Source organism: Parasphingorhabdus sp., from assembly GCF_036568145.1.
Classification (GTDB): domain Bacteria; phylum Pseudomonadota; class Alphaproteobacteria; order Sphingomonadales; family Sphingomonadaceae; genus Parasphingorhabdus.
Genome location: NZ_DATCTC010000039.1, coordinates 1 through 115,343 on the forward strand (window position 1 = coordinate 1; position 115,343 = coordinate 115,343).

Consider the following 115,343-nt stretch of genomic DNA (forward strand, 5'->3'; position numbering starts at 1 on the left):
CCACGCTCAGGCGGCAGCAACGGCCCGATCAATTCCCATTCAGCATCCGACAAATCCCCGCGGCCCATGACTACTCCTCAAAAAGCAGCCTTGAATCACAACTCGGTGTGGTTGGGAATCCCTTTTGTCAACACGACCTAGAGTTTGGTAAGAAGGCTTGGAGGCACATTTAACATAAGTGTAACAAATCATCATTTGCCACGTCATTATAATTGAACCCAATCAAACCGTTCCCCCAACCGTGCCCGATGTCTAGGAATGCCGGCGGTTTGAGCCATCACCATGCATGCAATCACATAGGGAAATTTTGGAGAATTTCAGATGAACGATGCCGAAAATGATAATGCAGACAAAGAGATTATCACGATGTACGCCCCAATATTCCGGCAGAAGCTTGCCAGACTGGAAGCGCATGGCCAGCAAGACACTGCCGAAGCGGATGAATTGCGCACAGTATTATCACGGATTGATCGTGCACAATCCTGCGCTGAGCGTGAACCGACGATAGTCCGTCATGAAACTAACCATCACCAAGAACATCAAGCCGTCTGAATTCGACCGCACAGAGTAACCCAAACATTACATGAGTTAGCCGGCAGTTTAACTACCGAGCGCGGACTCCAGCAGAGCCGCTTGACCGCAAAGGAACGAAACAGTGTCAATGAACAATGAAATGGAATTAAAAGGGGTATTCAACGTTGAACAGCTGGAGCAGTTAAAAAGTCTATGTGCCATTCGGGAGCTTGCAGTTGACAAGGCAGTCTCTCGCATTTTGACAACGACATATTTTGATACGCCCGATCATGCTCTGCACAAGCACGGCTATTCATTGCGTGTTCGCAAAATCGGCAAGACTTATACCCAGTGCCTGAAACGGCAAAGCGAACCTTTGGGTGCCATTATAGGGAGAACAGAATGGGAGGCTGAATTGCCGGATCAAATCCCACAAATTGATCTTCTTGAAAATAAGAAAATCCGGGCCAAGATAAATCGATTGGCCGAGGACAATCTCCAAGCTATTTTCCAATCCGTTGTTAGGCGGCAGTCCCGTAAACTCAAATTTCAAGATGGTGCGACAGTGTCGCTCGACATCGATGTCGGCGAAGTCACCGCAGGTGATGAAGTCAAGCCAATTTGTGAATTCGAGCTCGAACTTTTAAGCGGTTCAGCCGCTCGCATATTTGAACTTGCGGCAACTATTAATCAGACAGTCCCGTTCCGGACCAGCACTGTGAGCAAAGCAGCACGTGGCTATTCATTGTTATCCAAGCAAGAGCCACGCGCTCAAAAATGGCAGCAGTCTAAGCTGTTGAAAAGCTTCTCTGCAGAACAGGCCTTTGTCGACAATGTTCAGCAGGCAATCAGCTATCTCCAAGCCAACGAAGATTCGGTTCTACAGGACGATGCTGAGGGCATCCATCAAATGCGCGTTGCCTTGCGGCGTTTGCGTGCAGGCTTGGAGATTTTTCAGTCCTATATTGCGCCAAAAAAATATGATTGGATCATGACCGAAGCAAAATGGCTTAGGGATGAGCTAGCGGCAGCGCGCAGCTGGGATGTTTTCATCGATGAATTTGTAGCACCGGTCGCCAAAATTTCCAGACCGGCCATCGGATTTGAACTGCTTTTGTCGGCTGCCGAGAATGAAAGAGTTCTTCATCGCAAACAAGCCCGCAGCGCAGTCAATTCCGCGCGCTATACGGAGTTTATTCTAGGGCTTAGTACATGGATTTATAGTGACAGCTGGCGGGATAACGCGCCCTCTTCAAAAGCAATGGACCTGTCAAGGCCAGTGAGAAAATTTTGTGCAAGGCAACTCAAGAGACAGAATAAAATTGTGCGCGAAAACTGTAAAAAGCTTGAGAAAATGTCTGAGGAAGAAAGGCATAAGCTGAGATTAGAAGTTAAAAAACTTCGTTATACCATCGATTTTTGTGCTAATATTTATCCAGATAAGCAAGTTTTGAAATTTCAGAAAACGCTTAGTCCCATTCAAAGTCGGATGGGTTATTTGAATGATGTCCTTGTTGCGGAAATGCTTGTCGAGAAATTGCTGGGCGTGAAGCCCGATCCTGCCACTCCAGCATGGCATTATTCCGCTGGTATTGTCATCGGATGGCACCGACGCGAAGCCAAATTGACCGCAAAGAAACTTTTCAAGGATGTAAACCGGTTGCTGAGAACCAGAGTTTTCTGGGATAGAAAATGATTCCGATGCAGAATCGGAACGAGAGTACAGGCCGGTTCAGACGCTACCAAAAAGAAGACTGGCGATGACTGGCGTGATGGTCCTTGTCATCCTGGGCGTCTTTATTGCTCTGTTGTTTGACTATTCGAACGGAATGCAAGACGCCGCCAACATGTTGGCTACGGCAATTGCCTCGCATGCAATGACCCCAATACAGGCAATTACTCTGGTGTCCTCGTTCACTTTTCTTGGTCCAATCATTGGAGGAACTGCGGTGGCCAATACGATAGGCAGCTTTGTTGATGTTTCCGATCTGGGGAATATTATTTCACTGACTGTCATACTATCAGGTCTGGGCGGTGCGATTATCTGGAATTTTCTAACCTGGTGGTTTGGACTTCCCGTCTCCTCTTCCCAAGCTCTTGTTGGAGGTCTCGTAGGGGTGGTAATTGTCGCTGCGGGTCCAGGCCATGTCGTCTGGGGTTTTGAGCTAACTGGCGGCTTTCATCTCAAGGGTGTCGCCAAGATATTGGGGGCTTTGTTTCTTTCACCCATTCTGGGGTTTTTCCTGGGCGGCCTATTACACCACCTCATGGTCTTCTCCTTGCGGGCCGCCAAGCCATCGGCCAATAAATATCTTCGCGCTTCTCAATGGCTGACAACGGCGGCTCTGGCCTTTTCTCATGGAACAAATGATGCCCAAAAAGGCATGGGTGTAATTGCCATGATCCTGGTCCTGGGCGGCGTCAGCGGGCAGTTTTATGTTCCGTTTTGGGTTATTTTGGCGAGCGCAACAGCAATTACAATCGGCACGCTGACAGGCGGTTGGCGCATTGTGCGTACGCTGGGTTTCGGGATCTACAAAGTTCGGCCAATCCATGCGTTGGATGCACAATTGACGTCGGCTGGCGTGATTTTGGCGGCATCTGCTCTCGGAGCGCCAGTTTCCACCACTCAGGTGGTGAGCACTGCAATTATGGGCGTTGGCACATCAGAGCGGCCAAAGTCGGTTCACTGGGGCACTGCAAAGCATATCTTCGGGACATGGCTGATCACGATACCTGGCGCTGCGAGCGTTTCCATTACCATTTACGGATTGATCCAATTGGCTGGAAAGATTTTTTGATGGAAAACCATATATGGCATGCTCCCAAATCCGGAAAAGTAGCATTTTGCGCAATTGGCCTAATGGGCTTCTGGGAAAGCTGGCGTCTAAGACAGCACATATGTGTTTCTAAACGCGGCTTTTGGGAAATTAGTCAAAGATGATTAACGATGCCCCTCAAATTTCGCATCTGATGCTCTTTGGGCAAAGCCTGGTCCTCGGCTTTTTGGTAGGGCTGGAGAGAGAGCGTCATGAAAATTCCATCGCAGGGCTGCGGACTTTTACACTAATCGCGCTTGCTGGTTCGCTCGGCGGCTATATCTGGGCGCAAACTGATTCTCAAATCGGTGCCTGGGCGCTTTTGATACTTGTCGCCGCCTGTCTGATGATCGCCCAAATGAAATCCCGGGCTGAAGAGCCAGATACCACGACGGTAATCGCTGCGCTAATTACCTTTATACTGGGTTATATTTTATGGATTGGCCATCCGTTGTTGCCCGCCGCGATTGCTGTGACAATGACTGCGTTGCTCTATTTCCGTAAAGAATTGCGAGAGGTACCGCAAAGGTTGACCAAACAGGAAATAATATCGTTTTTCCAATTCGCAGCGATCGCGGTTATCTTATTGCCAATATTACCGAACAACAATTACGGCCCTTACGAGGTATTTAACCCCTATCAAATCGGTTGGCTAGTGGTCCTCATTAGCGGGCTTAGCTTATTGGGTTATCTCGCACTTAAAATATTTGGGCATAAGTCGGGCATCGCAATTGCCGGGATTTTGGGAGGCATGGCTTCAACGACGGCAACGACCCTTGTCTATGCTAAATATAGCAAGGAACAGGCCGGGTTCTCCAACATTGCAGCAACCATTATATTATTGTCCTACCTGGTTCAGCTCGTTCGCATTGGAATTATCGTGGGCTTACTGGAGTTTATGCTGATGCCTCTCATGCTGCCATGGCTGATAGGGGGCGCAGTGGCTGGCAGTCTGTTCGTTTTGTGGTCGTATCGCAGGATTGAAGACTCAAGGGAGCCGCTACCGGCAGTATCAACCCGAAATCCAGCGGAAATCGTGAGCGCGGGGATCTTTGCACTTAGCTTTGCCGGGATATTATTTCTTGTCGCCTGGATGAATGATGTCTTTGCAGAAGCCGGTGTTTTCCTAGTGTCCTTCCTATCAGGATTGACCGATATTGACGCCATAACAGTTTCAAACCTGAAACTCGTGTCGGATAATATTCTTGATCCCAATATTGCCGTTTACGCAATCATATTGGCCTTCTTCGCCAACCTTATTTTCAAACTTGGGATAGTTTTTGTGTTTGCCGACAAGAAGCTACGACGCCCCATTTTAACCGGTTATCTGGCTTTGGTATTTGGTATCTCGGCAGGAGTTCTGATCAATGTTTATATCTGAACCGAATAAGGCGTGCCGTTGGCCATATCGAGTAGAGCTGGCCGAATGCCAGCTATATACGCGAGTAGGGCACGGCTTTCCGCCAACGACGAAAAAGCCACGAGACGGGGCAACTTGGCTCAGTCAAGCCAGCAACGATTGGACAGGCTATGCAATCTGAAACTGAAAGCACACAAACAAAACGGATTTCGCGTTTCTCGAAAATTATAAACTCCGTGTTTCCGCGAACGCCGGACTTCTATTCAATGCTTAATGATCAATGTGATGTCGTTGTGCAGGCAATGGAAATGCTGGTCGCCTATATGCAAACAGGCGAGCAGAAACGAGCCGATGATGTGCGGAGACTGGAGCACGAAGGGGATATTTTGAAAATACGAAACATAGATACCCTTAACCGCTCTTTTTCAACGCCGTTTGATCGCGAGGACATTTATCGGGCGATCACCTCGATCGATGAGGGTTTAAATTATGCCAAGACGACCGTGCGGGAAACGGAGATTCTTGGGATCGAACCCGATGCCCAAATGCTCGAAATGGCGAAGCTTCTTCAATCCAGTGCGCAAAAGCTTCAAAGTGGTTTCGCCACTTTGGAAAAGGACCCTAGCTTGGCCGAACAAAGCGCTGCGGCCGTTCAAAAAGTGGAAAGACAGGTTGAAAAACTATATCGCAACGCGCTTTCTCAGTTGTTCGATGCAAAATACTATTCCGCCAAACCCCGGGCAGAACAATCCAGCAATCAAGATGAGTTTTTGCATCAATTGGATCCTTTGGAGGAGGCCGATTGCAGGGCAGTGGCTAGCGGTTTGGCCTATGTAATGGAAGTTTTGAAGCGGCGGGAAATCTATCGCCATTTGTCAAACGCATCCGACCATTTCGCCCATGCCGGCGATATTCTGCACAACATAATCGTAAAAACAGCGTGACATTTCTGCTCAAATTGAGATGATTTTTGGAAAGGTGACAAGATGAGTAAAAAGGAAAAAAAGACCAAAGGGTTCGGCAAAGAAAACTATAAGGCCTCTTTGCAACGCCTGCAGTTGGAACTGGTAAAATTGCAACGACACCTGATAAAGAATGATTTGCAGATCCTTATTATTTTTGAAGGACGAGATGCAGCAGGCAAGGACGGCGTTATCAAGCGGATAACCGAGCATTTGAGCCCGCGGGAAACGCGCGTTGTGGCCTTGGGCAAGCCTTCGGACAGAGAACTCCGTTCTTGGTATTTCGAGAGATACGTGGCCCATCTTCCAACAAGTCAGGAAATGGTATTGATGAATCGAAGTTGGTACAACCGGGCCGGCGTCGAACGCGTCATGGGCTATTGCAGCGAAACGGAATATGAGAATTTTATGAGATCAGTAGTTCCTTTTGAGCAGATGCTGATCGGGTCCGGGATGCAAATCTACAAATATTATCTCGATATCTCAAAAGACGAACAGGAACGGCGCTTGCGTGATCGTCGGGTAGACCCTTTAAAGCAGTGGAAAATTAGCCCGATAGATGAAGTAGCCATTGAACATTGGGACGATTATAGCGAAGCGCGCGATGCGATGTTCCGCCGGACCCATACTGAAATATCACCATGGTATGTGGTCAAAGCGGACGATAAAAAAACGGCGCGATTGAATATTATTGGTCACCTGATGTCGCTCGTTGATTGTCCGGATAAGGATAAGCACGCTGAGCAACCTGATGCTGAAATAGTCTTTCCGTTTGATGAGATATATCTGCAAAAAAAAATCATTGCGTCGTGATGGCACTCAATGGTCCAGATGGGCTAAATTTCTGCCAAAACACGTTGCGGATTTTTCCTTGGACGCGAGTTCCATCGTGAGCATATCCATTGTTTTTCAGATCATAATAGTGATGCTTCTTTGGGCAATATGCTTTCCCTTCATAACCTGGGGCATAGAATTTGCGCCGCATCTTACATTCGCTGCTTTTCGCGCGGTCCTGTCAGGCCTAGTTTTGATTGTACTTGCGTTTGCATTGCGGCAGCCATTGCCCCAAAATTGGAATGACTGGAAAATCATCGCCATAGTGGGGATTGGAGCGACCAGTTTTGGCTTTTTGGGCATGTTTCACGCAGCGGAATTTGTCTCTCCGGGTATTGCGACGGTAATCTCAAATGCACAGCCTTTACTAGCTGCAATTCTCGCAGTCTTTATTTTGAAGGAGCGGCTGACGCGTCTAGGCGTTTTGGGCATGTTATTGGGTTTCGGCGGGATCATATTCATAGCGTCGCCAGGATATCTTTCCAGTGAGAATGATAGCTATGCGATTGGCGTAGCCTATATTATTCTGGCTGCCCTGGGCATTACGATTAGCAACGTCTGGATTAAAAAACTAGCTGGGTCTGTTGATGCATTGATGGCGATGGGTCTGCAGCTTCTTATCGGCAGTATTCCCCTTGCCATTGCAGCCTTGTTTTTTGAAGATCCAACAGCTGTAAAATGGTCATCCCAATTCGTATTGATACTTGGAATTCTTAGCGTTTTGGGTACTTCTTTGGTCTACTGGATGTGGTTTTCCATCCTCGAAAAAACTTCGTTGAACCGGGCTAATAGTTTTAGTTTTTTCATCCCGATTTTTGGCTTGGCACTGGGAGTTATATTTTTCGGAGAACGTATCGCTTTTCTCCAATGGATAGGGATTGCCCTAACTATAGTAGGGGTTTCCATGATTTTCATGCTGGGATCATCCCAGAAACGATCGATAACATGACAGATACAACTGGCCACTCATCCAAGGTGCTGGGTTGGAGCGCTGCTTTTCAAAACAATTTTTTCTGTCTGGAACCCGGTTATTGGCGACTGCTAGTATGAAAAATACCAAAACAATGAAGGGGTGCGTTCAATCTCTCACATTTTCGCGGCGCGCTACTCTACTGGGCGGTGCCTCATTAGGTATCGGCGTCGTTCTCATAGCCCGCATGGGCTATATCTCCGTTGTCGAAAATAGCCGTTACAAATTGCTGTCAGAGAGCAACCGTGTAAATTTTACGCTCATACCGCCGCGAAGAGGTTGGCTTTTAGATCGCAACGAAAAGCCTATCGCAAACAATAAAGCCGATTTTCGTGTCGACTTAAATCCGAGTCGCGTGAAGGACAAAGAAACGACGGTCGCTACGCTTAGCAAATTGTTGAGGCTGGATACGGAAGAGGTTAGGCGAATAAACACTGAATTGGTAAAGACAAATAATTTTCAGCCAATCCATATTGCCTCAGGTCTTAATTTGGACAGCTTCGCTGCAGTGACTGTCCGCTTGCCAGACTTACCCGGAGTTTCAGCTAGTCGCGGTTTTTCAAGAAATTATCCACCTGGAACGGCCGTCGGGCATCTTGTCGGCTATGTTGGCACGCCATCGGCTGAAGAATATGAACAAGATCCTTCACCTATTCTGGTCACGCCGGGGTACAAAATTGGCAAGGATGGGCTAGAAAAGAAATTTGAGGCAGCGCTGCAGGGAAAACCAGGAGCTAAGCGGGTAGAAGTTACGGCGAGAGGAAAGATTGTACGCGAACTGGAAGCGCGCCCTGATATCCCAGGCAAGTCCATTCAGCTGACGTTAGATATTGATGTCCAGCGTTATGCTGCACGAAGATTGGGCGAGGAATCCGGTTCGGTTGTTGTTCTGAATAGCCAAACGGGGGAGATTTTGACGATTACGTCCATGCCGTCGTTCGATCCCAATAGCTTCTCGGACGGTATTAGTCAGAATGAATGGCAGATGTTGTCCGGCGATGATCATGTGCCTCTTCGGGACAAGTCCCTGCGCGGTCTTTATCCGCCTGGATCAACAATCAAGCCAATGGTCGCATTGGCGCTCCTAAAGGAAGGGGTGAGAGCAGATGAAACGATTTTCTGTACTGGTCGTTTGAAAGTTGGCAATAGCTTCTTCCATTGCTGGAAACGAGGCGGGCATGGGACAGTCAACATGGCCAAAGCTATATATCAAAGCTGTGATGTCTATTTCTACCAAATGGCTCTTAGAGTGGGAATCGAGCCCATTGCGGCGATGGCAAAAACACTGGGGCTGGGTCTAACATATGATCTGCCCGTTTCATCGCAAAGCTATGGCACGGTACCTGATGCACAATGGAAGGAGCGTAAATATAATCGAAAATGGCAAGCCTATGATACGGTCAATACGACGATCGGTCAGGGGTATATGCTTGCTAATCCGCTGCAACTGGCGATCATGGCCGCCAGAATTGCTTCTGGGCGCAATATCGTTCCTTCATTGCTACCCAACAAGAACAAGCGGCTACCTCAAAGTCTTGACCTTTCGCCAGAACATCTTGCTTTTGTTCGCAGCACCATGGGAGATGTGGTCAGCGAAATAGGCACAGCGCGCCGCGCCGCGCTGCCTATCCCGGATGTGAAGATGGGCGGTAAAACGGGGACCGCACAAGTAAGGCGTATAACGATGGCAGAGCGGGCAGGGGGAGTTCGGTCCAACGCTAGCCTGCCTTGGAAATTCCGCGATCACGGACTTTTTGTTGCTTTCGCACCAGTTGAAAATCCCCGATATGCAATTTCCGTAGTAGTGGAACACGGCGGCGGCTCGGGATCCGCCTATCCGATTGCGCGCGATGTCATGACGTTCTTATACAAGCAAGAAATAGCAATGGATGCCCTGCGAAAACTCGAAGCCGACTGGGGCGGAGATATTGAAGAGCGGATGGCTAAAAGGCTGGCAGAATACAAAGCATCCAAAACCGTCACAGCAACGGACTGACAAGTCGCGCAATATTTTGGGCTAACTTGACTGGCACGGCGCGTTGATTCCAGACTTCCTGGCTTAGTCGCTCGCTCGAAGCGATATTTTTGCTTTGTTCCGCGGCCAGCATCCTTGCTAGTTTTTCATCGTAGATTATCAAACTGGCTTCGGCGTTTAACTGAAATGACCTGATGTCAATATTGGTAGAGCCAACAACACATATTAGATCGTCTACCATGATGTGTTTGGCGTGAAGCAAGCCGTCACCATATAGATAGATGGTTATGCCCGCGCGCAGCATCTGATCATAATATGAGCGCTGAGCAAGGCCTACCAAGATGTTGTCCGAAACCCTAGAGAGTATAAGATTGACTTCAACTCCTCGCAAAACTGCAGTTTCAAGTGCTTCTACCAAGGCAACGTCCGGTATGAAATAAGGGGTAGTGATAACGATGCGCTGCCGGGCGCTGTATATTAGGGCTACAACCAATCGACCTGCGCCGGTAACAGGAAAATCCGGCCCGCTAGGCAGCAGCTGAGCCATTATCGATCCTTTGCCATGACGATGCGGAAAATATGTCGCGTCGTCCAAAACCTGCCCGGTTTCAAGATACCAATCTGCTGCAAACACAGCTTGCATTTCAAGCACTACGGGGCCTGCGACATGCACAACGAGCTCGCGGTTGAACAAGCCGGGTGCATATTCTGCATCAATGATATTTTGTGAACCAATATAACCAATAGACGCATCAATAATCGCAATTTTTCTGTGATTACGCAGATCGGCGCGGGCAGAACGTCGACGCAAAAAAGTCACCGGCAACGCCCGTGCTACTTGGACGCCTTCACTTGTCAGACGATTACGAATGGTGCGTGCCCATCGACGTGAACCCAAAGCATCGACAAGAACCCTGCATTCGACACCCCGTTCGGTGGCTCTTATCAGCGCATCAATCACTTTTGATCCGGTGCGGTCGTTGGCAAAAATATAACTGAGAAGATGAACGTGATGATTAGCCCCATTGATATCTGAAACGAGTTGATCAACGGTGCGATCATAATCTGAAAGAAGATCAATCCTATTACCGCCCAATATCGGAAACTGGCCCAAATTCTGGACCAATTTAGCAGCGGGAGCATATGTTTCGGGTAAAATTGGATGAGAGCAAAACTTAGAATGGCTGATTTCATCGGTTGCGTTTGCCAACAATTGACGAGCTTTTTCAAATCGCTTTCGCCGCCACCGTGGGTAGGTAGGCCGGCCAATTAGTAAATAAACAATCAGTGCCGGAATTGGGATAAAAAAGGTGACAAACAGCCAACCGCGTGCCGCTCCGGGGGACCGTCTTAGCGGGACGACTATCAGCATGATTACACGGATCGTCCACTCAACCAAGACGTAACCAACTGCCAAAGAATCAATAATATCCTGGCTCATTTGGCGGGTTCAATTTTCATTGCCATATGTCTTATCCGCCTGAGTATGTTCGCGTGGCAATATCCTGCATATTTTTAGCTCATAAAGTTCTAGCTTGCCTATTCAGGCAACATCGCTTGATGGCCGGGTCCACTTCAAATCGCCAATAGCTCGTTCAGTTCTTCATCGCCAAGCTGATCTCCTTGATGCACCATTGTGGATTTCTCAACAATGGGTGATGGTCGCCATTTTCTAGAATCCGCAATTTCCAGTGCGGACGGTTGGACGACAATTTCCTAACTCCCGAAAGTGGAGCGGTTGTGTCTGCGCTCCCATGCAGGCAATAGACGCCGCATTCAGGATCCAATCTGTCAGCATCAGCGAACAGATCATGGCCATATACGCCGTCCCATAAAGAAGAAGTGTACGATCGCCATGTGTGGCGGGTCAGGTCCTCAACGACTTCAGGCGGCATATCACGCAGCACATAGGGGAGAAACCAGCGCAGGACCCAACGTGTCACCATACATGCAAGTGCTGCAAAGGCTATGTTGGTCGTAACATATCGCTCCGCTAGATGGCTTTCGCTAAAATATTTTATGGCACCTTCTTTATCGCCGAAATAGGGAATACTGACCAGGATCAGACGTTTTACCAAATGAGGAAACCGGGCGCAAAAGGCGATTGCGACTATTGCCCCGAATGAATGCCCAACGATAGTGATTGCTTTTTGGCCGTGTACAATCTGATAAAGTTCATCGACATGGCGATCCACCGTATATTTGGTCCATGGTTTTGGGGATTTTCCATAGCCGAGCAGATCAACCAACAAGAGCCGGTGATCAATCGCCAATGGGGCTATGCGCGATCTCCAGTAACGCGTTGAGCCCGCGATGCCATGCAAGAAAACCATGGTTGCGCCTTCATCACCAAGGCTTTCGCTATAGAGCATAGTATCCAAAGCCTGCCATGCTGAGCCGAGGATATTGCCTGCCGGGAATCCAATTTCGTGAAATAATAACGCTGCATATCACTTTCATAAGATGTGCCTTCCAACATCTCCAAGATAGATTTAGCAACCAGAAGATCAGGCAAATTATTGATGGGACATAATCCGCGATTCAAATCAATTTCTAACTGACATTTTGGTCTCGAAGTTCCCTAATGAGACAAGAGAAGCGGAATTGCACTATTCTGCAGCATATGCCGGGTAACACCGCCGAAGATCATTTCGCGTGTTCGCGAATGGCCATAGGCGCCCATTACTATACAGGAGGCTCCAATGTCGCGAGCTGCCGATTCTAGAGTTTCTTCTATCGACGTTTTTTCAGTAATTTCTCTCACTTCGGCGTGAATTTCATGCCGGGACAAAAACACACCTGCGTCTTCTGCCGGAAACTCCGAGGATGCCTCATCAACTGTAACTAGATGAACTTTTGAGGCTCTGGAAATCAGCGGCAAACCATTTCGGAGCGCATTGGCAGCCTCTGCAGACCCGTTCCAGGCAATCAACATTGGTCCAGTGGTATCGAAGACTGGTGCATTATTTGGAATAGTTAGGACTGGAATGGGGATATGAATGGATAGATCGGCCGCCACGTGGCTCAGCTTTCCATCATCGCCTGGTCCGCTGCCGACGATGACGATATCAGCCAGTCTTGCTGCCAATATCAATTCGCTTACTAGATCGCCTGTGCGCACATACCAATCCCAGGAAGCTCCTTCTTTAGAGAGCCTTGCTTCAATTTCTGTTCGACGGTCCTTGGCTGCTCCTTCGGCATCACGCAGCATTAATCCGTAGGTCATACCGGATGCTTCACCTGCCCAAAGTACGTACGGAAGCGGCAATATTTGCGCGCAGCTCAGATGAGCTTTTTGATCGCGCGCTAGGGCCAAGGCTGATTGCAGGCGGCCTTCCATACCTGAATCTCCGATAATGGGTAGAAGGATGGTTTTCATAGCGGTCCTTTCAGCAAGTCGCGACTGCGCGGTTTGACGAGCATAATGACGGTTGAGCAGTTGAAACGTTACAGTTTGCCGTTGGGTCGGCCGATCCCGAGAAGCTTCTCAAAAGTTGAGACGCAAGCATTGGTGCAGAAATTATATCCCAAGCTTTACCGCAACGTGCGCCAGGACATTAAGATCGAACTGTTCACCGCCAGTGTAACGAAATGAGCAAACCTGCGTCTGTATTGGATACCGCCGGAAATTAACTCTTGGCAGCGCTCGCCTGTCGGGCTGGTAATTTCTTGGGGTCTGCAGACCGGACAGGGCTATTTTTAGGCGCTAACTCGGCAGCCTTCTAGACAGACTAATATACTGATTATTGGAACGGAGAATAAAATGGGTACGTTTGGATGGGGAGTGGCCGTGATTATGGTCATTGTAGTCTCTTGGATATTCTACAAATATCTTGCTCCAAAAGGTTGGCGCGAATGGGCAGGGGCAGGTTTGGTGCAAGCATTTATTATCGCGCTATATGCCGAAATGTATGGCTTTCCGCTGACGGTCTACCTCGCCATCCGCTTTTTTGGCTTGGACAGAGATTATGTAAGTTACAGTTTCTGGTCAACAATGCTCAACTTCAGCGAAACTGGAATGTTTGCGGCGATGATCTTGGGCTATATCGTTGCATTTTTTGGAATAGGGCTTTTCATCAAAGGCTGGCGAGAAGTTTATCTTGCCCGTCAGGAAAGCCGGCTGGTTACGACCGGCCTATACAAGTTTGTCAGACACCCCCAATATACTGGCCTTTTCATCGCCTTGTTCGGCGAAGGGGTCATTCATTGGCCTACCATATTCTCGATCAGCCTTCTCCCGGTTATAATGATTGCTTACTATTTCCTCGCACGTAAGGAAGAGCGCGATATGCTGCGCAAGTTTGGCGATGACTACCTTGTCTATCAAGCTAAAGTACCCATGTTCTTTCCGCGTTGGGGACAGTGGAAAGAAATGAAGAAAAGTTCTCAAGGCTCATGACATAAAATCCAGCATTTGATGGTGGAGGGAATTGGCATTGGGCGGAATTTGTTGCTAATAAATATGCGCCGTATATCCGGATTATGACGTGATACTGAATATTGTAATCATCGCAGCGATAATCTTAGCTAGCGTGGTACAGTTTTCTCGAAGTTTTTTGCAATCATCGTTGTGGCGGGCAACGGTTACTCCACTGGCTTCAATCATCGGTAGCGGGTTTCTCGTTCTCGCCCCCATCTTGGTCTATGCTTACGGGAGCAAAGCCCCTCTTGTGATGGGCGCGTTGGTCCTTGGAGCCTATCTTTTTGGGAGCGCTATCCGCTTCAATATAGCCGTCCGAAACGCCCCGGTTTCCTTTCATGATTTTATCTCAGAGAAGCTGGAAATAGGCGCTTCCTGGGCGCTCGCTTTCGCCTTCATGATATCTGTTACCTATTATCTCAATCTCTTTGGTGCATTCGGGCTTAGTCTAACGCCTTTCGACAGTGCTGCGAATGCCAAGCTCCTTTCCTCCGTCAGTTTTGTGATCATTTTGGCAGTTGGTTATACGCGCGGGTTTTCTGTGCTTGAGAAAATGGAATATGCTGCCGTCACATTTAAACTTGCTATCATCGCAGGTTTGTTATTGGGCCTCAGCTATTATTGCTACGCCAAAGCAGTCAATTCAACGCTGGTCCTTCATCCACCACAATTGACCGGCTGGGCGGCCATAACGCTCGCCTTTGGTTTGATCATAACCGTCCAGGGGTTTGAGACCTCCAGATATTTGGACGATGAATATGACGCCGCTTTTCGGATCAGATCGATGCGGCTTGCGCAACTGGTCGCCGCAGCCATTTACACCATCTATATCACGTTGTTTGCCTTTTCGTTTGAACATGAAGAATTCCAGTTAACCGAAACGGCAATCATTGATGTCATGGGAATTGTCGCTCCAATATTGCCCTGGATATTGGTAGCCGGGGCGCTGGCTGCACAATTCAGCGCTGCGATAGCCGATACAAGCGGATCTGGCGGTCTGATCGCAGAATTGACAAAAGGCAGGATTAGCCCGCGCAATGGCTATGTGATACTCGTAATCTTAGGTTTGATATTAACCTGGAGCGCAGACGTTTTTCAGATTATAAGCTATGCCTCTCGCGCCTTAGCCCTTTATTACACCCTGCAGGCAGCAATCGCTGCGCGAATGGCATTTCTCCTTCCAGGGCAGAGTTGGCGCGGCTGTCTCTTCTCGCTTCTTGTGGTTTTTGGTATTCTGATTGTTGGGCTTGGCGATGCAGTTGAAGTCTGACGCGCGCAGTTGCAAATAAAAGCTGAATGTAAGCTAATCGACGCCTTTTACTCAACGGTGATATGGCAAGGGATTATTGATAGGGTTAAGCCCGTTTCTTCGTCCAATCACTAGTTGACATTTTTTCTCTGTCGGCGTTTCAATGGCCAGCGTTTGACAAGAAGTGTCAAACCCGACACCGACATTACGACACCGCTGAGCGCAAAGGCTATGAGCCACCAGCTGTTGAAGTTTTCATGATTTTTCCAGTCCATTATGTGGAGTGACCAGAAGAAGTCATAAAATCGCCAGGTAGGGCTCCGAACGGCCGCAATGTCCCCTGTAGCCAAAGGAATGAATATCCTCACATCATCATCTGTGCTCACCTGCCATGCTGGCAATGCTCCGCGATACTCGATCGAATTCTGATTGATCTTGGCAACTGACGTAAAATCAGGCTCTCCGTCGATCCACGCCTTTTCTGCGATATTGAGGGCTTCATTCTTACCAATTTGCCTACGCGGTTTACCCGTGAGGCCATCAAAAAGATATGTCGTTTCCTTCATATCAATTACTTCGGCAACGGGTCGGTCCATCAGCATGCGGTAGCGCAATGAACGAATGGGCCCATCGATTTTCGCTGCAACAACTCTGGGAGAAACGAGCCCGTTGATATTCCCAATCGGCGGTGCCTCGAGTGATACCAAATGTTCGCTCCGTACGGTTTCGATAGGTAAAATGCTCATGACTGAGCCACTTACAAACCAGAGTAGTAGCTGCGCGCCGATGATCAGTGCGAGCCATTTATGTATTTTGCTCGCCTTAATATGAACTTTTGTCGACATCTATCCCCCGACAGCGCGCTGACTATTTTCTCTGGAACTTCATCATTCAGTTTTTTTCGGAGCACGAGAAGAAGAATGGTATCTCAAAATTTTCCAGTTATCGCCTTCACGAACCAGTACCGACGTAGCTATGCCGGTGCGCTCGATTTTACGATCATCATGCAAAACTATCACATAGTCATAGGTTTCAGTTGCAAACGCGGTATTATCAACCTGGCTTATCGAGACTGTCGGCTGCGTGAAAGTAAAGCTTTTTACATGACCTAATTCGGGACCCAAATGATGTTCCAGATAATGGAGGAATGTTCCTTCTGCCTTACCATTTTCGAATATTTGAGATTCTTCCGAAAATAGCGCCTTCATTTTTGAAGCATCAAGCTTTTGAATGGCGTCCCGGTAAGCAACTAGAACGTCTTTAGGAGAATATCCTGCAGAATTTTGCGGGTCTTCATTTTCCGCGGAGACCTCAGTTTCAAGTTGAGTGTTGCTGGATTGCGGAATGACGGCACTGGCTGGTGCAACGGCGAGTAATATTGCGTTTAAAATTATCATGTTTCTTTCCCATTGGTTATTATTTCCGGTCTTTTAGCAAAGCCCAGAACCCTTCCGGTCGCTTTGCCAAGTTTGGCTTCCTGCTCACGCCGTTCGTTCACAATAAGCCCTCCATATGATTGCAAGAATTGGAAACCAGTTGTTATCGAGAAATTCCCCTTCTCATTCTTCCCCATTCTTGTTTGAATATCCATGCCGTCCACCACGCATAAACAGAAACATCGTAATGCAAGCTAGCAGCAAGGCGCCCAGTAGCAGATATAATCCAGGGATATGGGCCTGGTGTTGGTGGGTCATCAAATAGCCGCCGACTACGATAGCGCCGAGAAAAACAACAATATAGGTGAGCGTTAACGCAAAACGGCGCGGAGCCGGTTTGTTATTTTTCATCTAACTTTCCTTTGAACGGAACCACTTGAAATCCTGCTAGAACCAGAATCGTATGCCCACGACATAATTGGTGACAGATGGATCTTCACCCGCAGCCCGCGCAAAATCGCGGCTTCCACCGAGCTTCCATTCCTGTTCGATGCCAATATAGGGCGCAAATTCGCGGGCAAATTCATAGCGCAGCCGTAACCCCACTTCCAAGCTATCCAGACCCGCTCCGACACCAAGTTCTGGGATGTCTTGGGCGGCAAGATTGACTTCTGCGCGCGGTTGCAAAATCAGGCGCTGGGTGATTTTCTGATCCAGCTCGCCCTCAATTCTGGCGGTTATATCGCCTTTATTGGATAGAAATAGCGCAGCGTCCACTTCGAAAAGATAGGGTGCCAGACCTTGAATGCCAACCACCGCGTGGGTCCGTTCTGGACCTGTCAGATCTTGTCTGATACCTGCCTGAACATCAAAAAATGGTGCGATTGCCTTACTGTAAAGAGCTTGCACTTCTGCGCTCTCTATGGCTTCGCCAAAGCTGCCTTCGCCTTCACTTTTGAACCAGAATTTTTCCAGATCACCGCCATAATAGCCCTGGACGTCCCACAAATAACCGTTTTTACCTTCCCGGGCTCGGTACTCTAGGCGGTCCCCTTGAAACCAGAATACCGGCGTGCCGCTGACGGCGCGGGCCACGCCAGCACGCGAAGCGGCCATTTCTTCTGCGCCGACATATTGATCAGCCGCATATGTGGGCCCGTCAAACGCTTCCGGGGGTGGAGGCGCATTTACGGGCAAATCTAATGGCATGTCATGACCGGCATTTGTGTCGGCCTCTTCTGACTGCTGGTTCATTTTGCCATGATCCATTTGGCTGTGATCCATTTGAGGATCACTCATGGAATCCATTTGCATATCCTGAGATGCTTCCGCTTCATCGGCGCCTTCATGCGGAAGGCCTTCATGATCCATTTCATCATGGTTGACGGGGACATCATCCTGCGCCGGTTTAGCTGTGTCCATATTATGGCCTGCATGGGGATCAGCTTCATCGGCAACCGGCTTTTCGGCAGGGTCTGCCATAGCGGGCATATTATGACCGTCATGACTTTGCGCGAACGCGACATTGGGCACTGCTGTGCTTGACAGCAGGAGAGCAATCATCATTTTCATGATTTGTCTCCATCCAGCGGGCGCACGGTGACGACCTGAAACATCCCGTTATGCATGTGATAGAGCAAGTGGCAGTGGAACGCCCAATCGCCCGGTTCATCCGCCGTGAGGTCAAATTGGGCGCTGCCGCCTGGTTGCACGATAACCGTGTGTTTCAGAGGTTGGCGATCATTTTTCGCACCGTTTACCAGTTCGAAGAAATGGCCGTGCAAATGGATAGGATGGGCCATCATTGTATCATTGACGAGCTTGACCCGAACGCGTTCATTGTAAGCGAAGCGGATGGGATCATCTGTAACGGCAGAGAATTTCTTGCCGTCAAAGGACCACATATAGCGCTCCATATTTCCTGTCAGATGGATTTCTTTGAGCCGTGTAGGCGCTCGAACCTTGTTAGGGCGCGCTGCCACAAGTTGTTTGTAGTTGAGAACCCTGTGGTCAACCTTGTCGAGACCGATGCCAGGGTCTCCCATCCGGTCAACCGGGTTCATTGATACCATATCTACACCAGGTCCGACCTTGACCGAAGGCGGCAATTTGGACGTGTCTCGCATATTCATGCCGCCCGACATATCCATATCGGCCATTGCCGCACCGGAAACGGTAGCGCCATGTGCGGAATGATCCGTCCCACCTTCGCCGTGTCCGGACATGCCCATATCAGCCATTGTAAGCAATGGTGGGTCGCGAAGCGGAGGAACCGCCGCACGCGCTCCCGGGCGACTTGCCAGTGTGGCAAGGCCCATGCCCGAGCGATCCATTGATTCAGCGGTAATTGTATAGGCTTCACTGCTTCCGGGTTCGACGATAACGTCATAAGTCTCGGCATTGCCAATCTGGAATTCGTCCACCTGAACCGGCTCGACATTCTGCCCATCGGCCGAGATGACCGTCATTGGCAGGCCTGGAATACGGATATTGAAAAACGTGGCGGCTGCCCCGTTGATGAAGCGCAGGCGCACACGTTCGCCTCTTTTAAAGAGATACTCCAGCCCGTCTTCAGGACCATGCCCGTTGAGAAGATAGGTATAGGTTGCGGCAGATATATCGCCGATATCGGTTGGCATCATCCGCATTTTAGCCCACATTCGGCGCTCCTCTGCCGAAAGGGGGTAATCATCTGTCATTGTGCGCTGGTTATAGTTAAAATAGCCTTCGCCCTTTTTCAGTTTGGCCATGATTGTATGCGGATTCATGGGTGACCAGTCAGACAGCATCACTACATAATCCCGGTCATATTCCACCGGCTCTGGTCCCTTGGGGTCAATGATGATTGGGCCATAGTGGCCCATTGGTTCCTGCAAAGTGTGGGCATGCCACCAATATGTACCTGCTTGGCGGATAGGGAATTCGTAACGGAATGTCTTGCCCGGTTCGAGCGCCGCCATTGTGACGCCGGGAACACCGTCCATTAAGAACGGAACAAGCAGCCCGTGCCAGTGAATTGACGTGCCTTCAGAACTATCATTGACCATGTCAACGACGAGGTTCTGGCCTTCCTTGAGGCGCACCAAAGGGCCAGGGATAGTGCCGTTTACGGTAACAGCCGGTCCGCGCCGACTGCCGGTCGTAAACGCGGCATCAGCAACCGTCATTTTCATATATTCGCCGGAGAGAACATCACTGCCTTTGCGGGCTAATGTGCCTCCATTGGCAGCGCGTGCCCAGCCTGGCATCGCTGCGGATAATCCTGCAGCCCCACCAAGCGCTAGCGATGAAGTAATTAATTTTCTGCGGTCGAGGGAAAGCATAAATTCTGTCCTGAATAGAGGTCTGTGTTCAACCTCATTACGCGCGCAGATGCTTTATCCCTCAAAACTTTTAGCTGCATCCCGCAATTTGTTTCGCGCGCGGTAAATTCGCGATTCAACTGCCTTTTCCGAAATGCCTAGAAGAGCAGCCGTTTCAGCCTGACTACGTTCATCATAGGTTACCAAAAGGAATGGTTCTCTCAAAGAATGGGGAAGGGTGGCAATTTTTTCTTCCATCAGAGAAAGCAACTGACGTGATTCCAGGTCGGAAGATTGATCAGGTGTTTCGTCAGCTGTTTCTAATTCGTGCTCCTGACCGCTTCCAAACTCGAAAAAACGACGCACTTTGCGCCGCCTTAAATGATCACGACATTTATTAAGCGTGATTCTGGTTAGCCATGGAGCCAACTCGCGGCTTTGGTCAAATTGACCCATTTTGAACCATGCTGCGGCCATCGCCTCCTGGACAGCATCTTGCGCTTCGTCTGAATGACGCAAGGTTCTAAAAGCAATATTAAGCAAGCGTGGACCATGGCGCTGCATTAAGACCCCAAACGCTCTTCGATCCCCCTTGGCTGATCTACTTGCAAGGACCTCGTCCTGTTCATCTGAAATTGGCTGATCCATTCCAGATTATTCAAAGAATTTCATTGCTGATCAGCAGTAAGTGCATCGCTCACATGACGGTCAAACGCAGATTGCTGATCGGGCGTTAATAGCGAACGCATTTCAAAAACATGCGAGATCGTTGCTTTTTGTAGCTCCCCCATACGGTCATGCACATCTTCTACCGCCAATGCGACTTTAGGGCCAAATTCGTGTTCTTCCTCCATAGCGGTAGCAAGTTTGCCATTGGCCGCCCGCAGGGATAGTTCCAAGGTACGGCGCTTTACCGCAAATTTATTCTCCATTTCGTCAAGGTCTTTCATTTGGGTTTCTGAAAGACGGAGCTCTTGATGAACAAACCCATGAAGGCTTGAGCTTTCACCATTTCGCGCGGACCATTTATTGGCTGCCAAAGACCCTAGAAATCCAGCAGTCAGGGCCAGAAAAATCAGGAGCGCAATGCGAAAAGGCCCCATTCTCATGGTAAAACGTGCAGCAATGTGGCTGGTGAATAGTCCGGCCCATCGCTCAAATAACTGGAGCCACTGCTCGCTATAGCTTCATCCCCCCCACTCATCACGCCGACACTAAGCGCGGTAGCCAGCATGATAGCGGCCAAGCCATTCCGGCCTCTTGCAAGCTGTTTGCGTTCGATTTGAGATACACGGGACCAAATACCGGCCTCGAAGTCTGGACCGATACCAGGTGCTCTATTATCGTTCAGATCCTCCATAATTTTACTAAACTTCTCAGTCATTCAGTTTTCCTTCCAAAACCGCGTTACTAACTACTTTACGCGCGTAGCAGATAAAACCCTCAATGAAATTTTGAGGGGTATGAAAGTTCGCTGCGTAATAGTCACATAGCAGCATCGAAACAAACTGCTAGATTTGGAGCTCAATATGCACTGGCGTTCAATCGGTTTGGTACTGCTTTTAATTCTTTCGCCAGCTTCTGCATTACAAGCGCATGAGGCTCATCGCAATAATGAGCCTGATCCCGTGGCCCAATCGAACGAACACAACGTCGCAGATGCGGGCATGCCGTCGATGCAATCTGGAGATATGCTAGATTCGCATGCCGAACATGCCCACAAGGCGGCAACCGACAAAGGCTTCGATCTCATCGATTTTCTAGGTCGCTTGCATCCTATGGCGGTTCATTTCCCAATCGCTCTTTTCCTGGTTGCCGCGTTGGCTGAGCTTATTATGATTATTAATCCTACGGCAGGTGTCGGGAGTTCGGTTCGGTTCCTCGTCTGGATCGGTGCAGCCGGCGGCATTGTGGCCGCAATTTTGGGCTGGCTCGCAGGCGGCATACGCATGAGTGATCGTTCGGAGATTTTGGGACTTCACAGGTGGACAGGCACCGGTATTGCCATAACCGGTATATTGCTCGCTTTTTTGTCCAGTGCTCCCGCAAACTCGGGCAAACGCACCGTGTTCCGGGTCGGTCTTGCCGCGGTAGCATTTGCGATTTTATTTCAAGGCTATTGGGGCGCCGAGATGTCGCTCGGTCCCAATCATATGGGAATGTGAAGGAAGAAATATGACCAAAAAACTATCTGTGAAATACATACGCCAGACGGCGAACGGCATGACGTTGGCTCTGCTGGCTGCCTGCACAACTGCTGTAAGCGCTGCGCCCATTGTCATGTATCGTGATGCTGGCTGCGGTTGCTGTTTGAAATGGGCCGATCATGCCGAAACCAATATGGACCGCGAGATAACGGTCAAAGATGAAACCAGCATGAGAGCGCGTAAAACAGCATTGGGCGTTCCGCCTAAGCTTGTTTCTTGCCATACTGCTGTTATTGACGGATATGTCATCGAGGGCCACGTCCCTGCCGCTGATATCAAGCGATTGCTCGAAACCCGCCCTGCTGGCGTTAAAGGGCTTGCCGTAGCAGGCATGCCGGTCGGCTCGCCAGGCATGGAATATCAAAATCAAACACAACCTTACCAGGTCATCGCCCTTGGCGATGATGGGCAACGTGTGTTCGCAAGCTACAATTGAGACTAATAACCAAGAAAGGAAATATCATGAGAAAAATGACAATTATCGTAAGCGCAATCGCTCTGGTTTCGAGCGGAGCAGCCATGGCGCATCAACATAAAGCCGGTGGTTCTGAGTCGCAGAAATGCGAGTTGATGAAGGATGGCAAAAAGATGGAAGGCATGATGCAAAAAGGTGCTGATGGCAAAATGTCGTGTCAGATGATGGATCATTCAAAAATGGACCACTCCAAGATGGACCATAGCAAAATGGATCAAGGCAAAGCTAAACCAGAATAGGGTCGCAGGATGGGTCCGGAGCTGCAAAGGCTCCGGGCCTTTTTCTATTTTCTCATTTTGCCAAACAAGCTGATCAGCTCCGCTATTTTCTCCTTTTGATCAGCCTTGTCGCCAGAGGTGAGGGCTTCCTGCACGCAATGATTGGTATGAGTTTCCAATATTTTCATTTTGGTGGCATGCAATGCGGCCTCCACGGCGGAAAATTGCTGAAGAATGTCGATACAGTACCGACCCTCCTCCATCATTTTGGCAATTCCGCGGACCTGGCCTTCAATCCGGCGCATCCGGTTTATTTCCTGAGTAAATTTTTCTGTCATATTTTTTCTATGCCTTATCTCAGTCAGCTTGCAATCAAAAGACTCTTCGCAAATCCAAACTTGACTAATAAACTATACCCCACTATGGTATATTTATCAACGAAAAGATGGAGTGCAAAATGTCCAATATTTCAATGGGTAAACAAATTCTTATTTGGGGGTGGACCTTGAGTCTATTCCTGCTTGCCAGCTATCTGGTTTGCATCGGCTTTGGTGTACTAGCACCGAATTGGGCGCATATGCATGAAGCTTGGGCGCCTTGGCTCCCTGGATTTGAATGGTTAACATGGCCCGGTTTTCTGGCGGGCGCTGCCGGCAGCTTTGCCTATGGGTGGTATATCGCGCTGTTTGTAGTTCCGCTAAAACGCTTTATTCAAAACAAGATTGGAAACACCGCTAATGGCTGAGGTCACTCCTTCCCCCGGTGGCCTTGCAGGCCATGACCACAGCCACGAAGGCTCTTCAGATCATGTCACAGATCCCGTCTGCGGTATGTCTGTCGAGCCGGATAAAACCGAGCATCATGCGCGTCATGATGCTCGGGATTATCATTTCTGTTCCGCCGGATGCAAAACCAAATTTGTTTCAGACCCGGAGCATTATCTCACCGGAAAACACCGTGAAGCCCAGGATAATGTGCCTGCCGGAACAATCTACACCTGCCCGATGCATCCAGAAATCCGCCAAGAAGGCCCGGGTTCCTGTCCAATATGTGGCATGGCGCTAGAACCAGAAACCTTCTCGCTCGATACTGGCCCTGATCCAGAATATATCGATATGCGCCGCCGATTTTGGGTGAGTGCGCTGTTCACCATTCCGTTGTTCATTTTCGCGATGGGCGAACTCATTCCCAACAATCCATTTGATGGATTGTTTAGTCCGGCAACCGGTCAGTGGTTGCAGCTTTTATTGGCAAGTCCCGTTATTTTATGGGGTGCTTGGCCATTTTTCGTTCGCGGCATCCAATCTGTAAAGACGATGAACCTCAATATGTTCACACTCATAGGCCTCGGAGTTGCCGTCGCTTATGGGTTCAGTGTCTTTGCTACCATTTTCCCTGATGCATTTCCCGATGCATTTCGTGGACATAACGGCAATGTCGCGATATATTTTGAAGCAGCAGCCGTCATTACCACGCTTGTTTTGCTGGGGCAGGTTCTGGAGCTTAAGGCACGCGGTCAGACATCTAGTGCGTTGCGCGCTCTTCTCGAATTAGCACCGCCTGTCGCTGTCCGTGTTAATGATGATGGTTCAGATGAAGAGATTTCGCTGGACCAGGTACAACTAGGTGACCGGTTGCGTGTTCGCCCGGGTGAGAAAGTTCCGGTTGATGGTAGCATCGCCAAAGGCTCCAGTACTATCGATCAATCTATGATTACCGGCGAACCAATCCCAGTTAGTAAAGCGGAAGGGGACGATGTCACCGGTGGCACGGTCAATCAAACGGGCAGTTTTGTGATGACGGCTGACCGGATCGGCAAAGACACTCTGCTTGCAAAAATTGTACAAATGGTTGCCGAGGCACAACGCAGTCGCGCGCCTATTCAAAAATTGGCAGATATGGTTGCAGGACTATTCGTCCCTGCCGTTGTTCTCATAGCCGTTGCGACATTTATTATTTGGGCGATCTGGGGACCGCATCCCGCTCTTGCTTATGCCTTGGTCAATGCGGTTGCGGTCCTGATCATAGCCTGCCCGTGCGCGCTTGGTTTAGCGACCCCCATGTCGATCATGGTCGGTACCGGTAAGGGTGCACAAAACGGTATCTTGATCAAAAATGCCGAAGCACTCGAAACATTAGAAAAAATCGATACCATTGTTGTCGACAAAACCGGCACTTTGACAGAAGGCAAGCCAAAGCTGGTATCCGTTGAACCGGAAACAGGTATGGACGCGAATGAGATGCTCGCATTGGTCGCAGCCATTGAAATGGCAAGCGAGCATCCCTTAGCTGCTGCAATTGTCGCCGGCGCAAAAGATCGGAAGCTCTCCTTTGAAGCAGCTACCGACTTTGGGTCTGTCACTGGCGAAGGCGTAGAAGCGACTGCAGAGAACAGGCGTGTTGCCATCGGCAATGAAAAGATGATGGAAAGGCTTGGTGCAAGCAGCGCTGACCTGATTGTCAAAGCACAGAATGGGCGGTCACAGGGCCAAACCGTGATGTTTGTGGCTGTGGACGGCAAGCCTGCTGGCCTCATCGGTGTTGCCGATCCCATCAAACCAACCACCGTTGACGCGATAAAAGCACTACACAAGGCCAATATCCGCGTTGTGATGCTCACCGGCGATGCAGAAGTGACTGCTCAAGCCGTTGGACGGCTCATTGGCATTGATGAAATTCATGCCAATGTCTCACCCGAAGACAAGCACCGGGTCATCTCCGAGCTACAAGCGGCCGGCAAGAAGGTTGCGATGGCTGGTGATGGCATCAATGATGCGCCTGCTTTGGCCAAGGCGGATGTTGGAATCGCTATGGGCACGGGCACCGATGTGGCAATGGAAAGTGCCGGGATCACGCTGGTAAAAGGTGATTTGGGCGGTATCGCCAAAGCCCGTCACCTCAGCCAGCTCACCATGGGTAATATACGGCAGAACCTGTTCTTTGCGTTCATCTATAATGGCCTTGGCGTGCCGGTCGCAGCTGGTATCCTTTATCCTTGGTTCGGTATATTATTGAGCCCGATGATCGCGGCCGCCGCGATGAGTCTTTCCTCAGTATCGGTTATCGCAAATGCGCTGCGGTTGCGTCGTCGGACCTTGTAATAGCTAATGGCAACCGAAACCTACACTCCGCCATTAGGCTATAAAATCCTGACGCCGCTCTATGATCTCGCGATCAGATATTTGACACGGGAAAATGCGTGGCGTTCGGCGCTAGCTAAGCAGATCAATCCGGTTCCAGGCGACAGGATTTTGGATGTGGGATGTGGGACCGGAAGCCTGTTGGCTATTTTGGCGGAGCATTGTCCGGAAGCGGATTTCATGGGGCTTGATCCCGATATCGAGGCGCTCGAACGGGCATCCAAGAAAATAAACGGTCCCAATATTCGATTCATTCCGGGGTTCTTATCAAAAGAAGCTTTGCCGCAGGGTTGGCAGCCGACAAAAATAACATCCAGTTTGATGTTTCATCAGGTGCCTCTTTTGAAAAAGAGCGAGATAGTTGATATCATGCGCAGCTTGCTAATGCCCGGCGGTGAACTCCACATTGCAGATTATGCAATGCAGAAATCACCGCTGATGCGCTCTGCGTTTCGAATGACGGTGCAGCAGCTCGATGGTGTCGAAGACACGAAACATAATGCTGAAGGTATATTGGAACGAATATTGGTAGCGCCGGGATATCTGACAGAAAAAACACTAAGCTTCCCGACAGCAACGGGTTCCATTTCCCTATTCAAAGCCAAGTTTCTCGCGTCGTGAAATTCGACAAAGAGCCCGAGGTTCACATAGCCACGTTCGGGTTTTTCACAGCCTTCATATGGGAAATCCTGCAAATGCCATTTTTTGATGTCGGGTCGGCAACCTATTGGGAGAAAACTCTAGGTTGCACGCGGGCAACATTTGGCGACGTGGGGATATTGGTGCTCGCCTATACGGTTGTTTCTATTTTGAACCGGAACAGGCACTGGATGCATCGCCCAACCTACTGGATGATTGGCATCTATTTGCTGACTGGGCTCGGAATAACGGTAATTATCGAACGGTTAGCTAACAATATGCCGTATGAATCGGAATGGGGCTGGCAATATAGCGAGCTCATGCCTTTGGTGCCTGGCACCGATATCGGCTTTGTTCCCATCCTAATGTGGCTGGTCATTCCTTTGATCAGCCTGTGGTTTGCCAGACGGCAACCGCGGCCATAAACTCCGCATATCTCAAAGGCTAAAATAGATGCAAAAAAGTTCATATAGCAAAAATAGTTTAACACTGGCCGGATCGGTAGCCATGGGTACCGGCGTCATGATTGGTGCTGGTATATTCGCGCTAACGGGGCAGATTGCTGAACTATCCGGGCCGCTTTTCCCGCTTGCCTTTCTGATAGGTGCCGTGATCAGCGGGTTTAGCGCTTATACCTATATTAAAGTATCCAATAAATATCCGTCAGCTGGCGGTATCGCGATGATACTCAAGAAATCATATGGCCCATCGACCGTCACAGGTGCGGCTGCCTTAATGATGGCCTTTTCGATGATCATCAACGAAAGTCTTGTTGCTAGAACTTTCGGGACATATACGCTCCAACTGTTTGACATTGGGCGTGATTCCGTGCTGGTTCCGATACTGGCCATAGGCCTGATCGTCTTCGCGTTTATCGTCAACATCGCCGGCAACAAGATTATCGGCGCCGTATCTTCGATCACCGCGATATTAAAGATTGGCGGGATATTAATCTTCTCTCTCACTATTCTCTGGGCATCCGGGTTCACGTTCGAGTTTACGCAAGCTGCGCCAAGCGAAGCAACTTCCCCGACCGGCTTTATTGCCGGGATTGCACTGGCCATATTGGCATTCAAGGGATTTACCACCATCACGAATAGCGGCGGCGAGGTTGTGGATCCTGAGAAAAACGTCGGGCGCTCCATTATGATCTCTTTGGGAATTTGTTTGCTGGTCTACATGACAGTGGCGCTCGCTGTCGGGTCCACTTTGAGTATCAGTGAAATTGCTGCCGCTAAAGATTACGCGCTAGCAGAGGCCGCGCGCCCTGCCTTTGGCGACTATGGAGTATGGTTCACGGTTGCCGTTGCCATCATCGCAACAGCATCGGGTCTTCTCGCCAGTGTCTTTGCCGTATCGCGCATGCTTGCGATGCTCACAGACATGAACTTGATCCCCCATCGCCATTTTGGAATGCCTGGTGACGTGCAAAAACACACGCTTGTCTTCACTGTTATCGCCGCAGGTCTATTGGCTGCGTTTTTTGATCTGAGCCGAATAGCATCCTTGGGGGCTATATTTTATCTGGTCATGGACATAGTTATTCATTGGGGCGTGTATCGCCATCTCAAAGACGATGTCGAAGCAAAAGGTTGGGTTTTGCTTAGCGCGATCATCCTGGATTTGATTGTCCTTGGAGCGTTCCTGACCATGAAAGCAGCTAGTGATCCAATGATCATTGCTATTTCTTTCGCTGGCATTGCCGGGTTCTTCGCTTTCGAGAAATATTATTTGTCAAACCAGCGGAGTGACGACAAGGCGGAAACCGGCATGGAAGGGCATTCCCATTGATCTGGACAATCTTGCTGGGTCTATCGATGTTTGGCATAACTGGATTTATTCACTTTCAGGTTATCCACCGGACGCACCGATGGCTCAAATCAACAAACCTGGGCAAAACGCGTAAATTGATCATTGGGCTTTATGCAGCAGCCGTCGCCCATATCTTGGAGGCTGGCCTATATGCAATTGCGTTTATAGCAGGATCCAATGCTGGCCTTGGTGGCTTTAAGCCGAGAGATATATCATCGATGGAAATTTTCTATTTCTCCTTGGTGAATTATACGTCCCTTGGCCTTGGAGATATTTATCCGACCGGACATTTGCGGTTTTTGGCGGGCGTGGAATCATTGAACGGTTTCTTGCTGATAAGCTGTTCCGCCTCACTGATTTTTATATTGATGACGGAAACCGAGACTAGTCCGGCATAATGGTTTAGGCAGATCTCTGCCGGAAAGGATTTTAGGATGATTGAAAAAACCCCCAAACGTCAAGCAAGCGGGCAGCAAGCAGCGCTTTCTCGCTGGGAAAATGAAGGTGGACCGGATGCCCGGCAGAAAGACGAGCTTCAAGATATTCCCGAACTTACCAATACGGAACTAGTCCATCTTCGTGTGCGGGTGATTGCTTTGGAAAACATCATTATTTCCCTGCTTACGCAGGCGCCAGATGAGCAGCATGAACTGATTCGGGAAATGGCTGACTTTATATCCCCCAGAGCCGGATCGACGCAGCACCCACTTACTATAGATGCGGCTTCCCATATGCGGAAATTTGTTGATCGCGCTATCCAATTTCGCGAGTTACCCGATGCCCAATTCTAATAGGAATTGCTCATCTGGAAACTCAAGATCGTTTTCTTTTCATCGCAAAGGATATCGATATATTAAGTTTGAACCGAAGTTTTTAATCGAGAAGCGAACTTACTCTTGACGGTATTCAGCAAATTCTGGACAAGCAGGGCGTGCTAAAGCAAGCGTTCTATCTTTTTTTACTCGGCTTTGCCTTAATCGGCATGGCTAGCCAATCTGTGGCTACAGACACGAGCTGTTCGTCGCATACAGAAAATCATGACGGTAACTCAGAAATGCCTGATTGCAACGAGATGGAAATGGAACACGCCGCTGGCGATCTGGATGAATCCAACGATTCTGGAGATTGCTGCGGTTCCGATTGTGCCGCAACGCAGTCATGCTCGCCAGCTTCTGTCAGTTTTATGGGAAGCTGGTCGGCAATTTTCTCTGGGATTGTTACATCCAGCGCTCAGGTGCGGTTGCCGATCGGCAATCCAGTTGGTGTCCTGCGAACGCCAGAGATCAGACCTCCCATTAATATCTGACAATAGTCTGCAAAAGCATATGCTGACTTCAATTACAGCTATGCTGCATCATTCTTTTGACCAAAATTACTCTGCCGCCCGCTACTAAAACAGGGGCTGCCGCGTATATTTTTATCACAAATTGACAAATATTCCTGCGTCGCTCGAGAGAGTCGAGCGCTGGATTTAAATGAATTGGCGAGCAACAATATGGCGCACAAACCAAACCAGGGAGAGCCCCGCATCAAGGTGGTCAACATATCACTAGCTGCTCTTGCTTTAAGCTTGCCGGCTTTTTCGCTCCATGCGCAGCCAGTCAGTTTTGCCGAAGCTATCGACCTTGCAGTAGAAAAAGCGCCCGGCATTCAGGCAAGAGGATTGCAGATAGAAGCAGCGCAAAGCGAAGCTATTGCAGCTGATCAACTGCCGGACCCCAAACTAAGCGTCGATCTTCTCGACACACGGATAGCAGGACCGTTTGAATTTTCACCGCGTCCCGGTCGTAACGGGTTTCCGCGGCAAAGAATTGGTATCAGCCAGGATGTGCCGAGCATTGCAAAGCGCAGAGCCCGCGCACAGCAGGCCTCGGCTGATATTGTAGCGGCAGAAGCCGGGGAAAAGGATGAGATCCAAAATGTCCGTCTCTATTCTGCTCTTGCGTGGGTCGATCTCTATTATGCTCACCGGCGGCTCAACATTCTCAAAATTTTGCAGGATAGTCTTGATGATTTGACAAACACCGTCGCATCACGCCTTGAATCGGGATATTCGCGGCCTGCGCAGGCATTTGATCCGGAACGCCTCACGGCCGAACTTGCCGACCGGCGCGCCAGGCGTGAGGCTGATGTTGAAATCGCGAAAGCCTCGCTTTCTCGCTGGATCAGAATCGAAAGCCCCGAAATTGCGGGCAAGGCACCAGAATTTGAATTGGACCGTGAAGCGCTGCTTACAAGCTTGGAATTGCTGCCGCTGCTTCAAATTCGCGAAGCCAGGGTGAAGCGCGCCGAGGCCGATGTTGATCTTGCTCGAGCAGGTAAAAATATCGATTACAGCATTAACGCGTCTTACGCTCATCGGCGGCCAGAATATGGCGAGTACGTATCTGTAGGCGTCACCATAAATTTGCCAATATTTGCCAAGAAAAGGCAAAATCCGCGTATCGCAGCCAGTATGCTGAAATCCGAAGCTGAGCGGCTCAGGCTGGAAGATTTGCGGCGCCAACTGATTGCTGAACTCCAATCTGATTTGGCATCCAACCGTGCTTATAAAGAAAACTGGCTGCGCTCTCAAAATACACTTTTACCGCTCGCCAAGAAACAGGCTGAAATGGACCGGATCAGCTACGCGGCGGGTCGGATAGATCTTGGCACCGCACTCAATGCAGCTGTTGTCTTCGCAGAAGCTGAAATCGACTTACTGGACCGGGAGAGAACTTTTGTTCGCGATACGGTTCGCATTAAATTCACCTATGATCGGAATTTGCCATGACATTTACATCCGCACAGAAGACGCGTTGGGGCGCGGTTGTTCTTGTTGCTATAGTTCTCGCTGGTGGTGGCGGTTATTGGCTCGGCACCAGCGGCTCCAAGAGCGCTGGGCATGAACAGGTGGCCGAAGGTGAAGGGGATATTCTCTATTACTACGACCCCATGTTTCCCAATCAACAATTCGACAAACCGGGAAAGTCTCCGTTCATGGACATGCAGCTTGTGCCCAAATATGCGGGCGAAGAAGAGGGGGGCGGAGAGCCTGGCGTTTCCATTGATTCTGCAATTGCTCAAAATCTGGGTATTCGCAGCGCAGAAGCCAAAATGGGCAGGATTGAATCCAGTCTGAGCGTTACCGGGACCATTGAGTTTAACGAACGGGACATCGCGATTGTAGAGGCAAGGTCTGGCGGATTTGTCGAGAGAACCTATCGCCGTGCGCCAAGTGACGTGGTTCCGGCAGGCGCGCCGCTTGCAGATATTCTGGTGCCTGATTGGGGCGGTGCGCAGGCTGAATATATTGCTCTTGTTCGCAGCGGTAACACCGAATTTGCCAATGCTGCCAAGGCAAGAATGCGCCTCCTGGGCATGCCGGACAGTTTGATCCGCAAGGTAGCGCGCACGGGCAGGCCGCACAGTGTTTATACGGTTACAACGCCCGTAAGCGGCGTTGTCGAGCGTCTCGATGTCCGTCAGGGCATGACATTGGTTGAGGGACAGCCTTTGGCGCAGATTAATGGACTTGGAACCGTGTGGCTCGATGCCGCCATTCCGGAAGCCCGAGCGCCAGAGATCCGGGTTGGGCAAACGGCGATCGCCAAGTTGCAAAGTTTCCCGGGAGCGAATTTTGGAGGCAAGGTTATTGCGATATTGCCTACAACAGAAACCGGCAGCCGAACGCTGACTGCACGTATTGAGCTTGCGAACAAGGGCGGAAAGCTGAGGCCCGGTATGTTTGCGGCAGTTGATTTTGGAAGTATCGGCAGCCCAACCATTCTGGTCCCTAGCGAGGCTATCATAGACACCGGCACGCGAACGCTGGTCATGTTATCTAGCGATAACGGCAGATACCGTCCGGCTGAAGTCAGAATTGGCCGAGAAGGCGGCGGACAAACAGAAATACTCGCAGGCCTCTCACCGGGTGAAAAAGTGATCGTTTCGGGTCAGTTCCTTGTGGATTCCGAAGCCAACTTGTCGGGCATTGATGTCCGTCCAATCCAAGGCGAGGCAAAGCCTGCTCCGAAAGATGCGGGGGATCACAAAGCTTCGGGACGGATAGAAGCGATTAAAAAGGACGCCATTACCCTCACGCATGGTCCTATCACTTCGCTGAATATGCCCGGCATGACGATGGACTTCAAGCTCGCAAAACCGGGGATTGTTCGCGGGTTTAAGAAGGGCGATGAAGTAACGATCGATTTTCAAAAAAAGGGAATGGCTTTTACGGTTACCGGAATTAGCCGGACAAAGGTTGCCAAATGATCGAAACAGTCATCCGCGCGAGCGTCGGTGCTCGCATGCTTATATTGCTATTGGCAGGCGCGATTGTGGCAGCCGGCTTCTGGGCTGTGCGGACCACACCGGTAGATGCGCTGCCTGATCTTTCTGATGTCCAGGTCATTATCAGGACGGCTTATCCAGGCCAGGCACCGCAGATCGTTGAAAACCAGGTAACATATCCGTTGGCAACAACAATGCTTTCCGTCCCCGGATCAACGGCTGTGCGCGGTTATTCCTTCAACGGTGACAGCTATGTCTATGTTTTGTTTGATGATGACACAGATTTATATTGGGCGCGTTCCCGGGTGCTCGAATATCTGAGCCAGGTGCAGGGAGATTTGCCGGAAGGTGTCGTGCCCTCGCTTGGACCTGACGCAACCGGTGTGGGCTGGGTTTATGAATATGCGCTTGTCGACAGGACGGGCAGAAATGATCTGTCCCAGCTTCGTAGTCTTCAAGACTGGTTCTTGCGCTATGAGTTGCAGACAATCCCGGGAGTAGCGGAAGTTGCGTCCATTGGCGGCATGGTCAAACAATATCAGGTTGTGCTTGATCCCGATAAGATGGTGTCTCTCGGTATCGACCAGGATACCGCCATAAAGGCGATCAAAAACGCCAATATGGAAGTAGGCGGCTCGATAGTGGAACTCGCCGAGCGTGAATATATCGTCCGGGCCACTGGTTATTTGGAAAACCTCGAGGATTTTCGCTCCATTCCTCTGAGAACCGAAACCGGTGGTGTACCGATTACCTTGGGCGATATCGCGCGCGTACAAATAGGCCCGGAAATCAGGCGCGGCATTGCCGAACTAAATGGTGAAGGCGAAGTGGCAGGCGGCGTTATCATATTGCGCTCCGGAAAAAATGCTCGCGAAACGATCAATGCTGTCAAAGAAAGGCTTACAGCGCTGAAGGCGAGTTTGCCCGAGGGCGTGGAAATCGTGACCACCTATGATCGCTCTGAATTGATCAATGAAGCGGTCAATAATCTGTCGATTAAGCTTGGTGAAGAGTTTGTTGTTGTAGCGATCGTTTGCGCTCTATTCCTGTGGCACGCCCGATCGGCGCTGGTTGCGGTGCTGACCTTGCCCCTCGGTATTTTGATCGCCTTTATAATCATGCGCTTTCAGGGGATTAATGCGAACATCATGTCTTTGGGCGGCATAGCGATTGCTATTGGGGCCATGGTCGATGCCGCGATTGTTATGATTGAAAATGCGCATAAGCATCTCGAGAGATGGCGACGTGAAAATCCTGACCAGGAAATGCCGGTAACCGACCATTGGCAGCTCATTATCAAATCTTCGGTTGAAGTGGGTCCAGCTTTGTTTTTGAGCTTGCTCATCATCACCTTCTCCTTTCTGCCAGTATTTACGCTTGAAGGGCAAGAGGGGCGGTTATTCAAACCCCTCGCTTTCACCAAAACCTATGCCATGGCTGGGGCTGCGATACTTTCGATCACCTTGATCCCAGTTCTGATGGGTTATTTTATTCGCGGCAAAATCCCGTCAGAAAATAAGAACCCGATCAACCGCTTTTTGACCAGAGTTTATCAGCCCGCTTTGGACTGGTCGCTCAAGAGCCCTAAAAAGGTGCTGGTCATTGCGGTCCTGATCTTTGCCACCAGCGCTTGGCCGATCAGTCAACTTGGCGGTGAATTCATGCCGCAAATGGATGAAGGTGATCTGCTGTATATGCCCAATGCCTTGCCAGGATTATCGCCTTCCAAAGCAGGCGAACTGTTGCAACAGACGAACCGGATGATCAAGGCTGTGCCCGAAGTAGAGACGGCGTTCGGCAAAGCCGGTCGCGCGGACACGGCAACTGATCCTGCGCCCTTGACCATGTTTGAAACAACCATCCATTTCAAACCGGAATCTGAATGGCGACCTGGGATGACTTCTGAAAAGCTTGTCGAGGAACTCGACAAGGCGGTTCAGGTGCCAGGGCTAGCCAATTTTTGGATACCGCCCATTCGTAATCGTATCGAAATGCTTTCAACCGGGATCAAAAGCCCGATTGGTATCAAGGTATCAGGCGATGATCTGGATATGATTGACAAGGTTGCACGTGAGATCGAGGCCGAGGCCAAGAAGGTAGATGGTGTCAGTTCTGCTCTGGCGGAAAGACTGACCGGCGGTAGCTATATCGATGTTAAAATCGATCGAAAAACAGCGGCCAGATATGGTCTTAATATTTCTGACGTTCAGTCGATTGTCGCCAGCGCTATAGGCGGGCAGAATGTTGGGGAAACAGTGGAAGGGCTAGCGCGCTATCCGATCAATGTGCGTTATCCTCGCGGCATCCGAAACAGCTTGGAGGATCTCAGAAACCTGCCAGTTCTCACACCATCTATGGAACAAATCACATTGGGCACCGTGGCCGATGTTGAAACCAGCGCGGGGCCGCCGATGCTTCGCAGTGAAAATGGCCGCCCGTCTACCTGGGTCTATATCGATACTCGCGGACGTGATCTGGTGTCGGTTGTGGCGGATCTGCAGGAATCGATTGATAGTGTAATCGATCTGCCAGCAGGCGTCAGTGTGGCCTATACCGGGCAATTCGAATATCTGGAACGCGCGCAATCGCGGCTCATGGTCGTGATACCGGCGACCTTGGTTATAATATTCTTTCTGCTCTACCTTACATTCCGACGATTTGATGAGGCTCTGCTGATCATGGCAACTTTGCCCTTTGCTTTGACCGGCGGGCTCTGGTTACTCTATTTCATGGGACTTAATCAGTCGATTGCGACAGCCGTTGGCTTCATAGCTCTTGCAGGCGTCTCCGCTGAATTTGGTGTGGTCATGCTGATTTACCTCAAGCAGGCCCTCGCCGACGCCGGAGACAGGCCTAATGCTGAAGAAATTCTGAGGGCCGTGCGTGAGGGGGCTCTGCTCAGGGTTCGGCCAAAGGCGATGACAGTTGCAACAATATTGGCAGGTCTATTCCCGATCATAATAGGAACAGGGGCAGGTTCTGAAATCATGCGCCGCATTGCTGCTCCGATGGTGGGAGGCATGATCAGCGCGCCATTATTGTCGATGTTTGTTATTCCAGTAGCATATTTATTGCTTCGCAACCGGGAGGCGATGAAGAACAAATCCATGCGTGACAATGGGTAATGCCCTCAAGTTAATTCTGATTGGGCTGACTGCGTTGGCAGGCGGTCCGGAAATCGGGCGCCGGTTGACCCAGCTCTTCGAAACCGGAAATCAACTCATTGCGTTGGCGGCATTTTGCATATTGTTGGCCTTATGTCTTCTCAGCCTTGTTGGCGCAGGCTTAATCCGTAACGGAATTTTGCGTTGGTCTTTGGCCGTATTTCTTGCTGCCGGGTCGATGATGGTGGATAGCTATCAATGGGTCGTTGGTGATTTCATGGACTATGAAGCGTTCATCACTATGATCCAAAGTGCTGAAAATATCGGCGAGGCAGCAGGACAGCATGGCGAGGTGATAACCTTAGCCGTGGGTAAATCTATAATCCTGCTTGTTGGCATTGGCCTGAAACCTGCTGTTACGCAGGGTATATTTGCGATGCTTTTAAAACTCTTGTCAGTGCCTATTATTCTGGTGCTCGCTCTCATGCTATTTTTTCGAGGCGGGGAAGGGGCCAGTGGTCTACCATCCTCGCATAGCGGATTGAGCTATGGATTACTGTATGGCTACGAATATTTAACTCAGGATCATAGCTCCCGCGAAGCGGTAGCGATTAAACCTGCGCGCGCAAAACCGGCTGCAGATATCGTGCTCATTGTAGATGAAAGCATCGCCGGTGCGTATCTCGACATCAATAGTAAGACGGGTGTCTATTCCGGATTGGCGAATCCCAAGACCAAAGCGCCGGTCCACAATTTTGGTCTCGCCGCCGCCATCACCAATTGCAGCGCTGGAGCCAATGTCACCTTGCGATATGGCGGAACACGGGACAACTACCGCGAGACGATCAAATCCAAACCTTCCATCTGGGCCTATGCTAAAGCGGCGAATCTTGAAACAATCTATATCGATGCGCAGCGTACGGGTGGCACTTATCAAAACCTGATGGATGACGCCGAACGCGCGTTGATAGACAAATGGGACCAGTTTGACGATGTTTCCGTTCTGTATCGCGACCAGGCTGTGGCAGGCCGTTTGGCAGATTATTTGAACGACGAAAAACAGCAGTTCATTCTTGTCAATAAAGTTGGCGGACACTTTCCAGTAAGTGACAAGTTTCCGAATTCCCATGCCCGTTATGCGCCTATGCTCAAGCGCCAGTTTACCGATGTAAGCGAGGCACCTCCAGACAATCTGGATGGCCGGCAAGGTAACTGGGTGCTTTATCGTAACAGCTACCGGAATACTTTGCTTTGGAATGTCGGCGGCTTTTTTGACCGGCTTTTTACACAATCTGAAATTGGTGATGCCATGGTCATTTACACTTCCGATCATGGCCAGACATTCCATGAACGAGGTGAATATGGAGAAGCGACGCATTGCACATCCAATCCTGAGATTGAAGAGGGCGTGGTCCCACTGGTGGTAATCGGAGGGCCGCCTTCGCAGCAGGCGCGCTGGGCCAAGGCAGCGAAAGCAAATCATGATCAGCTAAGCAATTACAGGATTTTTCCGACATTGCTGGGTGCGATGGGGTATGCGAAGAGCGATATTGAAGAAGTCTATGGCTTCGACTTGTTTTCGGATGATCCCGATCCCTTCACATTTAACGTCAATTTCAATGCGCGTCTCGGTAGCGACCCGGCTTGGATATATATTCCTTTGGGGAAGGTTGCACGGCCACCGCTCTCTGATTATCCAAAGACAAGGAAACTGCGTGAGCAGTGAGATTACCGATTATTTTTTACTTTTATGAGTTGAAAAAACTTGGGAGTAGAGAGTTACATGTCTGTCCCAAGCGTTTCTTGCATTTCTATTTCCGCCGGATACCGCTTCATTATTGAAAATTTTAGAAAATTCGTATAACTGTCATTATATGACAGTATAGGGAATTTTATGAACAGGCTGATCCAAAGTGTAATTGATGCCAATTATGCAGACCAGATTCTAACCGAAAAGCAACTAGCGCGCATTTTGGGCGGCAGTGACAACAGCCGCTATGGTCTGGTAAAGCGGGCGATGCAAGCAGGCGACCTGGTAAAAATCAAACGCGGTCAATATGTTCTGGCGGATCAATACCGAAAGCATCCAATTCATCCATTCCGTCTAGCACAGGCATTAGTCGCAGGCAGTTACGTCTCAATGGAAAGTGCGCTCGCCTTTCACGGATGGATCCCCGAGGCCGTATTTGCGACGGTTAGTGTGACGCCGGGACGCAAATCTGCTGATGTCGACCACTCTGTTTTTGGGAAATTTGCTTTTCGCCCCCTCGCACTCAACAAGGTTGCATTTCTTGAAGGAGTTGAACGCCAGACCATCAGCAATCAAACCATGCTGGTAGCAAAGCCGCTGCGCGCTCTATTCGATCTGGTCGCTCTCAAAAAATACAAATGGCAAGGAATGGGATGGATTGTCAACGGAATGCGCGTTGATCCAGAGTATCTGCTGCAAACGCCTCGGAAGGAATTTCATGTCTTGAGGCGTGTTTACAAACATAAAGCCGTTCTGGAATTTCTAAACCAGCTTGACCAGCATGTGGCTGCCTTGAAAGCGCAGAAGAGAACCCAAAAGACGAAGGCTTGATGAAATGAATGATATAATTCGGGCTCGTTTGGCTAGCTACAAACCCACAAACGATATTGAGGAGGAAAATGCGACGAAGGAAATCATTCAGGAAATCGCACTTTATGGGCTTTGGCGCGCAAAGTTTTTTGATGCCGCCGTTTTCCAAGGGGGTACGAGTCTGCGAATCCTTCATAAGCTTCCGAGGTTTTCAGAAGATCTGGATTTTATGCTGCTCAAACCCGACGCAGATTTTGACTGGTCGCCCTATCTGAAAATCCTGACGGAAACGTTCGAAGAATATGGTCTCAAACCCGAGACTGTTTCAAAAGAGCAGATGGAAAATCGAATCCGCCGAGCTGTGATTAAGGATAATTCCATTGCAAATCAGCTGGATTTATCATTTCCCAATCGCAACCCGCGCCGCAAGCTGAAGATTAAGCTCGAGATCGATGTAGAACCTCCTGTAGGCTCTAATGATGAATATACTTTTTTGGACTTCCCGGTGGATTACGAAGTGCGGCACCAAGACATGGCATCTAATTTCGCATTGAAGATTCATACGCTGCTGTGCCGTGAATATCTAAAAGGACGCGATTGGTTCGATTTTTCCTGGTATGTTGCCAAAGGCGTTTTCCCGAACTTGCCGCACCTTGAAGCAGCTCTAGGTCAATTTGGTCCATGGGCTGAGGAGAGCGAACTTGCGGTCAACTCGAATTGGCTTGAAGCCGCCATGATGAATAAAATTCAATCGATTGACTGGAAAGAGGCCGCTGAGGATGTCCGGCGGTTTCTACGCCCGGTAGAAGAAGAATCCTTGAAGCTTTGGAGCGAGCGGTTTTTCAATTCCAAACTGAGCAAAATGATCAACAATGAAGAGTCTGCATAGTAGTTGATGGCTTTCATGAGAGCAAAGCCAATGAAAGCTGGTAGTAGAATCGATCCTATCTTTTGCTCCCCGAAATTAGTTTCCACTCACTTCAGCGATTGCTCATCAAACAGCGAATTGATCACAGGGCAATCAGGAACTTTGCCTCCCGCACATTGTGAAGACATGGCTGACAAGGTTCGTTCTAGTTTCCTCAGGTCTGATATTTTACTCTTGATGTCCGTAATATGCCGGGTAGTTACATCCAATACCTCACCGCAAGTATAGTTGTCAGAGTCCACAAGACCAAGCAGTCCGCGCAATTCCTCTATTGAAAACCCTAGTTCCCGGCTGCGCAAGATGAACTTCAACCTTCGCTGATCGTCCGCAGAATATATGCGGTGACCACTTGGGGTTCGGTCTGGTTCGTGCAGCAAACCGATCTTCTCGTAATAGCGTATCGTCTCCAGATTGCATCCGGTGGACCTAGCCAGTTTGCCGCGCTTCATGGGCTGCATGATAAATCTCTTGATCCTGTAGTTACTACAGGGCGTATAACAGTTTCATGAGCGAGATGACAGAGCAACAGATGCAACCGAGAGCGGGAGAGAAACTGGCCGCAGGCGGCGGGCTGGCTAGTGCAATTGCGGGCCTGATTGGTGCTTCCTGCTGTGTCTTGCCAATCATATTGTTCAAAATTGGTGTCGGTTCTGCTGTTATTGGCAATCTGATATTTTTTGCCGATAAAACGGAATATTTCCTGATCGGGGCGCTCCTTTTGATCACGCTGGGCGTTATTGCATCGTTTTGGGGCGGTAGAAGACCCGGAAAACGGGTAATCATAATGTTTGGTCTTTCCGCATTTATTGTCTTTTTGGCTTTTATTTTACCAAGTTTTGAGGGCGATATTTTGCGTCTGTTGGGATTTCGATGATGGAACTACATTCAATGATCACGTGCCCAAAATGTGGCCACGCCGAAACCGAAACCATGCCAACCGATGCTTGCCAGTTCTTTTACGACTGCAAGGGATGTGCTGTGGTTCTACGCCCGAATAAAGGCGATTGCTGTGTTTTCTGTTCGTTTGGAACCATTTCTTGTCCTCCCATTCAGGAAGCCCGAGCCAATGGCGGTTTGGCTTGCTGCTAGACGGATTGCACTTACAGCAGTGATATAAGAATCCAGCATTTTGAGAAATGGCGGAAAATTGCTCGGGACGAGGGAATTCAAACCTCCTACTCCAAACCCCCAGTTAGGCCTGCTCGAATTGATCCGATCATGTTTATCCAAGGTTTTTCCATCAGAGTACCTTCTTTGCTTTAGAAAACCACTACGCGAACCCATCCTTTTCTTCAGATTTCAAGTGGTCCTTTACTGAGGAATAATCCTCCTGTTCACATGCGGATTTGAATTGTGATACAATCCTTTAATGAGCGATCCAGATCCAACAACATTGAAAACTGTGGCGACACTAATTCGAAGCCGTATGAACCTTCTCTCCCGCAATAAACGTCTTGACGGGCTTGAGCGGCTGGGCGCTTATCGTGAGCTTAATCAACTTGCAAAAGACCTTGATGCAACTTTCGCTGAATTTTCTCGCGACGAGAAATCGTAATGGGATAGCATCTCCATCGATAGCATTTATTATTGATCGATATTTGAGCGAGAAGGTTCGTCAACGTCGGCCTGTACTATTTTGTCCTTCAAGCGTTAAAGAATCGCTCATCCACCAGCTAGGCAAAATTGAAGTTTTCCCATTTGCTACCCAAAATGCTACCCAAGTTGCAAATATTGCAACTTTGAATATCACTCTGTTAGAAAAACGTTTATTTACAACGTATTATGGTGAGCCCTGCTGGGTTCGAACCAGCGACCTACTGATTAAAAGTTAGATCAAGTTGCTTCGGTAGAATTGGTAACGTGTTCTGATCTTCCAATATGAAAGTTGCGCAACCTCCTCTAGATTGATTACCGCGCTTGATCTCCAACTTCGAACTGTGGGGACAGGTGTGGGGATAATAAAATTCGAAAATATTTATTTGAATGATATCAATTTATTGTACCTGATATTCAGCGGACTGTCTCTCCGCCATTATCTCACTACGAACCCATGAGATGGGTCTTGCAGGGCTTCGTTGCATTCAGGACTAGAAAGGCCGCGCCAAGCGTTGTCCAGCGCCCGATCCATGGATCGATCGGCGCCATGGTCTTTGCGGCAAGTCCGAATGGCGGGTAGAAGACGGCCCCAGTCACGGCAGCGTCCTTGAGCCCCGCCCGATCGGCCAGCGCGAGTAGATCAGCCCGGCTCCGGAAATGGGCTGCACGCCACAGGTTCGAGCCGAACCAGCCTTTTATGCGCCGCTGCGCCGCCCAGAGATTCCGGCGTCCGAGCTCTCCAAGGATCAGCTGACCGCCGGGGTTGAGCACACGGACCACTTCCCGGATCGCGTGATCAGGATCGTCGACGAAGCAGAGCGTGGCGACCGACACGACACAATCGAATTGTTCGCCGGGAAACGGAAGTTCAGCAACATTACCCCTGATCAGCTCGGCCTGGACACCTGCGGCTTTTACGCGGCGGCGCGCAGCGTCGATCATGGTCGTTGAGGTATCGAGACCCGTGACTTCCAGACCATCCTGCGCGAGACGTGTGGTCAGCACGCCGTCACCACAACCCACGTCCAGGACGCGCATGCCAGGAGCCGGGCCTATCCGTTCGAGCAGGAGACGCTCCTCAAGCGTGTCCGTGATCCGGCCAAGCATGCTGTTTCGCCAGCCTGCATAGGCGTCGGGAAGATCCTGTAGCGCAGTGTCGGGATCGCGTCGGTCCGAGACGGAGCGCTGAGCCCTAGGTGCCATCAGAAAACCATGACCTTTTCCGCGGCGAGGGTCGCTTGGGCAATTTCGTCCATGGTAGAGCGGGATGCCCCTTCCATCATGTCGCCGTCGGTTAGCCCGCGTGCATCCATGCAGGTGCCGCATATCAGCACGCGGCCTTTGGAGGAAAGAACACGACGGATCATGCGTTCGATGTTGTAGTAGCCGTCCGGAGTTTTCTGCCCGGCGTTGGCGCAGAGAACGGCATCTGCCATCAGGAAAATAGTCACCTCTGCGTCGGGGTCGTGCTTGCTCAAGGCGTGAGCCATGCGAAGGCCGTTATAGCTGCACTCGGTACCATAAGGTGGGTCATTCAGTAGAATCAGATGTTTCATTCCGGCTCTCCTTTTCGTGCAGTGTTGAGTCGTGGGTGAGTTTCCCCGCCAAACCAGAGCCGCAAGACGTCCGAGACGAACATTGAGATTGTCACGACCCAGAAAGCTGCCTTAGTCGATAATACCGGTATATCTGCAGCTCTGTTATAAAGCACTACCACGTAAGGCCAAGGCATGCTCCATGAAAGCGGGCACTATGGAAACAGACCATAAGACAGCATAGAAAACAGGAATGACGATGAGAATTACCCTGAACGCTGGATGAATCTTTCCGCGAATTGCCCGTTCGCGCAGCATAATGATGGCCAATATCGCAAGCTGAGCAACCATTTCGAGAAAAGGGATAATCCACTGATTTGTCGATAATAGCGGGATCGCAGTTTCCGGACCGCCCAGTGCTGGCACCGCGACGATAATGGCAAGGCGACCGATAGCCGGTTCGGCAATAATCAGGATTGCCCCCAACATCAGCCGACGATGCCAGTCCGTACGTTTGCGCATCCAGATTGCGGCAAAGACGAGGCCACCAAAGAAAATGGGCTGTATGAGATTGAGTGCGAGGAAATAGGGCGAGGTGAAGACGGGTGGAGCCCGGTCAAGTGCCATTGTGACTATACCAGTATTCCACGCTGAGATTATTGCGATTACGGCTAACCCTGCACCAAACCAGCCTAGCTTGCGGTGAAGAGCCAGGCGGCGTCCTGTCCCGAGATAATTCTGCACCACGAAGAGCAATAGCCAAGTTCCCATAATCAGGCCATGCAGATGTGTACTTGTCGGCATCATCCGAAGGTTGGTCAACCCAAGCAGGCTGAACATCCCGAAGCCAAATATTATCAGAAGAGCAAGAGCCAATGCCACGCGACGGTAGAAATGGTTTTCCGTCATTTGAAGCTGTGCAGCTGATGTAGCCATGGTCACCCCCTCCCACAGTCTAATTGCAAGTAAATTATCACAATGACATAAATTGTCAACAATTGCCGTACGGAAGTTACTTTAATCAGGATAGTAACTGACCTTGTTTAATGTACCCGATTACTGTTCGGAATCGCGATCCATCAAGTTAAACATCTTATGAATGGTTTCTAACAGCATGCCACCATCCTCTCATAAATGCCCTCTGGTAACTCATGACCGGACGATCCGGCCGTCGAGAAGTTCGATCCGGCGCGGGCATTGCGCCGCTATATGTTCGTCATGGGTGGATATCAGGAAGCTGGTTGCCATGGTCTGGTTGATCGAACGGATCAGGTCCATCACCTGGTCCGCCGATTGCCGGTCAAGGTTACCGGTGGGCTCGTCCGCCAGAACCAGAACCGGATTGTTTATGAGCGCACGGGCAACGGCTACTCGCTGGCGCTGACCACCCGACATAGCGACGGGACGGAAGTCTCTGCGGTCCGCAAGGCCCACGGCATCAAGCAGTTCGGTAGCGCGTTCACGCATGAGCCGTGTTTCTCGACCGGCGGCAGAAGCTGCGGGCATCATCACGTTTTCCAGCGCCGTCAGATCGGGTAAAAGGTGGTGGAACTGAAACACGAAGCCCAGGTGTTTGCTGCGAAACTCGGTTCGCTTTGCTTCGCTGGCCTGCATCAGGTCCACTCCCAGCATTTCGTGACTGCCCCCACTGGCACGCATCAGGGTGCCGAGGATGTTCAGCAATGTGCTCTTGCCCGAGCCTGATGGTCCGAGCAGCGCAGACATTTCGCTGGACATCATGGAGAGGTCCACGCCCTTGAGGACGACCGTTTCGGCAACTCCTTCGCCGAAGATCTTGGTCAGCTCTGTCACGGAGAGGATTGGTTCCTCGCTCATGATCCGATGGCCTCAACCGGATCGATCCGGGCGGCCCGACGTGCAGGCAGGATCGAGGCGAGCATTGCGGCAAGTGTCGTGAGCGTGATCGCAAGCAGGAAGTCACCCTGTGCGCGGTCGATGGGCAGCCCGCCGCTCTGCACTTCGGCCACCGGTGGCATTGGAAGAAGGACGATCCATGCCGTGCCCGCGCCGACGACCGCTCCGACAAGGCCAATAAGTGTGCCTTCCAGCACGAAGATGGAAACGACCAACCGTTTGCCGGCGCCCATGGCTCGCATGATGCCAATCTCCGCTTGGCGGCGGACGATGGACAGCAGCATGGCGCTGGCGATGCCGACCACGATGGTAATGAGCGCAAACGCCTTGATGATGATGCCGGTGCGGGCTTGGGCATCAAGTCCTTCAAATAACTGGCTGTTGTCTTCGGTCCATGCGGTGGCCTTCAGACCCGTTGACCGGCGCAGGCGTGCTGCGATGCCCGCCGCATCGGTGGCTGGTTTGACTTTGATCTCGATGCGGGAAATGCCGGTCGGAAGATCGAACAGCGCGCGCGCAGTGGTGAAGTCCATGTAGACGGCCTGGCGATCAGCACTGGCGACACCGAGGGTGAATATCCCGCCGATCCGGAAACTGCGCGCTCGGCCGCGGTCCGAAGTTAGGCGCACTACCTGCCCGACACGTAGGCCCAGGTCATTCGCCAGTCGGCTACCGAGCAGCACGCCGTCAGTGGGCAGGTTGCTGCTGCCATCGACTATAGCCGCTTCGATATTGGCGATGTCGGAAAGTTTGCCCGGCATGACCCCGATGACTCCCACCGGCGCAAGAGCCTGTCCTCGCTCCACATAGGCGGAGCCGCGAATTTGTGGTGAGACGGCAGTGACGCCCCGTTCCGCTTCGATGATGGGGACTGCGGGCTGCCAGATAGCGATCTGCTCACGCCGGCTGAGGTCCTTTTGCAGCACCACCTGAGCGCCGGATTGCGGCACCAGGATGGCAGGGTCTCGATCAGGCATTTCCAGCACCACATGAGGGATGCTGCCGACGGTCCGTAGTGTCAGCAGGGTAGCTAGGCCACCGATGAGTGCGCTCATGAAAATGAAAACGCCGACGCCTAGCGCGACGCCGGACATCAGTAGCGCCGTCTGCCCTGGATGAGACAGCAGATGCCGGATGGCAAGCTTGACGGCATATGGTGTCATCCTAGTCGGCTGCCCGTACCTTGACTTCGTCGCCGGGTTGGGCCGCACTTGGATCAGACAGAATGCGTTCGCCGGGTTGCAGGCCGCTGGTCACGATTACACTTTCGGAGGGCCAGTCGACGAAGCCGATCCGCCGGACCGCGACGATGCCATCACGTGAGACGATTAGCACATGTGCTTCGCCTGCAGATTGGACAATGGCACTTCGCGGTACACTGATGGCGCGTTCGCGCCGTTCGATGACCAAGTTCACCGTCACGGTGAGCCCGGAAGGCGCGTCGACCACTGCATCGCCAAGGCTAAGGCGGACATCGCGGGCGCCTGTGGTCGGGTCAACTCGGGGCTCGATATGCGCAACTACCGCCCCGATCTGACGCTGCTGCCCCGGCAGGCTGACCAGAGCCTCCATGCCGGGACGAATTTCAGTGGCATAGACCTCGTCAACCTCGACCGTGACTTCCGGGCTGGAGAGATCGGCAAGTCGGTAGATGATGCTTTCGAGGCCAACTGTCTGACCGGGATCGACGGGGCGTTCCAAGATGACCCCGGCAAACGGTGCACGAAGCACCCGCCGGTCGCGTAACTCGCTCGCCTGCACCACACTGGCTTGGCGACGGCTCAGCTCGCGCTCGCCTTCCACTACAGCGAGGCGCCGTTGTTCAACTTCTCGTTTTGTTGCGAACTGACCCAATGCTTCGAAGCGAGCAAGATCGCGCCGCGCCTGCGCAACAGTTGCCTGCTGGGTCTGGACAGACGCTTCCGCCTCGGCAATCGCTGCCGTTTCGGGCGCATCATCAATCCTTGCCAGCACCTGTCCGGCAGCAACGCGGTCCCCGACATCAAAGGGCAAGGCAACCAGATCCCCGCCAAGTGCCGGGCGTATGTCGACCTGCAGCCTTGGCCTAATGCGTCCATTGACGGCAAGCAGGCGTTGCGCTGGTGTGGTTTCGATCAGGAGCGCGGCGACTTCCTTGTCTCGTGGTACCAGAAACCAGTAACCAATCAGTGCCAGTAGAACTAACGCCAGCAATCCGAGAAAATAAGGATATGGTTTGGTCTTCATCCGGGCCTTTCCTACCATGTATTGCCGCACGGCAAACCATGCCAAATGGGGCTCATTAGGTTTTCATCCCGCCGGTAGTGGAGTAGGATTTCGCATATCATTATTGTGGCGTACCCATTTGCCGTTGGGCAGGGACAGGTCACCACCCACTCCAAGTGATGCCAGCCGACCAACAGGAGTGCGGTAGCTGGTGTGGTCAGCGATTTCCTGGAAACGCCTCAGAATAACTTGGGAAAGATATTCAATATGCTGTCGTGAATTCTCGGAAATCTGCAACGTTACTCCCCGCAAAAATGCCGACCCACAAGGATTGACCCCCAGATTAGATTGCCTCATCGCCAATGAGGTTTTGGGGTCCATACTCCATCTCCGCGTCTGCGCGACCATTAGTGCTCGCACAGTTTTTGTCTGTTCGCTTTGCTAACCGAAAGTGTCAAATGAAGCAATTCAAAACAGGGTTAAGTATTATTGTCGATCAACTGCGCTGCGAGGACCAGCTGCTAAACCAGTTGTATTTTCTACTATACCTTTCAGTTTGTTGCGCAATAACTGCGGACTTTGCAATGCGAGAATCCGCAATGAACGTTTTGAAGCACACAAACTATAAAGTTAGAACCAGCCACCCCAGCCATCAATTATAACTGGTCTGGCTTATATCGGGGACGGCCCGGAAACTGTCGGTTCGGGCTGCTGCCCAGAAGCGTGAATAAGGGGTGGCTTCGGGGGCGTCGATCAAGGCGTTTTTTTTCAGGAACGGGTAGATACCGTCAATGGAGCTGGATTTGACTGCATTTAGTCGTTCATGAAGATGATGTGGTCGGATTTGAGTAGGGCTGTCCAGTCCCATGGAGACGACAATATCGCGCAGAGCAGCGGAGGTCTGTTTCTGGAAACGGAACACGCGTTCTGCCTTGTCGGCGACGACCAGACCGCGCTGTCGTGACGCGCTTTGGGTTGTGATGCCGGTTGGGCATTTGTCTGTGTGGCATTGGAGCGATTGGACACAGCCCAATGCGAACATGAATCCGCGCGCTGCGTTGGACCAGTCAGCCCCTAGCGCAGCGTTCATCGCCAGGCTGGCCCCGCTAATTACTTTGCCCGATGCGGCAAGACGTATATCGCTGCGAAGTCCAGAACCGATAAGCGCATTATTGACCAGTATCAGACCTTCTCGCAGAGGCATTCCAACCCGGTCGGACAGCTCGACCGGCGCTGCGCCAGTGCCTCCTTCGCCGCCATCGACAACGATGAAATCAAGTATTATCCCTGTTTCAAGCATTGCTTTCATGATCGCAAAAATCTCATGCGGTTGGCCGACACACAATTTTATCCCGACGGGCTTGCCTCCGGATAATGTCCGAAGTTGCTGAACAAATTGGAGCAATTCTATCGGTGTGGTGAAGGCTGAATGGGCTGCCGGTGAGATGCAGTCCTTTCCGATTGGAATCCCGCGTGTTGCTGCAATTTCCGCGTTGACTTTTGCCCCGGGCAACATTCCGCCCTGACCGGGCTTGGCACCTTGGCTGAGCTTGATCTCGATCATTTTTATCTGGTCAAGAACGGCAGTTTTTGTGAATTTCTCTGGATCAAACCTGCCATCATCGCTGCGGCACCCAAAATAGCCGCTGCCGATTTCCCAAACTATATCGCCGCCGTGTTTTGCATGATAGGGGCTGAATCCACCTTCGCCCGTGTCATGATAAAACCCACCCTTAAGAGCGCCAAGATTGAGCGTTTCGATAGCTTTCGCACTGAGTGAGCCAAAGCTCATGGCCGAGATATTTAGGATAGCCGCAGAATAGGGCTTTGTGCATTGGGGGCCACCGACATCGACACGAAAATCCATTGGAGCGCGTTCGTTGGGGACGATCGAATGGCTGAGCCAGTCATATTCTTCGGAATAGACGTTGAGTTCCGTGCCAAACGGATGAGATGAAATATCGTCCTTTGCCCGTGCATAGGCCAGTGCGCGGTCATTATGATTGAACGGCCTGCCATCAAGATCGCTTTCAACAATATAGGAGCGCAGATATGGCCGTAAACTTTCAAAAAACCACCGAATTCGCGCGATAATAGGATAGTTGCGGCGCAGTGTATGTCTGGTCTGCAGCAAGTCCCAAGCTCCCACGAGCAGGAGTAGTATCACAGGTATCAACAGCCAAATGAGCCACGGGTTTGCCGGGAGTGCAAAACCAAGGAGCGTTGCAGCCATAACCAGTAATATAGGAACAACGAATCTCATTTTTTCAAGCCCCCTTATGACGCTCGTGGATCTGGCGAATATCAAGGTCGTCGAACGCAACAGAGCGGGTGCGTCCTGTCAATATGTTAACGCAGATAGCGCGGCAAATATAATGATCCTATCGATTTTCTGGTGGAGTTACACCGACGATGCGCAGCACCCTTTCAGATCCGCTACGGTCGGGCCAGGCAATTGTTTCACCGGCGACCATGCCGATCAGTCCTGCTCCCATCGGTGTGAGAATCGAAATGCGATCCTGTTCGATATCGGCATCTTTGGGGTAGACCAGTTCCAGCACGCGCTGGGCACCGCTACGTTCATCGACAAATTCAACCTTGCAGTTCATCGTCACTACATTGACAGGCATATCAGCTGCGGGATGGAGGTCTGCGCGGCCGAGCTCTTCATAAAGCAGTTCTGCTACCTTGGGATTCCGCGATTCCATTGCCATGGCCAGCGCTTCAATTTCGTCACTCTCCGTGTCGATCATATGGATGACGGGACGATCAGCGCCGGGGTTTTTATTTTTATGTTCCATGTTACGGGTTCTTTTCATGCTGTTGGAAAGCACTGCGGTACGCGTTGCTTTTCTCTCAATATCTATTGTGAAAATCCCGGACCTCGTTTGCCGAAGCCGATAGCGCAGGCCCGGGTCAGCTTCCTGCGGCGAGCTGTCCCGAAAGGTGGCGATATCGCCCGAGAGGAGTGGTCATAACCATGAAATTAACATGGTGCGGTCAAGAGTATAAGTCAAACGGTTCTTAATAGAGCGAATAACCACATGTTCGGCATAGTTAACGTGTCCGGGCAGGGTTTTGCTGACCACAACAGCTTATTATGATATACGTCTTGTTATGAAATAAGGAGATACGTCATGGTTAAACTAGTCCCTATCACTGGTCTCATTGCAATAGCGGCGGTTCTTTCCGCTTGTTCTGACAATAATCCACCTTCAGAAACCAATCAAAATATGGCAGAAAATACAGCTGACAGAACTGTTGCAGATACTTCGGGTCAGGGAGGCGCTCTTGGGTTGACCATGAAACAATTAGGCGATGCCGAAATTCTGAACGCAAGTGGTATCGAAATTGGGGAAGTTGAGCGTGTGATTACGGATAGTTCGGGCACAGTCACTCATTTGCTGGTTGAAATTGAGGATTCAGATCCAGACAGGTTTGTTGAGATTCCTCTGGAGGGACTTACCCCGAAACAAGTGGATGATGACTGGGAACTCGAATCCAATCTTACGAGAGAGGACCTATTGGCGCTTCCAGAGGTAAAATAATCGTTTGACGGTTAGTGGCGGCTGTTCAGAGTGACAGGTTCCCGCTGTGCGGTTCTTTGCCGGCGATAAATATCCCTGCAAAGATAAGTGCAATGCCAATGACATGGAAGGTAAACAGATTCTCGCCCAGGAACAGCATCGCGAGCCCGGCCCCCATGACGGGTAGGATATTCATGAATTGCCCTGTGGTAGCTGATCCGATCAGTTCGACGCCGCGGTTGAAGAAAAGATATGCGATGAACGAAGGAAAAATAGCGACATAGCCAATGGCTAGGTAGGTTTCGGTCGATGGGATTATAAGGCGGCCGCTTGCTATCTCCACTGCATAAAGTGGTGCGATGAAGATGACGCCGATTACAAGCGTCGCGGCGAGAAAGCTGAGAGGATGAATGTTCGGCCGTCGACGTAACAATACCGCGTAAACAGACCAAAGCAGCACCGCAAAGGCTATTATGCCGTCACCTTTATTCAGATTGAGGTTCAGCATAGCAGTGATATTTCCCTGGGAAATAATCGCAAGCACCCCCGCCAGCGATATGATGAGTCCCCATAATTGACGCGCGGACACGTGGTCCTTCATCAGAACCGCACCCATGATGAGAATTAGCGCAGGTTGTGCGGCTTGCAGAAGCAAGGAATTAAGGGCGGTCGTCGTTTGCAAGCCAGTGTAGAGGAGCGTGTTGAATGCTCCAATTCCCAATATTCCCAGCAATAGCATTATCCGCCAATTCGTTTTCAATACCGGCCAGTCGCGTCTGAGATGCGGCCATGCTAGCGGGAGCAAGAGCATAAGAGCCAGAAGCCAGCGCCAGAAAGCAAGCGAAATGGGCGGAACCAAATCCCGCACCGCTCGTCCTACAATGCTGTTGCCGGCCCAGAATAATGCCGTGAAGCATAGCAGAATGTAAGCGTTCGCCCACAGTGCAGCCGCGCCATTTTTCAGGCGAGAGGTCTTCTCAATGTCGCTCACGGAAGCTCGTTAAACTGCTCACCCGTATAGCGACCTGCGCCAAATCTGGCCGAGAGCCAATGACGTATTACGATAAAACGGCGCCGATAATGCGAGTTGCTGGGCATAGCTCCTACTATAAAACCTGTGACGATTAGCAAGCCCCCGATTATATCAGCTACGCCAAGTACTTCCCCGGCGAGCCAGCCAGCCAGGCCTCCAAAGACAGGCTCGGTTGCGTATATGAGGGAGGCCTTTGACGCATCCACCCGCGCCTGTCCCCAGCCCATAGCAAGCTGGATATAGGCCGTGGAAACACCGAAGCCTATAATGATCCAGAACAGGGTCGGGTTACTGATCTGCGGTGCAGGCTCACCTATCATTATGGAAAATATAGCAGCCACAAGCGCGGTAAATGCCAGGGTCGTCCACGCAAGTGATTTTGTGTTAACTCCCTTTGAAAACTCGCCAAGAACGATGATCTGCATTGCAACAAACCCGGCACTGGCCAGTGCAAATCCGTCTCCGGTGCTGAGATCAGCCGACGCGCTGGCAATTCCGGCCATCAGCCCGACGCCGCAAATGGCCAGCACAACGCCTGCCCAAATATTTCTTCCCGGTTTACGTTTGAACAAGACCCAATGGAGAACGGGTACCAATGGCACATAGAGCGCGGCAAGAAATACCACGCGTGCGCTGGGCTCGGTTTTCAGGGCATAGGCCACAAATACAGATCCAAAAGCACCGAAAAGACCAACAAAGAAGCCGCCAGCTAATTCGCGCCGCGTCAGCCGCAAGAGCGGTACGCGTAGCAACACTCCTAAGATTAAAGCCGCTGCCCCAAAGCGAAGTGCAACAAACGCAAACGGGCCGCTAAATTCCATGCCCATTTTCGTAACGAGGAAACTGACGCCCCATAAAGCTGCAGCGCTTAGCAAGGCCAATTGCGGCAGATAACTGCTGGCAGAACTATTTGTGCACGGCGGAACCATTACCGATCCAATTTTGCTAGATTATGGGTGAGTCAGGTAGCTTTTACAGAATCAGTAATAGCTTCACGTATCTATATACGGATTTGCTGTAGAAGGAGACATCGATTGTTTAGTCATGTGGCACATATCATGCCTTGGCAGAGCATAAAATTGACATTTGATGAGTGCTATAAATGACTATTAAGATGAGGAAAATGCAAGCAGGTCGAGATTAAAACACTCAATATATACAACTGAATATCAAAGAAATCTGCGCGAAACGTGGGTATGAGTGCACCAGATCTGATACCCAGAATTATATGAGTATCTCTCATCATCCAATAGCTATTCACTCCAACAAGCCCCTTACAATAACGGGCAAAGATAGCTATTAATCCATAAGCGCCGGACCAAATTTGGTTCAATGCATATAACTACCTAAGCCATGAATAATTAGGAATAAAATGAAACAAACGGCTATATTTGCGTTTGCACTGCTTTTGAGTCTTGCTGGTTGTGGTGGCTCTGAAAATCCGCCAGCGCCCCCGCCGGTGACGGTAGATACCTATGTGGTTAAATCTGCGGCAATTCCTAATATTGTAGAATTACCGGGGCGTGTCGAAGCCGTAAGGGTAGCTGAAGTCAGGGCGCGGGTGAACGGTATAGTCCAAAGCAGACTGTATCAGGAAGGAACAGATGTCAGGGAAGGGCAGCCGTTGTTCCGTATTGACCCAAGCGAGCTTCAAGCCAATCAGGCACAAGTGAAAGCGAGCCTTCAACGTGCGCGGGCGACCGCTGCCAATGCGACGGCAGTTGTAAACAGGTACAAACCGCTTGTTGCAGAGCAAGCTATCAGCCGTCAGGAATATGAGGCGGCAGTCGCGGCTTCAAGGGAGGCCACTGCAAGCGTGGCACAGATGAAGGCCCAGTTAGACGCGGCCGAATTACAGCTGGGATATACAACTGTACGTGCTCCGATCCGCGGACGCGCAAGGCGTGCTGAAGTCACTGAAGGCGCGCTGGTTAGTGCTGCCGAGGCGACTTTGATGACCCGTATCGAGCAGTTGAATCCGGTCTATGTCAGCTTTTCGCAATCATCGAGCGATGTGATGGCATTAAGGCGCGCGGTTTCAGAAGGCAGGATTGACCTAGATGAAGGTGAGAAGCCCAGAGTTAAACTGACCTTTGAAGATGGCTCGGAATATCCGATCGAAGGCTATGTCGATTTTCTCGATTTTTCCGTTGATGAGAATACAGGAACAATGAGTTTGCGAGCTGAATTCGCCAATCCGGGAAACAACCTGTTGCCCGGTGAGTTTGTGCGGGCCAGAGTCTATCTGGGCCAAATCAAAAACGGCATAATGGTTCCGCAACGGGCCGTCCAGCTGAGTGAAACCGGCGCAAGTGTCTTTATCATTGATTCAGAAGGAAAAGCGGCTGCCCGTCCTGTCGAGCTTGGCTCATTGGATGGCCAATATTGGATCATAAAGAGCGGGTTGAAAATTGGTGACAAGGTTATAACCAGCAACCTCCAGAAAATTAGGCCAGGCGCGCCCGTTAAAGCACTTACGAAAGAACAGCCTAGCAGCGCCGCAAAGCAAACCTCTTTAAAAAGTCAGAAGTAATTCATGTCCCGTTTTTTTATTGATCGGCCGATTTTTGCATGGGTCATTGCGCTTGGCATTCTTCTGGTAGGTTTGCTTGCTTTACGCAGTCTCCCGATTGAGCAATATCCTGATATTGCGCCTCCTTCGCTAACAATCTCTGTTACCTATCCAGGGGCGGATGCAGCGACTCTGGAGCAAAATGTAATCCAGATCATCGAGCAACAGCTAAACGGTGTTGAAGGCTTCCTATATATGTCATCGTCCAGCCAGTCGAATGGGACTGGTTCGATCACCCTCACTTTCGATGCGGGGACGGATATTGATATCGCTCAGACGAATGTTCAAAATCGTTTGAGTACAGTGGAAGCGCGTCTCCCCGAAGCTGTTCGGCAGCAAGGCGTTCAGGTCCGTCAAGCGATGACCGGTTTCCTTCAAATCATTGCTCTGAGATCGAAAAGCGGCAATTTGAATGAAACGGATCTCGGCAATATCGCATCAACCCAAGTATCTGATGAACTGCGCCGGGTGGAAGGGGTCGGTGATGTCACCCTATTCGGCTCGGAATATGCAATGCGGATATGGCTGGATCCGGAACGGCTGGCGTCTTTCAAACTGTCACCAGCAGCCGTCCTTGCCGCCATTCGGGAACAAAACAGCCAATCTGGCGGAGGCGCTCTTGGGGCGTTGCCAATGTTGGCTGATACTCAGATCAATGCGACAATCGTAACCCAAAATAAGTTCACCACCGTAGAAGAATTCGAGCAGATCATTCTGAGGGCGGACACTGGCGGTGCGACCATCCGGCTTAGCGATGTTGCAAGAGTTGAACTCGGCGCCAAGAGTTATGCGACCATGGCTACTCTGAATGGCAAGCCAATGGCCGGTATGGCTATCCAACTGGCAACGGGTGCGAATGCTCTGGCCACGGCTGAGGGCGTGAAGGAACGAATGGAGGAAATTGGCCTCGGACTTCCTGAAGATGTCGAGTGGGTTGTCCCCTATGACACAACTCCGTTTGTCCAATTGTCAGTGAAGCAGGTTGCCACGACCCTGATTGAAGCAATGGTGCTTGTCTTTCTGGTTATGTTTCTGTTTCTTCAAAGCTGGCGATCGACGCTAATTCCTACACTTGTCGTTCCTTTCGCTCTGGCAGGGGCGTGTCTTGGCTTATGGGTTTTCGGTTTCTCGATTAACGTGCTTTCGCTGTTCGCTATGGTTCTGGCTATCGGCATATTGGTGGATGACGCCATTATTGTCGTGGAAAATGTCGAACGGATCATGCGCGAAGAGGGATTATCCCCTGTCGAGGCATCACGCAAAGCAATGGACCAGATCTCGGGCGCTATAGTAGGTATCACGCTCGTACTAGTGGCTGTATTCCTGCCAATGGCCTTTTTCCCTGGATCAACGGGCGGTATTTACAGACAGTTCTCGGTAACGCTCGCAATCTCTATTTTATTCTCTGCACTTATGGCTTTGACACTTACCCCGGCCCTTTGCGCGACTCTGCTTAAACCGATCAAGAAGTCCGTTAGAACAGATGAATCTGTTCAAGAAGCGCAGGAACAAAATGACAGTGGTTCTAAGCTGGTTCGCATAACCGGCGGAATTAGTCGCGCCATTGAAAGATTCAATATCTGGTTTGCACAGATCACGGAAAATTATGGCCGTACAACCGATAATATATTGTCGCGGCCAATACGCGGTTTTGCTGTGTTTGTTTTATTGGTTGCGGTTGCGTTATTATTATTCTTGCGGTTGCCTACGGCTTTCCTGCCGACCGAAGATCAGGGTGTTCTGATTACGGCTATTCAATCTCCTCCGGGTGCGACCGTCGAGCGGACCGAAGAGGCTATCAAGCCCGTTTCGGACCACTGGATGAGCAAGGACGAAGTGAGCAATCTGGTCGTCATTCGCGGCTTCAGCTTTTTTGGACAGGGTCAGAGCAACGCGATGATGTTCGCCTCTCTGACACCTTGGGAAGAGCGTTCAGGCGAGGGAAGCGGAGCTTCCGCATTACTTATGGAAGCGATGGGAAAATTTTCACAAATCGATAAAGGCAATGTATTTGTCATTCAACCACCTGCAATTCCTTCACTAGGTACAGCCAGCGGGTTTACAATTAAATTGCAGGACCGCGTAGGTGTAGGTCGTGTCGCTCTTACTAATGCACGCAACCAGCTATTGGGTTTGATGGAGCAAAGCGAAATGCTTACAGGTGTTCGCCCGGAAGACGAGCAGGTAAGTCCGCAACTCAAAGTTGATATTGACCGGGTTCTGGCCCGTTCGCTGGGTCTGGCCATTTCGGATGTTAACTCTGCTTTGGCGATTAACTTCGGATCGGCTTTTGCCAATGAATTTGTTTATAATGGCCGCTCCCAGCAGGTCTATGTTCAGGCTGATGCGCGTTATCGGATGACACCGGAAGATGTTATGGATCTTCGTGTGCCCAATGATCGGGGTGAACTGGTTCCATTTAGTACATTTGCGAAAGTGGAATGGACCGCCGGCCCGCCGAGCTTGGGGCGCTATAATGGTTATCCGGCGATGACTATTTCAGGTGAAGCAGCAGAAGGGCAATCATCCGGCGCCGCTCTTGAAGAAGTTGAGCGACTTATCGAGCAATTGCCTGACGGTATCGGCTATGAGTGGACCGGACTAAGCTTTGAAGAAAAGCAGTCTTCGGGTCAGATTGGCCTTCTGTTAGGGCTGTCCGTGCTGGTAGTGTTTTTGCTGTTGGCGGCGCTATATGAAAGTTGGGCTGTCCCGCTTTCCGTATTGCTTATCGTACCGATAGGGGTACTCGGCGCAGTAGTTTTCTCTATGCTCAGAGGACTGCCTGCCGATGTCTATTTCAACGTCGGGATGATAACTATCATCGGTCTGGCCGCGAAGAACGCCATTCTGATCGTCGAATTCGCGATTGAGGAAGAAGAGTCAGGTAAATCGATTGTTGAAGCGGTTAGTCAGGCTGCACGGCTCCGTTTGCGGCCGATTATCATGACTTCTTTGGCCTTCATTCTGGCGATGGTGCCGCTCATCCTCGCTTCCGGCGCTGCAGCTAATAGCCGTATAGCGGTTGGTACTGGTGTCATGGGCGGAATGATAGCCGCCACTGGCTTGGGTATTTTCATCATACCTTTGCTTTATATGCTGGTCCGTCAGAAGCTCAGTCGGAAACCGCCAACGGCGGTAGGCGAGTTGGAAGAGGGAGAAACCCGGTGAAACGTTATATTGGGTTATTGATGGCGACCTCTGCGACACTTTCGGGATGTGTGAACATGGCACCGGATCACGTCCGGCCAGAGCTTTCAACCGCTGCAACTTTTGATTCTTCCTCTCGTCCCGATGGGACTGTGACTGCGGCTCAGTTGAGTTGGCGGGAATATTTTAATGATCCGCAGTTGAAAGCTTATCTGGCGGAGGCGATTGAAAACAATCGGGATCTTATGGCGGCAACGGCACGGATTGCGCAGGCACAGGCGCAATACCGGATACAGGATAGTCAGCGTCTGCCAAATATCATCGCGAGCGGTAATGTTTCGCGGAACCGTACGCCGATTAATGGAACGGATGGAGTCACAACGGCTAGTTCGGATCGCTATGATGTGGGGGTCGGCGTCAGCTCGTACGAGCTTGATTTCTGGGGCCGGGTAGCCAATTTGAGCGAGGCCGCGCGTGCCGAATATTTGGCAACTGTCGCGGCGCAGCGGGCCTTTTACCTCTCGCTGATTGCCGACGTCGCTTCGACATATCTTGAGCTGGAGGAAACGCAGGAACAAATCGAGCTGTCCCAAGCCACGGCGGAAACCCGGCGGGAAGGGTTGCGTATTGCAAAAGTCCGTCTTGATGCCGGTGTCACTTCGGCGCTTGATTATCAGCAGGCGCAGGTGCTGCTCACGCAGGCGGAGCAGGCGCTGGCCGGGCAAAAGCTGACATTGGCGCAAACACAAAACCGCCTGACCGTGCTTGTTGGCGGAGAGCTTCCAACCAATGTGCCCGAGAGTGAGTATACCGTCGGTGAGCAGATATTCCCTGGCCCACTGGATGCCGGTCTGCCATCGGACTTGCTGCTTTCCCGGCCCGATATCATAGCGGCGGAAGAGCGGCTGCGTGCGGCGCGTGCCAATATCGGCGCGGCGCGGGCAGCTTTCTTCCCGAGTATTTCACTTATCGGGTCCGCCGGATTTGCATCGGATGATCTGGACGGGCTGTTTAGCGGAGACAGCTTTACGTGGAACTTTGGGCCTTCGATCAATTTGCCCATATTCGATGCCGGAGCGCGCAGCGCCCAGTTGAAACTATCGAAAGCCCGTGAAGCCGAAGCTATCGCCAATTATGACAAAACCGTCCAAACCGCTTTTCGGGAAGTATCCGATGCGCTGGCGGGACGCCGCTGGATTGGTGAACAAGTGGAAACCGCCCGCCGTGAAGTCGAGGCTCAAGGGCGGATCGCCCGTATTGCGAACCTCCGTTACCGTGAAGGTGTTTCCAACTATCTTGAGGTTCTGGATGCCGAGCGGAACCTGTTTTCATCCCAACAGCGCTTGCTTCAGGTTCTGCGTCTCAGGGATCAAAATAACGTTTCGCTGTTCGTAGCACTGGGCGGTGGGTTTGAATGAGGCAGACATTAATGATTTAATATATGTTTAGCTTAATATAGACTGGGAAACATATTTCATTTTTGGCAGGATGAAAATGAACCGGGTCGCTTTGGGGAAGTGAGGGAAAGTATGTCTGATAGGGGTTCCCATTTACAAGACGTTCTTAACGCACCTGAAGGCCCGCATATTGCTGCATTGTTTGATTTTGATGGCACGATCATCGCTGGTTATTCTGCAACCGCGATGCTGTGGGAAAAAATCAAACGCGGCGAATTAAGCGCTGAAGAGCTTGTCGAAACCGCAAATGTGATGGCCCAATATAGCATGGGCAGCCTGGGTTTTTCCGGTTTGATGGAGGCCGCATCCAAATTCATGAAGGGCGTGACCGAAGATAGCTATTTCCAGTTCGGGGAAGAGCTTTATGAAAAACACATCGCGCGCAAAGTCTATCCTGAATCACGTGCTTTGATTGAGGCGCATATCGCAAAGGGTCACACGGTCGCGATTGTGTCTTCTGCGACGATATATCAAATTGAGCCAACGGCGCGTGATTTGAATATAGAGCATGTTCTATGCTCGCAATATGAAGTCAAGAACGGTGAATTTACCGGCAATATCATCCGGCCATTATGCTTTGGCGAAGGCAAGGTTATCGCGGCGGAGAAACTGGCGAAAAAGCACCAGCTTGATCTGGACAACAGCTATTTCTATTCGGACAGTGATGACGATATCGAACTGCTGGAACGAGTCGGAAATCCGCGCCCGTTAAATCCCAATGGCAAGTTAACGGAAATTGCAAAAGAGCGCGGATGGCCGCTGCAGAAATTTGACAGTCGTGGACAGGGCAAGCCGGTCGATTATCTAAGGACTATCTATGCGACCGGCTCGCTGGTCACATCTTTTGTGGCCGGCTTGCCAATCTGGGCGCTCACCGGATCGCAGCGGGAAGCAACGAACTTTTCGACCGGGTTGTTTGGCGATGTTGCTGCGGCTCTTGCAGGTGTGCGGCTGGATGTCAGCGGCGAGGAAAATCTGTGGGCGCAGCGACCGTGCATCTTTGTCTTTAACCACCAAAGCAAGGTTGACGTGATGATAATCGCGAAACTGGTGCGTAAAGATATTGGTGCGATTGCCAAAAAAGAGATCAGGGACATGCCGATTATCGGCAAAGTCATGGAGCTTGCCGGCACCGTATTTGTAGATCGGGCCAACGGCAGAAACGCGATCAAGATGATGGAGCCTCTGGTAGATGCGATCAAGATAGACGGTAAGTCAATCTGCATTGCGCCAGAGGGCACGCGAACATTATCCCCGAAAGTAGGACCGTTCAAGAAAGGCGCGTTCCATCTGGCCTTGCAGGCACGTGTCCCGATTGTCCCGATCGTAATTCATAATGCCGGGGATGTGGCCCCCAAGAATGAATTTGTGATGCGCCCTGCAACGGTCAAGGTAGAAGTGTTGCCCCCGGTGGATACCAGCGACTGGAAAAGATCAACACTTAACCAGCATGTTGCAGAAGTGCGGAATATGTTCTTGACCGCATTGGGGCAGGTTGAAGATGCAAAGCCGCAGGAAGTTCCAGTCAAAGCCCTCGCCGACAAAACAGTCGAACCGAAATCGGCCGCAAATACCAACAGCAGTCCAGCCGCAGCAAAAAAGCCGGAAGTTACAGCACCGGGAGCAAAGGCAGAAGTGCAGACATAACCCACGCTAATAAGTAGGAGCGATAATGAATGAAGCCACGGCAATAGCCAAAGAAGGTACCCTGATTACCGAGGGGCCAAAGCTATTTGTCATTGATGCACGTAATCGCGTTGAACGCCGTTATCTGCTCGACTGGCTTCATTCCTCTCTGGCAGAAAGGGGAACTGATACGCCAGTGAACTGGGTCAGCCTTCCCATTTCTGATGAACGAGCCCGATTACGGCTAAAAGATCTGGCGAAGAAACTGGACGATGATCCGGATGTTCTTGTCATCCCGGTTCGTATTGCATGGCGGATCCCCGATTTCGAGGAGAGTAGGGCTATGAAAATGCGCCACGCCCTGCTTGGTGACCCGCGCACCCCCGGCAGCTTTCGTGCACGCACGATATTATTACGTGATAAGCGCCGCGCACAATGTCTTACCGGAAGTCCTGCAACCATTGGTGAATTGCGGGAGCGTTTCAACCGCCAGAACGGACATTCCACGCAGGAGGATAATGCGAACGAATTTGCCGGCTTTGTCGTTCGTCAGGCCAGTCTGGTGCTCGACATAGAAGAACGGGGACTTCGCGGACGGCGCTATAAAGTACCACGTTTTGTGGCTGATAGCCTGCGGGCAAGCCCGAAATTCCGCTCCGATATAACGAAATTGGCAGGGGATCTGGATAAGCCGGAAAAAGCGCTTTACGAAGAAGCGGGCAGATATATGAAGGAACTGGTTTCCCGGCCCAGTGCCTTGTTCATCGATATCAAGGCGCGTCTGGATCGCTTCATGCTGTCACAGGGCTATGAAAATGAAGTGGTGTTCGACAAGGATGAGCTCCCCCGTCTGCGCCAAACCATGCGCGACCACCCGACAATATTCTTGTTCACCCACAAAACCTATATTGATGGCGTAACTCCTACCGACCTTGCGTACCAGAATGACCTGCCGATGCTGCATGTTTTTGGCGGCATCAATCTGGACTTTTTCGGACTGGGATTTGTTCTGCGCCGCGCGGGCACGATTTTCATTCGACGTAGCTTTGAAGGCAAGCCGGTCTATAAGCTCGTTCTGCGCCATTATGTCAGCTATTTGCTGGAAAAACGCTTTCCTATGACATGGGCATTTGAAGGCACCCGGTCACGGCTTGGCAAGTTGATGCCGCCGCGGTACGGGTTGCTGAAATATGTTCTGGATAGCGCCAATGTAAACGATATCCAGAATGTTCATATCATTCCTGTCGTGACCAGTTTTGACCTTATCCGCGATGTAGAGGAATATACCAGAGAACAGACAGGCCGGGTGAAAAAGCCAGAATCGTTCACTTGGTTTATCGGCTATTTGCGTAGTTTGCGTGAACCGATGGGCAAGGTTTATGTTGATTTTGGCAAACCGGTTGTAGTCAAGAACGCGCCCCAGCCCAGTGACCGTATCGGCATGTCTAAAATTGCCTTTGAAGTGGCGGTGGAGGCAAATCGCGCAACCCCGCTGACCCTGACTTCGCTCATGTGCCTGAGTCTGCTTGGCATTGCACCGCGCGGGATGAGGGCCGATGAACTGTTGGCGGTCATCAATGTTCTTGTCGACTGGGCATCAGAACGGAACATCCGGCTAAGCGATGATCTCACCCAGCGAAATAGTCTGGAAGGGATCCAGAATGTTATCGATACGCTGGTCAATAACGGCCTGTTCATGCGCTATGACGAGGGGTCAAGAACCGTTTACGCGATACAGCCGGAAAAACATCCGCTGGCCAGCTATTACCGCAATTCGATCATCCACCATTTTCTCGACAAGGCGATTATTGAGCTTTCTTTGTTCAAGGCATGCGAGGATCCGAGCAAGGTTGCGGCAGATGTATTCTGGGCAGAAACGGACCGGTTGCGGGATCTGTTCAAATTTGAATTTTTCTATCCACCCAAGGAGGAATATCGCGAAAACCTGAAAGCGGAACTGACCCGCACTTGCCCTGATTGGGAAATGAAGCTGGATAAGGGCGGGATATTACTCAAAAGTCTGACCAACCGCTTCCAGCCCCTTGTCGGACATGCCGTGTTCTTGCCCTTTGTGGAGGCTTATACCGTTGTGCTGCATATATTGTCGCGGGTTCAGCCGGGGCAATCTATCGACAAGAAAAGCTGTGTGGAACAAGCGTTGAAAGAAGGGCGTCAGGCGTATCTGCTGCGGCTGATTACCAGCGAGGCTTCCATTGGGAAAATCCTGTTTGAAAATGGCTTTAAAATGGCGGCCAGCCAGGGATTGACCAGAGAGACAACAGAAGAAACTATTGCGGCGCGCCAGGCTTTGCTTCGCAAATTCCGGGCATTGTCGCGGCGAATGGAAAAATCACGGCTTGAAGTATTGGGCCTTGCCGACAAGATTTTCGAGTAAAGCCATGCGTAACAAAGGAACATCATATGCTGCAACAGCTTAGCGCCCAGGACGCCCAGTTCCTCTATATCCAGACGCCGGAAAACCTGACGCATATCATGGCGATCTATGTCTATGACCCTTCTACCACAGGCGGGAAGACGGTGCGGTTCAAGGATATTATCGAACATATGAGGGGCCGGTTGCACATCTCTCCGGTTTTCAAGCGCAGGCTCTATCGTTTGCCATTTGACCTCGATCATCCTTATTGGGTGGAGGATGAGCATTTTGATATAGAAGCCCATATCTCGCACAGCAGATTGCCGGAGCCGGGCGATTGGCGGCAATTCTGTATCCATGTCGCACGGCATTTCAGCAAACCCATGGATATGAACCGGCCGCTTTGGGACATGTATGTGGTTGAAGGGCTCGACCGGATCAAGGGCTATGGCAAGGGCAGCTACGCCATTTTGACACGGGTCCATCATGCTGCAATCGACGGCACGGCGGCGACCTATTTTTTCACGGCGCTCAGCGATATGGATACCAAGGGCACACCGATGATCGATGTGCCGGCGTCCGACTGGGATTATGGCGACATGCCGACCCCTTCGGACGTGATGAACCGCGCCCTTACAAGCAATCTTACCTCACCGGTGAAATTGGCCAACGCGCTGTTGAAACTGACCCCGACCTTGATGGATGCGGCGCGCAATAATATGTCGGGCGAGAGTGAAAGCGACAGTTTGGCCATTCCCGAAACCCGTTTCAATGGCGCTGTCTCTCCGCATAAAATGTTCGATGCCGTTACTTTCGATCTGGAAGAGCTCAAGGCGATACGAACAAAGGTCGAAGGTGCGACGATTAACGATGTCGTGCTGGCCATTTGCGGCGGTGCGCTGCGTAAATATTTGATGAAGCATAAAGAGCTGCCGAAGGAAAATTTGGTCGCCGTTGCTCCGGTAAATGCGCGGAAAAGGGATAGCGAGAATAACGATTCAGGCAATAAAATAACAGCTATGAGCGTCAAGCTGTGGACCAATATTGCGGGGCCATTGGAACGATTGGAAGCTATACGCAATACAACGCGGCAGACCAAGGCGGCCAAATCCGGCCTGAGCGCGCGGATCATGACGGACCTGACCCAGCATATTCCCGGCGCAACCATGGCCGGAGCGGCCAAAATCCTTACCAGCGAACGGTTCGCGCCCAAGATGAGCAATGTGTTCATTTCCAACATTCCTGGGCCGCAGGCGCCGATGTATATGAACGGCGCAAAGCTGATCCACCAATTTGCCATGGCTCCGCTGAGCAATGGAATGGGGCTGTTTATTGCCACGCCGAGCTATAACGGCACGATGTCCTTTGCGGTCACGACGGACAGAAAAATCATGCCCGACATTGTGTTTTTTTGCGACTGCATCCAAAAGGCGTTTGAAGAATTGCGGGACTCAAAAGTGAAAACAGTAACCGCAGCGGCTGAAAGACCTGCGAAGAAATCGGTCAAAAAACCTGTAAATAGGCCAGTAATCAAGCGATCGAGTAAAGAGTAGCAAAATGATCCTGAACACCAGTTTGAAGATGGAAAAGGCGATGGCTCAGGCGGAAAACTATTCCGACTGGTCGGACGCAGCCGCAGCTCATGACCGTGCGAGCGGCGTTGATAAGTGGAAAAAGTCCGACGAAAGCAAGCATTTCGACTATGTTTCCATTCGCAGCCGCCTGACGCGCTTGTTAAAACTTTCGAAGGCTCAGGATAATGCGGGTCTGCTTTATGCACTGAACGAGGGGATACACGGGAATATGGATGGTATGGGCAACGACCGCCTGTACCAGAAAGCCAAATTCGGTACCAAGCAACTGATTCAGGATTATGTCGATGTAATCGTCAATTCGCTGGAATATCTGGCGAGTGACAAGGTTGACGACATCTCTTTTGAGGAAAAGCTGGATTTCTTTCGCCGGGCGCAACATTGTTATGGCCGGTCGGCATTTTTGATGAGCGGTTCCGGCGCGTTTCTGTATTTTCATATGGGCGTCGTAAAGGCCTTGTGGCAGGAGGGTTTGCTGCCGCATATCATGTCGGGGTCCAGCGGTGGCTCGGTCGTGGGCGCCCTGATCAGCACGCATGTCGATAACGATGTTCCGTCATTTTTCGATCCCGAAAACCTGGTGGACGAGCATGCAGAAGAAATTGTGGCATCGACCGGCATTGGCTTTTTCGGTAACGCAAAGCGGCTGACAACCGATGAAATTCGCAGCCGTATCAGCAACATGATCCCCGACCTTACGTTTCAGGAAGCCTATGAACTGACGGGTCGCCATCTGAATGTTTCTGTGGCACCGGCTGAAAAGCATCAGACCTCACGTCTGTTAAACGCGATCGCATCGCCCAATGTCTTTATTCGTGAAGCGGTTATGGCCTCCTGCGCCGTGCCCGGTGTTTTCCCGCCCGTCACGTTGGCAGCCAAGGATCATGAAGGCACGCGCAAGCCTTATCTGTCCAACCGCAAATGGGTTGATGGTTCGGTTACACATGATCTGCCTGCAAAGCGGCTTGCCCGGCTTTATGGCGTCAATCACCATATTGTCAGTCAGGCTAATCCGCTGGTCACGCCCTTTGCGATCGAAGTTAAACAGCAAAGGAACCCGATTTCCTCAATCAGAAATGCAACAACATCGACCATGAAAGCATGGCTCAACGCCAATGTAGAAATCATGCACAAGCCGTTATCTTATTTTCCGCGGCTTAACAGTCTCGCCAATTTGACATTGTCCGTAATCAATCAGGATTATACCGGTGACATCAATATCATCCGCCCCACAATGTTCTGGAGCCCGTCGAAAATACTTAGCGATTTGAAGGTGGACGAAATTGCGGAGCTGATACAATTGGGCGAGCGAACGACATGGCCAAAGATTGAAATGGTACGCACGCAAACGAAAATCAGCCAGACGCTGGAGCGTATATTGTTCAACTATGAAACTGAACTGGCGCACGATCACGTTGCGCTTATGAAGCAGCAAATCGCGTGAAGCATCAGGAAGGAGCCTTGAAACTGGTGGCTCCTTCTGCCGGGGGAGGGGCGGCACTTTATTTTCAGAGCTGGAGCCCGCAAGATAGTCCCAAAGCGATCATGATCCTGGTCCATGGCTATGATGAGCATAGCGGTCGTTATGGTTATTTTGCAGAACATTGCGTCAAGTACGGAATGGCTGTCTATGCGCTTGATCATTGGGGGCACGGCAAATCTGAAGGAAAAAGTGGCTATGTTCCGGCTTTTTCGGTTTATCATGACGGTCTGGATGCGCTGATCGATGAAATACCGTCTGAACAAAGGGCATTGCCGTTCATATTGGTCGGGCATAGTCTTGGCGGGTTGATCGCGGCTACATATTTGCTGGAAAACCAGCAGCGCTTTGCCGCAGCGGTGCTTTCTGGACCGGCGATTAAAACGACTGAAGAGCCATCGTCTTTCATGAAAGGATTAAGCAATATACTGTCCAAAGTCGCACCCGCAATGGGTGTCCTGGCATTAGATGCGAAGGGTGTCAGCCGTGATCCGGAAGTGGTCGCGGATTATCTTGCCGACCCGCTTGTCTCCGGAAGCAAAATAAGCGCTCGGCTGGCTGCCGAGATGATGGCCAATATGGAATTGGTGCAAAGGGATGCGGCAAAAATTACCCTGCCAATATTATTGCTCCACGGGGAAAAAGACAGCCTGACCGCCCCCGAAGGATCGGTGTTGCTTTACGAGCGAATTGGCTCGCATGAAAAGATGCTGAAAATCTATCCCGGTCTTTTTCACGAGATTTTTAACGAACCGGAAAAAGACATAGTTTTGGCGGATATGACCGATTGGATAACACGCATAATAAAATGACAACGATATATGCGAAGGGGGAGGAAGTTTCGCGATGACAATCATGCTTTATATTCTTTACATAATAGCGGCCCTGATATTGGCCGTATTGATTGCCTATTTTGTCTTTCCAAAGACATTATACGGATGGATGAAATCGCTGATCCGTTCGCGCGGCGGAATGCGGCAAAAATCCATCAAGGTTGGCGATGATGTCTGGGCTTATCTTGAAGGGGGCAGTGATAACGGCGTGCCGGTGGTCCTGCTACACGGATTTGGCGGCGATAAGGATAACTGGTCAATCTATGCGCCGAACATCACGAAGCATCATCGGTTGATAGCACCTGACCTGCCGGGATTTGGGGAGAATGACAGATCATTTGACCGCGATTACGACATTCATACGCAAAGCCGCCGAGTGAAGGCATTTATTGATGCCATGGGCATTTCCAAATGCCATATCGGCGGCAATAGCATGGGTGGTTTTATAGCTTTGCAATTTGCGATGGACTATCCGGAAACAACGGCTTCATTGACCTTGTTCAATAATGCAGGTGTCGTCGGGGCAGATAAAAGCGAATTGCAGATCGCGGCAGAAAAAGGCGAAAATGCTCTTGCCTTGGCCGATGTGTCGGATGTTGACCGGCTCATGGCCTTTGTGTCCCATAAACCTGTGCGGTTACCAAAAAATTTCAGGAAGCTGTTTTTCGCAGAAGCCGATGCGCATCGGGAGGTTCTCGACAAGATATTCTGGCAAATCGTCGGCGCGGCTATTGATAAACCGCTGAATGACCATCTTGATAAAGTAGCGGTGCCCACTCTGATAATCTGGGGGCGGCATGATAGGTTAATTGATGTGAGCTGTGCCGATGTGTTGAATAAGGGGGTCAGGGATAGCGAACTGGTCATCTTTGAAGAGACCGGTCATGTGCCGATGATCGAAAAGCCCAAGGAAGTTTCCGCTGTGCACATGGCTTTTCTTGCAAAACATTAAATCTGTGGATTACACGTTCAAACTGTCCGGTATAGCTAGTCGGCTTATACTTGGGCGTAATCACCGGGATGTAAGCAAAAATATCGCCATTCGCAAAACGGGGGAAGTCTATGAAGTTGAGGGTCGGAATCTTGGGCGGTGGTTCATGGGGAACTACGGTGGCCTCTTTGGTGTCACGCAACGCGCCTGTAAAGATTTGGGCGAGGAATAGCGAAACCGTTCGTGACATTAATGAAAATCGCCGCAACAGCAAATATCTGCCCGACGCGATCCTTCCGGAAGCCGTATATGCCACCAATGACATAGGCGAGGTCGTTACCGACGCCGATGTGTTGGTTATGGCGATACCGTCGAATAATTTTCGTGCTGTATTGGAAGATGCAAAGCCATTTTCGCGGCCATGGATTCCGATTATCAGCCTTACCAAAGGGCTGGAATTGTCCTCTGGCAAACGGATGACGCAGATTATCGAAGATGTATTTCCGGGGCACCCGGTCGGTGTCCTGACCGGTCCTAATTTGGCGCGGGAAATCATGGCGGGGCAGGCGGCCGCCAGCGTGATCTCGATGGAAGACGAGATTATTGTCAAACAGTTGCAGAAGCTATTCCATTCAGGATTATTCCGCGTTTACACCAATACCGACCTGCTGAGCTGTGAACTTGGCGGGGTGTTAAAGAATATTATCGCGATTGCCGTTGGCATGGGGGACGGATTGGGGGCAGGGGACAATACCCGCTCCGCGCTGATTACACGCGGGCTTGCCGAAATTACCCGCCTGGGTGTGGCAATGGGCGGCCGGCCCGAAACTTTTGCCGGTCTTACCGGAATGGGCGACATGATAGCGACCTGCACAAGCCCGTTGAGCCGAAACCGTCATGTTGGCGTCGAGCTGGGGAAGGGGCGCAATATCGATGAAATCATCGAAGAAATGCTGATGGTGGCAGAAGGTGTGAAAAGCGCACCGACGGTGATGGCCTTGGCCAAAAAATATAATGTCGCCATGCCGATTGCTCAGGATGTTTACGATGTTACGAGAGGCAAAAGGGCAGCCGTAAGCGTTTATCGCGGTTTGATCCGAGGCTCGGCTGGCTCTGAAGCGGAGGCCGGATAAGCAGTAACGCATGAAACGAAATGTTGAGCAACAGCTTGCCTATTACAGAAGAATGTCCGGAAATGACAAATCCATATTTTCTATAAATGCGAGGTGAAGTTGTATTTTTCCATTTCCAAGGCACCCTGTTAACCATTGTAATCCGCTAATATTAGCCGTTTTTAGATAGTTGTTAAGTGTAATAGTTAATATTTTGGCTTTTACTTGCTTCTTTTTGGGGCGTCTCATAAAAATGTCTTCCAAGCACTTCATATTGGGTTACGTAAAATTGTCGGCGCAATTCGATTATGTGAGGAGTTTTTATGGATTTGAGAAGCCAAGCCGTGAACGATATGGAAGCCGATCTGATCGTTGATGGGAACGATACGCTGATCGAGCCCCAGCACGGTTCTGGCCGGGATATACTGACCCAAAAATTCAATGAAATCGACTTGCGGTTTGATAAATCAGACCAGATTTTCTGGTGCTATATGAACCAGAAGTCCCGTCCCAGCTATACCTATGAATTGGGCAGTGAAATTCAGATGGTGCAGGATTGGGTTCAAGCTAATTACGCCACTGATGCGCAGAACGTGGCCGATCCCATGCGCTATTTTGTCTGTGCTTCCCATACGCCCGGTATTTATAATCTTGGCGGTGATTTGATACATTTTGCCGATTGTATCAGGCGGCGTGACCTGACTGCCTTGAAGAAATACGCGCGAACCTGTGTTCATATGCAATATGCCAACAGCACGGGCTTTGGCGCTCCGATCATTACCATGGCTCTGGTTCAGGGTGATGCTCTGGGGGGCGGTTTTGAACATGCTCTGGCTTTTGATATTCTGGCGGCGGAAAAAAGTGCGCGACTGGGGCTACCGGAAATATTGTTCAACCTTTTCCCCGGAATGGGCGCCTATAGCTATCTCAGGCAGCGTTTGAGCCGCCGTGAAACCGAACAATTCATATTGGAAGGGAAACTATTCTCCGCCGAAGAACTTTATGACATGGGCGTCGTCGACATTCTGGCGGAGGATGGCAAAGGCGAAGAGGCGGTTGTCGAATATACCAGGCAGAACCGGAAACGTTTCCACGCGGAACGCGCGGTTTATAAGGCAAGGCGAATGGCTAATCCGGTCACGCTTGATGAGTTGCTTGAAATTACTGAACTGTGGGCGGAAACAGCGCTCTACCTTGAAGAAGCGGATGTTCGCAAAATGGAGCGTTTGGCCACGGCTCAGGAGCGGCGGATTACGCGGTCACTTCAGGTCATATGATTTGGCTTAGCTGGCTGCGCTAAACCCATCGCCGATCCCGTTATTACGCATCGATTCTTTACTGTTCAGGAAATTCGTAATCCGGGTTAGTTCCCGCTCGACCTGAACGAAATAATCGGTGCGCCGGGCAGTGAAATCTCCTTCGGTGATGACTTCAAGCTTACCGCACATCTCGGCGAGTTTTTTGGCCCCGACATTATTGGCTCCGCTCTTGAAAGCATGGGCCTGGAAACGGAATGCCTCTACGTCGCAGTCGATGACTGATTTGTCAAAGGCGGCCAGAATATCGGACGTATCCTCCAGATAAGCGTTGATGACCGACTGGACAAAACTCTCGTCGCCGATGGATTTCAGATAGTCCAGTTGCTCTGTATCAATTGGGGGTTCGAGATCTTCATCCGGAGTAGTTCCAATGGCGCGGACGACGTTAAACGGATCTTGATAGCTTGATGGCTCTGCCTCACCGGGTTCGAGGATATTGCCTGTTTGCTGCGCGACCGTGTCCAGCAAAACGCCTGCTTCTATGGGCTTTGTAAGGCGCAGATCCATACCGGCATCAAGGCACTTTTTCATGGTTTCCTCGGTCGAATCAGCAGTCAGCCCTATGATCGGGATATGATGGCGCGGACCTTCGATCTGGCGCCATAATTTGCAACATTCTATGCCGCCAATATTGGGCATATTAACGTCAAGGAACACGACATCAAATGCCTGATTTTCAAGCTCATCCAATGCTTTCTCGCCGTCGGAAACAACAACTACGTGATGGCCAGCGTTGACGAGAATTGTTTCCAGAACCATCTGGTTTGTCCGGTTGTCATCGGCAACCAGAATATTGAGCGAAACCTCAGCCCGAATGATCTTGCCGGGCTTGTCGTCAGGATTCTTGCCGGTGCGGTTGAAAGAACAGCCAATTTGAACAACGCTGCGCACCGTATCAAAATCCGGGGATGCCGGTAATACCGATGCAAAAGCCGCACGCAGCTTTATCTCGTCCAGGCTTTTGCTATCATTTCTGGAAAGCAGGACAGGCGGCAGGTTGGCGTCGCGGAAACGATCCCACAAGCCGTCATCATCCTTATATTGTTCCGCTATTTCCTCATCCAGCAACGCCAGGTCATAAGAGGAAATCCGGTGATTTTTCAGGACTGATACAAGACAGTCTGTCTTTGTGCATTGGACATGGTCGATATGAACATCTCTGTCTTCGTCCGCTGATATGTCTGGCCCATCACTACCAGCGCCCAGAGATAATATCCTGTAGCTTTCTCGGCTTGCGGTATTTTCACTGTCTGCAATGATATCGACCGGGCAGACAAGGCTGAATGTGCTGCCTTCCCCGATGGCACTTTCCAAATCAATATCGCCGCCCACTTGGACAGCCAATTGCTTGCAAATAGCCAACCCCAGTCCGGTACCACCAAAATTGTCAAGGATGGTATCGTCGGCTTGCTGGAAAACACCAAATATTCTCTCATGCGCTTCTGCCGCTATTCCCGGTCCTGTATCGGTGACAGAACACCAGATATAGGGACTATCCGTATCATCGTTTATCCCGCATTTCAGAGTGATTGTGCCGGTTTCGGTAAATTTTATCGCATTGCTGGTCAGATTGATCAGAATATTGCGGATATAATCAAGCTGACCGGAAACACGCTGGTCGCTCAGCGCTTCGGCCTGAAGGTGGATACTCAAGCCTTTGTCTGCGGCTTCCAGTTGCATGATATCCCGAACATCGGACAGGACATCGACGATAGTGAACTCTTTCGGCTCCGGAAGTTCTTCCTGACTATCGGTACGGGCAAAGGTCAATAGCTGGTTGATCAGGTGAAGCAAATGTTGACCGGCGGAAACGCTGGTTCCTATCATTTTTCGCTGCTCTTCCGGCATCTTCGTGTCCAGCAGATGCGTACCGTAGCCGATAATAGCATTGAGCGGTGTTCGCAGTTCGTGGCTCACGCTGGCCAGGAAAAGGCTTTTTGCCTTGTTTGCGTCCTCGGCCTCTTTCGTGGCTTTGGATATTTTGACAATCAATTTTGAGCAATAGGCAGGAACGACGAGCAAACCGGTCAGCAGTCCCATGGATAGCGATAAATTTTCCTGCCAATAGGATACTGTATATACGATCCAGCCGAATGAGGCGGCTCCCAATATAGACGCAATGCCGAGCCATTTGATACCGAAGCGGAATCCATAGCCCAATATGATCCAGAGATATAAGGGATAGATGGCCGCAACAGCCCCGCCGCCTACGGTGAATAGATAAACTGCTGTCCCAAAATCGACTATCAGACCACCAATCCGCCTGGCGGCACTGGCTGTGGGTTTGAAGCAATAGGAAATCATGAGCATCAGGCTGCCCATCAAATGTAGCTTGAAGCCGAGCATGATGTCGGCATGGGCTTCAAGAAAATATGCTATGGGGAGCGCCATACTGATTAAAACCAGTCGGTTAACATTCATTTCACGTTCACGATTACGGACACGTTCGATTGTGTCAGCGCGCCGTGCGTGATGACTGTGCCGGTGAATGTTATGTCTGTGGTTATTGTCCGCCTGTTTGCTTTTATCCTTGGCGGGGCGCATGCGCTTCATGAACGACAGCATCGGTTATGCTTTTGCCGAACTGGCAACCTGATGCTGCTGTGCGGGGAATAGTTTGTGCAAATCCTGCGGGCGTTGCGGCCGGGCGATTATAAACCCTTGCATCTCGTCACAGCCAGAGGCTTGCAGCAATTCAAGCTGCGCGTCATTTTCAACGCCCTCAGCAATGACCCGCATATCCAGAGCATGCGCGAGATGCGAGATTGTACTAATAATCGCCCGATCAGCCGCTGAATGTTCAATCCGCGATATGAAAGTGCGATCAATTTTCAAGCAATTGGCCGGGAGATCACGAAGATATTGCAGTGAGGAATAGCCGGTGCCGAAATCATCAATTGAAATGCCAACACCTGAATCGCGCAACCGGAGCAAGGATTGACTGACATGGTCGCTATTGTTCAGGAGCAATTCTTCGGTAATCTCGACAACGATTTTCGAAGGACTGATCTGGTTCAACTTGATATTCTTTAGGACTTCCTCGCAGACATACTGGTTCTGGAACTGTCTGGGCGATATGTTGATCGCTACGCGCGGAAGGTCGATGCCTTCATCTGCCGATTGCCGGATTTGGCGGCAAACTTCGGCAATCACCCATTTGCCGAGTATGTCCATAATCCCGGTATCCTCTGCCACCCGGATGAATTGCAGAGGCAGCAAACGGCCACGAGTGGGGTGATCCCAGCGTATGAGCGCTTCCAGCCCCACATAATTCAGCGTCTTCGCATCAACAATCGGCTGATATTCCAGCATAAACTGGTTATTGTTTAACGCGTTACGCAGCTCGATTTCCAAGGCGGCATCTGCCTGGGCTATCTGGTTCATGCCCTCGGAGAAGAAGCGATGGCAATTGCGACCATTGGCTTTTGCATCGTACATGGCAAGGTCTGCAAGCCGCAGTAATTCTTCATAGTCATTGCCGTCAGAAGGGATCAGGCTGACGCCGATGCTGGCTCCGATAACCTGTGCCACCCCGCTGACCGAGTATGGCTCGTTGATCGCTTTCAATAATTTAGTGCAACGGGAATTGATATCATCCGGACCTTCGACTTTGCCGAAGATAATTGCAAATTCGTCGCCGCCGATACGCGCGGCAAAATCATTCGGCCCGATAATATCAAGCAAGCGCTCCGCGACCTCGCGGAGCAACGTATCGCCGCTGTGATGCCCGCGGGTATCATTTATAACCTTGAACCGGTCGAGGTCGAGCAGCAACAACGCCGCTTCGTGGCCTTCTTTTTTACACATGTGGATCGTGTTGCGGACTTTTTCAGCCAACAGCGCACGGTTGGGCAGGCCGGTCAGCATGTCGTGGAGGGCCAGATGGGTGCGATGTTCTTCGGCAAGTTTCCGGGCAGTAATATCAACGGCCGTTGTCAATACGCCTATCGTTTCCCCATTATGATTAAGTAGCGGCGATTTGTTACAATGGAAGATTAGCTCGACACCATCACTGGAGAATTTCTCTTCATAATGGGGGATCGGTTGTTGTGATTTCAGAACCAACTGGTCCCTGCGTTCGGAATTTTTCGCCAGATCGGGGCTGAGCAGGTCATTAAAAACACGGCCGACCATCTCGTCCGGAGTTTTGTTGAAAAGCGCCGATTGATAAGCATTGGTGAACAGACAAAGACCCGCACGATCGGTGGCATTGATCATGATCGGTATCGTGTCGATAATCTGTTCCAGCATGGATTTGTTCGCTGGCGCGCTGTTATCAGGATTATCCGGCGAGTCATGAAGCGAGGCATGTTTGCGCTCGATTTCCGAAGCCCGCTTTCTCAAATTATCGCTTTTCTGGCTTTTGGTCAGAAGCGACATCGCCCGACGGCAAAACTCTACATGCGACACAGGGCTTTGCAGAAAATCAGTTGCGCCGGCATCCAGCGCGGAAAGGCGGCATTCACGGTCTTGGTGCGCGGTAATCACAATGGCCGGAACATCGCCGCCTTTTGACATTTTGCGTACGGACTTGATGAACTCCGCCCCGTTCATTTTCGGCATCCGGTAATCCACAACGAGCAGCTCGGCACCGTTGTTTCGCAGCCATTCCAAGGCTTCTACAGGATCGGCAAATGTGACGGAGGAGTAATTCTCCCCCATCATACTGACAAACTGGGCATAAATCCGAAGATTTGTAGGCCGGTCATCGACAATGAGAACGCGCATGGTCATAGAGTCGCAATAGGTGGCGAAACTCAAAATAAGGTTAACGCGCCATTGTTATTGCTTAGTTTGATAATTTTTTTTGCTGTTCGGATTATGCGGCAAATTATATTGGCGCGCGATCAACCCATATTGGTTCCAATGTTGCTTGCCTCCTTTGACCGGATAAAGCAGCCGGACATTGAATGTAAACAAGAACAATGATGTTCATCGCTGAGGGTTGTTTTATGCTCGTTACTCTATAGAGGGGCGATGGTCGCAGGGGGAAGCTCGTGGAATTTACCTATACCGAGATTTTGGACATATTATCTGCCAAGCATAATATCATTAATAGCAAGATGACCGCTTTTCGTGGACGGTTGCAACATTTCCAGCGGCTCGGTTTTCCTTCGGGAGCGAATACCGGGAAGGGTAATGGAGTTGCCTATTCATGGCGCGAACTGTTCCTGATCGGACTGGCGTTGGATTGTTTGGAAATCGGTTCTACGCCGGATCGCAGCGTTACCGAGATCATTAAGTTCGAGGATGTTTTCCTGTCCGCGGTTGCAAGCGTTGCGTTAGGCCTGAAAGAGGAAGACGAGGCAGAATTTAAATGTTTCCTGATCGTGGAGCTATCCAACCTGATGTCCTTGAAAAAGGAGGGGGATTGGAGCCAGGTTGTAAATCTACTCTCACATCAGGATCTGATGCAAATTCTGTCCAGTGAAGGCGTGGACGCGCATCGCTCCCCTTATGCGTTAATTGACTTGCGCCAGTTTTTGGCAGCCATACTTAACGGCGTCTTTGCCTGCGTGATTGACTCTAAAAAAACGGTGGTTGGCGATTTGAAAGCATGGGCTAGTCAGCAAGTTTAGGGAGCAAGCCTGAAAACCAGCTTTCCGGTCCAAGAAACCCCGACCTACGATTCGGTGTCCAGACTTTTAAGCTTGGACAGCAGGCGGTCAAAGACTTCGGGGGTAAGGGGCTGAGTGAACTGGCATCCGTAATCTTTAAATCCTTCCCACCGTATAGTGGCGCTCAGCGATGGAATACCCGGCAAACGGATGAAAATGGGTTGCAGCGGGTCCAGATTGCGTTTGCTCGTCATTCTGAATCCGGAAGCCGAGATATTGGAAAGGGTGACACGGCATAATTTGTTGCCGGATTGCTGGATGAATATCTCGCTCTCCAGATCTTCCCTTGGGGATATTCTGTTCTCATTGGCAGGGGGCTCATTTTCGAGGTGACAGACATTGACTGCATTAATCATTTTGCGTTCCGATATTGTTTAGACAATGTCAGAATGGCATTTCGATAAATTTTTAAAGGGGGGCTACGCAGGGGCTTATTGATCTGTTGGTCGGGAAGAGAGGATTCGAACCTCCGGCCCCCTCGTCCCGAACGAGGTACTCTACCAGGCTGAGCTACTTCCCGAATGACACAATCTGCTGTGCATTGTTCGCCGTCAGTAAATGACTAATGCTGCCAGATCAAGCGTCTGCGAAGTAAATATTATCAGGCCCCACAATGATTGTCCGGTTGAGCATGGCAGAAGAGGCGTATAGCGTCACCTGCAATTGATATGGAGTAAAATGTGATTCCCGGCCCGCATTATGAACAACAATATCTCGACCTGATGCGCCATATCTGGACGCATGGTGATGAACGGGTGGACCGCACAGGCGTCGGGACAAGAGCGGTTTTCGGCGCGACGATGCGCTTTAATCTGGCGGACAATGCTATCCCGCTTTTGACAACCAAGCGGGTATTCTGGAAAACCGCGACCAGAGAGATGTTGTGGTTCCTGACCGGGGACACCAATATCCGGTCATTGGTTGAACAGAAAGTCCATATCTGGACCGATTGGCCATTGGAAAAATATCGTGCAGAAACCGGCGATAATATCGACCGGGATATGTTTGAGCAGCGGATCATAGAGGATGAAGCTTTCGCCAAACAATGGGGAGATTTGGGGCCAGTCTATGGCAAACAGTGGGTTGACTGGCCGCGCTATACGCCCGTAGGTGAAGGCCTATACCGGCGTGAAGACAAGGGTATTAACCAGATAGAATTGCTAATCGAAGGGCTGAAAAACAATCCCGGTTCGCGGCGTCACATATTCACAGGCTGGAACGTTGCCGAGCTGGACCAGATGGCTTTGCCACCCTGTCACAAGACATACCAGTTTTACGTTGCGAACGGAAAATTGTCTGCGATTTTATATCAGCGCAGCTGCGACCTTGGTCTGGGTTTTGCGTTTAATGTCTATTCGGCGGCGCTGCTGATCTACATGATTGCGCAGCAGTGCGATCTGGAACCCGGTGAACTGATATGGAATGGCGGCGATGTACACCTTTATCTCAACCATGCCGAGCTAGTGGAAGAGCAACTGTCACGTCAGCCTTCGGGAGCGCCAAAATTCAAAATATTACGCAAGCCAGAATCCATTTTTGACTATGAAATTACAGATTTCGAGGTGCTGGATTATTCACCGCAACCCCACATTTCTGCGCCTGTAGCGGTGTGAACTTTACTCCTGTAATTTAATTTCACAGCGGAGATGTAAATTCATAATAACATGTGATACTAATATTGATCTTAGTGAGTCGTAGTGGTTTTCAAGAAGAGTAGTGCTGATTAGTTCAACCAACTCTTAGGGGAGAGCTACAATGTCATTTCACATCTTCAATCGTTCATTATTTGTCACAGTTTCCTCGGCGGCCTGTATTGCCGGGCTGTCGTTGCCTGCCCATGCACAAACAGGTCCGGTTATGGCTGAAAATGCCCCGCATATTGTTGTGCGTGAGGATATTACTTTGAACGATCCCCCTCCGGTTGGAGCGCTGGATAACATAGTCGATGTGACGGGCATTGGGCAGATGGCCACGCGACCGGATCAAAATACGACCGGGATAGGACTTTGTACCGGAAGTTTGATTAACCCCAGAACGGTAATATTTGCCGCCCACTGCGTGAATGACCAGCCAGCCGAAAGCTATGGCTTTGATTCCGGAGGAACCGCGATCAGCTTTGGTTTTAGCGCTGATAACCTGCCGGGTATTCGCAGGTGGGTAGGTCTTGATGGCGGTATAGCCAATGCTACTGATGTCGATTTCAATATCTATAATGTCGAACAAGTCTGGTATGATGAACGGTCTTTGCCAACCGGTTTTCTGGAAGGTGATGTCGCTCTTGCTACGCTCGATACCCATGCCGGGGATATTCCGACCTGGACTGTGCATTTTTCTCCTCTGACCGAAGAGACGCATGGAATTATAAACGGTTATGGCGCCCGCGGGCAGGGCGCGGATGGTGCCAATCTGGGCATCGATTTTCGCCGCCGTATTGCCGAGAACATGATTTCGTCGCTTAGTTCGTTGAATGATCGGAACAACTTCCTGTTTGGACCAGATGATTACGGCTTGCCGCAAAGCCTGTATAATACGGATTTCGATAGCCCGGATGGTGAAGCGGTTTTTGATCCCGAGAACGGGCGGTTCGATTTCGACCTTTATGATGGCGCAGCATTGCCAAGAGAAGGAACCACTGCGGGTGGGGATTCGGGTGGACCGCTTATTGCTGACGAAGCGTTCGATATACCGGTAATTCTTGCCGTTCTGTCAGGAGGGTCAAGGTTTTTCGGTAGCCAAGATGACCCTGAGCCGGACAAGACCTTTCAGCCATTTTCTTCTTACGGAACTCAAAGCTTTTACCAGCCACTATTCCTATTCTGGGATCAAATTGTGGCCAATAACAGCTATGTCTATGCCTCTGCGTTAATCGGCAATGGCGACTGGACTGATCCGGATCACTGGGTTCAGGATATGGATCCCAGCTATTCCATTTCCGTGGATGGCGAACTGGTGAATGCCTTGCCGGGATTTGAGGCTCCGGGTGTGTCAGGTGATACGCCCAAATTCGGCAATCTCTGCTTTTTGGATGACTGTATTGACCTTTCAACCCAAAGCGTGGCTTTGCCGGATAGCGGTCCCAACAGTATATTTATAGAAGGCGGGCCGGGTAGCCGCAATTTTGTTCCGGACAACGTTGTCGCCGATCCATCTAATGGCATTCGTGCACGATATTATGAAGTGACTCTCAACAGAATTGGCAAAACCCGTCTGAGCGATGACGTGACTATTGATCGTTTGAATGTCGACGGACTTGCTAGTCTGGATGTAAAGTCATCGGGTTCGCTGAAAGTTTGGGGTGATTATACGCAAACTGGCGGCTGGGTTAATGTAAACGGCTTGCTGACAACGGGTGAGGCCTTTCTTGGCAACGGGATATTGTCAGGTTCCGGTTTGTTTGATCCGACATATTTGACCTCTGTTCACGGGATTATCGCGCCGGGAGGATTGGCTCATGAAGGATCATTCACTATCGCAGGTGATGTTATTTTATCATCTGGATCATTGACATATTTTGATGTCAGCCGCCGCGGCAGCGATGTGCTCTCCGTGATATCGGACGATGATAATGCCGGGATCATTTCCCTGGGCGGCACAGCAGCCGTGCTCAATGCTTTGGGACGTAATAGCGCGCGCTATGGCCAGTCGTTCGAGATAATTACAGCGGAAGGTGGCGTCGAGAATAAATTCGATGATGTGGTCGGCCGTATCGGCGTCCTTTATCCTGAGCTAAAATATAAACCCAATTCCGTGATCGCCAAGATGAGGGCGATCCGCTTTTCCGACTTTTTCCGCTCGCGTGGCATTACCAACCCGTTCACATTGGCCTTCGGTTTGGCTTTGGATGGAGCAAGGGGGAATCATTATAATGCCCTTGGCAACGTCTATGGGTTGATCGATGTAATGGAGGCCGGTGAATTAAATGCGACCTTCCAGAGCCTGTCGGCATCGCAAGTTGGCCGGACAACAACTTTAGACGAAAAACAAAGCACGGCAATGCGGACATTGGTTTCCGATCGTTTGTCATTATTGGGTACATATCAGGGCAGTGCCGGTAAAATCAGCATCATAGGCGCGCCAGAGGTTTTTAATAGCGGACTGCATCTGACCGGAAGTTCGGCTTCGCAGATGAGTTTTGCCAAAAACTATCAATCTTCCAATTGGGGTGCTGTCCGGTTACCGGAAAATATGAGCGGCTTTATGTCTGCCGGCTTTGACCGGTCATCGCTGGCATTTTCGGAAAATAATAACGGGACAGAACAAGGTAGCTGGCATATCGCCATGGGTCTGGAATATGGCCTGGATGATCGCACGACTTTGGGTAGTGCCTTCGGCTATGCTGATGGCATTCAGGAAGTCAGCGGGAATATTGCCAAAGTCAAAACGAACCAGGCGTCTGTTTATGGCAATTACCGACTGGATGGTAATTTCTACATCGGCGGACAGGCATCAATGTCTTATTCCCGGATCGACTCCGATAACCGGATCACCCTGAGCAATCTGAATACAAATTCTTTGTCTTTCGCGACGGAGATTGAGGCCGGATATAATATAGATCTTGATGGTTTGATGCTTACACCAAGGGCCAGCATCAGCTATTCATCCTATAGTGTTAATGGCTTCCGTGACAGTGCAGGCGGCATGGAGAGCCTGGCTATGGCGGTGGAGGACATTAACCGCTCGGGTATCGATGTCAGAATGGGCTTGAAAATTTCCGGTAACACAAAGCTGGGCTTCGCATCTGGATGGACTTTCCAGCCGAATATGAAACTGGATTATGTGAACCGGGTTTCAGGGAACGATACGAACTTCCTCGTGCGGTTCCTGGATGCTGAAAACTTGCCATTCGTGCTGCCTATCGGGTTGCAAGATGCCTCTTATGGGGAAGTAAAGGGCGGCTTTAACTTCAGCAACGGGCCGTTAACCATTGGCGCAGCAGTTGAAACACGACTGGGGCAGCAGATATACCGCGATGATCGGGCAGTGGTGAATATGGCGGTTCGCTTCTGATTGGTAATGTCTCTCAATTATTGTAAAAGAGGGGGCAGGTGTCTGTCCCCCTTTTTTTATCGGGAGTCATAGGGCAGGTATATTGACCTTTTTGGAAAGGTGTAATAATATAACAGAATGTTGAAATAAATTGTGCGTGATGATAATGCGCTAATACAGGAGATTTCGGATGGCTACCATTGATAGAAAGTCCAATTTACCGCCGTTATCCTTGCATGTTCCCGAACCAAAATACCGTCCCGGTGATACGGTCGATTTCAGCGATCTGGATGTTCCCAAGGCTGGCGAACAGCCAAGGCCCGATATGAATAGCGATCCGGCGTCCATGCGCGATATGGTCTATGACATGATCCGGGTACTGGATGATGATTATAAAGCCGTAGGCCCTTGGGACCCGAAGCTGTCGGACGACACGTTGTTGACGATGTTAAAGACCATGGCGCAGGTTCGGGCCTTTGACGACCGGCTCCACCGGATGCAGCGTCAGGGAAAGACCAGCTTTTACATGAAATGCACAGGTGAAGAGGCGACCTCGGTCGCCGCCGCTATGGCTCTACACAGCGATGATATGTGCTTTCCGAGCTATCGTCAGCAAGGCATATTGTTTGTCCGCGGCTATCCGATGGTGGATATGATTAACCAGATTTTCTCTAATCGCGAGGACAAGCTTAAGGGTCGCCAACTGCCGATCATGTATTGTTCGCGCGAGCATAGTTTCTTTTCCATATCCGGTAATCTGGCTACCCAATATCCCCAGGCTGTTGGCTGGGCGATGGCGAGTGCATCAAAAGGCGATACGCGCATTGCCGCGACTTGGTGCGGTGAAGGTTCTACCGCAGAGGGCGACTTCCACAGCGCGATGACCTTTGCGACTGTTTATAATGCGCCGGTCATTATGAATATAGTGAACAATCAATGGGCGATTTCTTCCTTTTCCGGCTTTGCAGGCGGTGAGCGGACAACATTTGCCGCGCGTGCAGTTGGATATGGCATTGCGGGATTGCGTGTGGACGGTAACGACCCCCTCGCAGTCTATGCGGCAACTCAGTGGGCTGCCGAGCGGGCACGCACAAATAATGGTCCGACGTTGATCGAGCATTTCACCTATCGTGCAGAAGCGCACAGCACGTCCGATGATCCAAAAGCCTATCGCAGCGCGCAAGAACGCGAAGAATGGCCGCTGGGTGATCCGATTACACGGTTGATGAACCATCTGATCCAACGTGGTGTGTGGAGCGAGGAACAACAAAAGCAATTGGACAAAGAATGTATCGAGGCCGTGAAGGCCGCGACCAAGGAAGCCGAGAAAAACGGCATATTGGGCCACGGCCTGCACCAGCCCTTTGAAACCATGTTCCAGGATGTGTTTGAGGAGATCCCTTGGCATCTGAAAGAACAGAGTGATCAGGCAAATAGAGAACGGGAAATCAAATGGCCGTCATGAACATGATAGAAGCCATTAACAGTGGCCTTGATATTATGATGACCCGTGATGACAATGTCGTCGTTCTGGGTGAAGATGTCGGTTATTTCGGCGGAGTATTCCGTGCGACAGCTGACCTTCAGGAAAAACACGGCAAAACGCGGTGTTTCGATACCCCGATCAGCGAATGCGGGATTATCGGCGTCGCCGTTGGCATGGCTGCATATGGTATGCGGCCGGTGCCGGAGATACAGTTTGCCGATTATATCTATCCGGGGCTGGATCAACTCGTTTCGGAAGCTGCCCGCCTGCGCTATCGGTCGGCAGCCGAGTTCACCAGTGCGATTACCGTTCGCTCCCCCTTTGGCGGCGGCATATTTGGCGGACAGACGCATAGCCAGTCCCCGGAAAGTATGTTCACGCATGTTTCCGGTTTGAAGACGGTCATTCCATCGACGCCTTATGATGCAAAGGGCCTATTGATTGCCGCGATAGAAGATAATGACCCGGTTATGTTCTTCGAACCCAAGCGGATATATAATGGCCCGTTTAGCGGCTATTATGACAAGCCGGCGGAGCCGTGGTCGAAGTTTGAGGCTTCGAATGTCCCGGATGATTATTACAAGATACCGATTGGCAAAGCGAATATCGTGCGGGCTGGTGAAACGGTGACGGTTCTGGCTTATGGCACGATGGTTCATGTGGCCAAAGCGGTGGTAGAGGCAAATGGCGTGGATGCAGAGGTGATTGATCTGCGCACGCTGGTCCCACTGGATATCGAGACGATTGAAGAATCGGTCAGGAAAACGGGCCGCTGCCTGATCATTCACGAGGCAACACGTACCAGCGGGTTTGGCGCAGAGTTGTCGGCTCTGGTACAGGAGCGCTGTTTCTATCATCTGGAGGCTCCTATCGAGCGTGTGACGGGCTTTGACACGCCTTATCCGCATTCGTTGGAATGGGCTTATTTTCCGGGGCCGATCCGTATCGGAGAGGCTTTGAACAAGATAGTCGGAGATCTGACATCATGAGCATTTACACTTTTACACTCCCGGATATTGGCGAAGGTATCGCGGAAGCGGAGATTGTCGCTTGGCATGTTAAGGTTGGCGATCAGGTAGAGGAAGATGACCGGATCGCGGACATGATGACCGACAAGGCAACGGTCGAGATGGAAGCGCCGGTATCGGGCAAGATCGTAGCCGTCGCGGGTGAGGAAGGTGACATTATCGCCATCGGCTCCATGCTGGTTCAAATCGAGCATGAGGGTGCAGAAGGCGAACCGGATGCGGAAGAAGTAGAGGCCAAGCCTGTTCCTATCGACACCAAAGATGATGGAGTGCCGTCAATTGAACCGGTTGATAATGAAGAAGAAATTATAGAACAGGAGAGTCCAGCACCCGCATCGGAAAGTGACGTCAAGGCACCAGTCTCTGCGCCGTCAGCTAAGGTACTGGCAAGCCCCGCCGTGCGTAAACGAGCGCGTGATCTTGGCGTTGACCTGAGTCTGGTTAAAGCCCAGGGCGATCATATCCGTCACAGCGATCTTGATGCTTACTTAAACTACGGCAGCGGGCAGGGCTATCGTCCCGCCGGTACATCACGGACGCGTGAGGACGAGACGATCAAGGTCATTGGTATGCGCCGCAAGATCGCCCAGAATATGGCGGAATCCAAACGCCATATTCCGCACTTTTCCTATGTCGATGAAATTGACATGACGGCGCTGGAAGACATGCGGGCGGATTTGAATGCCAATCGCGGCGACCGGCCAAAGCTGACCATGTTGCCGCTGATGATCGTGGCGATCTGCAGGGCTTTACCCGAATATCCGATGCTCAATGCCACTTATGATGACGAGGCTGGCATTGTAACGCGGCGCGGGGCGGTGCATCTTGGCATGGCTACCCAGACGGATCAGGGATTGATGGTTCCTGTTATACGGGATGCCCAGGACAAGAATGTCTGGCAATTGGCTGATGAAATAGGCCGCCTCTCGGCTGCTGCCCGTGATGGTAGAGCGAAGCCCGAAGAGTTGACCGGTTCCACGCTGACTTTGACGTCGCTGGGCCCGTTGGGCGGTATTGCGACGACACCGGTGATCCAGCGTCCGCAAGTTGCCATTATCGGCCCCAACAAGATTGTCGAGCGTCCTGTGATTATTGACGGGGAGATTGAGGCACGCAAGCTTATGAACCTGTCCATTTCATGCGACCATAGGGTAGTGGACGGTTATGATGCCGCCAGTTATGTGCAAGTGCTCAAGCATTTGCTGGAAACGCCTGTTTTGTTGTTTGCTGACTGATAGTTTTGAGTCCGGCGAATCAATCCGGACTACATCCCGGTTCAGTGTAAGCAATCAGTCCGCCCATGAGCGGAGGGCGAGAGCACGCAAAACATACCTAATTTGCGGGTAAATTCACGGAAAATGAAAATTATTCCAAAGATTGAAGAGTAGTGGTTGACAGTCAGGCAGACCTCTTATACTTGGCCATCTCCACTGCAGAGATCGGCTAGTTAGCCGGTACTTAAGCGGGTGTAGCTCAGTTGGTTAGAGCGCCGGCCTGTCACGCCGGAGGTCGCGAGTTCAAGTCTCGTCACTCGCGCCATTTCCCCTATTTAGAGGGATTTGGCGGTTCAGGAACGAAATTTCCCGGTATTCATCCAAAACAACAGCGGTTTGATCGGGAATATCCAGATTATTCCCGCAAAAATATAGATCGGCAGTTGCAGCCAGAAGTTCAGGCCGCTGATCCAGTCCATCATGGTCACGACAATCCCGCACCATAGCAGAATCAGGACAAGCATCAGAATCATTCCGAATGGCTTGCGCCAACTGGGAGCATCTGGCGGGTTATAGGGGGTCTGTTTGTCTGATTCCGGGTTCATGACTATACTGCTTTCTGGATTATCTCGGCCTCTGTGACGATCATATCCAAACTATGGTCATGGGGCTGCATCGGTATATGATCGGCTTCCTGCACCGACCAGGCCAGACCTATCCGGGGCGCTTTGGGGTGTTTTTCAAAAGCCCTGTCATAATGGCCGCCGCCTTGACCGAGCCTTCCCATTGACCGGTCGAATGCAACCATAGGGGCAATGATCAGGTCAGGAGATACAGCGGGACAGTTATTGCCGGGTTCGGCTATATCCCGATATCCCGATACCAACAGGTCGAGACTGTCAACTTGTCTGAACGTAAGCTCTGTTCCATCAACAACAGCAGGAAAACATACTGTTTTTCCGGATTCAATCAGATATTCAATCAGCCGGGCCGTCGGTGCCTCTGATCCGGTCGCGTTATAAAGTGCGATGATTTCGCTCTGTTCAATAAGTTTAGCAAGCGGAGAAGGCGGTCTGCGGAAAGCCAAGCCCCGTGTCGCCGGATCCAATTGGCTGTAAAAACTATCACGTCGCCGCCGGAACTCTTTACGTAGAGTCTTTTTTTCGTCCGATAAGCTATTCAAACAGATGACTTTCTTTTGAGAGGTGACGGGACCGCCAAGGCCGTTTGCCGGAAAATCCTCTGACGCCTATTACGTCAGGTGGGCGCCATATGCATCGGACCCGACTTCCAAAAAGTCCGCAATCCGGGCAGGGACAGCTCCCTATGTTGTTATATCGCCTCAGGGATATTCGCTTCTAGCTCGTACCAGGCAGTGCCCGTCAACATCTATTTAGGGATGATTTGCGCTTTGCTCAAGGCTGTTTGCGAAACCTTCTATGCGATCAGCCAGTTTTTCCAGCGCAAGGAGCGTGCGTTCATCTTCGGCAGCTTTTGATTTCTCTGCTTTACTCGGTGGCGGGATTCCCGCTTGCGGTGCCGGCTCGTTGCCCTTCACATTTTTTACGGCATGCAGCTCGTCTGCAAGTAAAAGCAATGTAAACAGTAACATGCGGTTTTCTGTCAATCTGGACGGGTCGCCGGTTTCCCTCGATTTCGCATCGACCATCGTGCCCAGTTTGCTGAGATGTTCTTCCTCACCATCCTGACAAGTCACTGTGAAGGACCGGCCGCCGATTTCTAATTTTACCTGCGCCATATCAGCGCTCTTGCCGGGCGATTAGCCCATCGATAGTGTGAATTGCCTGTTTCATTTCATCTTTCAGGGCGGCGTGGCGTTTTTCGAGGTCCACATCCATCAGAAGATCAGGCTGCCTATTGGCCATTGTCTGATTGGCTGCTTCTATGCGACTAAGCGCCCGCTCTATGCGGCCGATCGCGAGGATCACTCGTTCGTTTTCCATGACTTGGTTCCGAAATATAAGTTTTTATGGCTAGTTGGTATCAATCTAACACGGCCTAGTAAACAAGAGAACGATGAAGCGGAGCCTTGACGATATGGGCGCAGACTATCAAAGGGTGTGTCAAATTGGCGAATCGGTAGATTTTCTAAGTCCGCCGTTGTCATCACCTGATCATTGTTAGGGGTTTCGAAGAACATGGCTGTTTCCGAAAATATTTCCGAAAAAACTATGGCAAACGCCATTCGCGCACTGTCAATGGATGCTGTGCAAGCGGCGAATAGCGGTCACCCAGGAATGCCGATGGGCATGGCGGATGTTGCTACCGTCTTGTTTAGCGAATTCCTGAAGTTTGATCCCAAAGCACCAAAATGGGCTGACCGCGACCGGTTCGTTCTTTCTGCGGGCCACGGCTCGATGCTGATTTATTCATTGCTGCACCTAACAGGATATGAGCGGCCCACGCTTCAGGATATTAAGGATTTCAGGCAATTGTCATCGCCTTGTGCGGGGCACCCCGAAAACTTCAAGCTTGAGGGAGTGGAGGCGACCACGGGGCCATTGGGTCAGGGCTTTGCCATGGCGGTCGGTATGGCGATTGCCGAGCGGCATTTGAATACGCATTTCGGTGATGATCTGGTGGATCACAAGACTTGGGTTATTGCCGGTGACGGCTGCTTGATGGAGGGCATCAACCATGAGGCCGTAGGTCTGGCCGGGCACTTGGGCCTTGGGCGGCTTAATGTTCTGTGGGATGATAATGGCATAACCATTGATGGCGGTACGGAATTATCGACCAGCGAGGATGTTCCTGCGCGCTACCGTGCTTCTGGCTGGCATGTTGTTTCCTGCGACGGGCATGATTTTGATGATATTCGCAAGGCACTGAAAGAAGCCGAAGCTGATCCGCGGCCTTCGCTGATCGCTTGTAAAACAGTCATCGGCTACGGCGCGCCCACCAAACAGGGCACGTCCGCAACCCACGGTGCTCCCTTGGGTGATGAGGAAATTGCCGGAACCCGCTCTTCACTGGGATGGGATCACGAGCCTTTCGTCATTCCCGAAGATGTGCGTGCGGCATGGCTGGCTTTGGGCGAAAAGGGTGCCGCCGCGCATGACGCATGGAACAAGCGGCTGAACGGTCATGCTGACAAAGCCGAATTTGAACGGCGCATGGCTGGCGCTTTGCCAGATGGCAGCGCGATGAAGGACTATCTGGACGGTTTGGCAGCGAACCCGCCAAAGGTTGCAACGCGTAAGGCGTCTGAAATGGCATTGGGCGCGATTACCGCCGCCCTACCGGAAATGCTTGGCGGTAGCGCGGACCTTACCGGTTCAAACAATACCAAAACAGACACGACCAAGCCTTTGACAAAGGATGATTATTCCGGGCGCTATATCTATTATGGCATTCGTGAATTTGGCATGGCTGCTGCGATGAACGGCATGGCGCTACATGGCGGCATCATTCCTTATGGCGGCACATTCATGGTGTTTAGCGATTATTGCCGCGGAGCGATGCGTCTGTCAGCAATCCAGAACGTGCGCACGGTTTATGTCATGACCCATGACAGTATCGGACTAGGCGAAGACGGGCCAACCCACCAGCCTATTGAGCATCTGCAAAGCCTTCGTGCAATGCCGAACATGCATGTTTTCCGGCCCGCCGATGCAATTGAGACAGCCGAATGCTGGGCGATTGCGCTCAAACGCTCAGAAGGGCCATCAACGCTCGCCTTGACCCGTCAGAATCTGCCGCCGCTGCGTGATGATGTTAGCGTGAACCTTTGTGAAAAAGGCGCTTATTCGCTGAAAACGGCAGAGAATGACAAACGTGTCGTCCTGATTGCCACTGGTTCCGAAGTATCGCTGGCCATGGATGTCGCTACTCAGCTAGAGGCAAATGGTGTAGGTACGGATGTGGTCTCCATGCCGTGCAGCGAATTGTTCGATGCACAATCAGATGAATATAAATCACAGCTATTCGGCACAGATGATATATTGCGGGTTTCCATTGAAGCAGGAACGACATTTGGATGGGAACGCTATACAGGGTTGAACGGCTTGCGCTTCGGCATAGACAGTTTCGGGGCCTCCGCTCCGATTGACGATCTGTTCGATTATTTTGGGCTGACCGCAGATAAAATTACACCGCAAATCCTGGCAAAGCTGGGCTGATACTGGCTATAATCTGGAAATCAAAGGAGCAACATTCATGACAAAAGTAGCAATTAACGGATTTGGCCGTATCGGTCGCCTCGTCGCTCGCGCTATTCTTGAGCGTCCGGACTGTGGTCTGGAACTGGTAGCCATTAACGATCTTGCCGATGCAGAAGCAAATGCCCTTTTATTCGGTTATGACAGCGTGCACGGCCGTTTCCCCGGTGAAGTCACCGCTGATGGAAACAGCATTTCGGTCAACGGCAAGAAAATTGCTGTCACATCAGAACGTGATCCGGGTAATTTGCCTCATGGTGAAATGGGGATTGAAATTGTTCTGGAATGCACCGGATTTTTCCAGTCGAAAGAGCAATCGCAGCCGCATATCGACGCCGGCGCGAAGCGCGTGTTGATCTCTGCTCCTGCCAAAAATGTCGATAAAACCGTCGTTTATGGCGTCAACCATGACGTATTGACGTCAGAAGATATCATTGTGTCCAACGCATCTTGCACTACAAACTGTCTGGCGCCGGTTGCAAAGGTTCTGAACGACGCGGTTGGCATCGAGCGCGGCTTTATGACGACAATTCACAGCTACACCAATGACCAGCGCATTCTGGACCAGATGCATAGTGACATGCGACGTGCCCGCGCCGGTGCGGTTAACATGATCCCGACCACCACAGGCGCTGCCCGTGCGGTTGGTCTGGTATTGCCGGAACTGAATGGCAAGCTGGACGGATCGTCAGTTCGTGTGCCGACACCGAATGTCAGTCTGGTCGATCTGGTCTTCACCCCAGGCCGCGACACTACAGTTGAAGAAGTGAATAACGCTCTGAAAGCCGCTGCTGAAGGGCCTATGAAAGGCGTCATGGTTTATGAAACCAAACCGCTGGTATCGAGCGACTTCAATCATCAACCTGCCAGTTCTTCGGTAGATAGCCTGGAAACCACAGTGATGGACGGCAAACTGGTCCGTGTTGTCAGCTGGTATGACAATGAGTGGGGTTTCTCCAACCGGATGCTTGATACCGCAGGTGTAATGGCGGGGCTGCTTTAAGCAGAAAGGCTCTGAATAATGGCTGGCAACAAATTCAAAACACTGGATGATATTGGCGAGGTTACCGGGAAGGTCGGTTTGGTAAGGGTTGACCTCAACGTGCCAATGTCGGACGGCAAGGTTACTGACGATACAAGGCTGAAATCGGTCATCCCGACCGTAACCGAGCTGGCGGATCGCGGAGCCAAAATATTGTTGCTGGCCCATTTCGGGCGTCCCAAGGGTCAGGCGGATCTGAAATATTCGCTGGAGCCTGTGGTCGCACCACTTGCGAAGGTTCTGGGCAGAAAAGTCGGTTTCATGCAAATGCCGACAGGGGATTTGATTGACGCCCTGCCAAATGGCAGCATCTCTGTGGTTGAGAACAGCCGGTTTGCGCCGGGTGAAGAGACCAATGATCCCGAACTGGCCAAAGCCATTGCTGCTTATGGCGATTTTTACGTCAATGACGCCTTTTCCGCAGCTCACCGTGCTCATGTGACGACCGCTGGACTGGCAGAATATTTGCCAGCCTATGCGGGACGGTCGATGGAGAGGGAGCTTAGCGCACTGGACAAGGCTTTAGGTGATCCGGAGCATCCGGTTGCTGCGGTTGTTGGAGGCGCGAAAGTTTCCAGCAAGCTCGATGTTTTGAGTCAAATGGTCGAGAAGGTGGATCACCTTATCATCGGCGGCGGTATGGCGAATACTTTTCTGGCTGCGCGCGGTGTCGATGTTGGCAAATCGCTGTGCGAACATGATTTGACGGACACCGCAAACGAAATATTGGAAGCAGCAGACAGGGCCGGTTGCACCGTGCATTTGCCCTATGATGTGGTGGTTGCGAAGGAATTCGCCCCCAATACGCCAACCCGCACCGTGAATGTGCATGAGGTTGCGGCAGATGAAATGATTCTGGATATTGGACCAGCGGCGGTTGAAGCCCTGTCTGATGTTCTGAAAACCTGCAAAACGCTGGTCTGGAATGGCCCACTGGGTGCTTTCGAAATCCCGCCATTTGATCGGGCGACGGTTGCATTGGCGCAAACGGCGGCGGCTTTGACTAAAGAAGGTTCGCTGCTATCAGTGGCAGGCGGCGGCGATACGGTCGCGGCGCTTAATCATGCCGGAGTGGCAGATGATTTCAGCTTTGTTTCAACTGCGGGCGGCGCTTTCCTGGAATGGATGGAAGGCAAGGAATTACCTGGCGTTGCAGCATTGCGGCGGTAAGATTAGTTAAAACAGAATAATAGCATAATAGATCAAGGAAGTAGTTTCATGCATGATCCGAAGATGATGGATAAAATCGAAAATGGTCCTGGTTTTATCGCGGCTCTTGACCAGAGCGGTGGCTCTACGCCGAAAGCGCTTAAAGGGTACGGCATTAATGAAGATGCCTATTCCAATGATGACGAGATGTTCGCCCTGATTCACGGCATGCGCAGCCGGATCGTGACAGCCCCAAGCTTTAACGGCGACAAGATTATCGGTGCCATCCTTTTTGAAAAGACCATGGACGGCGAAGCGGACGGAAAGCCGGTGCCGGAATTGCTGTGGGAACGCGGTGTCGTGCCGTTCCTGAAAGTTGACAAAGGTCTGGAAGACGAAGCTGACGGCGTACAGATGATGAAACCGATGCCCGAACTGGATGCTCTTTTGGAACGGGCCAAAGCAAAGGGTGTGTTTGGCACCAAAATGCGTTCGGTCATCAACAAGGCATCGCCAACAGGTGTTGCTGCGATTGTGAAGCAGCAATTCGAGGTTGCCAGTCAGATTCTGGATCACGACTTGATGCCGATCATCGAGCCGGAAGTGAACATTAAAAGTGCAGACCGTGCGGAATCTGACGCTCTGGTGCTCGCTGAAATCAAGAAGCAGCTCGATGCGCTTCCCGAAGATCGCAAAGTCATGCTGAAACTATCCATTCCGGTGGAAGCCAATCTTTACGCGCCGCTGGTTGACCATCCCCGCGTTGCCCGCGTTGTTGCCCTTTCCGGCGGTTTTACGCGCGACGAGGCTTGTGTTGAACTCGCAAAAAACCGCGGCATGGTCGCAAGCTTTTCCAGAGCATTGCTTCAGGATTTGCGCCATTCGATGAGCGACGCCGAATTTGACCAATCATTGTCCAGCGCCATCGACCAGATTTATCAGGCCTCAACCGTTAAGGGCTAACGTGACTGACACCGTGCCCTGCCAGTTGTATCTGATTTCTCCGCTGGATGTCGGAGGTGATTTTCCCGAGCAGTTGCAATCTGCTTTGGAGGCAGGGCCGGTGGCCGCGTTCCAGTTTCGTGTTAAGGATATTGACGCTGATGAGGCAGCAGCCCTTGCCGAACCATTGAAAACTATATGCGACGCGCATGACGTTGCCTTTATCGTGAACGATGATGTCGCGCTCGCCAAACGGCTTGGTGCGGACGGTGTTCATCTGGGGCAGAGCGACGACACTCTGAAAAATGCGCGCGCGCAGCTTGGTGATCAAGCGCAGATTGGTATCACTTGCCATGACAGCCGCCACCTTGCCATGGAAGCAGGAGAGGGCGGGGCCAACTATGTTGCCTTTGGCGCATTCTTTCAGACGCAGACTAAGGAAACCCAATATCAGGCTGATCTAGACCTGCTGCGCTGGTGGTCAAGTATCATGGAGATTCCCTGCGTTGCGATTGGCGGAATTACGCCCGATAATTGTCAGCCACTGATTGATGGCGGCGCGGACTTTCTGGCCGTTAGCGGTTCGGTTTGGAATGATCCAAACGGCCCGGCCCATGCCGTAAAGCGCTTTGCGGAAATTTTGTCGCAAAATTGAAAGTTGATCGCGCTGTGACAGTGATCAGGCAGATCACCTTCAGGTAGATGGTGGTCAGGACGAACTTCTCGTAATGCCGATATTGGATTTGACATATTGCGCCACGAACCGTTCAATCGAGGGCGGCGAAAAATTCGGTAACTGCTCCAATTCCCTGATATAATCAGTCATCGGAGCGAAGGATTGTATCCTGCCATAGCGGATGGTATAACCGAACAGGCCTGCTGCAATGGCTTTGCATGAATTCGGCGGACGAAAATCAATTGCGTGCGGCGGCTTTGACCGGGAAACCAATGGTTCCGTTGTGGATGGCGCTTCGGCGCTCTTATTCTTCAAGATATTCGCGTGTTCCATACAGTTTGCATACGCCCCTTTAAACGCAGGGTATTGTATGAAAAGGACAATAGAAAAATAAACATGCAAATCAAAGTTATATTTCTGTTGTCATGAAATTGTAATCTCGAATCTTCGCTGAGCTTGCCTATCTTCGCCTCTCGTTATACAGGGCCGCAACACAAGAATCCGAAAGCGAGATGACCCATGAAAATTAGCGGTGTAGATATTCGTCCAGGCAACATTCTGGATTATGAAAACGGTCTATGGAAAGTCGCCAAGATTCAACACACACAGCCCGGCAAAGGCGGTGCCTATATGCAGGTGGAGATGAAGAATCTGGTCGATGGCCGCAAAACCAATATCCGCTTTCGTAGTGCCGACACGGTCGAAAAAGTCCGTCTCGACACAAAAGAATTCCAGTATCTGTTCGCCGATGGCGAGATGCTGACCTTTATGGACAAGGAAAATTTCGAACAGATTACTCTGCCCAGAGACTTGCTTGGCGATGCCGCCGATTTTTTGCAGGACGGGATGGACGTGATGCTGGAACTTTATGAGGAAAAGCCGATCTCGGTTCAATTGCCTGACCAGATTGAAGCCGAGATTGTTGAGGCCGATGCTGTTGTCAAAGGCCAAACAGCATCGTCCAGCTACAAGCCTGCGGTTCTCGACAATGGCGTGCGCGTCATGGTGCCGCCCTTTATTTCTGCCGGCACACGGATCATCGTGGACGTATATGCCCGCGAATATGTCGGCAAAGTGTCGTAAAGGGCCTTAAGTTCCCCCGTTTGCCCTGAACCTGATACTGAAAGCTTTAAGACATGCCAGCACATTCCGCTCTTATCACCGTAATGGAACGGGCCGCACGCAAGGCCGGAGCACGCCTGCGCCGCGACTTTGGCGAGGTTGAGCATCTTCAGGTATCGAAAAAAGGTCCTGCCGATTTCGTGTCCAAAGCCGACATGCGTTCGGAACGCATTTTATATGATGAACTGTTGAAGGTTCGTCCGGGCTGGGGATTTGTCCTTGAAGAAGGCGGCATGATCGAAGGCGAAGAAGGCAAGCCGCGCTGGATTATCGACCCGCTCGACGGCACAACCAATTTTCTCCACGGCATCCCGCATTTTGCAATTTCCATCGCGGTGCAGGAAAGATCTATTGACGGTAAGGGCTGGGGAAAGATTACCAGTGGCCTGATCTATGAGCCGGTTTCGGACCAGACATGGTGGGCCGAAATGGACAAGGGGGCCTATCTGGGTGACAAGCGTTTGCGTGTTTCGGCGCGGCGGGACTTGTCTGAAGCGGTTATCGCCACCGGTATTCCCTTTGCCGGGCACGGGGATCTGGGCGAATGGTCGCGCATCTTTGGTTCTATTGCGCCGCAAGTGGCTGGTATCCGCCGCAATGGTACAGCGTCGCTGGACCTTGCCTGGCTGGCAGCTGGTCGCTTTGACGGATTTTGGGAATCTGGGCTGCAGGTTTGGGATGTCGCAGCGGGTATTTTGATGGTGCGCGAAGCTGGCGGTTTTGTGAGCGATTTTACCGGAGGCGACCAACCTATCGGACAGCGCGAAATATTGGCCGCGAACGAGGCATTGCACAGCAAGCTGCACAAAATACTTGCGAAGTCGCTGCTGTAATAATTTATGCAATGGGTTATACCCCAAATTCAAGCCATTTGGCCTTGCAGCTTGGGCAGCCTATCCCTAAAAGCGGGCCAGAAATCTAGAGAAACGAGTCTATTGTGGTCGATTTATCCGAATATGCACCGATACTGCTTTTTCTAGCGGTCGCTCTTGGTTTATCCGCGTTGTTTGTTTTTCTGCCTATGGGCGTGGCGCGGTTGACCGGGACCCATGACCCGCATCCGGATAAGCTTTCCGAATATGAGTGCGGTTTTCCGGCTTTTGAAGATTCTCGCAGCCAGTTTGACGTGCGCTTCTACCTGGTCGCCATATTGTTCATCGTTTTTGATCTGGAGGCGGCATTTCTGTATCCTTGGGCAGTGTCCCTGGGGCAGATTGGCTGGATTGGCTGGTCGTCGATGATGGTCTTTTTGGTCATCCTGACGGTTGGTTTTATTTATGAATGGAAAATGGGAGCGCTCGATTGGGAGTAGAGACCGGCAGTAACGTCATTTTGAATGCGGATGGAACGCCTATGGCGCCCAATGCGCAGCCAGATGAGGCGTTTTTCAAAGACCTGAATTCGGAAGTGAATGACAAGGGGTTTCTTGTCACGTCCACCGAAGAGCTGTTCCAATGGGCGCGGACGGGTTCCCTTTGGTGGATGACCTTCGGTCTGGCCTGCTGCGCTGTGGAGATGATCCACGTAAACATGCCTCGCTATGACATGGAACGTTTTGGCGCTGCACCGCGAGCCAGCCCACGTCAGTCCGATGTTATGATCGTTGCCGGTACGCTGTGCAATAAAATGGCCCCGGCACTGCGCAAGGTTTATGACCAAATGTCGGAACCGAAATATGTGATTTCGATGGGATCATGCGCCAATGGCGGCGGTTATTATCATTACAGCTATTCTGTGGTTCGCGGCTGTGACCGAATCGTGCCGGTTGACATATATGTGCCCGGATGCCCGCCAACAGCAGAGGCTTTGCTTTACGGTGTGATGCAGTTGCAGCGCAAAATCCGGCGGATAGGGACTTTGGAGCGTTAATATGGCAAACGGTGCTCCCAGAATTTCCAGCAACGAAGGCGTTGCTGCGGCGCTCACCAAATCATTGGGCGCGGCTGTGCTTGATACGGTCGAGGCCTATGATGAAATAAGCATCACAGTTGATCGTGAGAAGCTGCCCGAAGTGATGGACACGCTGCGCGATGACCATGAATATCAACAGTTGGTCGAGATTGCCGGTGCTGATTATCCGGATCGTGTAGAGCGTTTCGAGGTTTGTTATCACCTGTTAAGCCTGACCAGAAACCACCGTATTCGTGTGAAGGTTACGGCCGATGAAAACACACCGGTGCCAACGGTTACCCATATCTGGGAAGTCGCCGGATGGTTGGAGCGTGAAGTTTTCGATATGTACGGGGTGCTGTTTGATGGCAATCCCGACCTTCGCCGGATTTTGACCGACTATGGCTTTCAGGGCCACCCTTTCCGCAAGGATTTTCCGCTGACCGGATATGTGGAAATGCGCTATTCCGAACAGGCCAAGCGTGTGGTTTATGAACCGGTCAAGCTTGCTCAGGATTTTCGCAGCTTTGACTTTATGTCACCTTGGGAAGGTGCGGATTATATTCTGCCCGGCGATGAAAAAAGCGGCGACGCGCGCACCCAGGCGGGGGACAAGAAATGACCGTTTTTTGTCTCGCTGTGCATGAAGGATTTGGATCGATGGAGATCGCCCATGGCTGATTATCTCGACGAAATGGAGCATTTGACTGATGAGGCGGATGCCGAATTCGGTGATGTGCAAATCCAGAATTATACGATCAATTTCGGTCCCCAGCACCCGGCGGCGCACGGCGTCCTTCGGCTAGTGATGGAATTGGACGGCGAGATTGTTGAACGTGTCGATCCGCATGTCGGTCTGCTCCATCGCGGCACTGAAAAGCTGATCGAGTATAAAACCTATTTACAGGCATTGCCCTATTTTGACCGGCTGGATTACTGCTCGCCGCTCGCAATGGAATATAGCTATGTGCTGGCGATTGAGAAATTGCTCGATCTCGAAGTGCCGTTGCGCGGTCAGTATATGCGGGTGTTGTTTGCGGAATTGACGCGCATCTGCAACCACATGCTGAACCTTGGTTCGCATGTAATGGATGTGGGCGCGATGACGCCCAACCTGTGGCTGTTTGAAATTCGGGAACAGTGTCTGGAGTTTTTTGAGCGCGCCAGCGGTGCGCGGATGCACAGCGCCTGGTATCGGCCCGGCGGCGTGCATCAGGATGTTCCGCTGAAATTACTGACCGACATGGCTGATTGGCTGGACGAGTTTCCGACCTTGTTCGAAGATGCGGTTAGCCTTGTCATAGACAACCGTATTTTCAAACAGCGCAATGTTGATGTGGCGACCGTAAGCAAAGATGATGCCGTGCGCTGGGGCTTTTCGGGGCCGATGATCCGCGGTAGCGGTATTGCATGGGATTTGCGCAAGTCGCAGCCTTATGACGTTTACGACCGTATGGAATTTGACGTACCGGTGGGCACAAGCGGCGATTGCTATGACCGGTTCATGGTTCGCGTTGAGGAAGTTCGCCAGTCTGCACGGATCATGCGGCAATGCCTGAACGAAATGCCCGAAGGGCCAGTTTCCAGTACCGACCGCAAAGTGGTTCCACCCAAGCGCGGTGAAATGAAGCAGTCAATGGAAGCGCTGATTCATCATTTCAAACTTTATACAGAAGGCTTTCATGTGCCTGCTGGCGAAGTCTATGTCGCAACCGAAAGCCCTAAAGGTGAATTTGGTGTCTATCTGGTCAGTGATGGCACGAACAAACCTTATCGCTGTAAAATCCGTCCGACCGCTTTTTCACATTTGCAGGCGATGGATTTTATGACCAAGGGGCACATGCTGGCCGATGCCACCGCTATTCTGGGCGCAATGGATGTTGTGTTCGGGGAGTGTGACCGATGACCGGCGGCTTTTGTTTTGGGATTAAATCTGGGAACCGCGTTTTGATACGCGAAATAGAAGTGAACTAGATGGCTGAAGCTCCAAACACACCTGATGAAATTGAAGTTCGCGCCAAATGGGGCAATTTCAAATTCACGCCAGAGAATGAGAAACTGGCGAAGTGGCAGATTGCCAAATATCCGGAGGGGCGCCAGCGCTCTGCTGTAATGGCTTTGCTCGACATTGCCCAGCGTCAGGTTGGCGAAGAAACAAAAACGCAAGGCTGGTTGCCGGTTCCGGTGATCGAATATGTCGCAGATTATCTGAATATGCCCTACATGCGGGTCTATGAGGTCGTGACATTCTACACCATGTATAATCGCGCCCCCGTGGGCCGCTTCCACGTGCAGGTCTGCGGTACTACGCCTTGTATGCTACGCGGTAGTGACGATGTGTTTGCCGCATGCAAGAATAAAGGCATGGCCAAGGGTAAGACGACACCTGACGGCCTGTTCACGCTGACCGAGATTGAATGCATAGGAAACTGTACGAACGCGCCGGTGGTTCAGATTAACGATGATAATTACGAAGATCTTGATTACGACATAATGTCGCGCATTCTGGAAGACCTCGCCGAAGGCAAAACTGTTCCTGCGGGATCGCAGATTGGCCGCAAGACCAGCGAACCCGAAGGCGGGCCGGTAGTTCTGAAAGAAATGGTCAAGAGCAACCACGATTACCGGAATGAGTGGTGATGAGTGTGCGTATGCTCTGCGGGAGTAAGAAATAATGGGCTTTGACTTTCTCCAGGACAAAGATCGGATATTCACCAACGTCTATGGCTTTCAGTCATGGGACCTCAAAGCTGCACAAAAGCGCGGGGATTGGGATAAGACCGCTGATCTTATCAAACTCGGCAATGACAAGATCATCAACGAGATCAAGGAAAGCGGACTACGCGGACGTGGCGGAGCAGGTTTCCCGACGGGTTTGAAATGGTCCTTCATGCCCAAAGAATCGCCTGACGGGCGGCCCAGCTTTCTGGTTGTGAATGCCGATGAATCCGAACCCGGTAGCTGTAAAGACCGTGAAATATTACGGAATGATCCCCATAAGCTGATTGAAGGGGCATTGATTGCCGGCTTCGCAATGCGGGCGCGGGCGGCGTATATATACATACGCGGCGAATATATCATGGAAGCCAAGGTCATGGAGGCGGCCGTCAAGGAAGCCTATGACGCAGGATTGATTGGCAAGAACGCGGCCAAATCAGGCTATGATTTTGATGTTTTCATCCACCGCGGTGCTGGCGCATATATTTGCGGTGAAGAAACCGCGATGCTTGAAAGCCTGGAAGGCAAAAAAGGGCAGCCCCGACTGAAGCCTCCATTTCCTGCGGGTGCGGGGCTTTATGGTTGCCCGACAACCGTCAATAATGTGGAATCCATCGCGGTTGTGCCGACCATCCTTCGCCGCGGAGCGACCTGGTTTTCCAGCTTTGGCCGCGAAAATAATCACGGCACAAAACTGTTTCAGGTTTCCGGCCATGTTGAAAAGCCTGCGGTCTTTGAAGAATCCATGTCGATTCCGTTCAAAGACATGATCGAAAAGCATTGCGGCGGCATTACCGGCGGGTGGGATAATCTGCTCGCGGTTATTCCGGGTGGCTCATCCGTGCCTTTGGTACCTGCGGAACAGATCATGGACGCGCCGATGGATTTTGACGGGCTGCGTGATTTGGGCTCTGGCCTTGGCACTGCAGCGGTGATCGTGATGGACAAGTCAACTGATATTGTTCGCGCGATTTCACGGATCAGCTATTTCTACAAACATGAAAGCTGCGGCCAGTGCACACCGTGCCGTGAAGGTACAGGGTGGATGTGGCGCGTGATGGAAAAAATGCGCGACGGCAGTGCCGACATTGCTGACATAGATACGCTGTATCAGGTCACTAAACAGGTAGAAGGCCATACAATTTGCGCATTTGGCGATGCAGCTGCATGGCCGATCCAGGGCTTGATCCGTCATTTCCGACCGGAAATGGAGCAGCGGATTCGTGAGAATGCGGCCAGTGAAAATAGAGGTGAAGAAGTGTTGGAGGCGGCGGAATAATGCCTATAGTCACCGTAGATGGCATCGAAGTAGAAGTGCCACAGGGCGCAACCGTGCTTCAGGCTGCTGAGCTTGCGGGTAAGGAAATCCCGCGTTTCTGTTATCATGAAGGGCTGAGCATTGCGGGTAATTGCCGCATGTGTCTGGTCGAAGTGAAGCCCGGACCACCAAAGCCGCAGGCAAGCTGCGCGCTGCCCGCTGCCGATGGTCAGGAAATCCGCACAGATACCGAAATGGTTAGAAAAGCGCGTGAAGGCGTGATGGAATTTCTGCTCATCAACCATCCGCTCGATTGTCCGATTTGTGACCAGGGCGGTGAATGCGACTTGCAGGACCAGTCTATAGCTTATGGTAGGGGCCGTTCGCGCTTTGAAGAGAATAAGCGTGCTGTCACCGAAAAATATATGGGCCCGGTGATTAAGACGGTCATGACGCGCTGCATCCACTGCACTCGCTGTATCCGCTTCGCCGAAGAAGTGGCCGGTGTCGAGGAAATTGGCGCAATCAACCGCGGAGAGTCGATGGAAATCACTTCCTACCTCGAACATGCGGTGCATAGTGAATTAAGCGGTAATGTTGTCGATCTATGCCCCGTTGGCGCTCTGACCAGCAAACCCTATGCGTTTGAAGCCCGTCCTTGGGAACTGACCAAGACGATGGGCATTGACGTGATGGACGGAGTTGGCACGAACATCCGCATTGATAGCCGCGGACGCGAAGTGCTTCGCGCATTGCCGCGTCTAAACGATGATGTGAACGAGGAATGGGCGACCGACAAAACCCGTCACGCGATTGACGGTTTGATGCGGCGCCGCCTTGATATACCTTATGTTCGTCGTGATGGCACGTTGGTTCCGGCAAGCTGGGCCGAAGCGTTTGAAGCCATTGCAGCAGTAAAAGCGGGTAGCTCAGTTGCCGCGATAGCGGGTGATCTGGTCGATTGCGAAACCATGTATGCGACCAAGAAACTGGTCAATTCCATGGGCTCCGATATGCTGGAAGGGCGTCAGACCGGACTGTCTTATGATGTTTCCAATCTGGCGGCTGTCAATTTCAACACTACCATCGCTGGTATTCAGGAAGCCGATGTCATCATTCTGGTTTCAACCAACACGCGCTGGGAAGCATCGCTGGTCAACACCCGTATTCGTAAGGCTGTCCGCAAGGGCGGGGCGAAGGTCTTTGGCATAGGGCCAGAAGCGGACCAGACCTATCCGGTCGAATGGCTGGGCGATGATATGAGCCTGCTCACCAAATTGCCCAAGGAAGCCGCAGATGCGCTGAAAAATGCCGAGAGACCTGCGATTATTCTGGGCGGCGGTGCGTTAAGTGTTGAAGGTGCGCATGGTGCGGCCTTGAAACTGGCTGCGAAATACAAGCTGGTCCGTGATGACTGGAACGGTTTTAACGTGCTCCACATCGGTGCGTCCCGCACCGGCGGTTTGATCCTTGGCTATGCTTTTGATGGCGGGATCAAGGCCATCGCTGCGAAAAAGCCCAAGCTGCTCTTTTCGCTGGGCGCGGATGAAATGGATTACGCGCCGTTTGAAAAAAGCTTCAAGGTCTATATCGGCCATCATGGCGATGCCGGGGCACATGCCGCGGATGTGATCCTGCCAGCGGCCGCATATACCGAGAAAAACGGCACTTATGTAAATCTGGAAGGCCGTGTGCAACGCTCCAACAAAGCGATTTTCGCACCGGGTGACGCTCGCGAAGACTGGAGCATTTTGCGTGCCCTGTCTGACGTATTGGGTAAAACATTACCCTTTGACAGTTTTGCTGAGCTGCGCGGCCAAATGTTCGCGGATCAACCGGATCTGGCCGTTGAACGTTTGCTAACCTTTGATTGGGCACCGCCGACCGGACTGTCGGACAAGCCCACGGGACAAGGCGTTCACCCGATCAAGGATTTCTACCTCACCAACAGCATCGCGCGCGCCAGTGCGACGATGCAGCGCTGTTCGGCAGAATTGCTCCACGGTGATGATATGCTGGAGGCGGCAGAATGACCGAATATCTGCAATCGACTTTCCTTGGCCCTGAGCTGGGCTGGTTTGTTGCCACGCTTGTGCTGATCCTGCTGATTGCGCTGCCACTGATGCTGGCCGTTGCAATGATTATTTATGCAGACCGCAAGATTTGGGCAGCGATGGCGCTACGCCGGGGACCAAACGTGGTGGGCCCGTTTGGGCTTTTGCAATCCTTCGCGGATGGTTTGAAGGTGTTTCTTCAGGAAACAATTATTCCGTCTAGTGCGAACAGGGGTTTGTTCCTGCTTGCTCCAATCATCACCTTTACCGTGGCTTTGGTAGCCTGGGCGGTTATTCCATTCAGTGAGACGATGGTGCTCGCCAATATTAATATCGGGCTACTCTATATTCTGGCGATCAGTTCGTTGGGCGTTTACGGCGTGGTGATTGCGGGCTGGTCAAGTAACTCCAAATACCCGTTCTTTTCTTCGATGCGGGCGGCCGCGCAGATGATCAGTTATGAGGTTTCAATCGGCTTCATCCTGATTTCCGTGGTTCTATTTGCCGGAACGTTCAATCTTAATGATATCATCACGTCGCAACAGGGTCATATTTTCGGCTTTGTCAATGCCTATGGCCTTAACCCGCTGCTCTTTCCGATGGCCGTGATGTTCCTGATCTCCTCTCTCGCGGAAACGGCTCGCCACCCTTTCGATTTGACCGAGGCTGAATCGGAATTGGTTGCGGGCTACCAGACAGAATATAGCTCGATGAGTTTTGCGCTATTCTGGCTTGGTGAATATGCGAACATCCTGTTGATGTGTGCGCTCAATGTCATCCTGTTCTGGGGCGGATGGTTGCCGCCGGTGGACTGGGAACCGCTTTACATGGTGCCGGGTATCATCTGGCTGTTCATTAAGATGTTTGCGTTTTTCTTTATCTTTAGCTGGGTCATGGCCACCGTGCCGCGCTACCGCTATGACCAGCTCATGCGCTTGGGCTGGAAGATATTCCTTCCGATTTCGATCTTCTGGGTAGTCCTGGTAAGTGGTTATCTTATGCTGACGAGGTATGGCTAATGTCCATCGCACAAACGATAAAAGCATTCACGTTGTTCGAATTTATCGGCGCACATGCGTTGACGTTGAAATATTTCTTCAAGAAGAAGAAAACGATCAACTATCCCTATGAAAAGAACCCGATTTCACCTCGGTTCCGGGGGGAGCATGCGCTGCGCCGCTATCCCAACGGGGAAGAGCGTTGCATAGCCTGCAAATTGTGCGAGGCGGTTTGTCCTGCACTGGCGATCACGATCGAAGCCGAACCGCGTGAAGACGGATCACGTCGCACCACGCGCTATGATATTGATATGACGAAATGCATTTACTGTGGTTTCTGTCAGGAAGCCTGTCCTGTGGATGCGATTGTTGAAGGACCGAATTTTGAATATTCGACCGAAACACGTGAAGAACTGATTTACGACAAAGCCAAATTACTGGAAAATGGTGACAAATGGGAGCGGGCAATCGCATCCAACCTTGCCGCCGACGCGCCCTATCGGTAATGGGCGGGCAGAACGGGGATCCGGAATAGTGAAGTACGATTCTTTAATCAGCGCTTTCCCAGTGAAAATGGGGATGTTTCGCCGGTTCTTTGTCAAGTTCCACATGGTTCCGGCCTTCGCCGGGATGACGCAATAAGAAGAAAGAAGTAGCAGAATAAATATGCAAATATTCGCTTTCTATCTGTTCGCTGTGATGATTATCGCCAGTGCGACCTGTTGTATCTTTGCGCGCAACCCGGTGCATAGTGTGTTGTGGCTGATCATGGCATTTTTCAACGGTGCCGGGTTGATGCTCTTGGTTGGCGCAGAGTTTATCGCGGCATTGCTACTCATTGTTTATGTGGGGGCCGTCGCGGTTCTGTTCCTGTTCGTTGTGATGATGCTGGACATTGATTTTGCCGAGCTGCGGGCCGGTTTTATGAAAAATCTGCCTTTGGGCATATTGCTGGCCATCATATTGGTTGCGGAAATTATCTTTGGCGTCGGCGCATGGACTGCGGGCGGCATGGGTGAGGCCACGGCAGTGGTCGGACTTCCGGCGGGTGGCCCTTCCAATATCGAGTCACTGGGAGCCTTGCTTTATACCAAATATATATTCCTGTTCGAGGCTGCCGGGCTTGTCCTGCTGGTCGCCATGGTGGGCGCAATCGTTCTGACCAACCGCAAACGCGGCGGTGTTCGTCGGCAAATCATCCAAAAGCAGGTAAGGCGGCGTCCCGAAGATTCTATACGCAATGAGCAGCCTGAAGTGGGCAAGGGGATTGAGTTGTGATCGGTATTGAACATTATCTGGTGGTTAGCTCCATCCTTTTTGTGATGGGCATGCTCGGCATTTTTCTAAATCGTAAGAATATTATCAGCATCCTGATGGCGATCGAACTCATACTCCTTTCTGTGAATATTAACTTCGTCGCATTCAGCAGCTTCTTGGGCGATATGACCGGCCAGATTTTTGCGATGTTCGTGCTAACCGTTGCTGCGGCTGAAGCTGCAATCGGACTAGCGATATTGGTTATCTATTTCCGTCAGCGCGGCACGATCGCCGTTGATGATGTCAACCGGATGAAGGGTTAGGAACTTGACGATCCAGCTTATCGTTTTCCTGCCTTTGCTGGCAGCGATAGTCGCAGGCTTTGGCAATCGGATGATTGGCAATGTGCCAGCAAAATTTGTCACAACCGGTGCGCTGTTTGTTTCATGCGCGCTTAGCTGGCCGGTCTTCATCGATTATGTCATGCTATCCCGCGCCGCAGAAGTGGTGCCGTTGCTGACATGGGTGCAATCCGGTGATCTGGTTTTTGATTGGACACTGCGTGTTGATACGTTGACTGCCGTTATGCTGGTCGTTGTCACGACGGTTTCCGCGCTGGTCCATCTTTATAGCTGGGGCTATATGGATGAAGATCCTGACCAGCCGCGCTTTTTTGCCTATTTGTCACTGTTTACCTTTGCCATGCTGATGCTGGTTACCGCCGACAATCTGGTCCAGATGTTCTTTGGCTGGGAAGGGGTTGGACTGGTTTCCTACCTGCTCATCGGTTTCTGGTTCAAGAAGCCGAGCGCGAATGCCGCGGCAATCAAGGCTTTTGTCGTAAACCGCGTCGGCGATCTTGGGTTCATGCTGGGTATTTTCGGCACATTCCTGGTATTTGGAACGGTGTCTATTCCCGAAATTCTGGAAGCTGCTCCTGCAATGGCAGGGTCGACCATCACCTTTGCCGGTATGCGTCTGGATACAATGACCATCCTGTGTCTGCTGCTGTTCATCGGTGCGATGGGTAAATCCGCGCAATTAGGCCTGCACACATGGTTGCCCGACGCGATGGAAGGCCCGACCCCTGTGTCCGCGCTCATCCACGCAGCGACGATGGTTACCGCAGGTGTGTTCATGGTTTGCCGCCTGTCGCCCATGTTTGAAACCAGCGATGTGGCTTTGACCGTTGTGACGGTGGTTGGCGCTGCTACCGCTATTTTCGCGGCGACTGTCGGTCTGGTGCAAACGGATATCAAGCGTGTGATCGCATATTCAACCTGTTCGCAGCTCGGCTATATGTTTTTTGCTGCCGGTGTCGGTGCCTATAGCGCAGCGATGTTCCATCTGTTCACGCACGCATTTTTCAAGGCATTGCTGTTCCTTGGCGCGGGTTCTGTCATTCACGCCATGCATCATGAGCAGGACATGCGCTATTATGGCGGACTTCGGAAAGAGATACCGCTGACTTTCTGGGCGATGATGATGGGGACGCTGGCTATTACCGGTGTCGGTATTGTTGGCCTTGGCGGTTTCGCGGGCTTCTATTCCAAAGATGCGATCATTGAGGCGGCTTTTGCAAGCGGCACGGGAGCCGGGCAATTCGCTTTCACTATTGGTGTGCTTGCGGCCTGTTTGACCAGCTTTTATAGTTGGCGTCTGATGTTCCTGACCTTCTGGGGCACTCCGCGCTGGATCCAGTCGGAACATATTCAGCACAGCGTCCACAAAACGCCTGAAACGGCCGAGGATTCAACAGGCGGTTATCATCCGCATGAAAGCCCTCTAACCATGCTGATCCCGCTTGGCGTGCTGAGTCTGGGTTCCATTGCGGCAGGTTTCCTATTTCATGACGCGTTTATCGACGCCACCGAAGGTGCCCGTTTCTGGGCAGGCAGTCTGGCGTTCGACCGTCATTTGATGCACGCAATCCACGAAGTTCCGATGTGGGTTAAGCTGGCCTCTACGGTGGCTATGCTGACGGGATTGTTGATCGCTTACCTGCTTTACTTCCGCGGGGAAAATCGTCCTGCGCGTTTGGCCGCGACCTTCCAGCCAATCTATAACTTTTTCCTCAACAAATGGTATTTTGACGAGCTTTATAACCTCATCTTTGTACGTCCGGCTTTCTGGTTTGGGCGGCTGTTTTGGAAAACAGGTGATGAGGGGATCATCGACCGTTTTGGCCCCAATGGTGTCGCGTCATTTATCGCTACCGGAAGCGGAATCGCGAAGCGGTTCCAGAATGGATATTTGTTTAGTTATGCGCTTGTTATGTTGATGGGACTGGTAGCTGCGGTGACGTGGATTATCGTGCGGGGAGCGAACTGATGAACCAGCTTGATTTTCCGATCCTGTCACTGATGCTGGCTCTGCCGACGCTGGCCGCCATTATTTGTTTTTTCGTTGGGGCGCAAACCGCCCGGATTCTGGCGCTTGTCACCACGTTGGTGATTTTTGCTCTGGGTGTCGTGCTGTGGGTCAATTACGATATTGGCGGTCCGCAGTGGCAATATGTTGAGCGGGTTGAACTGTTCGGTGATTTTGCGTGGGCGCTTGGCATAGACGGCATTTCCATGCTGCTTATCATGTTGACGTTGTTCCTGATGCCGATTTGTATTGGAGCGAGCTGGGAAAGCATACAGAACCGTGTCGGTGAATATATGGCCGCCTTCCTGATCATGGAAGTGTTGATGGTTGGTGTGTTCGCCGCTCAGGATATTTTCCTGTTCTATATTTTCTTTGAGGCTGTTTTGATCCCGATGTATCTGATTATCGGGGTTTGGGGCGGCGCCAACCGGATTTACGCGGCCTATAAATTCTTCCTCTATACATTGCTCGGCTCGGTCGTGATGCTGATCGCGATGCTATGGCTGGTGCAGGATGCAGGCACGAGCGATATTACCGCCCTGCTGAACCACGATGTGTCACCCGAAGCGCAGACTTGGCTCTGGTTGGCCTTCTTTGCCAGTTTCGCAGTGAAAATGCCGATGTGGCCGGTCCATACATGGTTGCCGGATGCCCACGTTCAGGCACCGACTGCCGGTTCGGTAATCTTGGCGGGTGTATTGCTTAAAATGGGTGGTTACGGCTTCCTTCGCTTCTCTCTGCCTATGTTCCCGGAAGCGTCAGAGCAGTTTATCTGGCTGATTTTCGCGCTGTCGATGATCGCGGTGGTCTATACGTCGCTGGTCGCTCTAGTTCAGCAGGACATGAAAAAGCTGATCGCCTATTCATCCGTTGCCCATATGGCGATTGTGACCGCCGGCCTGTTTGCCTTTAACCGTCAGGGTATCGAAGGCGCTATAATTGTGATGCTAAGCCACGGTCTGGTGTCCAGCGCTTTGTTCCTTTGCGTAGGCGTGATTTACGACCGCCTGCATACAAGGGAAATTTCGCGCTATGGCGGCCTTTCCGACAACATGCCGAAATATGCGGTTTTGTTCATGCTCTTTACAATGGCTTCCATCGGCTTGCCGGGCACTAGTGGTTTCGTTGGGGAGTTCCTGTCTCTGGCTGGCCTCTATAAAGTCAGTAGCTGGGTCACGCTGATTTGCGCGACCGGGATTATTCTGGGTGCGGGTTATATGCTGTACCTCTATCGCCGGGTCGCTATGGGTGAACTTGTGCATGAAGATGTGAAAGCCATGCCGGACCTTTCTATTCGTGAAATCGCTATGCTGGCGCCAATCGCGGCTGTTGTTATGTGGATGGGTGTTTATCCGGAAAGCTTCATTGCACCTATTCGTGATGACGTTGGAACGCTTGTCACACGTATCGAGCGCGCAACGCCAAAGGGAGATGCAAATTTGAAAATGGGGCAAGCCAAGCCTGTTACAGAAGGGGCGGCGGTATCACAGGGCCATGAACGGCAGCTGGCCACGGGGAGTCGCACTAATGGATTATAGGCTTTCACTGATATTCACGCTGCCAGAGCTTATCCTCACCGCCAGCAGTTTGATATTGCTCCTGGTCGCAGCATGGGGTGGGGCAAAATCCGCCCGGCTGATTACCATATTGTCTGTCATTGCTCTGTTTGGTGCATCGGCTTATGCTTTCGATTTTCTACTTAACCCCGCATTTGAAGCGGGCGGGGATGCCTTCCATGGGCTATACCGCATGGACGGCTTTGGTAGCTTTTCCAAGCTGCTGATCTATCTCGCTGCGATTGTGTCGCTTATCGTTGCCCCTCGTTTCTTTACGAATAGAGGGGAATATCGCGCCGAATATCCGGTGCTTATCCTGCTGGCCACGATCGGCATGGGCATGATGGTGTCATCGGTTGATATGATGACCCTTTATGTCGGTTTGGAGCTGAACAGTCTGGCGTCCTATGTTCTGGCGAGCTTTATACGCAATGATGTTCGTTCATCGGAAGCGGGCCTGAAATATTTTGTGCTCGGATCTCTGGCGAGCGGCATGTTGCTGTTCGGTATATCGCTGGTTTACGGCTTTGCCGGATCGACCAATTTCTCGATCATTGCTGACGGGCTGAGCGGTCAGCTATCGACCGGGCCGCTTATCGGTGTAGTCCTGGTTCTCGCCGGCTTGGCCTTCAAGATCAGCGCAGTGCCTTTCCATATGTGGACGCCCGACGTTTACGAAGGCGCGCCAACGCCGGTTACCATGTTCTTTGCAAGTGCGCCCAAAGTCGCTGCTGTTGCACTGACGGGCCGGGTGGTTATTGACGCATTTGGCGGCCAGCCATCGACATGGCAGCAGATTATAGTCTTTACCGCGCTGGCTTCGATTATATTCGGGGCTGTTGCCGCTATCGGCCAACAGAATATCAAGCGCCTACTTGCCTATAGCTCAATCAATAATGTTGGCTTCATGCTGATCGGTCTGGCCGCGGGCACGGCGCAGGGCATCTCCTCGATGCTTTTCTATCTCTTCATCTATGTTCTGACTACGCTGGGCAGCTTTATCTGTGTGCTGGAAATGCGCGATGCAGAGGGCAAACAGCTTGAATCGCTATCCAGTCTGGCCGGTCTGTCACAGACGCGTCCGGGGCTGGCCGCTGCAATGGCGGTATTCATGTTCTCGCTCGCCGGTATCCCGCCACTATTCGGTTTCTGGGGCAAGTTCCTTGTCTTTGATGCTGCTGTTGCTGCGGGTATGTTGCCGCTGGCTGTGCTTGGTATCGCGGCTTCGGTTATCGGGGCATATTATTATATCAAAGTCGTCAAAATCATGTATTTCGATGATCCTGCGGATCAGATTGTCCGCACTGGGCATAAATCGGAAAATGGCTTGATTGCGCTGTTGGCTCTCGCGGTTTCGCCGCTCGGATATCTTACCATTCCGCTGTTGGCTCCGGTTACAGCTACGGCGGCTCAGGCCCTGTTCTGACCATCCATATCGAAACGATAGCCGAGACCGCATCGACCAATGCGGATATGAAGGCTCGCGCTCTAAGCGGTGCGGGGGAGGAGCTTTGGCTGCGTGCGGAAAGGCAAAGCGGCGGTGTTGGCCGGTTGGGGCGGAAATGGGAAAGCCCGGAAGGTAATCTTTATTGCAGCACGCTGGTGGTCTGCCGCAACGCTGATCCGGCCCCGGCAAGCCTGTCTTTCGTGGCGGCCCTGGCGGTGCACAAGGCGATCAGCGCCCATCTTCCGCATGATGATATATGTTTGAAATGGCCCAATGACATATTGGTGTCCGGCATGAAAACCTGCGGTATACTGTTGGAGCGATCAGGGGATGCGGTTGTTGTCGGGATTGGCGTGAATATCGCCGTCGCGCCGCAAGTCGAGGGCCGCACTGTTACCAGCTTGCATCAGGAGGGCGTGGACCCGCAAGTCGATGCAGGACTGTTTCTGGAAACACTGGCTCCTTTATTTGCTGATATGCTAAATGAGTGGCGGCAATCCGGTCTGGCAGCGATTTTAGCTGCATGGCAGGATTATGCGCATCCGGCGGGAACGCGACTGGTCACGACTGATGAAAAAGGCAGGCGCATTGAAGGTGAATATGCGGGATTATTTGATGATGGCGCATTGCGGTTGAGAATGGCCGATGGCACACTTATCGCGATACATGCCGGGGATGTCCAGGTTGGTTAAAGGGAGGAACGGTTCATGCTGCTTGCCATAGATTCCGGTAACACGAATATTATATTCGCGCTATTCGACGGATCAGAGATCAAGGCGCGCTGGCGCATAGCAACAGATCCGCAGCGCACAGCGGATGAATATGTCGTCTGGCTGCGGCAGCTTCTGGACCTTAACGGACTGGATATCGATGCGGTTGATGCGGTGATTATCAGCACGGTGGTGCCTCGTGCGCTCCATAACCTGACCGTGTTGGCAGAAAAATATTTTGGCGTAACACCGCTGGTGGCTGGTCGCGGCGCTGCAAAATGGGGTGTGGCGCTGGATGTAGAGCAGCCGGATTCGGTTGGCGCCGACCGGGTCTTGAATATCATTGCTGCGCACCAAACATATAAGCAAGATGTGATAATCATTGATTTTGGCACCGCGACGACATTCGATGTGGCCGATTACGACGGAGCGTATAAGGGCGGTGTCATTGCTCCCGGCATTAACCTGTCGCTGGATGCGTTGGTTGGTAACACGGCCCAGCTCCCCCGCATTGCACTGGAGGCTCCTGCAGATGACAATGTTATCGGGACCACGACCGAAAGCCAGATGCTGATTGGTATATTCTGGGGCTATGTCGCGATGATCGAGGGGTTGGTGCAGCGGACCAAGGCACAGATAGGCCGCCCTACAAAGGTCATCGCAACCGGTGGATTATCGGTATTATTCAACGAACATACAGACGTATTTGACCATATTGAAGCCGACCTTACTTTGCGCGGCATGTTAATCCTCTACCAGAGAGCAACGAACACCTAATGATTAAACCGAAAAACGAGCTTCTCTTCCTGGCCCTTGGCGGATCGGGAGAGATTGGAATGAACGTCAACCTATATGGTTGTGACGGCAAGTGGGTGATGGTCGATCTTGGCATGACTTTCGCTGATCCGGGATATCCGGGCATTGACCTTGTTCTTCCCGATCTGGAGTTTATCGAGAAGCAATCCAAAAACCTGCTCGGCATCGTGCTGACTCATGCGCATGAAGACCATATTGGCGCGGTTCCCTATTTTGCGGCAGAGCTTGATGTTCCGCTTTATGCGACGCCCTTTACCGCAGGCTTGATCCGCCGGAAACTCGAGGAAGTCGGCCTTGAAAATGATGTGAAGATGAACATCATTCCGAACGAAGGCAGCTTTGACCTTGGCCCGTTCGGTTTTCGCTATATCCCGATCGCGCACAGCATTGCAGAGGGCAATGCGCTTTTGATAGACACGCCTTTTGGCAAAATATTCCATACCGGGGACTGGAAGCTGGATGATGAGCCCCTGCTTGGGGTACCAGCTACACCCGACCAGTTAAAAGCCATTGGAGACGAAGGCATTTTGGCGATGGTGTGCGATTCCACCAACGTCTTTAACGACGCCGCATCAGGTTCCGAGGGCGATGTTTATCGCAATTTGATGCGTGTTGTCGAAAATCTGGATAACCGCGTACTGGTGACAACCTTTGCATCCAATGCGGCGCGGCTTCAGACATTGGGCGAAGTGGCGAAACATTCCGGGCGGCAATTATGCGTTGCAGGCAGGTCGCTGGACCGGATGATCGAAAATTGCCGCGAGAACGGCTATCTGAAAGATTTCCCGCCTACTGTCGATTTTGAGGAAGCCATGACCATCCCTCGCGATAAAATCATGATCATCGCGACCGGCGGGCAGGGTGAGGCCAGGGCAGCACTTGGCAGGATTGCGGGCGACAGCCACAAGATCAAACTGACCGAGGGCGATAATGTCCTGTTTTCGTCAAAGCAGATCCCCGGTAACGAGATCGCGATTGGCCGTATCCAAAATCAACTTGCCTCCAAAGGGGTTGTCATGATTACCGACCGGCAAGAGCATATTCATGTCTCCGGCCACCCCGGCCGTCCGGAACTGGCGCAAATGTATGAATGGATACGTCCGGAGATATTGGTCCCGGTTCACGGCGAAATCCGGCATATGAAAGAGCAGGCCCGCTTTGCCAAGGAGCAGGGCGTTGCGAAGAATATTTTTCAGGAAAATGGCGATGTCGTGCGCCTTGCACCAGATGGTCCGAAAATTGTTGGTAAGGAGCGCACCGGACGACTTGTTGTCGATGGTGACGTCATTATCCCGGCAGATGGCGCGACGCTTAATGAGCGGCGGAAGATCGCCTATAATGGCAGCATTTCCGTGGCAGTCGGGCTTGGCCAGGATGGTAAAATCTCCGGTCAGCCGGTGCTGCGTAATCTGGGTGTACCATTGGAGGAAGACGAGGAAGCCTTCCTAGACGAGATTAGCGAGGCGATTATGAAAAAGTTTAAAAAGCCGGTTGGCGATTTGAACAGATTTTCCGAAGATTTACGCTTGTTGGTCCGTCGCAGCGCGACCGAGTGGACAGGTAAAAAACCGGTTGTATCGGTGCTGGTAGTAGAGGCTTAACCCATGGCTTGGACTTCAATCATTGCGATCTATTCACTGTTTTGGGTGCTTTCGGCATTCATAATATTGCCATTCGGTATAAAGAGCCACACGGAAGCCGGAGTTGAGATGGTGAAGGGGCAAGCCGATGGAGCGCCGGTTAATTTCAGGCCGCTTCGGACCATACTGCTAACCACCGTGCTCGCGACAGTGCTATTCCTGCTTTTCTATTTCAACTATACACACGAGTGGATCACTGCCGAAGATATTGACATATTTGGAAGCAGCGAACGGTTGGAACAGCTCCAATAGCGTTTTAGCCCGATTATTATTCCGGGCCTTAACGACTCCGCGTTTTAGCTGCGGAGTCGTTCGATAGCCTGGGCCAAGGCAACATAGAGCTTGCCTATATCCGATGATAGCAGAGTGACGCTGATCGCGCTGCCATCACGGGTTGCCAGAACACCGCGCAACATTGTCTCAAAATCATGAATGTAGCGGTTCACATGCTCGCGGAAATCCGGGTTGCTGTCATATTCTGACAATATTTCGCGGACCTCTCCGGCATCAAGCAAGCGGACGGCGCGGCGGGTAAATATGCCCCGGTCGCCTTTCAGGTACGCGGCCCATTCCGTGTCCGTCACTTCGTTGGATAGCAATTTGGTGACATCAATGGCAGTCGAATTGAGCGATTCAGTCAGCATAGCCACCCGGCGGGTGAAATTCTCTTCATTGTGTTGTTCCGCTTTTTCCCGCGCAAACAGGATGCGCTGTTCCAGCTTGGTGGTCATGTCCTCAATGGCAGTAAGCTGGGCGGTCAAATGACCCGCGGTAGACTCTGTTGTCGCCACAGCCTTGGACACGGCGTCTTCCAGCTTTGGTGCGATGGAAGAGATTTTCTCGTCAATAATCCTGCTGAGCGCTTCTTCGCTGACTTTCTCAAAACTTTCGGCAGAACTGGATATGGAGTTTTCCAGCGCTTGCCGGGAATGTTCGGATGCCTGTCTGGCAGTATCTTTTACGCGGAGCAGGGCGCTGACAAGTTTTTCGCCAGCACTTTCGGCCAAAGCCTCGTTCTGTTCACGAATATTCTGTAATTCCTTGGCCAGCCCTTCGATTTTGCCCAGAACATTGTCGGTTGCGATATCGCCATCTTCGCTGAGTTTTGCGAGTTTGACGCGCTGTTCTTCAATCGCTTCATCCGATTTTTCGATCTTTGCAGTAGCTTCATCTGCCGCAGCTCCAACCTTTTCTGCTTCGGCGACCATATGGCTCAGCAGGGCGGAGCTGGCTTCGGATTTTTCGTTCATCCGGTCAAAGGCAGCGGGAAGCGTTTCATCCAATTCACGCGCACCGCTATCAAGCGCGACAAGCAGGTGTTCAACCCGCTCGATCATAGTGTCTGCTGTGCCATGGCCTTCTTCGATCGATTTTTTAAGCGCCTCGCTATTCTGTTCCAGAGCCGTCATCGCAAAGGCAAGTTTAGCGGTCTTTTCTCCGCCTTCGTTGTCCAGCGTTGCCACTTTGGTGGTGATTTCGACCACGCTTTGATGAAGCTCGGCGACCAGTTTCTTAAGCCGCGCCTCTTCATCATCGGCTGTCGTCCCGACCAGTGCCAATGTTTCTTCCAGTGCTATCAGGTCGTCCTTAATCGCCTGGGAGCTTGCAGAAGTTTCCGCCGCCAGTTCCATTCGGCTTTTGTGCAAAGCATCAATGACTTCGGCAGAAGCATTTTTCAACACGTCGGCTATCCGGGTTGATCCCGTTTCTGCTTCGGCCAGTTGCTTGGAAATTTTTCCTTTGACTGCTTCGGCAGTGGTTTCAAGGTTATTAAGAGAGTCCTCCGACCGCTGGGTCAGCTGATCCAGACTGTTCTTTGCGGCGGTTCCAACATCGCCGACACGTTTCAATGTGTTCACCATGGCGGCCATTTCGGCCTGCGCCGAACGCCCGGTATTGCCGATCTGGTTAGTGACATCCTTCGCCGTATTTATAACGAACGGCAAATGCACGCGAAGCTGATCCAGATTTTTATAAGCCGTGCCGCCAACCTCATCCAATTTCTTCATTTTGGACAGGCCATCATTGATCGCGGATTTGATATTGCTGGCCGCTTCATTGAGTTTCCCGGACGATTGTTCGCCCAGCACTTCCAGTTGCTTTGTCTCGCCAGCCAAAAATTCACGGGCCATTGCCAATTCATTGTTCACGGTCTTTAACCGATATTCCAATTGCTCGGACTGGATCCGCAGAGAGGAAGCCACATCATCAAAGCGCCTTGCTTCCCGAGTGCTGTTCCGCATGTAGAGAAGGTAAAATATAGCGAAGGTAGCAACGGGTAAACAATATTGGGTAAGCAGGTCAATTCCGCCCTTCATTGTCGGGAGCGCGGAGAAAATTTCATTATTGGCCCAAAGGAAAAATACCGTCCAAACCGCTATGACAAGGCCAAGCAGAGCCGGGGCAATATAATGCGATCTGGAAAAGGGGACGGCCTCATCATCGTAATAAGGCTCCCAATCTTCGTCGGCCGCACTTTCGTCAAGCGTCTGTCCGGCTTCGTCTCCCTCCGAAAGGATGTCTTCTCCGCTTTGCATAAGCGATATCCCATCGTCCGTTTCGTCGAATTCGACATGATCAATATCAGGTTCTGCATCCCGGGCGCGCCTGATTCCGATAATTTTTTGTCCGCTTGTCATGAAAGATGTTTACCACAAAAATGGCGGAGAGAAACTACAAGTTAACAAACTCGTCTTATATATGCCCCATGACATTTGATTATGGAGCATTTGATGCGGCCTTAACCGCTGCTGTTGGTGACGATCAGGCTATGGTCACGGACTTGCGTGAAGCTTTTTTGAGCAGCGCAAAAAGGCAGGTGGATTTGCTTCACCGGGCGCGCTGTGATGCCAATTGGGAATATGCCGCGCTACGCCTGAAAGGGCTGGCGGCTAGTTTTGGTGCGACCCAGTTGCTGAACCTTGCCCACGAGGCGGCGATATCTGCGCCGGGTGAGCCGACAGTGCTGAAAAAGCTGGAACGCGCTATTTGTGCCATTGAAAGCCACCGGGATTGATGGCACGCGATTAAAGGCACGCAGTTAAACAATTGCGGTCATTTTGCTGTGATAAAAGATATCGCTTTGACGCTCTCCCGGTAAATCCTATAAGCTTCCAATGCGTTATGACGGGCCATTTGGGATATTCTGTTGAGACTGGCACTGATCTCCCTATCAATCGAGGATGAGGCGGGACACGGGCCTGTTGGCATGTTACCGCTGTTCGATGGCAATATTGTCGATAAACAGGTGGAATCCGCCCAAAATATGGGGGCGGAAAAGATCATATTGCTTAGCCCGGCCATGCACGCAGGGCTATGGAGATATGCTGACGGCCTGAAAGTCAGGAATATTGATATTGAAATCGTTCGCGATGCTGGCGATTTGGCCCAATATGCATCGCCGCAGGATGACCTGCTGTATCTGGGTGATGGGGTTCTTCCCAGAGAGAGCATCGAACAGGCACTGCGGATGCAGAGTGATGAACTTATCTATGTTGTTGCCAATGATGACATCTATTCCGGTTTTGAGCGAATAGACCTTAGCCACCGATGGCTGGGCATAGCATTGTTCAAAGCATCCCGATTGAGTGAGATATCGGAGATTCCGGAAGATTGGGATATCGGATCGGCCCTGCTGCGAACCGCGGTGCAATCGGGCTGTGAACGCAGCTTGATTTCAGACGCGGATATGCAGGCTGATGCCGCTGCGCGATTACCGAACGCACAGACAAGCGCGGACTATGCCAAGCGGCAGGTCGGTAATATCCATATCCCTAAACAGAATTTCCTCGACCGTTATATAGCGTGGCCCTTAATGCGAAGGGCGATCCCCTTGCTGT

At 51.2% G+C, this 115,343-nt stretch carries 106 protein-coding genes, 2 tRNA genes and 1 pseudogene (1 of these 109 running past the window's edge); 76 read left to right on the forward strand and 33 right to left on the reverse strand.

The features are described from left to right. The first annotated feature begins 321 nt into the window (after nucleotides 1-321). The 8 genes from VIN76_RS15260 to mrdA all read left to right on the forward strand — a co-directional run bounded on the left by VIN76_RS15260 (nucleotide 322) and on the right by mrdA (nucleotide 9,454). Entirely contained in the window at nucleotides 322-552 is a 231-nt protein-coding gene (locus VIN76_RS15260; RefSeq protein ID WP_332042727.1) for a hypothetical protein, read from the forward strand. 109 nt (nucleotides 553-661) lie between these two features. Continuing rightward, nucleotides 662-2,209 carry a CYTH and CHAD domain-containing protein gene (locus VIN76_RS15265; protein ID WP_332042728.1) on the forward strand — a complete coding sequence of 516 codons (1,548 nt, stop codon included), beginning with the start codon at nucleotides 662-664 and terminating at the stop codon, nucleotides 2,207-2,209. A gap of 64 nt (nucleotides 2,210-2,273) precedes the next feature. Further along, nucleotides 2,274-3,314 (forward strand): inorganic phosphate transporter, encoded by a 1,041-nt coding sequence (locus tag VIN76_RS15270; protein ID WP_332042729.1) that lies wholly within the window; start codon nucleotides 2,274-2,276, stop codon nucleotides 3,312-3,314. Between the two features lie 139 nt (nucleotides 3,315-3,453). Further along, nucleotides 3,454-4,713, forward strand: a complete 1,260-nt coding sequence (locus VIN76_RS15275; RefSeq protein WP_332042730.1) for an MgtC/SapB family protein — start codon at nucleotides 3,454-3,456, stop codon at nucleotides 4,711-4,713. A 149-nt stretch (nucleotides 4,714-4,862) separates the two neighbouring features. Continuing rightward, the gene (locus tag VIN76_RS15280) at nucleotides 4,863-5,636 is read left to right on the forward strand and encodes a DUF47 domain-containing protein (protein WP_332042731.1); all 774 of its coding nucleotides are present in this window, start codon (nucleotides 4,863-4,865) and stop codon (nucleotides 5,634-5,636) included. 42 nt (nucleotides 5,637-5,678) lie between these two features. Continuing rightward, nucleotides 5,679-6,467, forward strand: a complete 789-nt coding sequence (ppk2, locus tag VIN76_RS15285) for a polyphosphate kinase 2 (RefSeq protein ID WP_332042732.1) — start codon at nucleotides 5,679-5,681, stop codon at nucleotides 6,465-6,467. Nucleotides 6,468-6,543: 76 nt separating this feature from the next. Beyond that, on the forward strand, nucleotides 6,544-7,437 hold the full coding sequence (locus VIN76_RS15290; protein WP_332042733.1) for a DMT family transporter: 894 nt from the start codon (nucleotides 6,544-6,546) through the stop codon (nucleotides 7,435-7,437). A gap of 97 nt (nucleotides 7,438-7,534) precedes the next feature. Then, complete coding sequence (gene mrdA, locus VIN76_RS15295) at nucleotides 7,535-9,454, forward strand: penicillin-binding protein 2 (RefSeq protein ID WP_332042734.1); 1,920 nt, start codon at nucleotides 7,535-7,537, stop codon at nucleotides 9,452-9,454. On the opposite strand, the gene cls is transcribed toward mrdA, so the two are convergent. The 3 genes from cls to VIN76_RS15310 all read right to left on the reverse strand — a co-directional run bounded on the left by cls (nucleotide 9,438) and on the right by VIN76_RS15310 (nucleotide 12,812). Beyond that, nucleotides 9,438-10,874: a cardiolipin synthase gene (gene cls / locus VIN76_RS15300; protein ID WP_332042735.1), complete on the reverse strand. Its 1,437-nt coding sequence runs from the start codon at nucleotides 10,872-10,874 to the stop codon at nucleotides 9,438-9,440. The genes mrdA and cls overlap by 17 nt on opposite strands. Before the next feature lie 154 nt (nucleotides 10,875-11,028). Then, on the reverse strand, nucleotides 11,029-11,805 hold the full coding sequence (locus VIN76_RS15305; RefSeq protein WP_332042736.1) for an alpha/beta fold hydrolase: 777 nt from the start codon (nucleotides 11,803-11,805) through the stop codon (nucleotides 11,029-11,031). 209 nt (nucleotides 11,806-12,014) lie between these two features. Continuing rightward, a complete protein-coding gene (locus VIN76_RS15310) occupies nucleotides 12,015-12,812 on the reverse strand; it encodes a universal stress protein (protein ID WP_332042737.1) in 798 nt (265 codons plus the stop codon). Nucleotides 12,813-13,196: 384 nt separating this feature from the next. Here VIN76_RS15310 and VIN76_RS15315 point away from each other — a divergent pair, with 384 nt between their 5' ends. Both VIN76_RS15315 and VIN76_RS15320 read left to right on the forward strand, forming a co-directional pair. Next, nucleotides 13,197-13,832, forward strand: coding sequence for an isoprenylcysteine carboxylmethyltransferase family protein (locus tag VIN76_RS15315; protein ID WP_332042738.1), 636 nt, complete (start codon nucleotides 13,197-13,199; stop codon nucleotides 13,830-13,832). Nucleotides 13,833-13,920: 88 nt separating this feature from the next. Continuing rightward, the gene (locus VIN76_RS15320; protein WP_332042739.1) at nucleotides 13,921-15,123 is read left to right on the forward strand and encodes a hypothetical protein; all 1,203 of its coding nucleotides are present in this window, start codon (nucleotides 13,921-13,923) and stop codon (nucleotides 15,121-15,123) included. 110 nt (nucleotides 15,124-15,233) lie between these two features. On the opposite strand, the gene VIN76_RS15325 is transcribed toward VIN76_RS15320, so the two are convergent. The 8 genes from VIN76_RS15325 to VIN76_RS15360 form a co-directional block, all read right to left on the reverse strand. Then, entirely contained in the window at nucleotides 15,234-15,947 is a 714-nt protein-coding gene (locus tag VIN76_RS15325; RefSeq protein WP_332042740.1) for a PepSY domain-containing protein, read from the reverse strand. A gap of 42 nt (nucleotides 15,948-15,989) precedes the next feature. Further along, on the reverse strand, nucleotides 15,990-16,499 hold the full coding sequence (locus tag VIN76_RS15330) for a YybH family protein (protein ID WP_332042741.1): 510 nt from the start codon (nucleotides 16,497-16,499) through the stop codon (nucleotides 15,990-15,992). Between the two features lie 162 nt (nucleotides 16,500-16,661). Then, nucleotides 16,662-16,889 (reverse strand): DUF2933 domain-containing protein, encoded by a 228-nt coding sequence (locus VIN76_RS15335; RefSeq protein ID WP_332042742.1) that lies wholly within the window; start codon nucleotides 16,887-16,889, stop codon nucleotides 16,662-16,664. Between the two features lie 36 nt (nucleotides 16,890-16,925). Continuing rightward, nucleotides 16,926-18,050, reverse strand: coding sequence for a copper resistance protein B (locus VIN76_RS15340; RefSeq protein WP_332042743.1), 1,125 nt, complete (start codon nucleotides 18,048-18,050; stop codon nucleotides 16,926-16,928). Continuing rightward, nucleotides 18,047-19,801 (reverse strand): copper resistance system multicopper oxidase, encoded by a 1,755-nt coding sequence (locus VIN76_RS15345; protein ID WP_332042744.1) that lies wholly within the window; start codon nucleotides 19,799-19,801, stop codon nucleotides 18,047-18,049. Before VIN76_RS15345 ends, VIN76_RS15340 begins: the two co-directional genes overlap by 4 nt. Before the next feature lie 54 nt (nucleotides 19,802-19,855). Further along, entirely contained in the window at nucleotides 19,856-20,428 is a 573-nt protein-coding gene (locus VIN76_RS15350) for an RNA polymerase sigma factor (RefSeq protein ID WP_332042745.1), read from the reverse strand. A 20-nt stretch (nucleotides 20,429-20,448) separates the two neighbouring features. Beyond that, entirely contained in the window at nucleotides 20,449-20,889 is a 441-nt protein-coding gene (locus VIN76_RS15355) for a Spy/CpxP family protein refolding chaperone (RefSeq protein ID WP_332042746.1), read from the reverse strand. Further along, entirely contained in the window at nucleotides 20,886-21,164 is a 279-nt protein-coding gene (locus tag VIN76_RS15360) for a hypothetical protein (protein ID WP_332042747.1), read from the reverse strand. The genes VIN76_RS15355 and VIN76_RS15360 overlap by 4 nt, the downstream gene beginning before the upstream one ends. A gap of 145 nt (nucleotides 21,165-21,309) precedes the next feature. Here VIN76_RS15360 and VIN76_RS15365 point away from each other — a divergent pair, with 145 nt between their 5' ends. From VIN76_RS15365 to VIN76_RS15375, 3 genes are read left to right on the forward strand one after another with little or no spacing between them, the layout of a single operon-like run. Beyond that, nucleotides 21,310-21,945 carry a DUF2231 domain-containing protein gene (locus VIN76_RS15365; RefSeq protein WP_332042748.1) on the forward strand — a complete coding sequence of 212 codons (636 nt, stop codon included), beginning with the start codon at nucleotides 21,310-21,312 and terminating at the stop codon, nucleotides 21,943-21,945. Nucleotides 21,946-21,955: 10 nt separating this feature from the next. Continuing rightward, the gene (locus VIN76_RS15370) at nucleotides 21,956-22,423 is read left to right on the forward strand and encodes a DUF411 domain-containing protein (protein ID WP_332042749.1); all 468 of its coding nucleotides are present in this window, start codon (nucleotides 21,956-21,958) and stop codon (nucleotides 22,421-22,423) included. Nucleotides 22,424-22,449: 26 nt separating this feature from the next. Further along, entirely contained in the window at nucleotides 22,450-22,701 is a 252-nt protein-coding gene (locus tag VIN76_RS15375) for a hypothetical protein (RefSeq protein WP_332042750.1), read from the forward strand. Between the two features lie 44 nt (nucleotides 22,702-22,745). Here VIN76_RS15375 and VIN76_RS15380 read toward each other — a convergent pair whose 3' ends face one another. Continuing rightward, entirely contained in the window at nucleotides 22,746-23,018 is a 273-nt protein-coding gene (locus VIN76_RS15380) for a metal-sensitive transcriptional regulator (protein ID WP_332042751.1), read from the reverse strand. Nucleotides 23,019-23,137: 119 nt separating this feature from the next. Between VIN76_RS15380 and VIN76_RS15385 the strand changes: the two genes are divergently transcribed. The 14 genes from VIN76_RS15385 (at nucleotide 23,138) to VIN76_RS15450 (ending at nucleotide 39,096) form a co-directional block, all read left to right on the forward strand. Further along, complete coding sequence (locus VIN76_RS15385) at nucleotides 23,138-23,425, forward strand: hypothetical protein (RefSeq protein ID WP_332042752.1); 288 nt, start codon at nucleotides 23,138-23,140, stop codon at nucleotides 23,423-23,425. Then, entirely contained in the window at nucleotides 23,418-25,781 is a 2,364-nt protein-coding gene (locus VIN76_RS15390) for a heavy metal translocating P-type ATPase (protein WP_332042753.1), read from the forward strand. Before VIN76_RS15385 ends, VIN76_RS15390 begins: the two co-directional genes overlap by 8 nt. Nucleotides 25,782-25,787: 6 nt before the next feature. Next, nucleotides 25,788-26,441 (forward strand): class I SAM-dependent methyltransferase, encoded by a 654-nt coding sequence (locus VIN76_RS15395; RefSeq protein WP_332042754.1) that lies wholly within the window; start codon nucleotides 25,788-25,790, stop codon nucleotides 26,439-26,441. A 74-nt stretch (nucleotides 26,442-26,515) separates the two neighbouring features. Then, complete coding sequence (locus VIN76_RS15400) at nucleotides 26,516-26,884, forward strand: hypothetical protein (RefSeq protein ID WP_332042755.1); 369 nt, start codon at nucleotides 26,516-26,518, stop codon at nucleotides 26,882-26,884. Nucleotides 26,885-26,912: 28 nt separating this feature from the next. Beyond that, a complete protein-coding gene (locus tag VIN76_RS15405) occupies nucleotides 26,913-28,250 on the forward strand; it encodes an APC family permease (protein WP_332042756.1) in 1,338 nt (445 codons plus the stop codon). Between the two features lie 26 nt (nucleotides 28,251-28,276). Next, complete coding sequence (locus VIN76_RS15410) at nucleotides 28,277-28,669, forward strand: ion channel (RefSeq protein WP_332042757.1); 393 nt, start codon at nucleotides 28,277-28,279, stop codon at nucleotides 28,667-28,669. Between the two features lie 36 nt (nucleotides 28,670-28,705). Beyond that, nucleotides 28,706-29,062 (forward strand): hypothetical protein, encoded by a 357-nt coding sequence (locus tag VIN76_RS15415; RefSeq protein ID WP_332042758.1) that lies wholly within the window; start codon nucleotides 28,706-28,708, stop codon nucleotides 29,060-29,062. A 140-nt stretch (nucleotides 29,063-29,202) separates the two neighbouring features. Then, nucleotides 29,203-29,577, forward strand: coding sequence for a hypothetical protein (locus VIN76_RS15420; protein ID WP_332042759.1), 375 nt, complete (start codon nucleotides 29,203-29,205; stop codon nucleotides 29,575-29,577). Between the two features lie 189 nt (nucleotides 29,578-29,766). Further along, on the forward strand, nucleotides 29,767-31,044 hold the full coding sequence (locus tag VIN76_RS15425; protein ID WP_332042760.1) for a TolC family protein: 1,278 nt from the start codon (nucleotides 29,767-29,769) through the stop codon (nucleotides 31,042-31,044). Next, complete coding sequence (locus VIN76_RS15430) at nucleotides 31,041-32,525, forward strand: efflux RND transporter periplasmic adaptor subunit (RefSeq protein ID WP_332042761.1); 1,485 nt, start codon at nucleotides 31,041-31,043, stop codon at nucleotides 32,523-32,525. The genes VIN76_RS15425 and VIN76_RS15430 overlap by 4 nt, the downstream gene beginning before the upstream one ends. Continuing rightward, a complete protein-coding gene (locus VIN76_RS15435) occupies nucleotides 32,522-35,668 on the forward strand; it encodes an efflux RND transporter permease subunit (RefSeq protein WP_332042762.1) in 3,147 nt (1,048 codons plus the stop codon). The genes VIN76_RS15430 and VIN76_RS15435 overlap by 4 nt, the downstream gene beginning before the upstream one ends. Next, the gene (locus VIN76_RS15440; protein ID WP_332042763.1) at nucleotides 35,661-37,373 is read left to right on the forward strand and encodes a sulfatase-like hydrolase/transferase; all 1,713 of its coding nucleotides are present in this window, start codon (nucleotides 35,661-35,663) and stop codon (nucleotides 37,371-37,373) included. The genes VIN76_RS15435 and VIN76_RS15440 overlap by 8 nt, the downstream gene beginning before the upstream one ends. Nucleotides 37,374-37,541: 168 nt before the next feature. Further along, nucleotides 37,542-38,228: a hypothetical protein gene (locus VIN76_RS15445; RefSeq protein ID WP_332042764.1), complete on the forward strand. Its 687-nt coding sequence runs from the start codon at nucleotides 37,542-37,544 to the stop codon at nucleotides 38,226-38,228. Between the two features lie 4 nt (nucleotides 38,229-38,232). After that, nucleotides 38,233-39,096 (forward strand): nucleotidyl transferase AbiEii/AbiGii toxin family protein, encoded by an 864-nt coding sequence (locus tag VIN76_RS15450; RefSeq protein ID WP_332042765.1) that lies wholly within the window; start codon nucleotides 38,233-38,235, stop codon nucleotides 39,094-39,096. Nucleotides 39,097-39,182: 86 nt separating this feature from the next. Here VIN76_RS15450 and VIN76_RS15455 read toward each other — a convergent pair whose 3' ends face one another. Next, the gene (locus tag VIN76_RS15455) at nucleotides 39,183-39,584 is read right to left on the reverse strand and encodes a helix-turn-helix domain-containing protein (RefSeq protein WP_332042766.1); all 402 of its coding nucleotides are present in this window, start codon (nucleotides 39,582-39,584) and stop codon (nucleotides 39,183-39,185) included. A gap of 56 nt (nucleotides 39,585-39,640) precedes the next feature. On the opposite strand from VIN76_RS15455, the gene VIN76_RS15460 reads away from it, so the two are divergent. The 3 genes from VIN76_RS15460 (at nucleotide 39,641) to VIN76_RS15470 (ending at nucleotide 40,690) form a co-directional block, all read left to right on the forward strand. Beyond that, complete coding sequence (locus VIN76_RS15460) at nucleotides 39,641-40,009, forward strand: hypothetical protein (RefSeq protein ID WP_332042767.1); 369 nt, start codon at nucleotides 39,641-39,643, stop codon at nucleotides 40,007-40,009. Further along, complete coding sequence (locus tag VIN76_RS15465) at nucleotides 40,009-40,224, forward strand: GDCCVxC domain-containing (seleno)protein (RefSeq protein ID WP_414696388.1); 216 nt, start codon at nucleotides 40,009-40,011, stop codon at nucleotides 40,222-40,224. Before VIN76_RS15460 ends, VIN76_RS15465 begins: the two co-directional genes overlap by 1 nt. Nucleotides 40,225-40,504: 280 nt before the next feature. Continuing rightward, nucleotides 40,505-40,690 (forward strand): hypothetical protein, encoded by a 186-nt coding sequence (locus VIN76_RS15470; protein ID WP_332042769.1) that lies wholly within the window; start codon nucleotides 40,505-40,507, stop codon nucleotides 40,688-40,690. A 485-nt stretch (nucleotides 40,691-41,175) separates the two neighbouring features. Here the strand turns inward: VIN76_RS15470 and VIN76_RS15475 are convergent, their stop codons facing one another. The 8 genes from VIN76_RS15475 to rnk all read right to left on the reverse strand — a co-directional run bounded on the left by VIN76_RS15475 (nucleotide 41,176) and on the right by rnk (nucleotide 49,147). After that, nucleotides 41,176-41,838 (reverse strand): class I SAM-dependent methyltransferase, encoded by a 663-nt coding sequence (locus VIN76_RS15475; protein WP_332042770.1) that lies wholly within the window; start codon nucleotides 41,836-41,838, stop codon nucleotides 41,176-41,178. Nucleotides 41,839-41,933: 95 nt separating this feature from the next. Next, nucleotides 41,934-42,287 (reverse strand): DsrE/DsrF/TusD sulfur relay family protein, encoded by a 354-nt coding sequence (locus VIN76_RS15480; RefSeq protein ID WP_332042771.1) that lies wholly within the window; start codon nucleotides 42,285-42,287, stop codon nucleotides 41,934-41,936. Between the two features lie 144 nt (nucleotides 42,288-42,431). Then, nucleotides 42,432-43,202, reverse strand: coding sequence for an adenylate cyclase (locus VIN76_RS15485; RefSeq protein WP_332042772.1), 771 nt, complete (start codon nucleotides 43,200-43,202; stop codon nucleotides 42,432-42,434). 213 nt (nucleotides 43,203-43,415) lie between these two features. Next, the gene (locus tag VIN76_RS15490; RefSeq protein ID WP_332042773.1) at nucleotides 43,416-44,102 is read right to left on the reverse strand and encodes an ABC transporter ATP-binding protein; all 687 of its coding nucleotides are present in this window, start codon (nucleotides 44,100-44,102) and stop codon (nucleotides 43,416-43,418) included. Then, nucleotides 44,099-45,304 carry an ABC transporter permease gene (locus VIN76_RS15495; protein ID WP_332042774.1) on the reverse strand — a complete coding sequence of 402 codons (1,206 nt, stop codon included), beginning with the start codon at nucleotides 45,302-45,304 and terminating at the stop codon, nucleotides 44,099-44,101. The genes VIN76_RS15490 and VIN76_RS15495 overlap by 4 nt, the downstream gene beginning before the upstream one ends. Before the next feature lies 1 nt (nucleotide 45,305). Further along, entirely contained in the window at nucleotides 45,306-46,367 is a 1,062-nt protein-coding gene (locus tag VIN76_RS15500; RefSeq protein WP_332042775.1) for an efflux RND transporter periplasmic adaptor subunit, read from the reverse strand. A 631-nt stretch (nucleotides 46,368-46,998) separates the two neighbouring features. After that, nucleotides 46,999-48,609, reverse strand: a complete 1,611-nt coding sequence (locus VIN76_RS15505) for an FMN-binding glutamate synthase family protein (protein ID WP_332042776.1) — start codon at nucleotides 48,607-48,609, stop codon at nucleotides 46,999-47,001. A 118-nt stretch (nucleotides 48,610-48,727) separates the two neighbouring features. Next, on the reverse strand, nucleotides 48,728-49,147 hold the full coding sequence (gene rnk, locus VIN76_RS15510) for a nucleoside diphosphate kinase regulator (RefSeq protein WP_332042777.1): 420 nt from the start codon (nucleotides 49,145-49,147) through the stop codon (nucleotides 48,728-48,730). A gap of 336 nt (nucleotides 49,148-49,483) precedes the next feature. Here rnk and VIN76_RS15515 point away from each other — a divergent pair, with 336 nt between their 5' ends. After that, nucleotides 49,484-49,894, forward strand: a complete 411-nt coding sequence (locus VIN76_RS15515) for a hypothetical protein (protein ID WP_332042778.1) — start codon at nucleotides 49,484-49,486, stop codon at nucleotides 49,892-49,894. Between the two features lie 25 nt (nucleotides 49,895-49,919). Here VIN76_RS15515 and VIN76_RS15520 read toward each other — a convergent pair whose 3' ends face one another. Continuing rightward, nucleotides 49,920-50,864: a DMT family transporter gene (locus tag VIN76_RS15520; RefSeq protein WP_332042779.1), complete on the reverse strand. Its 945-nt coding sequence runs from the start codon at nucleotides 50,862-50,864 to the stop codon at nucleotides 49,920-49,922. Further along, on the reverse strand, nucleotides 50,861-51,835 hold the full coding sequence (locus VIN76_RS15525; RefSeq protein WP_332042780.1) for a DMT family transporter: 975 nt from the start codon (nucleotides 51,833-51,835) through the stop codon (nucleotides 50,861-50,863). Before VIN76_RS15525 ends, VIN76_RS15520 begins: the two co-directional genes overlap by 4 nt. 443 nt (nucleotides 51,836-52,278) lie before the next feature. Here VIN76_RS15525 and VIN76_RS15530 point away from each other — a divergent pair, with 443 nt between their 5' ends. The 11 genes from VIN76_RS15530 (at nucleotide 52,279) to VIN76_RS15580 (ending at nucleotide 69,307) form a co-directional block, all read left to right on the forward strand. Next, complete coding sequence (locus tag VIN76_RS15530) at nucleotides 52,279-53,439, forward strand: efflux RND transporter periplasmic adaptor subunit (RefSeq protein WP_332042781.1); 1,161 nt, start codon at nucleotides 52,279-52,281, stop codon at nucleotides 53,437-53,439. 3 nt (nucleotides 53,440-53,442) lie between these two features. Then, the gene (locus VIN76_RS15535; protein WP_332042782.1) at nucleotides 53,443-56,646 is read left to right on the forward strand and encodes a multidrug efflux RND transporter permease subunit; all 3,204 of its coding nucleotides are present in this window, start codon (nucleotides 53,443-53,445) and stop codon (nucleotides 56,644-56,646) included. Then, nucleotides 56,643-58,043, forward strand: coding sequence for an efflux transporter outer membrane subunit (locus tag VIN76_RS15540; RefSeq protein ID WP_332042783.1), 1,401 nt, complete (start codon nucleotides 56,643-56,645; stop codon nucleotides 58,041-58,043). The genes VIN76_RS15535 and VIN76_RS15540 overlap by 4 nt, the downstream gene beginning before the upstream one ends. A gap of 111 nt (nucleotides 58,044-58,154) precedes the next feature. Next, nucleotides 58,155-59,729 (forward strand): HAD-IB family hydrolase, encoded by a 1,575-nt coding sequence (locus VIN76_RS15545; protein WP_332042784.1) that lies wholly within the window; start codon nucleotides 58,155-58,157, stop codon nucleotides 59,727-59,729. Between the two features lie 25 nt (nucleotides 59,730-59,754). After that, nucleotides 59,755-62,103, forward strand: a complete 2,349-nt coding sequence (locus VIN76_RS15550; protein ID WP_332042785.1) for a glycerol-3-phosphate 1-O-acyltransferase — start codon at nucleotides 59,755-59,757, stop codon at nucleotides 62,101-62,103. A 26-nt stretch (nucleotides 62,104-62,129) separates the two neighbouring features. Continuing rightward, on the forward strand, nucleotides 62,130-63,635 hold the full coding sequence (locus tag VIN76_RS15555; RefSeq protein WP_332042786.1) for a wax ester/triacylglycerol synthase family O-acyltransferase: 1,506 nt from the start codon (nucleotides 62,130-62,132) through the stop codon (nucleotides 63,633-63,635). Between the two features lie 4 nt (nucleotides 63,636-63,639). Further along, nucleotides 63,640-65,118 (forward strand): DUF3336 domain-containing protein, encoded by a 1,479-nt coding sequence (locus tag VIN76_RS15560; protein WP_332042787.1) that lies wholly within the window; start codon nucleotides 63,640-63,642, stop codon nucleotides 65,116-65,118. Continuing rightward, nucleotides 65,115-65,966 carry a lysophospholipase gene (locus VIN76_RS15565; protein ID WP_332042788.1) on the forward strand — a complete coding sequence of 284 codons (852 nt, stop codon included), beginning with the start codon at nucleotides 65,115-65,117 and terminating at the stop codon, nucleotides 65,964-65,966. Before VIN76_RS15560 ends, VIN76_RS15565 begins: the two co-directional genes overlap by 4 nt. A 34-nt stretch (nucleotides 65,967-66,000) precedes the next feature. Next, nucleotides 66,001-66,939 (forward strand): alpha/beta fold hydrolase, encoded by a 939-nt coding sequence (locus tag VIN76_RS15570; RefSeq protein WP_332042789.1) that lies wholly within the window; start codon nucleotides 66,001-66,003, stop codon nucleotides 66,937-66,939. A 110-nt stretch (nucleotides 66,940-67,049) separates the two neighbouring features. Next, entirely contained in the window at nucleotides 67,050-68,051 is a 1,002-nt protein-coding gene (locus tag VIN76_RS15575; protein WP_332042790.1) for an NAD(P)H-dependent glycerol-3-phosphate dehydrogenase, read from the forward strand. 302 nt (nucleotides 68,052-68,353) lie between these two features. Further along, nucleotides 68,354-69,307, forward strand: a complete 954-nt coding sequence (locus VIN76_RS15580; RefSeq protein WP_332042791.1) for a crotonase/enoyl-CoA hydratase family protein — start codon at nucleotides 68,354-68,356, stop codon at nucleotides 69,305-69,307. A 6-nt stretch (nucleotides 69,308-69,313) separates the two neighbouring features. Here the strand turns inward: VIN76_RS15580 and VIN76_RS15585 are convergent, their stop codons facing one another. Together VIN76_RS15585 and VIN76_RS15590 are read right to left on the reverse strand one after the other, a co-directional pair. Then, complete coding sequence (locus VIN76_RS15585; RefSeq protein WP_332042792.1) at nucleotides 69,314-71,902, reverse strand: response regulator; 2,589 nt, start codon at nucleotides 71,900-71,902, stop codon at nucleotides 69,314-69,316. Nucleotides 71,903-71,917: 15 nt separating this feature from the next. Further along, on the reverse strand, nucleotides 71,918-74,083 hold the full coding sequence (locus tag VIN76_RS15590) for a GGDEF/EAL domain-containing response regulator (RefSeq protein ID WP_332042793.1): 2,166 nt from the start codon (nucleotides 74,081-74,083) through the stop codon (nucleotides 71,918-71,920). Nucleotides 74,084-74,346: 263 nt separating this feature from the next. On the opposite strand from VIN76_RS15590, the gene VIN76_RS15595 reads away from it, so the two are divergent. Further along, entirely contained in the window at nucleotides 74,347-74,928 is a 582-nt protein-coding gene (locus VIN76_RS15595) for a hypothetical protein (RefSeq protein WP_332042794.1), read from the forward strand. A 44-nt stretch (nucleotides 74,929-74,972) separates the two neighbouring features. Here the strand turns inward: VIN76_RS15595 and VIN76_RS15600 are convergent, their stop codons facing one another. Next, nucleotides 74,973-75,323 (reverse strand): PilZ domain-containing protein, encoded by a 351-nt coding sequence (locus VIN76_RS15600; RefSeq protein ID WP_332042795.1) that lies wholly within the window; start codon nucleotides 75,321-75,323, stop codon nucleotides 74,973-74,975. Nucleotides 75,324-75,410: 87 nt separating this feature from the next. Continuing rightward, nucleotides 75,411-75,487 (reverse strand) — tRNA-Pro (locus VIN76_RS15605). Between the two features lie 163 nt (nucleotides 75,488-75,650). On the opposite strand from VIN76_RS15605, the gene VIN76_RS15610 reads away from it, so the two are divergent. The 6 genes from VIN76_RS15610 to VIN76_RS15635 all read left to right on the forward strand — a co-directional run bounded on the left by VIN76_RS15610 (nucleotide 75,651) and on the right by VIN76_RS15635 (nucleotide 84,006). Then, complete coding sequence (locus VIN76_RS15610; RefSeq protein WP_332042907.1) at nucleotides 75,651-76,580, forward strand: thymidylate synthase; 930 nt, start codon at nucleotides 75,651-75,653, stop codon at nucleotides 76,578-76,580. Between the two features lie 142 nt (nucleotides 76,581-76,722). Beyond that, nucleotides 76,723-79,974, forward strand: coding sequence for an autotransporter domain-containing protein (locus tag VIN76_RS15615; RefSeq protein ID WP_332042796.1), 3,252 nt, complete (start codon nucleotides 76,723-76,725; stop codon nucleotides 79,972-79,974). Between the two features lie 169 nt (nucleotides 79,975-80,143). Further along, nucleotides 80,144-81,418, forward strand: coding sequence for a 3-methyl-2-oxobutanoate dehydrogenase (2-methylpropanoyl-transferring) subunit alpha (locus VIN76_RS15620; protein ID WP_332042797.1), 1,275 nt, complete (start codon nucleotides 80,144-80,146; stop codon nucleotides 81,416-81,418). Beyond that, nucleotides 81,415-82,428: an alpha-ketoacid dehydrogenase subunit beta gene (locus tag VIN76_RS15625; protein ID WP_332042908.1), complete on the forward strand. Its 1,014-nt coding sequence runs from the start codon at nucleotides 81,415-81,417 to the stop codon at nucleotides 82,426-82,428. The genes VIN76_RS15620 and VIN76_RS15625 overlap by 4 nt, the downstream gene beginning before the upstream one ends. Then, nucleotides 82,425-83,702: a dihydrolipoamide acetyltransferase family protein gene (locus tag VIN76_RS15630; RefSeq protein ID WP_332042798.1), complete on the forward strand. Its 1,278-nt coding sequence runs from the start codon at nucleotides 82,425-82,427 to the stop codon at nucleotides 83,700-83,702. Before VIN76_RS15625 ends, VIN76_RS15630 begins: the two co-directional genes overlap by 4 nt. Before the next feature lie 227 nt (nucleotides 83,703-83,929). Further along, nucleotides 83,930-84,006, forward strand: a tRNA-Asp gene (locus VIN76_RS15635). Nucleotides 84,007-84,034: 28 nt separating this feature from the next. On the opposite strand, the gene VIN76_RS15640 is transcribed toward VIN76_RS15635, so the two are convergent. From VIN76_RS15640 to VIN76_RS15655, 4 genes are all read right to left on the reverse strand, one after another. Beyond that, a complete protein-coding gene (locus VIN76_RS15640) occupies nucleotides 84,035-84,286 on the reverse strand; it encodes a DUF2842 domain-containing protein (RefSeq protein WP_332042799.1) in 252 nt (83 codons plus the stop codon). Between the two features lie 2 nt (nucleotides 84,287-84,288). Beyond that, on the reverse strand, nucleotides 84,289-84,864 hold the full coding sequence (locus VIN76_RS15645; RefSeq protein ID WP_332042800.1) for a 5-formyltetrahydrofolate cyclo-ligase: 576 nt from the start codon (nucleotides 84,862-84,864) through the stop codon (nucleotides 84,289-84,291). A gap of 210 nt (nucleotides 84,865-85,074) precedes the next feature. Beyond that, nucleotides 85,075-85,440: a cell division protein ZapA gene (locus VIN76_RS15650; protein WP_332042801.1), complete on the reverse strand. Its 366-nt coding sequence runs from the start codon at nucleotides 85,438-85,440 to the stop codon at nucleotides 85,075-85,077. 1 nt (nucleotide 85,441) lies between these two features. Beyond that, nucleotides 85,442-85,645 carry a hypothetical protein gene (locus tag VIN76_RS15655; protein ID WP_332042802.1) on the reverse strand — a complete coding sequence of 68 codons (204 nt, stop codon included), beginning with the start codon at nucleotides 85,643-85,645 and terminating at the stop codon, nucleotides 85,442-85,444. 195 nt (nucleotides 85,646-85,840) lie between these two features. Between VIN76_RS15655 and tkt the strand changes: the two genes are divergently transcribed. The 5 genes from tkt to thiE are packed head-to-tail and all read left to right on the forward strand — an operon-like array spanning nucleotide 85,841 to nucleotide 91,647. After that, on the forward strand, nucleotides 85,841-87,820 hold the full coding sequence (gene tkt / locus VIN76_RS15660; protein ID WP_332042803.1) for a transketolase: 1,980 nt from the start codon (nucleotides 85,841-85,843) through the stop codon (nucleotides 87,818-87,820). A gap of 37 nt (nucleotides 87,821-87,857) precedes the next feature. Continuing rightward, nucleotides 87,858-88,862 carry a type I glyceraldehyde-3-phosphate dehydrogenase gene (gap, locus tag VIN76_RS15665; RefSeq protein ID WP_332042804.1) on the forward strand — a complete coding sequence of 335 codons (1,005 nt, stop codon included), beginning with the start codon at nucleotides 87,858-87,860 and terminating at the stop codon, nucleotides 88,860-88,862. Nucleotides 88,863-88,880: 18 nt separating this feature from the next. Then, nucleotides 88,881-90,071: a phosphoglycerate kinase gene (locus VIN76_RS15670; protein WP_332042805.1), complete on the forward strand. Its 1,191-nt coding sequence runs from the start codon at nucleotides 88,881-88,883 to the stop codon at nucleotides 90,069-90,071. Nucleotides 90,072-90,119: 48 nt separating this feature from the next. Next, on the forward strand, nucleotides 90,120-91,013 hold the full coding sequence (locus VIN76_RS15675) for a fructose bisphosphate aldolase (RefSeq protein WP_332042806.1): 894 nt from the start codon (nucleotides 90,120-90,122) through the stop codon (nucleotides 91,011-91,013). Nucleotide 91,014: 1 nt separating this feature from the next. Further along, nucleotides 91,015-91,647, forward strand: coding sequence for a thiamine phosphate synthase (thiE, locus tag VIN76_RS15680; RefSeq protein ID WP_332042807.1), 633 nt, complete (start codon nucleotides 91,015-91,017; stop codon nucleotides 91,645-91,647). A gap of 54 nt (nucleotides 91,648-91,701) precedes the next feature. Here the strand turns inward: thiE and VIN76_RS15685 are convergent, their stop codons facing one another. Next, nucleotides 91,702-91,983 carry a hypothetical protein gene (locus VIN76_RS15685; protein ID WP_332042808.1) on the reverse strand — a complete coding sequence of 94 codons (282 nt, stop codon included), beginning with the start codon at nucleotides 91,981-91,983 and terminating at the stop codon, nucleotides 91,702-91,704. 204 nt (nucleotides 91,984-92,187) lie between these two features. Between VIN76_RS15685 and efp the strand changes: the two genes are divergently transcribed. The 20 genes and pseudogenes from efp (at nucleotide 92,188) to VIN76_RS15785 (ending at nucleotide 111,756) form a co-directional block, all read left to right on the forward strand. After that, nucleotides 92,188-92,751, forward strand: coding sequence for an elongation factor P (gene efp / locus VIN76_RS15690; protein ID WP_332042809.1), 564 nt, complete (start codon nucleotides 92,188-92,190; stop codon nucleotides 92,749-92,751). 53 nt (nucleotides 92,752-92,804) lie between these two features. Then, the gene (locus VIN76_RS15695; protein ID WP_332042810.1) at nucleotides 92,805-93,623 is read left to right on the forward strand and encodes an inositol monophosphatase family protein; all 819 of its coding nucleotides are present in this window, start codon (nucleotides 92,805-92,807) and stop codon (nucleotides 93,621-93,623) included. Between the two features lie 104 nt (nucleotides 93,624-93,727). Beyond that, nucleotides 93,728-94,102 carry an NADH-quinone oxidoreductase subunit A gene (locus tag VIN76_RS15700; protein WP_332042811.1) on the forward strand — a complete coding sequence of 125 codons (375 nt, stop codon included), beginning with the start codon at nucleotides 93,728-93,730 and terminating at the stop codon, nucleotides 94,100-94,102. 41 nt (nucleotides 94,103-94,143) lie between these two features. Further along, nucleotides 94,144-94,659, forward strand: a complete 516-nt coding sequence (locus VIN76_RS15705; RefSeq protein WP_332042909.1) for an NADH-quinone oxidoreductase subunit B family protein — start codon at nucleotides 94,144-94,146, stop codon at nucleotides 94,657-94,659. 1 nt (nucleotide 94,660) lies between these two features. Continuing rightward, a pseudogene (locus tag VIN76_RS15710) lies at nucleotides 94,661-95,266 on the forward strand (NADH-quinone oxidoreductase subunit C); the annotation flags it as partial. A gap of 87 nt (nucleotides 95,267-95,353) precedes the next feature. Then, nucleotides 95,354-96,586, forward strand: coding sequence for an NADH-quinone oxidoreductase subunit D (locus tag VIN76_RS15715; protein ID WP_332042812.1), 1,233 nt, complete (start codon nucleotides 95,354-95,356; stop codon nucleotides 96,584-96,586). A 68-nt stretch (nucleotides 96,587-96,654) separates the two neighbouring features. Beyond that, nucleotides 96,655-97,320 carry an NAD(P)H-dependent oxidoreductase subunit E gene (locus VIN76_RS15720; RefSeq protein ID WP_332042813.1) on the forward strand — a complete coding sequence of 222 codons (666 nt, stop codon included), beginning with the start codon at nucleotides 96,655-96,657 and terminating at the stop codon, nucleotides 97,318-97,320. A gap of 34 nt (nucleotides 97,321-97,354) precedes the next feature. Then, entirely contained in the window at nucleotides 97,355-98,677 is a 1,323-nt protein-coding gene (gene nuoF / locus VIN76_RS15725; RefSeq protein WP_332042814.1) for an NADH-quinone oxidoreductase subunit NuoF, read from the forward strand. Further along, nucleotides 98,677-100,689 (forward strand): NADH-quinone oxidoreductase subunit NuoG, encoded by a 2,013-nt coding sequence (gene nuoG, locus VIN76_RS15730; RefSeq protein WP_332042815.1) that lies wholly within the window; start codon nucleotides 98,677-98,679, stop codon nucleotides 100,687-100,689. Before nuoF ends, nuoG begins: the two co-directional genes overlap by 1 nt. Further along, nucleotides 100,686-101,729: an NADH-quinone oxidoreductase subunit NuoH gene (nuoH, locus tag VIN76_RS15735; protein ID WP_332042816.1), complete on the forward strand. Its 1,044-nt coding sequence runs from the start codon at nucleotides 100,686-100,688 to the stop codon at nucleotides 101,727-101,729. Before nuoG ends, nuoH begins: the two co-directional genes overlap by 4 nt. Then, the gene (gene nuoI, locus VIN76_RS15740) at nucleotides 101,729-102,214 is read left to right on the forward strand and encodes an NADH-quinone oxidoreductase subunit NuoI (protein ID WP_332042817.1); all 486 of its coding nucleotides are present in this window, start codon (nucleotides 101,729-101,731) and stop codon (nucleotides 102,212-102,214) included. The genes nuoH and nuoI overlap by 1 nt, the downstream gene beginning before the upstream one ends. Before the next feature lie 160 nt (nucleotides 102,215-102,374). Continuing rightward, the gene (locus VIN76_RS15745; protein WP_332042818.1) at nucleotides 102,375-102,986 is read left to right on the forward strand and encodes an NADH-quinone oxidoreductase subunit J; all 612 of its coding nucleotides are present in this window, start codon (nucleotides 102,375-102,377) and stop codon (nucleotides 102,984-102,986) included. Beyond that, nucleotides 102,983-103,288 (forward strand): NADH-quinone oxidoreductase subunit NuoK, encoded by a 306-nt coding sequence (nuoK, locus tag VIN76_RS15750; RefSeq protein ID WP_332042819.1) that lies wholly within the window; start codon nucleotides 102,983-102,985, stop codon nucleotides 103,286-103,288. Before VIN76_RS15745 ends, nuoK begins: the two co-directional genes overlap by 4 nt. 4 nt (nucleotides 103,289-103,292) lie before the next feature. After that, nucleotides 103,293-105,296 carry an NADH-quinone oxidoreductase subunit L gene (gene nuoL / locus VIN76_RS15755; protein WP_332042820.1) on the forward strand — a complete coding sequence of 668 codons (2,004 nt, stop codon included), beginning with the start codon at nucleotides 103,293-103,295 and terminating at the stop codon, nucleotides 105,294-105,296. Further along, on the forward strand, nucleotides 105,296-106,873 hold the full coding sequence (locus VIN76_RS15760; protein ID WP_332042821.1) for an NADH-quinone oxidoreductase subunit M: 1,578 nt from the start codon (nucleotides 105,296-105,298) through the stop codon (nucleotides 106,871-106,873). Before nuoL ends, VIN76_RS15760 begins: the two co-directional genes overlap by 1 nt. After that, a complete protein-coding gene (gene nuoN / locus VIN76_RS15765; RefSeq protein WP_332042822.1) occupies nucleotides 106,863-108,317 on the forward strand; it encodes an NADH-quinone oxidoreductase subunit NuoN in 1,455 nt (484 codons plus the stop codon). Before VIN76_RS15760 ends, nuoN begins: the two co-directional genes overlap by 11 nt. 17 nt (nucleotides 108,318-108,334) lie before the next feature. Continuing rightward, a complete protein-coding gene (locus VIN76_RS15770) occupies nucleotides 108,335-109,030 on the forward strand; it encodes a biotin--[acetyl-CoA-carboxylase] ligase (protein ID WP_332042910.1) in 696 nt (231 codons plus the stop codon). 15 nt (nucleotides 109,031-109,045) lie between these two features. Continuing rightward, nucleotides 109,046-109,825 (forward strand): type III pantothenate kinase, encoded by a 780-nt coding sequence (locus tag VIN76_RS15775; RefSeq protein ID WP_332042823.1) that lies wholly within the window; start codon nucleotides 109,046-109,048, stop codon nucleotides 109,823-109,825. Nucleotides 109,826-109,827: 2 nt separating this feature from the next. Then, on the forward strand, nucleotides 109,828-111,465 hold the full coding sequence (locus VIN76_RS15780) for a ribonuclease J (RefSeq protein ID WP_332042911.1): 1,638 nt from the start codon (nucleotides 109,828-109,830) through the stop codon (nucleotides 111,463-111,465). Between the two features lie 3 nt (nucleotides 111,466-111,468). Further along, a complete protein-coding gene (locus VIN76_RS15785; protein ID WP_332042824.1) occupies nucleotides 111,469-111,756 on the forward strand; it encodes a DUF1467 family protein in 288 nt (95 codons plus the stop codon). A 44-nt stretch (nucleotides 111,757-111,800) separates the two neighbouring features. Here the strand turns inward: VIN76_RS15785 and VIN76_RS15790 are convergent, their stop codons facing one another. Beyond that, nucleotides 111,801-114,041, reverse strand: a complete 2,241-nt coding sequence (locus tag VIN76_RS15790) for a hypothetical protein (protein WP_332042825.1) — start codon at nucleotides 114,039-114,041, stop codon at nucleotides 111,801-111,803. Nucleotides 114,042-114,211: 170 nt separating this feature from the next. Here VIN76_RS15790 and VIN76_RS15795 point away from each other — a divergent pair, with 170 nt between their 5' ends. Beyond that, nucleotides 114,212-114,520, forward strand: a complete 309-nt coding sequence (locus tag VIN76_RS15795; RefSeq protein ID WP_332042826.1) for an Hpt domain-containing protein — start codon at nucleotides 114,212-114,214, stop codon at nucleotides 114,518-114,520. A gap of 132 nt (nucleotides 114,521-114,652) precedes the next feature. Beyond that, a protein-coding gene (locus tag VIN76_RS15800; RefSeq protein ID WP_332042827.1) for a hypothetical protein crosses the window boundary here: on the forward strand, nucleotides 114,653-115,343 show its 5' portion. 509 nt of this gene lie beyond the right edge of the window; 691 of the gene's 1,200 nt are visible here — the first part of the coding sequence; the start codon lies at nucleotides 114,653-114,655; its stop codon lies beyond the right edge, outside the window.

Excerpts from the sequence above, each read along its gene's own strand:
- VIN76_RS15260 (WP_332042727.1), top strand. The coding sequence starts at position 322 with ATGAACGATGCCGAAAATGATAATGCAGACAAAGAGATTATCACGATG.
- VIN76_RS15265 (WP_332042728.1), top strand. The coding sequence starts at position 662 with ATGAACAATGAAATGGAATTAAAAGGGGTATTCAACGTTGAACAGCTG.
- VIN76_RS15270 (WP_332042729.1), top strand. The coding sequence starts at position 2,274 with ATGACTGGCGTGATGGTCCTTGTCATCCTGGGCGTCTTTATTGCTCTG.
- VIN76_RS15275 (WP_332042730.1), top strand. The coding sequence starts at position 3,454 with ATGATTAACGATGCCCCTCAAATTTCGCATCTGATGCTCTTTGGGCAA.
- VIN76_RS15280 (WP_332042731.1), top strand. The coding sequence starts at position 4,863 with ATGCAATCTGAAACTGAAAGCACACAAACAAAACGGATTTCGCGTTTC.
- ppk2 (WP_332042732.1), top strand. The coding sequence starts at position 5,679 with ATGAGTAAAAAGGAAAAAAAGACCAAAGGGTTCGGCAAAGAAAACTAT.
- mrdA (WP_332042734.1), top strand. The coding sequence starts at position 7,535 with ATGAAAAATACCAAAACAATGAAGGGGTGCGTTCAATCTCTCACATTT.
- cls (WP_332042735.1), bottom strand. The coding sequence starts at position 10,874 with ATGAGCCAGGATATTATTGATTCTTTGGCAGTTGGTTACGTCTTGGTT.
- VIN76_RS15305 (WP_332042736.1), bottom strand. The coding sequence starts at position 11,805 with ATGCTCTATAGCGAAAGCCTTGGTGATGAAGGCGCAACCATGGTTTTC.
- VIN76_RS15310 (WP_332042737.1), bottom strand. The coding sequence starts at position 12,812 with ATGAAAACCATCCTTCTACCCATTATCGGAGATTCAGGTATGGAAGGC.
- VIN76_RS15315 (WP_332042738.1), top strand. The coding sequence starts at position 13,197 with ATGGGTACGTTTGGATGGGGAGTGGCCGTGATTATGGTCATTGTAGTC.
- VIN76_RS15325 (WP_332042740.1), bottom strand. The coding sequence starts at position 15,947 with ATGTCGACAAAAGTTCATATTAAGGCGAGCAAAATACATAAATGGCTC.
- VIN76_RS15330 (WP_332042741.1), bottom strand. The coding sequence starts at position 16,499 with ATGATAATTTTAAACGCAATATTACTCGCCGTTGCACCAGCCAGTGCC.
- VIN76_RS15335 (WP_332042742.1), bottom strand. The coding sequence starts at position 16,889 with ATGAAAAATAACAAACCGGCTCCGCGCCGTTTTGCGTTAACGCTCACC.
- VIN76_RS15340 (WP_332042743.1), bottom strand. The coding sequence starts at position 18,050 with ATGAAAATGATGATTGCTCTCCTGCTGTCAAGCACAGCAGTGCCCAAT.
- VIN76_RS15345 (WP_332042744.1), bottom strand. The coding sequence starts at position 19,801 with ATGCTTTCCCTCGACCGCAGAAAATTAATTACTTCATCGCTAGCGCTT.
- VIN76_RS15350 (WP_332042745.1), bottom strand. The coding sequence starts at position 20,428 with ATGGATCAGCCAATTTCAGATGAACAGGACGAGGTCCTTGCAAGTAGA.
- VIN76_RS15355 (WP_332042746.1), bottom strand. The coding sequence starts at position 20,889 with ATGAGAATGGGGCCTTTTCGCATTGCGCTCCTGATTTTTCTGGCCCTG.
- VIN76_RS15360 (WP_332042747.1), bottom strand. The coding sequence starts at position 21,164 with ATGACTGAGAAGTTTAGTAAAATTATGGAGGATCTGAACGATAATAGA.
- VIN76_RS15365 (WP_332042748.1), top strand. The coding sequence starts at position 21,310 with ATGCACTGGCGTTCAATCGGTTTGGTACTGCTTTTAATTCTTTCGCCA.
- VIN76_RS15370 (WP_332042749.1), top strand. The coding sequence starts at position 21,956 with ATGACCAAAAAACTATCTGTGAAATACATACGCCAGACGGCGAACGGC.
- VIN76_RS15375 (WP_332042750.1), top strand. The coding sequence starts at position 22,450 with ATGAGAAAAATGACAATTATCGTAAGCGCAATCGCTCTGGTTTCGAGC.
- VIN76_RS15380 (WP_332042751.1), bottom strand. The coding sequence starts at position 23,018 with ATGACAGAAAAATTTACTCAGGAAATAAACCGGATGCGCCGGATTGAA.
- VIN76_RS15385 (WP_332042752.1), top strand. The coding sequence starts at position 23,138 with ATGTCCAATATTTCAATGGGTAAACAAATTCTTATTTGGGGGTGGACC.
- VIN76_RS15390 (WP_332042753.1), top strand. The coding sequence starts at position 23,418 with ATGGCTGAGGTCACTCCTTCCCCCGGTGGCCTTGCAGGCCATGACCAC.
- VIN76_RS15395 (WP_332042754.1), top strand. The coding sequence starts at position 25,788 with ATGGCAACCGAAACCTACACTCCGCCATTAGGCTATAAAATCCTGACG.
- VIN76_RS15400 (WP_332042755.1), top strand. The coding sequence starts at position 26,516 with ATGCCATTTTTTGATGTCGGGTCGGCAACCTATTGGGAGAAAACTCTA.
- VIN76_RS15405 (WP_332042756.1), top strand. The coding sequence starts at position 26,913 with ATGCAAAAAAGTTCATATAGCAAAAATAGTTTAACACTGGCCGGATCG.
- VIN76_RS15410 (WP_332042757.1), top strand. The coding sequence starts at position 28,277 with ATGTTTGGCATAACTGGATTTATTCACTTTCAGGTTATCCACCGGACG.
- VIN76_RS15415 (WP_332042758.1), top strand. The coding sequence starts at position 28,706 with ATGATTGAAAAAACCCCCAAACGTCAAGCAAGCGGGCAGCAAGCAGCG.
- VIN76_RS15425 (WP_332042760.1), top strand. The coding sequence starts at position 29,767 with ATGGCGCACAAACCAAACCAGGGAGAGCCCCGCATCAAGGTGGTCAAC.
- VIN76_RS15430 (WP_332042761.1), top strand. The coding sequence starts at position 31,041 with ATGACATTTACATCCGCACAGAAGACGCGTTGGGGCGCGGTTGTTCTT.
- VIN76_RS15435 (WP_332042762.1), top strand. The coding sequence starts at position 32,522 with ATGATCGAAACAGTCATCCGCGCGAGCGTCGGTGCTCGCATGCTTATA.
- VIN76_RS15440 (WP_332042763.1), top strand. The coding sequence starts at position 35,661 with ATGGGTAATGCCCTCAAGTTAATTCTGATTGGGCTGACTGCGTTGGCA.
- VIN76_RS15445 (WP_332042764.1), top strand. The coding sequence starts at position 37,542 with ATGAACAGGCTGATCCAAAGTGTAATTGATGCCAATTATGCAGACCAG.
- VIN76_RS15450 (WP_332042765.1), top strand. The coding sequence starts at position 38,233 with ATGAATGATATAATTCGGGCTCGTTTGGCTAGCTACAAACCCACAAAC.
- VIN76_RS15455 (WP_332042766.1), bottom strand. The coding sequence starts at position 39,584 with ATGAAGCGCGGCAAACTGGCTAGGTCCACCGGATGCAATCTGGAGACG.
- VIN76_RS15460 (WP_332042767.1), top strand. The coding sequence starts at position 39,641 with ATGAGCGAGATGACAGAGCAACAGATGCAACCGAGAGCGGGAGAGAAA.
- VIN76_RS15465 (WP_414696388.1), top strand. The coding sequence starts at position 40,009 with ATGGAACTACATTCAATGATCACGTGCCCAAAATGTGGCCACGCCGAA.
- VIN76_RS15470 (WP_332042769.1), top strand. The coding sequence starts at position 40,505 with ATGAGCGATCCAGATCCAACAACATTGAAAACTGTGGCGACACTAATT.
- VIN76_RS15475 (WP_332042770.1), bottom strand. The coding sequence starts at position 41,838 with ATGCTTGGCCGGATCACGGACACGCTTGAGGAGCGTCTCCTGCTCGAA.
- VIN76_RS15480 (WP_332042771.1), bottom strand. The coding sequence starts at position 42,287 with ATGAAACATCTGATTCTACTGAATGACCCACCTTATGGTACCGAGTGC.
- VIN76_RS15485 (WP_332042772.1), bottom strand. The coding sequence starts at position 43,202 with ATGGCTACATCAGCTGCACAGCTTCAAATGACGGAAAACCATTTCTAC.
- VIN76_RS15490 (WP_332042773.1), bottom strand. The coding sequence starts at position 44,102 with ATGAGCGAGGAACCAATCCTCTCCGTGACAGAGCTGACCAAGATCTTC.
- VIN76_RS15495 (WP_332042774.1), bottom strand. The coding sequence starts at position 45,304 with ATGACACCATATGCCGTCAAGCTTGCCATCCGGCATCTGCTGTCTCAT.
- VIN76_RS15500 (WP_332042775.1), bottom strand. The coding sequence starts at position 46,367 with ATGAAGACCAAACCATATCCTTATTTTCTCGGATTGCTGGCGTTAGTT.
- VIN76_RS15505 (WP_332042776.1), bottom strand. The coding sequence starts at position 48,609 with ATGAGATTCGTTGTTCCTATATTACTGGTTATGGCTGCAACGCTCCTT.
- rnk (WP_332042777.1), bottom strand. The coding sequence starts at position 49,147 with ATGGAACATAAAAATAAAAACCCCGGCGCTGATCGTCCCGTCATCCAT.
- VIN76_RS15515 (WP_332042778.1), top strand. The coding sequence starts at position 49,484 with ATGGTTAAACTAGTCCCTATCACTGGTCTCATTGCAATAGCGGCGGTT.
- VIN76_RS15525 (WP_332042780.1), bottom strand. The coding sequence starts at position 51,835 with ATGGTTCCGCCGTGCACAAATAGTTCTGCCAGCAGTTATCTGCCGCAA.
- VIN76_RS15530 (WP_332042781.1), top strand. The coding sequence starts at position 52,279 with ATGAAACAAACGGCTATATTTGCGTTTGCACTGCTTTTGAGTCTTGCT.
- VIN76_RS15535 (WP_332042782.1), top strand. The coding sequence starts at position 53,443 with ATGTCCCGTTTTTTTATTGATCGGCCGATTTTTGCATGGGTCATTGCG.
- VIN76_RS15545 (WP_332042784.1), top strand. The coding sequence starts at position 58,155 with ATGTCTGATAGGGGTTCCCATTTACAAGACGTTCTTAACGCACCTGAA.
- VIN76_RS15550 (WP_332042785.1), top strand. The coding sequence starts at position 59,755 with ATGAATGAAGCCACGGCAATAGCCAAAGAAGGTACCCTGATTACCGAG.
- VIN76_RS15555 (WP_332042786.1), top strand. The coding sequence starts at position 62,130 with ATGCTGCAACAGCTTAGCGCCCAGGACGCCCAGTTCCTCTATATCCAG.
- VIN76_RS15560 (WP_332042787.1), top strand. The coding sequence starts at position 63,640 with ATGATCCTGAACACCAGTTTGAAGATGGAAAAGGCGATGGCTCAGGCG.
- VIN76_RS15570 (WP_332042789.1), top strand. The coding sequence starts at position 66,001 with ATGACAATCATGCTTTATATTCTTTACATAATAGCGGCCCTGATATTG.
- VIN76_RS15575 (WP_332042790.1), top strand. The coding sequence starts at position 67,050 with ATGAAGTTGAGGGTCGGAATCTTGGGCGGTGGTTCATGGGGAACTACG.
- VIN76_RS15580 (WP_332042791.1), top strand. The coding sequence starts at position 68,354 with ATGGATTTGAGAAGCCAAGCCGTGAACGATATGGAAGCCGATCTGATC.
- VIN76_RS15585 (WP_332042792.1), bottom strand. The coding sequence starts at position 71,902 with ATGAAGCGCATGCGCCCCGCCAAGGATAAAAGCAAACAGGCGGACAAT.
- VIN76_RS15590 (WP_332042793.1), bottom strand. The coding sequence starts at position 74,083 with ATGACCATGCGCGTTCTCATTGTCGATGACCGGCCTACAAATCTTCGG.
- VIN76_RS15600 (WP_332042795.1), bottom strand. The coding sequence starts at position 75,323 with ATGATTAATGCAGTCAATGTCTGTCACCTCGAAAATGAGCCCCCTGCC.
- VIN76_RS15615 (WP_332042796.1), top strand. The coding sequence starts at position 76,723 with ATGTCATTTCACATCTTCAATCGTTCATTATTTGTCACAGTTTCCTCG.
- VIN76_RS15620 (WP_332042797.1), top strand. The coding sequence starts at position 80,144 with ATGGCTACCATTGATAGAAAGTCCAATTTACCGCCGTTATCCTTGCAT.
- VIN76_RS15625 (WP_332042908.1), top strand. The coding sequence starts at position 81,415 with ATGAACATGATAGAAGCCATTAACAGTGGCCTTGATATTATGATGACC.
- VIN76_RS15630 (WP_332042798.1), top strand. The coding sequence starts at position 82,425 with ATGAGCATTTACACTTTTACACTCCCGGATATTGGCGAAGGTATCGCG.
- VIN76_RS15640 (WP_332042799.1), bottom strand. The coding sequence starts at position 84,286 with ATGAACCCGGAATCAGACAAACAGACCCCCTATAACCCGCCAGATGCT.
- VIN76_RS15650 (WP_332042801.1), bottom strand. The coding sequence starts at position 85,440 with ATGGCGCAGGTAAAATTAGAAATCGGCGGCCGGTCCTTCACAGTGACT.
- VIN76_RS15655 (WP_332042802.1), bottom strand. The coding sequence starts at position 85,645 with ATGGAAAACGAACGAGTGATCCTCGCGATCGGCCGCATAGAGCGGGCG.
- tkt (WP_332042803.1), top strand. The coding sequence starts at position 85,841 with ATGGCTGTTTCCGAAAATATTTCCGAAAAAACTATGGCAAACGCCATT.
- gap (WP_332042804.1), top strand. The coding sequence starts at position 87,858 with ATGACAAAAGTAGCAATTAACGGATTTGGCCGTATCGGTCGCCTCGTC.
- VIN76_RS15670 (WP_332042805.1), top strand. The coding sequence starts at position 88,881 with ATGGCTGGCAACAAATTCAAAACACTGGATGATATTGGCGAGGTTACC.
- VIN76_RS15675 (WP_332042806.1), top strand. The coding sequence starts at position 90,120 with ATGCATGATCCGAAGATGATGGATAAAATCGAAAATGGTCCTGGTTTT.
- efp (WP_332042809.1), top strand. The coding sequence starts at position 92,188 with ATGAAAATTAGCGGTGTAGATATTCGTCCAGGCAACATTCTGGATTAT.
- VIN76_RS15695 (WP_332042810.1), top strand. The coding sequence starts at position 92,805 with ATGCCAGCACATTCCGCTCTTATCACCGTAATGGAACGGGCCGCACGC.
- VIN76_RS15705 (WP_332042909.1), top strand. The coding sequence starts at position 94,144 with ATGGCGCCCAATGCGCAGCCAGATGAGGCGTTTTTCAAAGACCTGAAT.
- VIN76_RS15715 (WP_332042812.1), top strand. The coding sequence starts at position 95,354 with ATGGCTGATTATCTCGACGAAATGGAGCATTTGACTGATGAGGCGGAT.
- VIN76_RS15720 (WP_332042813.1), top strand. The coding sequence starts at position 96,655 with ATGGCTGAAGCTCCAAACACACCTGATGAAATTGAAGTTCGCGCCAAA.
- nuoF (WP_332042814.1), top strand. The coding sequence starts at position 97,355 with ATGGGCTTTGACTTTCTCCAGGACAAAGATCGGATATTCACCAACGTC.
- nuoG (WP_332042815.1), top strand. The coding sequence starts at position 98,677 with ATGCCTATAGTCACCGTAGATGGCATCGAAGTAGAAGTGCCACAGGGC.
- nuoH (WP_332042816.1), top strand. The coding sequence starts at position 100,686 with ATGACCGAATATCTGCAATCGACTTTCCTTGGCCCTGAGCTGGGCTGG.
- nuoI (WP_332042817.1), top strand. The coding sequence starts at position 101,729 with ATGTCCATCGCACAAACGATAAAAGCATTCACGTTGTTCGAATTTATC.
- VIN76_RS15745 (WP_332042818.1), top strand. The coding sequence starts at position 102,375 with ATGCAAATATTCGCTTTCTATCTGTTCGCTGTGATGATTATCGCCAGT.
- VIN76_RS15760 (WP_332042821.1), top strand. The coding sequence starts at position 105,296 with ATGAACCAGCTTGATTTTCCGATCCTGTCACTGATGCTGGCTCTGCCG.
- nuoN (WP_332042822.1), top strand. The coding sequence starts at position 106,863 with ATGGATTATAGGCTTTCACTGATATTCACGCTGCCAGAGCTTATCCTC.
- VIN76_RS15775 (WP_332042823.1), top strand. The coding sequence starts at position 109,046 with ATGCTGCTTGCCATAGATTCCGGTAACACGAATATTATATTCGCGCTA.
- VIN76_RS15785 (WP_332042824.1), top strand. The coding sequence starts at position 111,469 with ATGGCTTGGACTTCAATCATTGCGATCTATTCACTGTTTTGGGTGCTT.
- VIN76_RS15790 (WP_332042825.1), bottom strand. The coding sequence starts at position 114,041 with ATGCAAAGCGGAGAAGACATCCTTTCGGAGGGAGACGAAGCCGGACAG.
- VIN76_RS15795 (WP_332042826.1), top strand. The coding sequence starts at position 114,212 with ATGACATTTGATTATGGAGCATTTGATGCGGCCTTAACCGCTGCTGTT.